Below are 107816 nucleotides of genomic sequence, written 5' to 3'. Positions count from 1 at the left end.
ACCGGGCCGTGTCCGACGGCGGCAACGGCGGCCGGGACGAGGTGGGCCGCCTCGGCGTCGCGTTCAACGAGATGCTGGGCCGCCTCGCCGCCGCCAAGGAGGAGCAGCGGCGGCTGGTGCAGAACGCCTCGCACGAACTGCGCACCCCGCTGACCAGTCTGCGCACCAACGTCAGCGTGATGAAGCGGTTCGACCGGCTCTCCCCGGAGGCGCAGCGGCGGCTCGTCGACGACCTCCAGGGGGAGACCCGGGAGCTCACCGACCTGGTCAACGAGCTGGTCGGCCTGGCCACCGAGACCTACCAGGACGAGCCCGTGCAGGAGGTGGTGCTGCGCGAGGTCGCCGAGCGGGTCGCGGCGCGCGCCCGCCGCCGCACCGGCCGCGAGATCGTCGTGGACGCCGACAGCAGCGCGGTGATGGGACGGCCGGGAGCGCTGGAGCGCGCCCTGTCCAACCCGGTGGAGAACGCCGCGAAGTTCGACCCGCAGGGCACCGCCCCCATCGAGATCCACATCCGTGACGGCGTGGTGGAGGTCCGCGACCGCGGCCCCGGCATCGCGGAGGCCGAGCTGGCGCACATCTTCGAACGCTTCTACCGCTCCCCGTCCGCCCGCGGCCTGCCCGGCTCCGGCCTGGGCCTGTCCATGGTCCACGACATCGCAGCGGCCCACGGGGGGACGGTCTTCGCCTACAACCGGGAAGGCGGCGGCGCGGTCATCGGCATGCGCCTGCCGACGGTCCCGGAAGAACAACAGTGGGCGCCCCGGCCGGACCAGTGAGGCGGGGGAGTTTTCCCCAGCCTGTGGACAGTCCGGCGCGGGGGAGCCCCTCGTCCGCTTCGCCCGGAAGGCCGCCCCGGCCACCGGCCCCCAGGGCGGAACACCGAGGAAGAGGGGGCAAAGAGGGGGCGAAGAGTGGGCGAAAAGTGGGCAGCGAAGCGCCGCGAAAAAGAAGCGGGTTTCCGGGTGGTGAAGCGCTACGGGAAGCCGACAATCCCTCAGGTGTCGGAGCGACGCCCAGGGCTGCCGGGCCTTCCGGCAGGAGCAGAGGGAACAGTGACGTGCCTCCATCAGCCCTGGCCGGGCCGTGCGGTTGCGGCACCGCGTCGCCGTCTTCCATGGCCCTGGGGGCAGAGCAAGCGTCTGTTCTGTCCCTGGGACCATGATCGTCAAGGTCGTGCCGGGGGGGCGTCCGTGGCGTCCGGCGGCAGGAGGGCTTCCGGTCGGTTCCGCGGTCCAGCAGGTATCTCGGGCAGCGGGCAGGACACGAGCGGCCAGGCCGAGCTGTGGGACTGCGAGGGCGTTTCCCGACGGCTGGAAGTGCTTCCACAGGGTTTCGGGAGTGCGGGGAAACCGCCCGGGGCATTGCTGAAGTCCCAGGTCGCCGGGGGTGCTCCCCACTCGTGCGGGATGGTCCGAGAAGTGATGGTGACGGCGGATGCACACGAGGCCCCGGCAGGATTCTGTCGGGGCCTCGCTTGTGGTCCTGTGGCCTACAGGGCGTTGGTGCGTACCGCGTCCAGGAACGCGGCCCACTCTCGGCCGGGGATGACGAGGTGGCCGAGGTGGGGGTTCTGGGAGTCGCGCATTGCAGCGGCGGGTTCTTCGGGGATGGTGGCGACCTCGACGCAGTTTTGGCCGTGGGAGCTGCTCAAGGAGGACTTGTGGAAACGGAGTGGGGAAACGCTGGCTGCCTCTGCCTCTTCGCCTTCTAGGAGTTGGTCAGGTCCTCGATCAGACGGCGGGAGGTCCACTGAGAGGGCGGCTTGGACATGACGCCAGGGACGGGGTGGGCGGTCGGTGGGTTACTCGGGGTCTGGGTTGACCGGGATGGTGTAGGCCAGTTCGTAGCGGTCGGGCGGGACCACGATGTCGGCGGTCTCCACGGGGCGTTCCGCAGTGAAGTAGGTACGGCGGATGAGCATCACCACCGCGCTCCGGCCCAGTCCCAACCGGTCGGCCTCCTCAGCCGTGGCGGTCCGGGCGGTCACGATCTCGGTGGCATGGACGATGCGCTGGCCGATCACCGCCATCCGCTCCACCACGCCGCGCCCGGCGTGCGGTCCGTCCTCGGGCAGAACGATTGCGGTGCCGCGCGTCAGCTCCAAGGGCTCCCAACTTGTGGAGAGCATGACCGGTTCGTCGTTGCCGGTGAACACGTAGCGGGTGCGCATCACCTCGTCGCCGGGGGCTATCGCGAGCCGTTCGGCGGTTTCGGCCGAGGCGGTGGAGATCTCCGACTCCGAGCTCCAGCCGCCGCGAATCGCCTGCGCGGCCATGTCCGCGCGGAACGGGGAGCCGCCGCGGCTTTCGCGGTACCAGGAGCGGGTCAGGCGGCGTACCGGAGGCCGGGAACGGACGTAGGCCCCTGAACCGGTCCGGGTGACGACGTAGCCGTGGGCGACCAGGTGCGCGATCGCGTCCGCGGCCACGCGCGGCCCCACCCCGAACTCCTCGCTCAGGCGCTGGCGCGACGGAAGGCGGTCACCGGGCCGGTAGACGCCCGTAACAATGCGTTTTTGCAGCTCATCAGCGATTCGCTGATAGGTCGGGCGGCTCAGGGGACTCCGGCGGTAGTGGGCTTTTTCCGGCGGCTTCTTCGAAACAGCTTGACAACTTGCACGTGCCGAAACAAGCTGAACGTACAGATTCTAGACCTGTACGTTCAGCTTTCTGGTTGGGAGGACATGGACCGGACACTCATGGTGACGGCCACCGCGACCGCTTCGCGTGCGGTGCGTGCGGTTGTCCGTGACGTCCTCGCCGGTCACCCGGACAGCGAGGACGTAATGCTGGTGGCGTCCGAGCTGACCGTGTCCGCGTACCGCTCCGCCACCGGTCTGATCACCGTTACGCACACCGGGTCGGACCCGGTGTGCGTAACGGTCACCGACCAAGGCGGCACCAAGCCCAGACAGCGCCGGGCCGAGACCGACACACCCGACCCGCTCGGCTCCGTCCGACATGCGACCGGCGACTGCACCACCTGGGCCGTACTCGCCCCGACCTCCGCTCCCCTACGGCCCGCTCGACCGCACCACTGAGACCAAAGGATCGCCTCGTGCACCTGCTCACTCTGTTCACCGTGCTGCTGCTGGCGGCCTTCCGGCCCCCGACCTCGCCTCGCCCATCCCGCCGGCCGGTGGTGCACCGGCCGCGACACGCCGCACCGCCGCCTCGGCAGGCGCGGGCCATCCCGCCGCGCATCCCGAACTACACCGAGTTCGCCGCCTGCGCCCGCCGCCACTCGGCCCTGTGGGAGGTCACCCACACCCACGGGTCGCCCTGCCCCTACACCGCGCGCAACCGGGTCACCGGAAGCACGGTGGCCGCCGACGACGTGGACCTGCTCGACCACATCCTGGCCACCTACGAACACCCCCATCCCGTGCGCGGCTACTACGGCCAGCACTTCCTCCCCCACGGCCACGGTTACGGGAACAGCCGAAACAGCAGCCGTCACGCCGGCCACGACACCGCAGCCCGCCCCGCAGCGCCGCAGCCGCACCCGCGAGGAGACCTTCTGGAGGGCGGCCGTTCGGCGGGACAGCGCACCGACAGCGCGCAGGAGCGGTGGAACGGGAGCGGGTGGTGATGGCCGACTACACCCTCACTGCTGACCAGATTGCTCTGCTGGCCGACGGGCGCGCCTACGTGGAGGAGCATCCCCGCGGCCTGGCGGTGGTGCTGGGAGCAGACCGGCTCATCCTGCCCGTAGGCGACGTGTCCACGACGGTCACCGCCCTGGCCAACCTGGACAGCCTGCTGGGCGCGGCCCTGTCGGCGGTGGCCCTGTACCGGCGCACCCGCCCCTGGCAGCCCACGCCGCCAGACCGGGCCGGGGAGGCGGGATGAGCACTGTGTTCACCACCCTGCCCGGCCACCCGCACAGTGTGGGAGCGGCGCGGCATTTCGTGACAGCCTGCCTGCGCGCCTGCCCGGTGGGGGTGCCCAACGAGATCACCGAGGCGGTGGAGCTGGTCGTCTCTGAGCTGGCCACCAACGCCCTACGCCACACCCGCACCAGGGCTTCCGGGGGCACCTTCAGCGTGCGCGTGGAGACCACCCCGTGCCGGGTGCGGGGCAAGGTGCACAGCGGAGCCCTCCTGCACCGGCACGACACCCCGCACGTGTTCCAGGCCGACCTTGGCGGGCTGGCCGAGGGCGGGCGCGGCCTGGCCCTGGTCGACCAGCTCACCACCCGCTGGGGCAGCCTGCCCCACGCCCACGGCGTCTACTTCCTCCTCCGCTGGCCCACCCCAAGAACCTGACCGAACCCGCCCGGGCAGGCCGCACACGCCCGGACCGCATCCCGCACGACCCAGCCCCGCTGCGGTCGGCCCACGCCCGCAGCAGTCAGCCCCGCAAGCGTGGCCGGGGCCGTCTCCTTCCCCGGCCCCGGCCACCCCGATTCGACGTCGAAAAGGTTCTGTGTTCCATGCCTGATGACGACTTCGTGACCCTGTATGCCGGCCCTCTGGACGGGCTCACCGTCACCCGCACCCACCTGGACACCCTCGCCCAGCACCACGGCGATGAGCGCTTCCTGCTCCTCACCCACTGCGGAGCCTCCGGCCTCTACCAGCAGCAGACCGCAGACCGCTGGATCTACGCCGCCCCCGGACTACTCGGCCACAACGACAACCCGAAGGGCGATGCCGGGGAGGAGGCCCCGTGAGCGGCCGGTCCGAACAGGCGCGCATCTACCGCATCAGCGAAAACCGGGTCTGGCGCGGAAAGACCGAACTGTCCCCCGCCCAGATCCACGCCCTGGCCCAGACCCTGGCCGCCATCACCCGCACCCGCGAAGAAGACGCCCTGCGCAAGGTCTACCCGGTCGGTGCCCGGGTGCGGTTCGGGGGCAACCTGCACACCGTGACCGGCTACACCGACTCCCCTGGCCTGCCGCCCATGCTCAAACTCTCCAGCAACACCATCGCCCACCCCACCCACGTCACCCACACCTGAACACAGACAACCGCACGGGCGAGAACAGACCACGGAAACCACCCCCGCGTGCGCGGGGAGCACCCTTGGCGACCTGGGACTTTACCAGCGGCCCGGGCGGTTTTCCTTCACTCGGGAAAACCTGGGCAAGCACCCCAGCCGTCGGTAACGCCCCCGCAGTCCCACAGGCTGCTCGTGTCCTGCCCGCTGGACCGCGGAACCGGCTGGAAGCCCTCCTGTCGCCGGACGCCACGGACGACCACCGGCACGGCCTTGACGATCATGGCCCCAGGGACAGAACAGATGCTTGTTATGCCCCCAGGGCCATGGAAGACGGTGAAACGGTGCCGCAACCTCGCGGCCCGGCCCAGGCTGGTGGGGGCACTTCACTGTTCCCTCTGCTTCGGCCGCGAGGCGCGGCCGAAACAGACTGGAGGCTTCCTCGCCCACATCAGCCACCCCGGCCGGGGCCTGTCAGCGCATCCAGGACTCAACCGAGCAACCCGAATAACAGTGCTCTTCCGCACAATTGGTCTAAGGTGGCTGCACGGGCGAACCCTGCCCGCAAGGGTGGTCACGTCAAGATAACGCGCCGAGAAGCCGCAGGTCAGTTTCTGTGCTCCCCACGCACGTGGGGATGGTCCGAGCGATCACTTCAACCGCGTCGACCAGTCCGGGTGCTCCCCACGCACGTGGGGATGGTCCGTGGGTTCGCAACGTCCACCACATTCCGCGTGGGTGCTCCCCACGCACGTGGGGATGGTCCGTCCGTCCAGTCGGTGATGGAGTCGACGCGGAAGTGCTCCCCACGCACGTGGGGATGGTCCGCGGCCCCCGTCCACCACTGGACGGGGGCCGCTGTGCTCCCCACGCACGTGGGGATGGTCCGGGATCGAAGACGGAGTGAGCTGAGCATGACGCGTGCTCCCCACGCACGTGGGGATGGTCCATCGGTCGCGCTGCGCGTGCTCATGGCGGGGGCGTGCTCCCCACGCACGTGGGGATGGTCCGTACCGGCAGCAGGTGCGCGCCCAGTACCGCGTCGTGCTCCCCACGCACGTGGGGATGGTCCGGGACGCAGTCAGGGGGGCGATTCGGACGTCCGGTGCTCCCCACGCACGTGGGGATGGTCCGACCTGGAGCCCGGCGGGGCTGACCACCGTAGCGTGCTCCCCACGCACGTGGGGATGGTCCGTCGCCGTCCACCGCCAACTTCACGGTCGCGGTGTGCTCCCCACGCACGTGGGGATGGTCCGGACTCGCTGGGCGGTGCGGCGGGTGCGCCGATGTGCTCCCCACGCACGTGGGGATGGTCCGCCCAGGCCCGCGTCGACGAACTCGGCGCCGAGGTGCTCCCCACGCACGTGGGGATGGTCCGAGTTGGCTGGCGCGATGAGGAGGCCGCTCACGGTGCTCCCCACGCACGTGGGGATGGTCCGTGAGTACATTCCCGCTCGCCGAGATCGCCGCCGTGCTCCCCACGCACGTGGGGATGGTCCGGCAGCGGCGACCTCGAATCGGTTCGGCCGGTGGTGCTCCCCACGCACGTGGGGATGGTCCGAGGTGGGTGGCCGCCGCACCGGTGGCGGCCACGTGCTCCCCACGCACGTGGGGATGGTCCGCAGCCCGCCCCCGCCCCGGAGCCCGTGTGCTCCCCACGCACGTGGGGATGGTCCGCGGGTCGGACAGAGCGGAGCCCCCGTCACCGAGTGCTCCCCACGCACGTGGGGATGGTCCGGCGGTTGGGGTCATGAATTCCGAATGGTTGCGGTGCTCCCCACGCACGTGGGGATGGTCCGCCGCGCCCGGCCTGGAACCGGTCTGGTGTCAGTGCTCCCCACGCACGTGGGGATGGTCCGGTTTTGGATCCGCCGGAAACTCGCCCTCCCTGGTGCTCCCCACGCACGTGGGGATGGTCCGGCTTATCCCCTTTTCGCAGGTTGCAGGACGGGGTGCTCCCCACGCACGTGGGGATGGTCCGAGGAACGCGACGTCCTCGGCCAGGCCGAGGGTGTGCTCCCCACGCACGTGGGGATGGTCCGCCGCCGCCCTCACCGATGAGGAGCGCACAGCCGTGCTCCCCACGCACGTGGGGATGGTCCGCTCACGCGAGGTGTCGTCGACGTACTTCGCGAGTGCTCCCCACGCACGTGGGGATGGTCCGCTCACGCGAGGTGTCGTCGACGTACTTCGCGAGTGCTCCCCACGCACGTGGGGATGGTCCGTCCGGCCCGCCGGCGTCGTTCAACTTGACCGTGTGCTCCCCACGCACGTGGGGATGGTCCGGGCTGCTCCCACCCGGAATGGGAGCAGCCCCCGTGCTCCCCACGCACGTGGGGATGGTCCGCCGGACTCGAGGTCGCTGCCGACCGTGGTCTCGTGCTCCCCACGCACGTGGGGATGGTCCGGACGACCACGTTTTGGACGCGGCGATGCCGACGTGCTCCCCACGCACGTGGGGATGGTCCGTGCCGCGGTCGACGGCTTGGTTGCGGATGTGGGTGCTCCCCACGCACGTGGGGATGGTCCGTACACGGCCAGCGGCACCGACCAGCATTTGCAGTGCTCCCCACGCACGTGGGGATGGTCCGCGATCACCTCGCGGACGTAGGCGACTTCCTCAACCACGGGTGCAACCATGGGATCGTTTAAACGTTTCGTCCCGGTGGCAGGCTTCGCCGCCATACGGTGGGAATCGACAACTAGCCCTCGGTGGCATCCTGTGAACAGGTCGGACGCCCCCTGGTTTTCAGCGACACGCCGGGGTCTGGTGCACTACCGGAGGTTCGCTGAAAAAGCCGCCGGAACCGGCCCCCGGGGTGGGGCGTGGCCAGCGACTTTACTCTCGGGTCCTCATCGCCCCTACGAGGGGCAGCAACTCGGCAGCAGCGTCTACAACGCCGACAACCCCAAGTCCTCATCGCCCCTACGAGGGGCAGCAACGTCGCCGACACCCACACCACCGGCCCCTCTGGGCCGGTCCTCATCGCCCCTACGAGGGGCAGCAACTAGGTGCCCTCCCGGTTGCAGTCGACGACGGTCAGGGTCCTCATCGCCCCTACGAGGGGCAGCAACTACCAGGCGCGCATCGCCGGGTTCTCCCCGCGGGGTCCTCATCGCCCCTACGAGGGGCAGCAACTCGTTGGTGACGGCGGGGTAGGCGTACATCTGCTCGTCCTCATCGCCCCTACGAGGGGCAGCAACTGCAGAATGGTCATGCGATACCTCTCCTGTGTTGGTCCTCATCGCCCCTACGAGGGGCAGCAACGTGGGTGTCCAGGTGGCGACCCGGGCGTCTCGCATCAGGTCCTCATCGCCCCTACGAGGGGCAGCAACGCGATGTCGAGGCCGGCCCGTTTGTACAGGGCCATGTCCTCATCGCCCCTACGAGGGGCAGCAACCTGGTGCTGCGCATGCCCCACCGCCAGTTGGGGACGTCCTCATCGCCCCTACGAGGGGCAGCAACCGGACGTGCCCGGCGACGGGGGCGATGCCGATGGGCGTCCTCATCGCCCCTACGAGGGGCAGCAACGTAGTGACGAGGGCGGTTGTCCGCCGCTCTGAGGAGGTCCTCATCGCCCCTACGAGGGGCGGCAACCACGCGGTGCGTACTCCCCGAGGGGCTACCGGGCGACAGGCCGTCCCCGGAAGCCCGGCCCCGGCGCCGGGGCCGGGTGGGCCGACGGCGCCGGGGCCGGGGTCAGCGGGGGTCGATCTGTTCTTCCAGTTCGTCCACGGCGATCAGGTCGCGGCGGATGCGGCCGGTCCGGTAGGAGACGCGGCCGGCGATGTGCGAGGCGACGGGGACGGTGAGGATCTGGAACAGCAGCACCAGCACCAGCATGCCCATGTGCGTGTCGGGGAACAGCCGCAGTCCCAGCCCGGCGAGGATCAGCACCAGGCCCATGATCTGCGGCTTGGCTGCGGTGTGCATCCGCGACAGCAGGTCGGGGAAGCGCACCAGGCCCACCCCGGCCGCGAAGGACAGCAGGGCTCCCAGCAGCAGGAGGACCACCGAGATCCAGTCCAGTACCTGTACGGTCGTCACGGCTCGATCCTCTCCGCCTGCTCGGCCTCCCGGTGCCGTTTGGCGACGAACCGGGAGACGCTGACCGAACTCACGAACCCCAGCAGCGCCAGCACCAGCATGATCGGCAGCACCGTCGGGTCGCGGTGGAAGGCCGCGAACGCGCCGATGCCCGCGATCGCCGAGGCGAGCAGCACGTCCACGGAGAGCGCCCGGTCCAGGATGGTCGGCCCCAGCATGAGCCGGACCATGCTGAGCAGCGAGGCCGCCCCCAGCAGCACGCCGATCACGATCCACAGGTAGATCACGTCTGGCCTCCCGTCTCGAGCCGCTCGATCTCCGCGCGGGTGCCGAAGGCCCGCACCACCCGCTCCTCCAGGGCGAACACGCTGCGCCGCGCCTCCTCGATGCCGTCGACGTCGGTGCCCAGCATGTGCACGAACAGGGTGAACGTGCCGGAGCGGACCTCCACGATCACGCTGCCGGGGATGACCGACACGCACACCGCGGTGATCGTGAGCAGCAGGTCCGACCGGGTGCGCAGCGGGATGGCGAGGACGGAGCTGCGCGGCGGGCGCCGGGCGAAGCTCTGCGCGACCACCCGGGCGCTGGCCACCACCAGGTCCACGACGAAGTGCCCGAGGAACACCGCCAGGCCTATCGGGTGCAGCCGCACCCCCCAGGTCACCGGCGGCAGCGGGAACACCAGCATGGTCGCCAGGCCCACCAGGAGCCCGCCCAGCACGGTGGTCGGCGAGAGGCTGCCGAACAGCATCGTCCACACCACGGTGAGCAGGAGCAGCGTGGGCAGGTTGACGATCCGCTGTCCGATGCGGACGTTGGACCAGGAACGCTCGGGCGCGACAGGATTGCTCACCGGGCACCTCCTCCGACGACGGCCTCCAGGTAGGGGGTGCGGGCCAGCAGCTCCACCGCGGTGTCCTCGCTGTAGCCGACGAGCGGTCCCGCGAACACCGTGAATGCCACGCCCAGCAGCACCAGCGCCACTGTCGCGCCCAGCATCATCGGGGGGAACACGTCGGAGGTCATCACGGCCTTGCCGCCGATCCCGGTGGGCGCGCGGCCCACCGCCATCGGCGCGCTCTCCGGGCCGGACGACTCGTCCTCGGAGCTTTCCAGCAGGGTGCCCAGCGCCACCGGGCGGCCCTCCTCGGGGGCCCGCCAGAAAGCGTAGTTCCACAGCCGCACCATGGAGAACAGCGTCAGCAGGCTGGTCACCACCGACCCGGCCACCAGCAGGTACGCCAGCGGCGAGCCGTCCTGGACGCCCGCCTGGATCAGGCCGAGCTTGCCGAGGAAGCCCGACAGCGGCGGGATGCCCGCCAGGTTCATCGCGGGGATGAAGAACAGCACGCCCAGCACGGGCGACAGCTTCGCCAGGCCGCTCAGGTCGTGCAGGGACGTGCTGCCGCTGCGCCGCTCCACCAGGCCCGCGACGAGGAACAGGGTGGTCTGCACGGTGATGTGGTGGGCCACGTAGAACACCGCGCCGGACATGCCGTGCACGCTGGCCAGCCCGATCCCGAACACCATGTAGCCGATGTGGCTGACCAGGGTGAACGAGAGCATGCGCTTGATGTCGGTCTGGGCCATCGCGCCGAAGATGCCGATGACCATGGTGGCCAGCGCCGTCCACAGCAGCAGCACGTCCACCGCCTCGTTGCGGGGGAACAGCAGCGTCTGCGCGCGGATCATCGCGTACACGCCGACCTTGGTGAGCAGGCCCGCGAAGACGGCGGTGACCGGGGCGGGCGCGGTGGGGTAGGAGTCGGGCAGCCACGCCGACAGCGGGAACACCGCGGCCTTGATCGCGAAGGCCAGCAGCAGCATCACCTGGAGGACGAGCTGGAGCTGCACCGGCAGGTCCGCCAGGCGCTCCGCCAGGTGCGCCATGTTGACGGTGCCGGCGGCCGCGTAGATCAGGCCGATCGCGATCAGGAAGATCACCGACGACAGCAGCGACACCACCACGTAGGTGGAGCCCGCGCGGATGCGCGCGACCGTGCCGCCCTGGGTCATCAGCACGTAGCTGGAGGTCAGCAGGATCTCGAAGCCCACGTACAGGTTGAACAGGTCCCCGGTGAGGAAGGCGTTGGACACGCCCGCCACCAGGATGAGGAACGTGGGGTAGAAGATCGCCAGCGGCGTGGCCTCCTCCTGGTCGGCGATTCCCTGGCCGATCGAGTACACGAGCACGCCCAGCGTGATCGCCGAGGAGACCGTCACCATCAGCGCCGACAGCCGGTCGGCGACCAGGGTGATGCCGATCGGGAAGTCCCAGCCGCCCACCTGCACGACCTGCGGTCCGTGGGCGGCCACCCCGAACAGCAGGGCCACGCCGGTGGCCAGCACCAGGGCCAGGGCCACCACGCTGATCAACTGGTTGAGCAGCGGGGAGCGGACCCCGATCGCGAACTTCAGGCCGGCTGCGAACAGCGGGACCACCACCGGCAGCGGCACCAGGTAGGGAAGGAGGTCCGCCATCTAGTCCACCCCCTGCATGTCGCTGTCCTCGGCTCGGGCCAGGCGTTCCCGTTCGGCGCGGATGCTGGCGCGCAACTGCTGCTTCTGGGCGCGGATGCGCTGCCGCAGCTCCCGCCGCAGCCGCCGTTCCTTCTCCTTGTCGGCGCGCAGGTGCTCGGCGAGCTCGCTGCGGGCCCGCAGCATCCGGCGGCGCGCCTCCTCGACGGTGCTCTGCACGTCCGCGGCCTGGGAGTGCAGCAGGCGCCTGCGCGTCTCGTCGTCGGAGGCGGCCTCCAGGCGTTCCTCCAGGTCGCGGCGGGCCTGGGCGATCTGCTCGCGGATCACGGCGCGTTCGGCCTCCTCCAACTGGTCCTGGGCGTCGATCTGCGCCTCCAGTTCCGACCGCTGCGCCCGGATCGCCTGGCGCAGCGCCCGCCGCTGGGCGCGGATGTACTGGCGCATCCGGCGCCGCTCGCCGCCGGTGGCGATCCTGCGGTCCTCGGCGTCGTCCTGGACCTCGTCGTGGCCCTGGAGCTGCCAACTGCGGTAGGCCATGGCCAGCAGGAACGCGGTGACGCCCAGGGTGATGACGATCGCGGTGAGGATCATCGCCTGGGGCAGCGGGTCGGACATCTCGCCGACGGGGGTGAGGCCGAGCAGCGGCGGGCCGCCCGGGGTGCCGCTGGTGGACAGGATCATCAGGTTGACCCCGTTGCCGAGCAGGATCACCCCCAGCAGGATGCGGGTGAGGCTCCGCTCCAGCAGGAGGGTCACCCCGGCGGCCACCAGGACCCCGACCACGACGATGAGCAGGATCGTGGGGGTGTCGTTCACGCGGTCACCTCCTCGCTCTCGCGCCGGGGGGCCTGGCCGGTCCGGCTGTCCTTCTCCGCCTGCTCGTCGATTCCGGCGCCGAGGCTGTACAGGATGTCCTGGATGAGGCCGATCACCAGCACGTAGACGCCCGTGTCGAAGGCCAGCGCCGAGGTGAGGTGCAGCGGTTCCAGGAAGGGCAGGTGCAGGTCGAAGGCTCCTCCGGCGAGGATCTCGGAGCCGAAGACCGCCCCGGCCAGCGCGGTTCCGGTGGTGAGGGCCAGCCCCAGGCCGATCAGCAGGCCGGGGGGCAGCCGCAGCGCCAGGTACAGCTCGTGGCGGCCGCCCGCCAGGTAGCGCACCATCAGGCCGAGTCCGGCCACGATGCCGCCCGCGAAGCCGCCGCCGACCTGGGTGTGGCCGGTGAGCAGCAGGAAGACCGAGACCACGATGCTGACCGGGAACAGCAGCCGGGCCACCACCTCGAAGATCACCGAGCGGCGCTCCTGGGCCAGCGACAGCACTCCGGGCAGCCACAGCGGCTTGATCTCGAGGCGCAGGGTGAGGACGTCGCCCGCGTGGAGCAGCGGGAGGGGACGCCACTCGGTCTCCTGCTGGGCCAGCGGCGTCGGCAGCGGCACCGCGATCTGGGAGTTCTCCACCCGGGTGTGGGGCAGGCGGGCGCGTCGGCGCACGAACAGCAGGCTCGCCACGCCCGCGGCGACCGCCGCCAGCACCGAGATCTCCCCCATGGTGTCCCAGGCGCGCACGTCCACCAGCAGCACGCTGACGATGTTGTGGCCGCCCGCCTCTTCGGCCGCGGCGGGGAAGTCGCCGGAGATCGTCTCGGCCTGCCGCCCGGCCAGGGTGAGGTAGGCCAGGACGGCGACGAGGACTCCGGTGGCCGCGCCGATGCCGAGGTTGATCAGGCGGCGGCTGCGCAGCACCGGGGTGGAGAAGCGGGCGGGCAGGCGGCGCAGCACCAGCACGAACACCACCAGGCTGACGGTCTCCACCAGGAACTGGGTGAGCGCCAGGTCGGGTGCGCCGTACAGCACGAACAGGGTGGCGGTGCCGTAGCCGGTCATGCCCACCAGCACCACCGCGAACAGGCGGCTGCGCACCACGAGCGCGCCCAGTGCGGCCAGCACGACGATGGTGGCCGGGATGAGTTGGGCGGGGGAGTCGAGCCAGCGCACCGGCGGCGCGTCCAGGGTCCACAGTCGTCCCCACACGGTGGGGACGGTGCTGACCACGAGCAGCGACACCAGGATCGTGCCGAGGTAGAGCGGCAGCGAACCGCGCTGGGTGAGGCCGGTGACCTGGGTGGCGAAGCTGGAGACGGAGTAGACGATGCGCCGGTAGATGCGGCCGGAGTCGGGCAGGGCGAACCGGGCGCCCAGCCACGCCACCCGCTTGCGCCACCGGAACAGGAGCAGACCGCCCGCCACGCACACCGCCGACAGCAGCAGCGGCAGGGAGAAGCCGTGCCACAGCGCCAGGTGGGCCGGGGGGTGTCCGGCGTTGCCGGGCACGGTGTCGGCGTAGGCGGCCAGCACCGGGTCGGCGAGTCCGGCGGCCAGGCCGCCCGCCAGGCCCAAAGCCGCCAGCACCACCGCGGGCGCGACGAACAGCGGGCCGGGGGCGTGCACCGGGGTGGGGGAGAGGTCGGGCTTGTCGAGGAAGGCGCCCCACAGGAACCGCAGGCTGTAGCCGACGGTGAAGACGGAGCCGACGACCACCCCGGCCAGGCAGAGCGCGGTGACGAGGCCGCCCGCGTGCTGGAACGCCTCGAACACCGACTCCTTGGCGACGAATCCGGCCAGCGGCGGCAGGCCCGCCATGGACGCCAGCGCCGCCACCGACGTCCAGAACACGACGGGCATCCGGGTGCGCAGGCCGGACAGTTCGCGCAGGTCCCGGGTGCCGGTGCTGTGGTCGATGATCCCCACCACGAGGAACAGGGGGGCTTTGAACAGCGCGTGCGCGCACAGCATGGCCAGTCCGGCCAGGGCGGCGTCGCGGGTGCCCACGCCGAAGACCGCGGTGAGGAAGCCCAGTTGGCTGACCGTTCCGTAGGCCAGCAGCAGTTTCAGGTCGTGCTGGCGCAGCGCTTTCCACCCGGCGGCGACCATCGTGGCCGTGCCGAGGAGGAGTGCCGTGTACCGCCACACCGCCACGTCCCCGAAGGCGGGGGTGAACCGGGCGATCAGGTACACGCCGGCCTTGACCATGGCCGCGGCGTGCAGGTAGGCGCTGACCGGGGTGGGCGCCTGCATGGCCGCGGGCAGCCACAGGCTGAACGGCAGGATCGCGGACTTGGCGAGCGCGCCCACGAGGACCAGTACGAGCGCGACCGACACGGCCGTGCCGCGCGGCGGGTCGGCCAGCAGTTCGGAGAGCAGGTAGGTGTCCGCGGCCTCGCCCAGCATGATCAGGCCGACCAGCATCGCCAGGCCGCCCAGGGTGGTCACGTTGATCGCCATCGCGGCGGCGCGCCGGCTGTCGCGCCGTTCGGTGTAGTGGCCGATCAGCAGGTAGGAGAAGACCGTCGTCAGCTCCCAGTACAGGTAGAGCTGGATCAGGTCGTCGGCCAGCACCAGGCCCAGCATCGCGCCCGCGAATCCGGTGAGGACCCCGGCGAAGCGGCCCAGTCCCGGCTCGTCGTCGTCGAAGTAGCGGGCGCAGTAGACCAGGACCAGAGTGCCGATCCCCGCGGCGATGAGCGCCATGACCAGTCCCAGCGGGTCCATGCGGAAGGCCAGGGCCAGGCGGTACTCGGGCGCCCAGGGGACGAGGAGCTGTAGCGGTTGGCCCGCGATCACTCCCGGCGTGCGGGCCAGCGTCCAGACGGTGGTGACCGCCGGGACCAGGGCGAGGGCAAGGAAGGCGTTACGCCCCCACCACCGGACCAGTACCGGTGCCAGCACCGCGGCGGCGAAGTGCGCGATCAGCAGCCATATCAATATGCGCCCCCCTCACAGTGGTCGGGTCGGTTTGTCACTCGTCTTATGTACCTTGGTTATTTAGTGTCTATGCTAACTAAAGCTGAAGAGTGGCCGTCGAGTGAGGTGGTCAGAGCGGTGGAGCGCAGCGACGCCGAGTTCGCGGAGTTTTCGCACGCCTGGGGCGAACTGATCAGGGCGGTCGCCCGTGCCCGGGGGCGCGGCGCCAGTTTCAGCGGCGTGGAGCACGGCCTCACCCTGGCCCAGGCCGTGCTGCTGGAGAGCGCTCTGGCCGCGGAGCACCCCACGGTGGGTGAGATTGCGCACGCGGCCGACATCTCCTCTCCGGCGGCCACCCGCATGCTCCAGCAGTTGGAGCGGAAAGGGCTGGTGTGCCGCCGCCGTTCGGAGGTGGACGAGCGCGCCACGCTCGTCAGCGTCACCGAGGAGGGCAGGCGCGCGCTGGAGACGCACCAGGCCCACGTCCACGAGCGGCTGCGCACCCTCTTCCAGCAGGTGGAGCCGCGGCTGCGTCCGGTGCTGGTCGAACTGCTGTACACCATGCGCGACTTCGTCGGGAGGCTGTGAACCGCGCACTGCCCGTACCCGCGTCTTCGCTGGTCCGCGGTGCGGTCGGGACCCCGGGGGCGGAGGTGCCGCCTGGGTTGCCAGGGCAAGTACCCTCCTTTTGTCCCCCCTTTCCGGATTGATGGGTTCAGTCCCGTCCGACACGGGGGCGGTCGTGGGAAACGTCGCGCATCGACTGTGGTAACCGCGGGCACCCTCCAACGGAAGTGTCGCCCGTCGTGCGCCGAGTTCAGGCAGGGGGCTGGTACATGACGGGGGCCATCATCGCCGCGGTCCTGGGGGCGGTCGCCTTTGCGGCCGGGGCAGCGGTGCAGGAGCGGGGCATCCTGCTGAGCGCTCCGCCCCGGGAGTGCGGCCAGGTGCGGCTCCTGCGCTACCTGGTCCGCAGCCCCGTGTGGCTGGCGGGCACCGCGCTCAGCGGCGCCGCGCTGGCCGCCCACTGCTGGGCGCTGACCCAGGCGCCGCTCACGGTCGTCCAGCCCATCGGGGTGAGCGGCCTGCTCTGCGCGGTGGTGGTCTCGGCGGTGCTGCACCGGCGGCGGCTCACCCGGACGGAGGTCGCGGGCTGTCTCGCGGTCACCTTCGGCCTCATCGTCCTGGTGGCGATGCTGTCCGGGCACGCCGGACCGGTGGAGCCGCGCCCGCAGGCCGAGTGGATCCTGGCCGCGGCCACGGGCGCCGTCATCGTCATCGGAGTGGTGGTCTCCCGTTTCCTCCCCGGCGCGCTGCGCGCCTGGACGCTCGCGCTGGTGGGCGGGGTCAGCTTCGCGACGCTGTCCGCCCTGGTCAAGGTCATCGGGCTGGCCGTGCTCGACGACCCGGTGGCGGTGTTCCAGCCGCTCACCCCGGTCGCGCTGGCCATCGGGGCGTGCGGCGCGCTGCTGGTGCAGAACGCCTACCGCACCGAGCACTTCGCCCTGGCCTACGCCACCCTGCTCATCAGCGACCCCCTCATGGCGGTGCTCATCGGCACGCTCCTGCTGGACGAGTCGCTGCCCACGCAGGCGCTCCCCGTCGCCGTGATGACGCTGAGCACCCTGGTCATCGTGTGGGGCACCGTGACGCTGGCCCGCACCTCCGCGGCCCGGGAGAAGACGGCGGCGCAGGCCGCGTCCGGCCCCGCGGGCGGCACCCCGCGGCCCGCCGCGGAGCCGGACGGTGCGGAGCCGGACGACACGGGCCGCGCGGACGAACGGCCGGGGAGCACTCCCCGGCCGTCGGAGCGGACCCCCGAGGGGCGGTCAGTTCCCGAGGGACTGGGCGGCCAGGGTGACCTGGGTCTCGGCGGACCGGCCGTCACGCTCGTAGGCGATGGTGACAGTGTCTCCGGGACGGTGTGAGCGGATCTCGGCGATGAGCACGTCGGGATCGGTCACCAGGCGGTCGCCGACCCGGACGATGACGTCGCCGCTGCGCAGCCCGGCCTTGTCGGCCGCGCCGCCCTGGTTCACCTCCACCAGTTTCGCGCCGGGGCCGTCGTCGGCCACGGTGACGGACGCCTCGATCGCCGCGTAGGTGGCCTCACCGGTGGTGGTCAGCTCGTCGATGATGGGCTTGGCCTGGTTCACCGGGATGGCGAAGCCGAGCCCGATGGACCCGGACTGCGCCGTGAAGCTGTTGCTCGTCGTCGCGATCGCCGTGTTGATCCCGATGACCTCGCCGTTCATGTTCATCAGCGGGCCGCCGGAGTTGCCCGGGTTGATCGGCGCGTCGGTCTGGATCGCGTCGATGACCGTGGACGTGGCGGTCCGCGGCTGCTCGTCCTGGTCGGGCGGCGCGAACGGGTCGTTGGGCTGCTGGCCGCTGATCCCCGTGTTGACCGGCCGCTCCAGGGCGCTGACCACCCCGGAGGTGACGGTGCCGGACAGGCCCAGCGGCGAGCCGATGGCCACCACCTCGTCGCCGACCTTCACGTGGTCGGAGTCGCCGAGGGACGCCGGGGTGAGCCCGGAGACGCCCTCGGCCTGGATCACCGCCAGGTCGGACACCGGGTCGGTGCCCACGATCTCCGCGGGGGCCTGGGAGTTGTCGTGGAACAGCACGACCAGCTCCTGGGAGTTGCCCACGACGTGGTTGTTGGTGACGATCAGGCCGTCCTCGCTGATGATGAACCCGCTGCCGCCGCCCTCGTCGGTGGAGATGGACACCACGCTCGGCAGGGCCTTGTCCGCGACCCTGGTGACGTCGCCCGAGGCCGCCGGGGCGGCGGAGGCGTCCGGGGACCGGTCGTCGAGGAGGTAGGCGGTCGCGACGGACGCCGCCGGACCGACCACCAGGCTGGTGAGCAGCGCGGTGGCGGCGGCGACCAGCACGACCCGGCCGCGCCGCCGCGGTTCCCCCGCGGGCGGGACGGCCCCGGGCACGGGGGTGGACCCGTGCGGCGGCTGCGGCGGGGGGAATCCCCCGCCGTACGCCGGGAACGCGCCGGTCTGGGACGGCGGCGGGAAGCCCCCGGTGGGCTGGGCCGGGCGGGCGGCGGCCCGTTCGAACCACGCGGGCTGGCGGACCCACGCCCCGGTGGGGGGTGCGGGCTGTCCCGGGTACTGCGGCCGGGCGCCGTGGAAGGGCTGCCCGGGAGCGCCCTGGTGGGTGCCGGGGCCCGGCGGGAAGAAAGCCTGCGGGTGCGGTGCGGGCTGCTGCGGCGCCTCGGCGCTCTCTGCCCCGGGCGTCTCCTGGGACGCGGACTCGCTTCCGGGAGCGGCAGGGGCCGGGGACGGCGCGTCGTGCGGGACGGACTCGGGTGCGGACTCGACCTCGCTGCGGGCTGCGGGGCCGGTCGTCGCCTCCCCCCGGGCGTCCACGGTGTTCTCCCGGTCGGTGGCGTCGGCCGACGTGCCCTCGTGGCGCTCTGGTTCTTCCATGGAAGAACCGCTACCGCGGTCGATCGCGCTCATTCGAGTTTCCTTCCGGACATCTGTTGCTGTGTCTCCAGAATCGGCGTCCAGGGTTAGAACACGGTGAGACAGCGGAAAAGCCCGGTTTCGAGCGGTCCGCGGTGGTACGGGCGCTGCTGTCCCGCCCGCTCCGGCGGCCCCTCCGGGCCGCCGCGCTCCGTGCTCCCGGCGGGTCCGGCCCTGGTCAGTCGCCGGTCTGCGCGGGCAGGGACTCGTCGGCTCCCCAGGCGCTCCACGACCCCGGGTAGAGCCGGGCGCCGTCGAAACCGGCGTGTTCCAGCGCCAGCAGGTCGTGGCAGGCGGTCACCCCGGAGCCGCAGTAGACGGTGATGCTGGCGGCGGTGTCCGCGCCGAGCGCGCGGAACCGGGCCCGCAGCGCCTCGGGTGCGGCGAGGCGGCCCTGTGCGTCGAGGTTGTCCTGCCAGGCGGCGCTGCGCGCACCCGGGATGTGGCCGGGGCGCGGGTCGACCGGGGCGGGCGCCTCCCCGGTGAACCGGCCGGGGGTGCGGGCGTCCAACAGCAGCCGGTCCGGGTCGCCGAGCTGCGCGCGGACCGTCGCGGTGTCCACGATGCGGTCGGCGGGCCACGGCACGGGGGTGCGCGGCCGCGGGCTGGGACGCACCTCGCCCGGTTCGAGCGGTCCCGGCCACGCCTGGATGCCGCCGTCCAGCAGCGCCGCCGGGGAGCCCAGGACGCGCAGCATCCACACCAGGCGCGCCGCGGTGGAGCCGCCCGTGTCGTCGTAGGCCACGACCGCCGTGTCGTCGCCGATGCCCAGCCGCGACAGTGCGGCGGCGAAGTCGGCGGGGTCGGGCAGCGGGTGCCGTCCGCCCGCGGGGTCGGCCGGGGCGGCCAGGTCGGAGTCGACGTCCACGAACACCGCTCCGGGCAGGTGCCCGGCGGCGTACTCCTTGCGGCCGGAGCGCCCGTCGAGGTACCAGCGGACGTCGGCGACGACGACCTCGTCCGCGTGGGCGCGCAGCCAGTCCGCGGTGACGGCGACCGGTAGGGACGAGAACGGAGCGGACTCGGATCGTGCCATGGCTCCCAGGCTATCCGCGCTCGGCCGGGGATCCCGCGGATTCCGTGGACCGTGCCGCCCGCGGATGGGACCGGCGCAGCCACAGCAGCCCCAGGACCGGCAGCACGAGCGGCACGAACCCGTAGCCCTTGCCGAACAGCGACCAGACCGTGTCGTCGGGGAACGCCTGGGGGACCAGCAGGGTGAACAGGCCGACCGCGACCACGCCGACGAGTTCGAGGGAGCAGCAGGCGACGGCGACCCGGTAGGAGGTGCGTCCGGCGCGGGCGAGCCCCACGGTCGCCACGATGTAGACGACGGCGGCCAGCGCCGACAGCGCGTAGGCGAGCGGGGCCTCCTCGAAGCGGGTGAGGATCTGCACGGTGGAGCGCCCCGTCGCGGCGACCGCGAACAGGGCGTAGACGGCGACCAGCAGTCTTCCGGGGCCGCCGGCGCGGGAGTTCTTCTCGGTCTCAGACAACGGACGCGTTCCAGAGCTGTTCGAGCCGGACCATCAGGACCGGGATGACGAGGCAGGCGAAGGCGATGACGGCGGGGCCCCACTTGCTGCGTTCCATGAGCCCCCACACCGCGCAGGCCGGGGGGACCAGCACCAGGGTGACCAGGTAGCTGACGAAGGTGACGGTGTCGGGCGGCCGCGGCCCCTCCACCAGCAGCACGATCGACAGCACGAGCTGCACCAGCAGCAGCACTTCCAGTACCGCGATGCCGATCAGGTGCGGCACCAGCATCGGCCGGTTCCGGAAGGCCGAGATCCCGCACCAGACCGCCAACGCCAGCGACGCCATTTGGACGACCGTGGTCCAGCCGTCAACCATGCCGGGCTCCGCCCATGGTCCCGTTCACCTTCCCGCTGGTGGGCCTTACTACTGCGACGCAATGTAGTACATGGTGCGGGGGTCCCCCGCGCGGGGGCGGGGGACCTGGGCGGACGGAGGTCAGCGCACCACCGCGACCGGGCCGCGGGCGCCGTGCAGGACCGACTGGCTCACCGAGCCGAGCAGCAGGCCGGTGAAGCCGCCCCTGCCGCGGGAGCCCACGACGATCAGGTCGGCCGGGGTGGCGGCCTCCAGCAGGGCCGCGGCCGGGTGGGCGCGCACGGTGCGGATGTCGACCGGCACCCCGGGGTGGCGCTCCCGGTGCTCGGCCAGGGCCTCCTCCACGGTCTCCCGGGCGGCCGCGGCGAGCGGCTCCTCGTCGAACACCTCGGGCGGCAGCGGCCCCATCGTCAGGGCGAAGGCGGTGACGGGCTGCCAGGCGCAGACCGCCACCAGCGTGGTGCCGCGCCGCTCGGCCTCGGCGAAGGCGAACCCGACGGCGTTGCGGCTGGCCGGCGAGCCGTCCACGCCGAGGACGACCCGTTCCCGCGCCCCGGGCGCGGTCTCGTGCTGCTTGGGCAGCACCACCACCGGCACCGGCGAGTGCGCGGCCAGCTCCACGCCCACCGATCCGGCGAAGGCCGACATCAGGGAGCCGCGCCCCCGCGAACCGACGACGACCACCGCGGTCCCCGGCTCCTCGGCGGTCTCCAGCAGCGCCTCGGCCGGGCGGCGCAGCACCAGCCGGGTCCGCGTCTCCAGCTCCGGGTAGAGCTGGCCGATCCACTTCTCGGCGTACTCCAGGAGCGATTGGCCGTCCCGGAACAGGGGCGACTCCTCGACGTCCACGGGGGTGACCGCGCCGGTGAACGGGTCCTGCGGGTCGGGGATCTCCACCGCGGTGACGATCCGCAGCCCCAGGCCGCGCAGCCGCGCCTCCTGCGCCGACCATTCGAGTGCGTACCGGCTGGAGTCGGAGCCGTCGACTCCGACCGCGACCCAGCCCGGCTCCTGGTGTGCCATGGTCTCCCCCTCGCTGTCGCCGTGTCCTGTCGGGCTCCTACCCGGGGGAGGGGCCCTTACGGGAGGCCGTCCGGCTCCGGGGAGGGAGCACAAGGTCCCTTTCGCTGTGGGCAGAGCCGGGACCGGCATCCCCGGAGCGGCGGGCGTGTTGTGGTGCACATGGACGCCGAACACGAAGCCATGGATGCCTACAGCAGGATCGTGACCTCCGTCGCGCAGCGGCTCCGGCCGAGCGTGGCCGCGCTGTCGGTGCGCGGGCCCCGGGGAGCGGGGGCCGGGTCGGCGGTGCTGTTCACCGCCGACGGGCTGATGCTCACCAGCGCGCACGTGGTCGAGGGCGCCCACCACGGCACCGCCGAGTTCCAGGACGGCTCGTGGACCCGGTTCGACGTGGTCGGCGCGGACCCGCTGTCCGACCTGGCGGTGCTGCGGTGCGCGGAGACGGGGCCGCCCGTCGCGGAGCTGGGGGACGCCGACGGGCTGCGGATCGGGCAGCTCGTCGTCGCGGTCGGCAACCCGATGGGGCTGGCCGGATCGGTGACCGCCGGGGTGGTCTCCGCGCTCGGCCGTGCGCTGCCCGCCCGGGAGGGGCGCCACATCCGGTTGATCGACGACGTCGTGCAGACCGACGCCGCGCTCAACCCGGGCAGCTCCGGCGGGGCGCTGGCCGACTGGCGCGGCCGCGTGGTGGGGATCAACACGGCGGTGGCGGGCTACGGGCTGGGCCTGGCCGTTCCGGTGAACTCCACGACGCGGCGGATCGTCGGGGAGCTCGCCGCCACCGGGCGGGTGCGCCGCGCCTGGCTGGGGGTGGCGGGGGCGCCGGTGCCGCTGCCGCCGGGGGTCGCCGAGCGCCTGGGCCAGCGGACGGGGCTGCGCGTGGTGGAGGTGGTGCCGGGCAGTCCGGCCGGGACCGCCGGGATCTACCTGGGCGACGTCCTGGTCTCCGCGGCGGGGCGGAAGCTGGAGGGGGTCCAGGACCTGCAACGGCTCATGCTGGGGTCGGCGATCGGCTCCCGGCTGCCCGTCACCCTGCTGCGCCGCGGCGCGTTCGTCGACGTGGTGGCGGTCCCGGAGGAGCTGGCCGCCCGCTGAGGCGGTCGGCGCGGCGCCTGCGGGGTCCGGCCGCCCCAGCGGCGGTCCCGCCGCGGCACGCCCGGGAGGACCGGCCCGGGGACCGGAGCCGTCTCACACCCATAAATCTTCCAAGGAAGATTTTATCTGGATAGACTTATGGTGCGCCCACCACGAGGAGACAGCCATGAGCACCCCACCCGTCCCCGAGAAGCTCCCCGTCCTCTACTTCGGCCACGGCGCCCCGCCGCTGGCCGACGACCCGCTGTGGAGCGGCCAGCTCGCCGCCTGGTCGGCCGAGCTGCCGCGCCCCAGGGCGGTCCTCATCGTCTCGGCGCACTGGGAGTCCGCCCCGCTCACCATCGGCGCGACCACCACGGTCCCCCTGGTCTACGACTTCTGGGGCTTCCCCGAGCGCTACTACCAGGTCACCTACCCCGCCCCCGGGGCGCCCGACCTCGCCGAGGACGTCCGCAAGCTGCTCAGCGGCGCCGGCGTCCTCATCGCCGAGGCGCCCACGCGCGGCCTCGACCACGGCGCCTACGTGCCGCTCAAGGAGATGTACCCGGACGCCGACGTGCCGGTGTTGCAGATCTCCCTGCCCACCCTCGACCCCCGTCGGCTCTACGAGCTGGGCCGCCGCCTGGCCCCGCTGCGCGAGGCGGGCGTGCTCGTCATGGGCAGCGGCTTCCTCACCCACAACCTGTCCTGCGTCGACATGAGCCGCGGCCCCGACTACGCGCCGCCGTCCTGGTCGGCCGAGTTCGACGACTGGGCCAGCCGGGCCGCCCACGCCGGGGACGTCGACGCCCTGCTGGACTGGCGGACCAAGGCTCCGGCCGCCGAGATCGCCCACCCGCGCAGCGAACACCTGGCCCCGCTGTTCGTCGCCCTGGGCGCCGGCAGCGGCACCACCGAGACCGCCCGCAGCGTCATCGACGGCTTCTGGTACGGCCTGGCCAAGCGCGCCTTCCAGTTCGACTGACCGCCCGGCGCGGTCAGCCCTCCTCCTCGATGCCCCCGGCGAGCAGGGGCTCCATGAGCAGCTCCGGGTGGTCGCGCTGGATCACCCGGAGCCGCCACTTGTTGTGCACCAGCACCAGCAGCTCCCCGTCGGAGCGGCGGGTGAGCACCTCGGCGCCGGACAGGCCGTGCAGCACGGGCGCGGAGGCGGCGTCGGTGCGCCGCGCCACGCTGTAGTCGAGGTGGGACAGCTCCACGGGGGCGCGGAACTCGTGCTCCATGCGGTGCCGGACCACGTCGAACTGGAGCGGTCCCACGGCGGCCAGCACCGGCGCCTGCTCGCCGCGCACGTCGGAGACCAGCACCTGGACCACGCCCTCGCTGTCGAGCTGCTCGATGCCGCGGCGGAACTGCTTGTAGCGGCCCGAGTCCACGGCGCGGGCCACCGCGAAGTGCTCGGGCGCGAAGCTCGGGATCGGCGGGAACTCCACCTTCGGCCCGTCGTACAGGGTGTCGCCGACCCGCAGCGCCTGCGCGTTGACCAGCGCGATCACGTCGCCCGGGTAGGCGGTGTCCAGGGTGTGGCGCTCCGCGCCGAACACCGCCTGGGTGTACTTGGTGGCGAACGGGCGGCCCGACGCGGCGTGGGTGAGCACCATGCCCCGGTCGAAGCGGCCCGAGCACACCCGTACGAACGCCATCCGGTCGCGGTGGGCCTTGTCCATGTTGGCCTGCATCTTGAACACGAACCCGGAGAACGGCGCGTCCACCGGGCGCGGCGTGCCCGAGGCGTCGGCGCGGGCCGACGGCGCGGGGGCCAGCGTGATCAGGGTGCGCAGCAGGTGGGAGACGCCGAAGTTGGGCAGCGCCGCGCCGAACAGCACCGGGGAGGACTTGCCCGCCAGGAACGACTCGGCGTCGTAGTGGGCGCCGATCTCGTCCAGCAGCGCCAGCTCCTCCATCGCCTGCTCCCAGGCCGCCCCCTCGATCTCGGCGGCCCGCGCGGCGTCCACGGGCTCCTCCACGGCCTTCGTGGCCCCGCCCGGGGTGCGGTGCAGCTTGGTGTAGGCGTTGCCCGCGGTGCGGTCGACCAGCCCGCGGAAGTCCCCGGCGATGCCCACCGGCCAGTTCAGCGGCGTGGGGCGCAGCCCGATGCGCTGCTCGATCTCGTCCAGCAGCTCCAGCGGCTCCCGGCCGGGCCGGTCCCACTTGTTGACGAACGTGATCACCGGGATGCCCCGGCCGCGCGCCACGTCGAACAGCTTCAGCGTCTGCGGCTCCAGGCCCTTGGCCGAGTCCAGCAGCATCACCGCGCAGTCCACCGCGGCCAGCACCCGGTAGGTGTCCTCGGAGAAGTCGGCGTGGCCGGGCGTGTCCAGCAGGTTGAGCACCCGGTCCTGGTACTCGATGCGCAGCGCCGCGGAGGTGATGGAGATCCCGCGGGCCTGCTCCATCTCCATCCAGTCGGAGGTCACGCCCCGCCGGTCGCCCTTGCCGTGCACCGCCCCCGCCGAGGTGATCGCCGCCGCGTGCAGCGCCAGCGCCTCGGTCAGCGTGGACTTTCCGGCGTCCGGGTGCGAGATCACCGCGAACGTGCGCCGCCGCGCCGCCTCACTGGTGACCTCGTTCCTTCCCGTGGGGGTACGCGTTGGGGCAGACACCGGATCCTCTCCTCGTCGGGCTTCTGAGCGAGGCTACCCCACCGGTCCGGTGCGGCCCGCCTTGACGAAACCGGGCGGGAGGCGCTTCACTCACTACCGACCGGTCGGTATCTACGGGTGTGGGAGGCGAAGAACCGTGAGAGCGCTGCGGGTGCACGAACTGGGCGAACCCAAGGACGTCCTGCGCCTGGAGGAGGTGCCCGTCCCCGAGCCCGCCCCCGGGCAGATCGTGGTCCGGGTGCTCGCCACGGCGGTCAACTTCCCCGACGCGCTGCTGTGCCGGGGCGTCTACCAGGAGAAGCCGCCGCTGCCTTTCACCCCCGGCGTGGAACTGTGCGGCGAGGTCGTCGCGCTGGGCGAGGGCGTCACGACGGTCGCCGAGGGCGACCGGGTCATCGGCTCACCCGTGCTGCCCCGGGGGTCGTTCGCCGAGTACGCGCCCATGGAGATCGGCCGCGTCTTCCCCGCGCCGCCCGCCCTCACCGACACCGAGGCCGCCGCGCTGTTCATCGGCTACCAGACCGGCTGGTTCGCGCTGCACCGCCGCGCCGGGCTGCGGGAGGGCGAGACCGTCCTGGTGCACGCCGCCGCGGGCGGGGTCGGCAGCGCCGCGGTCCAGCTCGCCAAGGCCGCGGGCGCGCGGGTGATCGGGGTCGTCGGAGGCGCGGCCAAGGCCGAGTACGCCCGCGCGCTCGGGGCCGACATCGTCGTCGACCGGCACACCGAGGACTTCGTGTCCGTGGTCAAGGAGGCCACCGACGGGCGCGGCGCCGACGTCGTCTACGACCCCGTGGGCGGCGAGTCCTACACCCGCTCCACCAAGTGCATCGCCTTCGAGGGGCGCATCGTCGTCGTCGGGTTCGCCAGCGGCACCATCCCCACCCCGGGGCTCAACCACGCCCTGGTCAAGAACTACTCGCTGCTCGGACTGCACTGGGGCCTCTACAACAAGCGCAACCCCGCCCTGGTGGCCCGCTGCCACGAGGAGCTCACCGCCCTGGCCGACCGCGGCCTGGTCAAGCCCGCGGTCAGCGAGGTCCTCGCCCTGGAGGAGCTGCCCGACGGGGTGCAGCGCCTCGCCGACGGAAGCACCGTGGGGCGTCTGGTGGCCGTGCCGCACGCGGACCGCTGACCGGCGCCCCCGGCAGGCGCGGCGCCCCGGCGCCGGGACCCACCACCCACCTGCGGGCGGGCCGCCCGCGGGCCGACGCAGAGAGGACGACCCATGGGAAGACCGTTCACCTTCCCCGGCCGGACGATCGTCGTCACCGGGGGCGCGAACGGCATCGGCCGCGCGCTCGCGGAGCGCTTCCTCGCCGAGGGGGCGGCCCGCGTGGTGATCGCCGACCTGGACGGGCAGGGCGCCGCGCGCACGGCGGCCGAACTCGGCGAGCGGGCGCGGGCCCACACGCTGGACGTCACCGACGCCGCGGCCGTGGCCGCGCTCATCGAGGAGGTCGAACGGGACGCGCCCATCGACCTGTGGTGCTCGAACGCCGGCGTGGCCACCGGCGGCGGCCTGGGCAGCGACGCCGACTGGGACCTCACCTGGCGGGTCCACGTCCAGGCGCACGTCCACGTCGCCCGCCTGCTGCTGCCCCGCATGATCGAGCGCGGCGGCGGGCACCTGCTCGTCACCGCCTCGGCCGCGGGCCTGCTCACCAACGTCGACTCGGCCCCCTACTCGGTGACCAAGCACGGCGCGGTCGCCCTCGCCGAGTGGCTGGCGATCCGGCACTGGGACGAGGGCATCGACGTCTCCTGCCTGTGCCCGCTCGGCGTCAACACCGCCATGACCGCGGGCGACGGCCCCACCGCCGCCACCCGGCTGGGCGGCGACTACATCGAACCCGCCGACGTGGCCCGCTCCGTGGTCGAGGCGCTGGGCGAGGGGCGCTTCCTCATCCTGCCCCACCCCCAGGCCGCGGTCATGGAGCAGCGCCGCGCCTCCGACCGGGACCGCTGGCTGTCCGGCATGCGCCGGGCCCACAAGCGGCTCCTGGACGCGGGCTGACGGCTCGGAGCAGGGGAACCGCCGACGGGGAGGCCGCGTCAGAAGCGGCAGACCCGCATCTCCTCCCCCGTGAAGGAACCGCCATGAGCTCGTCCTCCCGCAACGTCGACCTCCTGGTCCTCGCCGGAGTCAGCGCCGTCCTGTTCGTCCTCAGCGTGGTCTTCGTGGTCGTCGGCAACGCCGACTACACCAGCTACACGGGACGGGCCGAGGCGGTCGTCGTCGAACGCGACGAGGACTACTGGCGCACGTCCAGCGGGGACACCCGCAGGGACATCGACGTCTACGTCAGCTACCGCACGGAGGAGGGCGTCCAGCTCGACCACGTGAAGCTGGGCGGGCTCAACCCGTCCGACCACCACGAGGGCGAACAGCTCCAGATCGCCTACCACCCGGAGCACCCGGGCGACCCCGTCACCGTGCAGAGCACCGAGGAGGGCGCGTTCGGCGTCTTCCGCGTCATCGGCGCCGGGCTGGCCGCGCTCGGCGCCGGCTTCGCGGCCTGGGCCGCGGTCCTCTTCCTGCGGCGCCGACGGGCCTGACCGTCCACTCCGGCCCCGCCCCGGCGACCCGCGCCGGGGCGGGGTGAACAGCGTGTCCACAGAATTCATGATTTCGCGCTCATGGCGTGAACTTTCCAGCGCGGTGCGGCGTCGCACAGATGTCGGCCCCTCCACTCCACCGCCGCGTTCCCGTGGCCCTGCGCCGTCGGACGGAACCCCCGACCGCCGTGTCCGATAGGTTCCTACCGGGATGCGACGTGGGGGAGGAGAGGCGGATGCACCGCGGTGCGCCGCGTCCGGTCTTCCACGACGGCCCCGAACACCCTCCCGGGTTCCGGTCAGGTTGACAACGGATCGCAAAAGACCGGTTGTGGCCAGCCGTATTGCACCGGCAGGCCGCGACAGCGCTGGAAAAGGTGGGATCGGTTTGTTGGCAGAGTGCTCACCCGGCAGTTGCGCGCCCTTGATCTCCACAGGTCGAAAAGGGTTCTTCGGAGGCCGACCGGAGGCTGTCGGCGGCCTCCGGCAGCGGTTCCGGAGGCCGGATTCGATTTCGGCCAATCACCGGAGCCCGCAATTGCGGACGAGTATGATTCCTCTCGTCGGCAATCCTTTCTCCCCACCGTTTCCCACCCCTCCCACCGCAGTGTCGAGACCGGTCGGAGACGTTGCGCTGCTTCGGAAGCCGAGGGTGCGTATGTACCGTGCACGGGCGGGATCGCAGCAGTGACGACCACAGCGTTCCGGTTTCCGAGGACAACGGTGGGTCCTCGTCCTGTGTCCTGCCCGCTCAGTCGATCCGGACCGGAGGTGCCATGAACGGCAGCAGCACTCCGCACGCCGGAACGGAGACGGCGGTCATCGTCATCGCTCCCGACGACCTGAGCGCAGAGGTCTTCATCCAGGACATCCAGCAGGTGGTCCACGGCCCCGACGCCAAGTCGACCCGGCGGGCCGCACTCGACTACGTCGCGGGGTACGCCACCCACATCGGCCGCCCCGTACTCGTCGAGGCACGCGACGCCTACGGCGTCCAACGGCTGGAAGCGCTTCCCGGAGGCGTCATCCGGGGAGTGGCCGAGACCCCGCCCCCGGCCACGGGCGGGGGAGCGCCGCGGCGCAGGGGCAGGGTGCTGCTCCTCGGCGCGGTGGGCCTGGTCGTCGTCGCCCTGGTCGTGGCGACCGTTCTGGTGGTGCTCGGGCTCGGCAGCGACTCCCCGCCGGACTCCGAAGAGACCACCGACACCGTCGAAACCGTCGCCTTCGAGGCGCGTCCCGCGCCGCCGGGGTTCTCCACCGAGGCCCTCTGGCGGATTCCCATCACCGACGGAACCCGCCCGGCCGTCTCCAACGACGGCACCCGGGTCGCGTTCATCGGCGCCGACGGGAAACTCGCGGTCGTCGGCCCCGAGGGAGAACGGCTCTGGGAGGCTGACCTTCCCCTACAGCCTGCCGAGATCGAGGGTCCGGTGCGTTTCGTCGAGAACGGCGACGAGCTCCAGGTGGCGATCACGGGTTCCGGGAAGCTGTGGATCTGGCCCGGTACCGGTGGCGAACCCACGGAGTACGAGCTGCCCGAGGACGGGATGGTCACCTTCGCGGGGACGGCCCCGCTGGTCACCGTCGGCGACAAGGCCATGCTTCCCCAGGACGGGGAACTGGTCGAGGTCACGGTGCCCCAAGGGTCCGGCGGGATGCTCGTCCACGGCGGAGAGGTCCTCCTGGCGGCCGCCGACGGGCCCTGGCACTGGGCCGTTCCCGGCGGCGGTCTGCGGGAGGTCGCCCCGAAGAAGCCGGAGAGCTCCGGAGAGCTCGACCGGGTGATCACCGCCTCCGAGCGCTACGTCATCGTGCGGTGGCGCGGCAGCGAGGACGACCGGGTCGTGCTCGCCGTCCACGACGCCCGCGACGGCTCGGTCTTCGCGGAGACGGAGATCACGGCGGGAGAACTCGCCGACGCCACCTGGATCGAAGGAGAGACGGTGGCCGCCTACGGGCCGATCGTGGTCGACCTGGAGTCCGGAGAGACCCATGTGGTCCCCGGGTTCGGGCCGCTCAGCGCCGCCGGCGGCGTGGTCTACGGCGAACTGGGAGACGACCAGGTCGCGGTGGACGCCACGGGAGAGAGCACCCCCATGAAGCCGGACACGGCACGCCCGTGGGGCCTGCTCGACGGCAACGCGGTGGTGCTGGCCGACGCCAACCTGTACGCCCTACTACCGGACTGACCCCCGACATCAGTAAGGAGACGCATGTCCTACACAGCACGCGCCATCGGCGTGACGGCCGCGGGCCTGCTGGCCTTCGGCTTCGCCTCGGCCCCGGCCGCGGCCGCGGAGGTGGACGCCGGGCTGTCCCTCGGCAGCACCGACGCCGCCCTCTCGATCAGCCTCCTCAGCACCAACGACGGCGGCGACGACCCCCAGCCCGAGCCGAACCCCGACCCCCAGCCCGACCCGGAGCCGGAGCCGGAACCCGAACCGGAGCCCGAGCCGGGTCCCGGCGGCGGTGAGACGCCGGGCGGCGGCGAGACCCCCGGTGGCGGTGAGACGCCGGGCGGCGGCGAGACCCCCGGCGGCGGCGAGACCCCCGGTGGCGGTGAGACGCCGGGCGGCGGCGAGACCCCCGGCGGCGGCGAGGACCCCGGCACCACCCCGACCCCGAAGCCGGGCTCCGGCACGACCCCGGACGACAAGCCGGGCCAGCAGCCGGGCGGCACCGGAGGCAGCGGCGGCAGCGGCGGTGGCGACGCCGACGGTGACGGCGACAAGGGCGACGACAAGGACGGCAAGGACGACGACAAGGGCGGCAAGGACGACGAGGCCGACGAGGAGCTGCCGGTGACCGGCGTCGACCTCAGCGGCTTCGTGCTCGGCGCCTCCGTCATCACCGGCATCGGCGCGGTCACCGTCTTCGCGACCAGCCGCCCCGTCCGGGTCCGCGGCTGACCGCTGACCGCTCCCGATCAGCACTGATCGGACCGTGACCGAAGAGCCCCCCGCGTGAGTGCACCACGCGGGGGGCTCCGTTCGTCCACCGGGCCGCACCACCGCCGAGAGCCGACCCGTCCCACCGGACCGCCCTTCCCCGCTCCGCGGTGTCTTCTCGTACTCTTGCGACTACTTGGCGTTACTCTCGTGTTGGCTGGACGGGACACGACGAGAGAGGCGCATCACCGTGCGGAACAGCACCACCGCCGCGCTCCTCGGCGGGCTGGCCGCACTCGCAGCGGTGCCCCCTGCTGCTGTGGCCACCCCCGCTGCCGAGGAGACCGACACCGCCCGCAACGGCGGGATCGCCCTGTCCGTGACCGACTCCCGCGACCGCCTGGCCGTCGGCGAGGACACCGCCTACACCGTGACCGTGCGCAACGAGCGCGAGGAGGCCGTCACCGACCTCCTCGTGGCGCAGACCGCACCCGCCCTCGACCTCCACGAGGCCGACGGCGGAGGCGTGGTCGAGGGCAGCACGGCCGTGTGGCTCGTCACCCTCGACCCGGGCCAGGAGACGGCGCGCACGGTCACCGCCACCCTCACCGAGCCGCCCGACCAGGACAGCGTGTCCACCACCGTCTGCGCGGGCTGGCCGGACGACCCCGGCCCCGTGGTCTGCGCGGACCACGGGACCGCGGTGGCCGCCCGCACCGGCGTCCCGCTGCGGCCCCTCCTCACCGGCGTCGCCCTCGCGGCCGCGATCTCCCTCCTCGCCGGGCTCGCGGTCCTCCTCAGGCGCCGCACCCGCCGACCCCGCAGGCGGTACACGGCCCGGCACGCGATCCGGCGGGGAGACCGCCGCGCCGGGGCTACGGCTCCGGAACGTCCTCGGGCAGCAGTGTGGTGAACGCCGCCAGGTCCGCCGCGGCGCCCTGGGACACCAGACGCCCCGCCTGGCGGGTGATCATCCGCTCCAGCACCTGGCGGGCGTAGCGGGCGTTGCCGAACGAGGCGTCCCGCGGCACGGCCGCGAAGTGCGCCGCCAGCGCCTCCCGGGTCGCCTCGCCGCACTCGTAGCCGGAGGAGCGCGCCATCCGCTCGACGATGGTGACCAGCTCCTCGTCGCTGTAGTCGGCGAACTCCACCCGGTGGCTGAACCGCGACGCCAGACCGGGGTTGGAGTCCAGGAAGCGCTGCATGTCTGCGGTGTACCCGGCGACGATCACCACCACCTCGTCGCGGTGGTCCTCCATCAGCTTGACCAGGGTGTCCACGGCCTCCTGGCCGAAGTCGTTGGTGGCGCCGCGGGGGGTGAGCGTGTACGCCTCGTCGATGAACAGCACGCCGCCGCGGGCCTTGTTGAACACCTCGGTCGTCAGTTGCGCGGTGTGCCCCACGTAGCGGCCCACCAGGTCGGCCCGCGCCGTCTCCACGACCTGCCCGGTGGACAGCACCCCCAGCGTCTTCAACAGCCGCCCGTACAGCCGGGCCACCGTGGTCTTACCGGTACCGGGGGAGCCGGTGAACACCAGGTGGTGGCTGAGCGTCGGCACGGGCAGCCCCATGGCCTTGCGCTGGTTGGCCATGACCAGCAGGTTCGCCAGGTCGTTGACGGTGGACTTGACCTGGGCCAGGCCGACCATCGCGTCGAGCTCGGCGCGCAGCGCGGCCAGCTCGTCCTCGGGGCCGCCGCTGCCCGACCCGGAGACCTCCACCCCCAGGTCGACGGGGAGCAGCCGGGTCAGCTCCGCCGGGTTGTCCGGCGGCGCGTCCCCCAGCCGGAACGCCTGCCGGTCCACCATCTCCTCGAAGATCTTGCGCGCGGTGCGGGCGTTGCCGAACGTCGCGTCCCGCGGCATCTCCTCGAAGATCTTGCGCAGCGCCTCCCGGGTCTCGTCGGCCAGCTCGTAGTGGTGGGCGGTGCACATGCCCTCCACGATCTGCACCAGCTCGTCCACCTCGTAGTTGGGGAACTCGATGGTGCGGTTGAACCGCGACGCCATGCCCGGGTTCGCGGCGAGGAAGCCCTCCATCTCCTCGGTGTACCCGGCGGCGATCACCACCACGTCGTCGCGGTGGTCCTCCATCAGCTTGACCAGGGTGTCGATGGCCTCCCGGCCGAAGTCGGGGCCGCTGCCGCCGTCGGACTTGCCGGAGAGCGTGTACGCCTCGTCGATGAACAGCACACCGCCCTTGGCCCGCTCGAACACCTCCGTCGTCTTGATCGCGGTGCCGCCCACGTACTGCGACACCAGGTCGGCCCGCGACACCTCGACCACGTGCCCGTAGCGGAGCACGTCCAGGTCGGCCAGGATGCGGCCGTAGAGGCGGGCCACGGTGGTCTTGCCGGTGCCGGGCGGCCCGCCGAACACCAGGTGGCGGTTCATCGGCGGGGCGGGCAGGCCCATCTCGGCGCGCCGCTTGGCCATCTGGGTGCGGTTGATGAGGGTCTTCACCTCGCGTTTGACGTTCTCCAGGCCGATCAGGGCCTCCAGCTCGGCCAGTGGGCCCTCCGGCTCCACGGCCTCCGGGGCGCCGACCGCGGCGGGGGCGGAGGGCAGCGGCTCGGGGACGTCGCCCCCGGCGTTCTCGCCGTAGGCGTCCGGCGCGCCGTTGCCGCTGCTCAGCAGCTCCTCGGTGCGCACCCGCTCGCTGGGCGCGGTCTGGCGCAGCCCGGCCCGGCTGTTGTCGCGCACCGCGCACTCCTCCACCAGCACGTCCTCGGTGCTGTGCACGAGCACGCCGTCCCCGGCGTTGCCGAAGATCTCGCACCGGCGCAGCACGGCCTGCGCGCCCGCGGCGATGAGCACGCCGTTGCGGCGGCTGTTGTAGACCCGGGTGCGCAGCGCCGACACCTTCCCCCCGTTCTGCACCGCGATCCCGTCGCTCGCGCAGTCGGAGATGTCGCAGTCGCGCAGGTCGGCCTCTCCCTGCGCGCCGACGGTGACGCCGCCGTCGCGGCTCTCGCGGATGCTCACCCCGTTGAGCAGCGGCCGGGAGCGCTCGTCGACCTGTACCGCGCTCTTGCCGGTCCGCTCGAACGTGACGTTCTCCAGCCGGCCCTGGCCGCCCTTGCGGAACCGCACGCCCTGGCCGCGGGTGTCGGCCACGGAGACCCCGCGCAGGAACGGGTTGCTGGCCTCGACCGCGAAGCCCGGCCCCTCGCTTCCGGTGACCAGGCCCCGGTCGAACTCGACCGTGCTGTTGCCGCCGATGCTGATCCCGGCGCCGCCGCGCACGGTCAGGTTGACGAAGGAGGTGGCGGCGCGTTCCTCGGCGCGCACGCCGTCACCTCCGGCGTCCTCCACCGTGCAGTCGGTGAACAGGCCCCGGGCCTTGCCCCACACGTGGATGCCCGCCTCCTTGGAGCGGACCACCGTCGTGCGGCTCACCTGCGGGTCGGAGCCGTTGGAGACGGTGATGCCGCGGCCGCCGACCTCCTCGAAGCGGCAGTCCTCGACCACCGCCCGGCCGCGGCTGGAGAGGGCCAGGCCGTCCTGGGAGGTGTGGTGGACGTGCAGTCCGCGCAGGGCCGTGCTGGCGTCGTCCTCCAGCGCCACCGCGGGCTTGGCGGCGCCGGAGATCTCGCAGTCCTCGATGGTGCCCGCCGCCCGGCCGCTGGCGAACACCCCGTTGCCGCGCACGTCGCGGAAGACGCAGGAGCGGACTGCGGGGCGGCCGCGGTCGCTGATGACGAGAGCACTGGTCTCCACGTCCTCGATGACGCAGTCCTCCAGGATGCTGGGCTCGGCCGTGGAGATCACCACCCCCGCGCCCGTGGAGCAGGTGACGCGGCTCTCCCGCATCGCCAGGGCGCCGGAGCCGCGGACCACCACGGCGGTCCACGCGGAGCCGTCCACCTCGCAGTCGGCCATCTCCGCCTGCCCGGCGGCGATGTCGACCACGGGCCGCTCCTCGTCGTGGCCGCGCAGGACCAGGCCGGAGAGCTTGACGGCCTCCGCGACCGAGAGGATCGCGCTGCCCGACTCTGCGACCAGTTCCACGCTGCCCCGGCCGTCCCGCGCCACGAGGGTGACCACTTTGCGCAGGGTCAGACTCTCCTCGTAGCGTCCCGGGGCGATGGTGATGAGTGCGCCGTTCTCGGCCACGTCCACTGCGGAGCCGATGGTGGGATGCCCGGACGACCCGTCAGGCGTGACCGTGAGGAGTTGCCTGGCCATCTGTGGTTGCCTCCTGTTCTGCGGGACCGGGACGGCCCGGCGCGGGTGGGGGGTCGGGTACGGGCGGGACCGCGCAGGCGGCCCCGCCCGTAGGTGAGGTGTGTCAGGAGCACTCGGCGCGGATCACGGAAGCAGCGACGTGCGCGCGCCCCTTGTCCGCCAGAGAGTTTTCCCCGACGTTGGTGAGTTGGACCGTGAATTCCTCGGTCGGCGTGGTGAAGCCGGTGGCCTGCACCCAGCCGCCTCGGATCTGGGACTGGTTGATGCCGAAGACCGCGACGGGGGAGCCCTCGGGCGAGCTACCGGAGAAGATCTGGTACTTGGCCTCCTGGTCGTTGATCCACAGCGGCGACTCGTCGTCGGGGATGTGGACGTACAGCTCGCACTTGGCCCCGGCGGCACCGGGCGAGAAGGACCAGTAGGCGTACTCGCCGCTGCCGCTGTTGGCGTTGCCCGACACCGGGATGGCGTCGTAGGTGCCGTTGCAGCCGGGCTCGGTGTGCCCGCTCGGCCGGTTGGCCCAGCCGTTGGCGCCGTCGCTCCAGACACCGATCGTGTGGTAGCTCGCACCGGAGGAGCAGCCGGGACCGGCCACCGCAGCGTACCCCTGGGAAGCGGCCTGCTGCTCCTTGTCGGCCTGCTGCTCCTTGTCGGCGGCGGCAGGGGAGGACTGCGCGTCGGCCTCCTCCTGCTTGTCGTCGGCGTCCTGGCCGGCGGACTTGTCGTCGTCGGAGGCGCTGAGCAGGCCGGCCCCGTCCGAGTCGTCCGACGGCGTGGAGTCGTCCGACGTGCTGTCGGCATCCGACGGCGTGGAGTCGTCCGACTTGGTGTCGTCCGACTTGTCGCCCTGGTCGGCGGAGCCCGCGTCCGACGGGGTGCTGTCGTCCTTCCTCGGGTTGGGGTCCTGGACGCCGGCGACATTCGTGCCGTCGCCCGGCTGCACCCCGTACTGCACGTGGTTCTTCGCCGGCACGATGCTGCCGGTGCCGCTGGCGCCGCCGGCACCTCCAGCGCCTCCGGCGGTCTCGTCCGTCGGGAAGGCGCCGGACTCCTCCTTGTCGTCGGCCAGCGCCTCGGGAACGAATCCGGGGGCGCCGGAGCCCTCCGACCCGCCGGAGCCGCCGCTCCCGCCCCCGCCCTGGTTCGCGCCGGAGCCGAAGCCCCAGCCGGCGGCGGGCGGAACGGAGGAGCCCAGCGGAACGGTCTGCAACTCCAGCGGGGCGGACCCGCTGGCCGCGCCGCCGCCGAGCAGGCCGCCGTTGGAGAGCGACATGAGGTCGAAGGAGACCCCCTGGGTGCCCGCCGAGACCGTGAACGGCGCCGCGACGAGCAGCAGTCCGGCGATCGCGGCACCGGCCAGCACCGGGCCGCTCGGCCGCCCCAGACGGCGGGTGGGCGCGGCCGGAGTGACCGGTCGGACCGCCACCGCCCCCACGGCGTCGATGCCGGGCCGCCCCGGGCTTCCGGCCTCCTCGGCCACCGCCGTGGCCGGGGCTGCCGGGGCGGCCTCAGCCGCGGCCGCGGGTTCCACGGGGGGTGGCGACACCGCCTCCTCGGCCCCGCTCAGGGGCCGCAACGTCCTCGGGGAGGTGGGCCGTTCGACGCTCGGCTGCTCGGCCGGGCGTGCCGCCACCCCCTCTCCCGGAGGAGACGTGGCGGAGTGCGCCTCCTCGGACGCACTCCTGGGAACATCTGTCATAGGCGAGTGTCCTTTCGAGACTCATCAGTCGATCGCGTGACCCGCAGGGGGCCGCGCCGCGCCGCTCCGCGGTACGCCGTCCCGCCACGGGGCGGGGCGGCGTACCGCGGAGCGCCGTGGTCTGTGGGGAACCGCGTCCGGGCCGCGCGCTTCCCGGAACCGGTCGTGGTCGGGTTCACCGGCGACCGCCGCCGATGTCTCCCTCGGGGGTGACCTGGCTGATCCGGGAGGCCAGGCCGCGGCTCACGTCCCCTGCGTCGTCCTCGGCAGCCTGGAAGCTCCTGGCGGTGGCGAGCGTGTTGTCGGCCGTGTCCGCGAACGCCAGCGCCAACGCTCCCAGTATTTCTTTGAGCCCGTTGACGACGGGGGGGAGCGATGCTCTCAGGGAAGCCGAGATCTCGTCGTCGCCGTTTCCCCAGGGCTCGCCCAGGGCCTGGACCTGGGCGTTCAATGTCTCTATCTGCTTCCGGGTGATCTCGGCGGGCTCGTGCAGGGCTTGCGACATCGCGGCCATCTCACTGGGGGAGACCCGGAAACGCCCGTCCGCTGCCATGGGGTCCTTCTCCTTTCTGGAGTGCTGTTCTGGGGTTCCCGGCGTCGGCACCGGGACCGCGGGGCCGGGGGCGACCCGTCGGAGTGGGCCGGGTCAGCCGTCCGAACCGCTGTCCGAGCTGCTTCCGGAACCGCTGCCCGAGCTGCCGTAGGGATTGGTGGTCGGGTCGTACCCGCTGTGCGAGGTTCCGGTGCTGAAGATCATTGCCAGCTGCCGGGCATCGAGTTTCTGATCCTCCTCCATCAGGAGGAATTCACGGGCGGTATCCGAGAGGTTGTCGGAGATCCTGGTCATCTCCGAGTCCATCTCGCTGAGAATCTCGTGGAGGGTTGTGAACGAACTGCTCACCCTGTTGACGAGATTCCTCGCGAAGCCGGAGTGCGTGGTGTTGCCGACCCGGATGACGTTCTTGTTTTCTTCGTTGAACTGGGCGAGGAGCGTCAGATGTTCTCGTACCTTGTTCTGGATCTGCTCTCCGAACCTCTTCTGGAAATCCTCGACCTTGGCGAAGTCGATCTTGACACCTTCGCCGCCCTTGCCTCCGGTGCCGTTGTCCGAACCCTTGTCGGAGTTGCCGCCCGACCCGTTGCCCTCGCTGTCTTTCTGGTCTTTGTCCTCGTTGTCTTTCTGGTCTTTGTCGTCTTTGTCCTCGTCGTCCTTCTCGCTCTTGTCGTCCTTCTCGCTCTTGTCGTCCTTCTTGGAGCTGTCTCCCGAACCGCTCCCTCCGGAGCTGCCTCCCGAACTGTTTCCTGCTTCCCCGTCCCCGGAGGCCCCGAGGAGATGCGGATTGGGCACCGTGACGCCCGAGACGAGGCCGTCGTCCGGCTGGCCAGGGGCCTTCGCGGCCTCGCTTCCCGCAGTGCCGGGTCCTTCTTCACCGCGCCCGGGGATGTCATTGGTGATATCGAGGAGTTCGCGGCCACCCGAGGAGCCGGTGTTGTCGTTCGCGGAGTCCTCGCTCCCATCGGTGTGGAGAGCGGGCATCGTCGGCGTGGCGGAGGAAAGGTCGGAAGCGGGCGTGGCGGAAGGAAGGTCGGAAGGGGGTGTGGCGGGGGTAGCCGGCTCCCCGAGGGAGGAAGCGTCGTTTCCGGAATCGCTGGAGCCGCCGCTGTCCTGCCCGCTGTCCGTGGTGGCGGAGTCTCCCCCGGTTCCCGGAGCGTCCGAGGCGCTGTCGCTGCCGGTCCCCTCGTCGTCGGGGGTGACGGTGACCTCGCCGGTCTCCGGGTCGACGCTGACCTTGCCGTCGCCGAGATCGACGCGGACGTCCCCGTCGTCGGGGTCGATGCTGATCCGGCCGTTCGCGTGGTCGACGGTGATCAGCCCGGTCTCCGGGTCGACGGTGACCAGCGCGTCCCCCGATTCGAGGACGACGTCTGAATCCGTCTTCGCGGCCGGTTCGCTCTCCTCCGGGTCGCCGACGGTGAGCAGGCCCGTGTCGGGGTCGAGGGAGACGGAGGAGTCGCCCGGTGTCAGGACGGTCTTGCCGGTGGTCGGGTCGAGGGTGAGCTGTCCTCCCTCGAAGCCGATGGTGATCAGCCCGGTCTCGGCGTCCACCGTGATCTGTCCCGGCGGGACGAGGTCGGTCGGCTCCGGCGGCGTCGGGGCGTCCCCGGAGGTTTCGGAGGACGGTTCGGACGGGCGGAGGAGGGTGACCTCCCCGGTCTCCTTGTCGATGTGGACCGTCGCGTTGCCCGGGTCGAGGGTGACCGTGCCGTCGGCGTGCTCGATGGTGACGAGCCCGGTGTCGGGGTCCACCGTGACGCGGGGCTCGGCCGCCGCCTCCGATCCCCCGGAACCGGAGCCCTCCACGTCCGGCAGCTCCGCGCTCCTCGGCGTCGGCTCCACGAGGGATGCCTGTTCGGTCCTCGCAGCCACGGCCAGCCCTTGGTCCGGATGCAGGGCGCGGACGAAGAGCGCCATGGTGTCCGGACCGCCGGGGGGCGGGGAGGCAGTCGTCCCGTGCTCCCGCGGAGTGGCGTGGAAGAGCGGGTGCTCCGTTCCCCAGTCGCCGCCACCGCCACCGCCGCCACCGCCGCCCGTGTCGCCGTGCTGGCCGGGCGCTTTGGGGCGGCTCGAGTGCGGTCGGAACAGCTCCTCAGCAGGGCCCGTCACGGGCCCTTCGGGAGCGTCCGCATCGAGCTGTGCCGCCTCCACAGTGACCGTTCCGGTCTCCGGGTCGATGGTGCTCTCCGCGCCTCCGGTGTCCAGGACGACGGTTCCCTCGCCGTGGTTGACGCGGACCAGTCCGTCCTCCGGGTCGAAGTCGATCGAGGAGGTGGAGAGCGGTGCCCCGCCGGACACCGTGCGGAGCACGTTCCGCGAGCTCTCCTGGCCCTCGTCCTCCGGCGCCTGCGGGGCGCGGGGAATCCGTCTGTCGGTCATGGTCGGCTCCTTGGCTGGCTAGGGGCGGTCCCCGTCGAAGGGCTTCGCCGCACCCGAGGGGAAGGGGAGGTCGAGGTCCCCGAGCAAGCGGCTCGGGTCGAACGTGCCGCTCATCACCTCGTCGATGTCGATCCCCTCGGGCATGAACTGCGCGTACGCCTGCGTTACGCGGGCAAACATCCGCTTGCGCGCCTGGTTGATCACGTCCGTGATGGCCGACGCGAGTTCTGCGGGAGCCATCTGCCGGTACTTCTGGGTGTGGAACTTCAGCTCAATCAGTTCCCCCCTGGCGTTGACCTTGGCGCCCACCATCCGGTCCTTGGAGATGACCTCTTCTACTGATGACTCCAGGCTTGCGCTTGCCTGCCCGAACTCCTCCATCTGTCTGTGAAGCCGTGCGAGAGCCTGCTCCGCCTGCTCCCGTATCGATTCGCTCACGGATGCTTCCCTTCTTCTCTTCGCCGGGCAGCGGTCGTCCGAGGACGGACTTCTGGTTCTTGGGGGAGGTCCCCCAGACGCTCTCGTCCTCGGCCAGCCACGTCGAGCGGGTGCGCTCCTGGTTGTTGGGGTTGCCAGCCATGGGCATCATCGGCGGCATGCCGCCCATGCCGGGCTGCTGGGCGAGGTCGGCCAGGCTGCCGGGGCTCTTGACGCTGCCGACGTCGGCGGCGCCTTCTCCGATGGGAGGCGGGGTCATGAAGCCGCTCCCCCCGGGGGAGCCCGCGGCCCGGCCCAGGGTCTCCGGGGTCGTGAACAGCGTCGACCGGTCGCTGCTCCCTCCGGAGTCGCCGCCCATCCCGCTGGGAATGTTGATGCCCGAGCCTCCGGGGCCCACCGTCGTGTACGACCGGGGCAAAGAGGTTCCGGGAAGGTCGTCGCTGTCGAAGTCCGGCGTCTCCAGCCTGGGGATGTCGTAGTCCAGAAGACCGTCGAGATCCGCCTGGGTGCCGCGGCCGGAGGAGGTGATGATCTCCCCGGTGTCGGGGTTGTAGGGCAGTCCGGTCTGCGGGTCGATCGGGAGGAGGAGGCCGCTGTCGGTGTCGACGACGACCGGCAGCCCGGTGTCGGGGTTGTAGGGCAGTCCGGTCTCGGGGTTGACGGGGAAGGACTCTCCGGTTTCGGGATTGATGGGCAGTCCGGTCTCGGGGTCGAGAACGGCCTGGGTGCCGGGGCCGGCGGTGATGATCTCCCCGGTGAGCGGGTCGATCGGCAGCGGGAGCCCGGTTTCCGGGTCCAGTTGGATGGGCAGCCCGGTGTCGGGGTCGTAGGGCAGTCCGGTCTCGGGGTTGACGGGGAAGGGTTCCCCGGTTCTGGGATTGATGGGCAGTCCGGTCTCGGGGTCGGTGGCGAGGCTGCTGCGCCGGGGGCCCGGCATTCCGGAACTGCCGCTGCTGAAGCTGGTGGTGGGAGGGGGAAGCAGCGGGGGGACGGTTCCCAGGTCGCTGAGTCCGCTGGGGCCGCCGGTGGTGACGCTGGGAGGCAGGGTGAAGTCGCTGTCGGGGCCGCCGGTGATGATGCCTCCTCCGCTGGGGCCGCCGGTGGTGACGCTGGGAGGCAGGGTGAAGTCGCTGTCGGGGCCGCCGGTGATGATCCCTCCCCCACTGGGGCCGCCGGTGATCGTGGGCGGCGGCACTCTGAAGTCGTCGGGAATGGTGACGTCGGGAATATTGATTTCCGGGAAATTGATGTCCGGGAAGTTGATGTCGGGGTTGTTTCCCCCGCCCGGTCCGTCGGGGGTGGTCTGGGGACCGTTGAACCCGGGCAGGTTCTTGGGCTCCGGCTTGCTGATGCCGAGGTACGGGATGGCAGTCGGGTATTCTGTGGAAATTACTGAGTACAGTTCGTTCGCGGCGTCGGTGACTGGTTTGAGCTTGCCAAGCCAGATTTGGTGCAGAATGTTGTTGATATTGGTGTCGGTGATCTCGTCCCCGACGATGCCCCACACCTCTGGCTTATCAGAGTAATACGAGTACCTGATCGCGAACTGGTCGCGCTCCACTACGAACCGCTGGGTCCCGTGGGTCGTGTTGTACCAGTCGTAGATGGTCCAGTAGACACTGGAGCGCATCGATTGGTCGTTGTCGAACGAACTCCTCCACTCCCTGACCCTCTCCAGCAAACGCTTGCTCGGTCCAACGAGAGCGGGGCGGATTTTGTCGAAACGTTCGCGGAACCGGCTCAGTTGCTTGCTCAGGTTCTCCAGACGGCTGCTCAGGCGGTAGAGGTGGTTGGCGAACATGTTCGCCGCGTTGCCCTCAATGGCAGCGTCTTTGTCGTACAGGCTGCGGACCTCTTTGAGAAGCTCTTCTTGCTTTTCTTTGAAGAAGAGGTCGAGATTTTTGGCGATGTCGGAGATCTTTTGGTGTGCTTGAGCCGAGTACGACTCGGAAGAGGCCAGTCCTGCGGCGACCTGGGCCAGGGCATCAAGCCTGTTGACGAAATCCTTCTCGGTGGAGACCGTCCCGTCCCAGAATTTGGAGGCTGCCAGCTTGTACCCGGCGTAGTCGGTCTTGTGCTCGCTCTTCATGGAGGAGCCGTGCTGATCCTGGGCGTAGTAGGTAGTCGACTCGGTCCAGGACCACCAAATTTCGACGTCCTTGAAGTCGAAGCCCTTGAAGACGTGGTTCTTCTGCTCACCGTGCGGCTCCCGGCCTTCTCCGGGGCGACCCGGAACCGCAGGGTCTCCAGCAGCACGCGCGCGGTCAGCGGGAACATCCGCTGGACGGCGTCGCGGACGTCGGAGAGGCGCAACTGTCCGGAGGCGTCCAGGGCCGCGCAGCGGTACCAGTTGCGGCGCAGCGGGTTGGGGTCGCGGTCCGCCAGGGCGTGCAGGGCGCGGGTCAGCAGGGCGCGGCCGTCCGCGTGGTCGGGGAAGGCGTCCACAACGGTCCGGGCCAGCTCCGCCGCCCACTGCGGGTCGTCGTCCAGGGACTCCGCCGCGACGGCCAGCACCCGTGCGGCCCCGCCCATCAGCTCCACGCTGCGCCGGGCGCGCTCGGGCCGCGGGGGGGCGCCAGGTCGACGGCGTTGCCCGAGAACCATCCCATGTACCTGGTGTGGTACATCAGCGCGGTCCCGCCGAAGTTGCTGTGGAACGCCTCGGGGGCCAGGTTCTCGGCCACCTGCTCGGGGATGGGGAGGCAGTGCAGGAGGTCCTCACCGGGCGCTCCGGTCAGCAGGTGGCGGATCGTCTGGTCGTGGAGGTAGGTGATGAGGTCCTCGTAGACGGAGAACAGGGTGCGGATGCGCCGTTTGCCGTGCAGCGACTCCATGTGCGGGCCCGTCAGGTGTTCGACGTCCAGGGTGGAGAGACGGGCCATCAGGGAGTGCCAGATCTCGGAGTACTCGACCGGGGCGCCCTCCAGGGCCATGAAGTTGCCGGGGGTGGCGTACAGGGTGGTGGGGAGGAGCACGGTCCGGTGCTCGGGCAGGTGCATTCCGAGAGAGATGTCGAGGGGGAGGTCGGTGCTGAAGAAGCCGATCCGCAGCCCGGCCAGGTCGAGTTCCTCGCCGTGGCGCACCCGCGTCGAGGGCACGGGGAAGGGGACGGGGGCAGGTTCTCGGAGAGGCCGCGGCGCAGCAGCCGTTCGGGGTCGGCGTCCTGCCACAGTTCGGGACCGTGCTGGAGCACGGCCATGGTCACCTTCAGGTAGATGATCTCGCGGACGGACGCCTCGGGGTGGCTGCCCCAGGACTCGTGGGCGATGACCGGCACCTGTCGGCCCCGCTGCGCCTCGAGGACCGCGGAGACTCCCGCGCAGTGCGAGCTGACCGGTTCGGCCAGGACCACGGCCGAGACCGGCTTGCCGAACCGGGCGGCGAGCAGGCGGGCGATCACCCCGCCCTGCCGGGGGCTCGCCCCGCAGCCCATGAGGACGAGCCCGTCCGGTCCCTCGACCACCGCGCAGTTGAGCAGGGAGCCGTCCGCGGTCCGCAGGTTCCACACGGGGGTTCCCTCGACCGGGACGAGTTCGGGAGGCGCGGTCCCGCTGCTGCTCGGCAGCGGCGGGGTGAACGTCTCGGGTGTCTGGCGCGGGTGCGGAGACGGACGGGACACCATTCCTCCCCTGGTGCTGTCCGCCGACCGGCCGCGCACGGTGGTGCTGGCGGTCGGCGGTCGGACCCGGTGCGGGGGTGTGCCGCACGGTCGGGCGGGGCGGTCGCCCACAGGCATCCATGCTGCTCGGAGGATGGTCAGAGACGCTTCAGGTCTGTCCTATGACTTCTCCAATGCTCACAGCAGGGGGCGCGGCTACTCGGCTCCGGCCAGGATCCGACGCGCCTGGAACCGGTTGTAGGCGGCTATGGGGGTCATGGCGGCCATGCAGAGGGGGAGCGAGGTGAGCAGGGCGAAGAAGAGCGTGCTTTCCGCGTCGCCGCCGGCGTGGGCGAGGAAGGCGTAGTAGCCGAACCCCGCGGCGCCCAGGCCCCAGAACGCCAGCGACAGGTGGACGAACGGCCGCTCCAGCAGGAAGGAGGCCCGCGCGTGCGCTGTCCGGTACGCCAGTTGCATGACGCGCGCGGCGATCTCGGGGTCGTCGCCGACCTCGCCGCGCAGCATCAGCCGCCCGGCCGTCCAGGCGGTACCCAGCCGTTCGGGGAAGCGGCGCGCGAGCAGGGGGGCCACCGCCCCCGTGACGGCGCCGCAGAGCGGGCCGAGCAGCAGGCCCGCAGCCAGGAACTCCGTGGCCAGGGGCGGGATCTCCTCCCCGGGGCGGAGCGGATCGGACACCCCCGGGCTGGTGAGGCCGCCGAGGAGGAGGGCGAGGCCGATCCCCAGCAGCAGGCCGATGAAGGCGTGGTGCAGCGGCGGGTGGCGGACGACGAAGGCGGCGTAGCGGTGGAAAGGAGGGGGAGAGAGCGTTCACGGGGATCTCCGTCCACGGACGACGCGGTGCCGCGCCTACGTCCAGCCGTAGCGTTCCCGCAGTACTCCGGCCACGCGCCAGAACGTGTCCGGGTCGACGATCGCGCCCTCGCGGCGGATCTCGTGCTCCTCCAGTTCGAACAGGCGGTCCAGGCGGACGTAGGAGGTCCGCCCCGCGCGGTCCCAGGGGCCCGAGCCGAGCAGCAGCCAGTCCTGCTCCTCCCAGTGGTCGGGCTCCTGGCTGGAGAGCATCAGCGCGTGCAGCACGCCGCCCTTGCGGCCCACCACCAGCAGGGGGCGGTCCTTGCCCCGGGTCGGGTCCTCCTCGAAGGGCACCCAGGTCCACACGATCTCGCCCGCGTCGGCCAGGCCGTCGCGTTCGGGGGCGTAGGTGAGGGTCGTGGCGTTGCGGCGGGTGGGCACCTCGCGGATCGCGCCCTCGTGGGGGTGGGGCGGCCGCGCGTCGGGGTCGGCGTAGTGACGGGTCATGCAGAGATCTTAAAGAGAGCGCGGCGAATTGTCCCGGTTTGTGGGTGGAATTCCGCTGGCCGGTACGGGTCAGCGCGCCGCCGGGTCCAGCAGGGACAACTGCTCCGCCCGCCCCGCCGCGCCCCGCTCCAGGGCGAGCAGCCACTTCTTGCGCTCCAGGCCGCCGCCGTACCCGGTGAGGTCGCCGGAGGAGCCCACCACCCGGTGGCAGGGCACGATGATGCTGATGGGGTTGCGGCCGTTGGCCAGGCCCACCGCCCGGGAGGCCGACGGGCTGCCGATCCGGGCGGCGAGCTGGCCGTACGAGACCGTCCGGCCGTAGGGGATCTCCAGCAGGGCCCGCCACACCTTCTGCTGGAACGGGGTGCCGACGGGGGCCAGCGGCACGTCGAAGACGGTCCGCCGCCCCGCGAAGTACTCCGCCAACTGCTCCCTGACCCCGGCGAACGGCTCCGGGTCGGGGGCCCCGAAGAACTCCTCGGAGGGGCGGTGCCGCTGCTCGGCCAGGTACAGGCCGACCAGCGCGCCGTCGGCGGCCACCAGGGTCAGCGGGCCGATCGGGCTGTCGACGACGGTGTGGACACGTTCGCGCGCCGGGACCGCGGTGGTCACGGGTGCCTCCTCGAAACGGGGTGCTCGGTGACGGGCGATGCCCCTCCAGTATCGGAGGCCCGCCTCCCCGCCCGGGAGGGCCGCGGCCCCGGAGCACGGCGTGCCCGCTCGCGGCCGGAAGGTCAGTGGTTCTCGTTGCCGGAGTGGTGGTTGTTGTTGTTGGGCAGGGTCTCCTCGGAGCTCCCGTCGCGGTGGCCGTTCAGCAGTTCGGAGGAGTTGTGCAGCGGCGGCACCCACAGGCGCATCCCGTTGCCGAGGCGTCTCCTGGGCGGTGCGGGCCGCGGCCCGGCCCCGGGACGCCCCTCCGCGGAGGGGCGCAGCATGCCCGCGCCCAGCGGGACGAGCAGGATCAGCAGCGCGGGCAGCAGGAGCGCCGCGGAGAGCCCGGCCCTGTCGGCGAGGAAGCCGATCACGGGCGGGCCGAGGAGCGGGCCGAAGTAGCCGATCGCCGCGACCGTGGACAGGTCGCGGCCGGACCGGGCCGGGTTGTCGTTGGCCGCGGCGTTGAACAGTTGCGGCACGATGCCGGAGAGTCCCGTGCCGACCAGCGCGAAGCCGATGACCACCGGGATCTGCAAGGGCAGGGCGAGCGCGAGGAACAGCCCGGTCGAGGCGAGCAGGCCGCCGGTCCGCACCACGGTGACCGGGCCGAGCAGGGCGACCAGGCGGTCCCCGACCAGCCGTCCGGCGGCCATCATGACGGCGTAGGCCGCGTAGGTCGCCGAGGCGACGGTCTCGGAGCCGCCCACCGTCTCCCGGGTGTACAGGGCGCTCCAGTCGTTGGCCGCGCCCTCGGCGAGCATGCAGCACAGCGCGAGCACGCCCAGCAGCACGATCCTGCCGCGGGGCAGGGAGAACCTGCGGAACCGCGGCGCGGTGCGCGTGTTCTCGACCGGGGGCAGTGGATGGCCGGTCAGCCATCTGCGCACGGCCAGGGAGAGGCCCGCCAGCACCGACGCCGCCGCGATGAAGGTGGTCGTGGCGTCCAGTCCGGCCCGGACGCAGAGGGTGCCCGCGATGGCGCCCAGGCCGCCGCCGATCGAGCACACGGCGTGGAAAGAGACCATGATCGGACGTCCCCACTCGCGTTGGAGGCGGGCCGCCTGAAGGTTGGCCGACACGTTGAGCAGGGCGTGGCTCGAACCGAGCAGGAGCAGCGACAGCACCAACTGCTCCTGGTCGGTGGCGTAGCCGGGGGCGACCAGCGAGGCGCTGGTGGCCAGGGAGGCGGCCGGCACCACGGTGCGGCCGTCGAACCGGTCCAGCAGGCCGCCGACCAGGCGGATGGTGAGCACGCCGCCCAGCGCCAGGGCGAGCAGGGCGATGCTCAGCTCGCCCTCGTCGACTCCGGTCCGGCTCTTCACCGCGGGAATGCGCGAGGCCCAGATCGCGATGACCGCCCCGGTGACGAAGAAGTACACGTTCAGCGCGATCCTGGCGCGTCGTAGCCGACGCGGCATCGGGGGGCGGTTGCGGGGGCGGAGGGGTCCGACGGGCTTGCTCTCCGGCATGCGCTCATCACCTTCTCGAATTTGCAGATTCTGGACATGACGCGCCCATTGGTGCGACAACCGGTGTCCAGGGGCGAGGGGCGCGGCGACGGTGACAGGCCGAGTCGGACGCCGCTTCCAGGGGGGTCCGGATTCTGGGCGGATTCCTCTGTGATCGGTAAAACTCCCGGCAATCAACGAGGCTACCCAGAGATCCGCTCAGAAGTAACGGGAACGAAAGAAATCTTTCGCGCTGAGATAGCCTCGGAACAGGGAAGATGCCCGGAAAGCCGGGTCGGCAAACGGGTTTGGAGAGGTAATTGAAAGCGCCGGGGATTTTTGCTTTGGCGTCCCCGGGGAAAGCGATATGCGCAATGTGTGGCCAATGCGTTTTTCTGGTGGATTGGGGCTCTTGGCCGTTTGGTCGGAGTGGTAGGCGGCCGGGGGTCTTGGGACGGAACGCCGTGCGGGCGGAGCACCGAGGACGCCCCCGCGGCGAGTGTGGGATCGGACACGGCGCGGGGAGCGCTCCGGAGGAGGAACCCGGAGCGGAAGCGGGGGGAGGCCGGACATGCGAAGCGCCGCGTCGGAGAGCTGCTCGACGCGGCGCGGGCCGTGGCCCCAGCAGGATTCGAACCTGCGACAACCCGCTTTAGGAGAGCGGTGCTCTGTCCCCTGAGCTATGAGGCCGGGCACCTCTAGGGTAACGGAAACGGCGAGCGGATGCTGCGGCGCGGTGAAGGATGGGGCAAGCAGGGCTAATCGTTGAGTAATCTTCGTATCGATCAGGTTGTCACGGTCGCCGGGTGATGTCTGCCACACCTCCTGGCGGGGCGGTGGCCCGCCAGACGGCGGCTCCGGGGGCGACCCGGCGCGGCGCCCCGAAGACCCTCGATCACCGGAGCGGCGGGAACAGCGCTCGGTCCGCAAGCGAGCGCCGACCCGACCGCAGGCTTTTTCGCCTCATCACCATGGCCGCAGGACGCCATGGAGTATGTTGCGATCCGGCCACGCGAACCATCAGAGCCAAGGCAGCGGAGGAACCACGTGCCGTTCGTTCTCCATGTCGGGCGGAGCCGTCGCCGCACGACGAGGAACGGGACACCGTCCGTCTCGAACGGCCGATCCCGGTCGCGGGCCGTGGTGGCGGCACTGCTCACTCTCGTGCTGACGGTGGTGGGCGTCGGAACGCCGCCGTTGCCCGCCTACGCCGACAACGAACTGGAAGCCCTCAGGCAGGAGGCCGAGCAGGCCAAGGACGAGCTGGAGCAGGCCACCAAGGAGTACACGGAGCGCCAGGAGGCCCTGGAGAAGGCCCAGGACGAGCTGGTCAGGACGCTGCACGAGTTGCAGCAGATCGAGGGGAAGATCGCCGACATGCGCGTCCCCCTCGTGGAGCTCGCCATCACCCTCTACAAGCAGCCCGACGTCGGAATCCTGGGCTTCCTGGCCTCCGACTCGATCGAGGGCGACCTGCGGGCCGAGGCGCACGTCATGAAGCTCACCTACGACCAGGAGCAGTTGCTCGACGAGGCCACCGCGCTCCGCGACGAGCAGATCGAGCTCACCGACCGGGCCCAGGAGTTGCAGTCGCAGACCCAACTGGAACGGGTCGAACTGGAGAGCGACCTGGAGGAGCTGCGCCAGCAGTCCGAGGAGAGCACCGCGGCGCTCACCCAGAAGCTGGAGGACCTGGGGCTGTCGGTCGACGCCTACATGGCCGGGGTGGAGTGCGACCCCAGCGCGGCCGAGAAGGCCTACAACGCGGCCAACGGACTGCTCCCCGGCGACTCGCTGTGCGAGCTGCACGTGGAGGGCCACTACCTGCGCGCCGACGCGGCCGTGGACTTCCTGCGCATGAACCAGGCCTACGCCCAGGAGTTCGGCACCGACATGTGCGTCACCAGCTCCTACCGGGACTTGCAGAACCAGCACCGCGTCTACGCCCAGCAGCCGCCGGGGTACGCGGCCGTGCCCGGCACCAGCAACCACGGCCTCGGCATGGCGGTCGACCTGTGCGGCGGCGTGCAGAACCAGGGGTCGCCGCAGTTCAACTGGCTGGAGGCGCACTCCCGCGAGTACAACTGGTTCCACCCGGCCTGGGCCTACTCCAGTCCCTTCGAGCCCTGGCACTGGGAGTACGACCCGTCCTAGCCCAGCGGCCCGGACAGGCGTCGGCGGCCCGCGCCTCCTCGGGGCGCGGGCCGCCGACGCACGTCCGGGTCAGCCCGACTTCTCGGGCGTCACCTCGCTGGTGCAGAACGCGCACCGGGTGGCCTTCCGGCTGATCTCGCTGAAGCAGGCCGGGCACTCCCGGTGGGTGGCCTCCTCGGCCCTGGCGAAGCGCTCCAGCATCTTCGTCATGGGCAGCACGACGAAGAAGTAGAGGATGGCGGCGGTCAGCAGGAACGAGATCAGGGCGTCGATGAACGCGCCGTACTGGAACTCGCTGCCGTTGATCGTGAAGGACAGGGACGCGAACTTGGGCACCCCGCCGAAGATGCCCAGCAGCGGAGTGATGAAGGCAGTGGTGAACGCGGTGACCAGGTCGGAGAAGACCGCGCCGATGACGACCGCCACCGCGAGCTGGACCAGGTTGCCCTGGAAGAGGAACTTTTTGAACCCGCTCATTTCGGACAGGCCAACTTTCTTTCTGTGCGGGGGGAAACCGGGAATGCGGCGCCGTGCGACGGCGCGCACGGCGCGCAGCGTAACCCTCAGCCCCGGATGGCGATCGACAATCGGTCCGCAGTGTGTCCGGCCAGGGAGCGCGCCTCCGCCTCGGTGACCGCGAGCACCACCAGGGCCCCCGTCCCGCCGTCGGCCCCGTCGGTGTCCGGCACCGCGACCACCGGGCGGTCGGCCACGACCGTGCGGGCCGGGGCCGGCTCCCGGGCGGCGAACCCGTCCGCCAGCGGGTCGGCGGCGGCGAGCACGTCGATCCGGCTGCCCGGCCGCAGCAGCGCCGCGGCCCCGGGATCGGCGAGACGCACCGGCACGGCGACCAGGTCGGCCCCGTAGCCGGCCGCGGGCGGATCGGCCAGCCGCACCTCGGTGAGGATCTCGCCGGCGCGCACCGGGGACCGCAGCGACGCCCCCGCCACGGGGTGCTCCGGGGACAGCGCCCCCTCGGGCGCCAGCGCCTCGGGGACCTCGCGGACCACCGCGTCGTCCGCGGCCAGCGGGGAGAGCCCCGACAGGTCGCGGGCGGCGACCAGCACCTCGACGGTGGGCGCGGGAGGCGGACGCAGCACCAGCAGCGCCCCGGTCGCGGCCGCCGCCGCGGCCGACGCGGCCAGGAGCCGCCGCCAGCGGTGCAGGCGGAACCGGAACGGGCGCCCCGGGGACGTGGATGCGGTGTCGTTCATGGCAGCCCACGGTAGGAAGGGCTCCGCAGCGCGGATCAAGGCCGTCCACAGGGGAATCCGGCCGCCGTCCCCGCGGCCCGGACCGCACGTCTCAGCAGAGGATCCCCCAAGCCGGGGTCAAGACTCCGCCGGGGCCGCGCGGTGCTTCCGGGCGTTTCACCCGGGAGGAGACACACTGCCGGAAAGGCCCGAAGTGCCGTTGATGCTCCAGGAGGCTGCCATGGACATGCCAGTGGTGAATTCGTGCGAGGCGGACAGTTGCGTGTACAACGTCCAACGCTCCTGCCACGCGCTGGCCATCACCGTGGGCGACATCCGGGACGCCCTGTGCGACACCTTCTTCCGCGACTCGGCCAAGGGCGGCGACCCCAAGGCCGTCGCCCACGTCGGCGCCTGCAAGATGGCCAACTGCCAGCACAACGTCCAGTACGAGTGCCAGGCACCGGGCATCTCCGTCGGCTTCGAGGCGAACAAGGCCGACTGCCTCACCTACGCGCCCGCCTGACCCGTGCTCCGGAGCCGGCCGCGTGCGTCGGGGGCGGCTCCGGGCCGCCCGGAAAAGCCGTGAGGGCCGTTCCCCGGTCGCGGGGAACGGCCCTCACGGGCAGTTCGGGGTGCGCCAGAGCGCTGGATCAGGCCGCGGAGGTCGCCTTCGTGCTGCTGGAGTCGCTGGAGGAGGAGCTGGAGGACGACGAGGAGTCGGCCTTGGCGGAGGAGCTGCTCTTGGAGGAGCCGGTCAGCGCGGAGCTGTTGGAGCTGGAGCTGTTGTCGGTGCGGTAGAAGCCCGACCCCTTGAAGACGATGCCGACAGCGGAGTACACCTTGCGCAGTCTGCCCTGGCACTCGGGGCAGGTGGTCAGCGGATCGTCACTGAAGCTCTGCACGACCTCGAGGTCGGCGCCGCACTCGGTGCAAGCGTACTGGTACGTAGGCACGGGTCCTCCTAGCTGGCACTCTCGCCCGACGACTGCTAAATAGTACGCCGCCGGGTGACATGGTCGCGACAACGGGGGTGGTAACGCCGTTGCGACCGACAACCGGTCGCCGGTACCAACGCGGCGGTGTCCACCATCGGTGCCCCGTGTCGCAAGTGAGATTCGCCACCGGGGCCAGGAGGCCCTACCGGTCCGCCAGGGGCACCACGCCGCGTCCGGGAGTCACCGCCGCCCGCACCGGCCGGTCGTGCGCCTCGACGGGCACCGAGTCCACCAGTTCGTCGTCGTAGACCACGCCCAGCGTCGGCGTCCGCGCGTCGACCAGGGACAGCACCCGGTCGTAGCAGCCCGCCCCGCGGCCGAGCCGGTAGCCCGCGGCGTCGACCGCCAGGGCCGGACAGACCAGCACGTCGGCCCCGCGCACCGCGTCCACCCCGAGCCGCGGCCCGGTGGGCTCCACCAGGCCGTGCCCGGCCGCCGCCAGCGACTCCGGCCCGGTGTACTCGGCCCAGTCCAGGTCCCCGCCGTCCAGGAAGATCGGCAGCAGTACCCGGACGCCGCGCTCGGCCAGGGCAGCCACCAGCGGCCGGGTGTCCGGCTCGGAGCCCACCGCGTAGTAGACCGCCGCGGTGGCGCCCGGGGCCGCCGCGGGCAGCGCCAGCACGGCGTCCCGGATCGCCGCGCCGGCCGCGGCGCGCTCCCGGGCGGACCGCTCCCGGCGCGCCGCGAGCACCCGGCGCCGCAGGTCGCTCTTGGTCAGCACACTGTTCACGGTAGCCAAGCCTGCCAGTGCCCCCGCGCCGGGGCGGACCGGGGGCGCAGGAGCGCCGACGACGCGGCTCCGGGGGCCGACCGTGCGGAAAACGCCGGTGGCCATGCGTGACATGTTCCTGACATGACAGTGTCCTATCGTGCGGACCATGGCAGAAAAACAGCACTCTGTAACCCAGGTGACCAAAGCGGTCATCCCCGTCGCCGGACTGGGCACCAGATTCCTGCCCGCCACCAAGTCCACGCCCAAGGAGATGCTGCCGATCGTCGACAAGCCGGCGATCCAGTACGTCGTGGAGGAGGCCGTCGCGGCGGGCCTCGACGACGTCCTGATGATCACCGGACGCAACAAGCGCTCCATCGAGGACCACTTCGACCGGGCCTACGAGCTGGAGGAGGCGCTGCGCGTCAAGAAGGACTTCGACCGGCTCGACTCGGTCCGCGCCTCCAGCGAGCTCGCGCAGGTGCACTACGTGCGCCAGGGAGAGCCCCGCGGCCTGGGGCACGCGGTCCTGTGCAGCGCCGCCCACGTGGGCGACGAACCGTTCGCGGTGCTGCTCGGCGACGACCTCATCGACGTCCGCGAGCCCTTGCTCAAGCGGATGATCGAGGTCCGCCGGACCTACGGCGGCAGCGTCATCGCCCTCATGGAGGTCGAGCCCGAGCAGGTGTCGCTGTACGGGTGCGCCGCGATCCAGCCCACCGACGAGCCCGACGTCGTGACCGTCACCGACCTCGTCGAGAAGCCCAGCCCCGACCAGGCGCCCAGCCGCTGGGCGATCATCGGCCGCTACATCTGCGACCCGGAGATCTTCGACGTGCTGCGCGAGACCCCGCCCGGCCGCGGCGGGGAGATCCAGTTGACCGACGCGCTCCGCGAGCTCGCCCGGAACGGCTCCACCGGGGGCGGCTCCGTCCACGGCGTGCTGTTCCGCGGCAAGCGCTACGACACCGGCAACAAGATCGACTACCTTCGCACCGTGGTGGAGTTCGCCTGCGACCGTCCGGACCTGGCCGCGGAGTTCCTCCCGTGGCTGAGCGACTTCCTCGCGGAGCGCGAGTCAGGCCCCACCAGGTAGCCGACCGAACGACCCGGCGGGGGAAGCCGATGAAGAGCGTCGAACAGCACGTCAGCGACATCCTGGCGGTGGTGTCCCGGCCCGAGCCGATCGAGTTGGACCTGCTGCGCGCGCACGGAACCGTCCTCGCCGAGCCGGTCGCGGCGGAGGTGGCGCTTCCCCCGTTCGACAACTCCGCCATGGACGGCTACGCGGTCCGTGCCGCCGACGTGGCCGCGGCGACCCCGCAGTCCCCGGTGACGCTGCCGGTCGTGGCGGACATCCCCGCCGGGGACTCCTCCGTCTCGGCCATCCCCGCGGGCTGCTGCGCGCGCATCATGACCGGGGCGCCGCTTCCCGCGGGCGCGGACGCGGTGGTGCCGGTGGAGTGGACCGACGGCGGCGTTGCCACGGTGAGCGTCCGACGCGCCGCCGAACCCGGCAACGCGATCCGCAGGGCAGGCAGCGACGTGGTGAAGGGCGCCGAGGTGCTCTCCCCCGGGGTCCGGATCGGCCCCGCGGAGATCGCGGTGCTCGCCGCGGTCGGCCGACGTTCGGTGTCGGTCTACCCGCGCCCCCGCGTCGTCGTCCTCGCCACCGGGGAGGAGCTGGTCGAGCCGGGGCAGCCGATCGGCCCCGGCCAGATCTGGGAGTCCAACAGCTTCATGCTCACCACCGCCGCGATCGAGGCGGGCTGCGAGGGCTACCGGTACGGCTTCGTCGGCGACTCCCCCCACGAGGTGCTCGCCACCGTCAAGGACGCCCTGGCCCACGCCGACCTCGTCATCACCAGCGGCGGCGTCAGCATGGGCGCCTACGACGTGGTCAAGCAGGTGCTGCAACGCCTGGGCACGGTCCGCTTCGAGAAGGTGGCCGTGCAGCCGGGGATGCCCCAGGGCTACGGCACCGTGGGCGAGAACCGGGTGCCCGTCATCACCCTGCCGGGCAACCCGGTCAGCGCCTACGTCTCCTTCCACCTCTTCGTGCTGCCCGCGCTGCGCAAGATGAGCGGCCTGCCCCAGGAGCAGCTCCCGTCGGTGCGCGCGCGGCTGCTGGCCCCCGTCGTCTCCTCCCCCCGGGGACGGCGCTCCTACCTGCGTGCGGTCCTGGACTACGACGCGGCGGGCGGGGACGTCGCCTACACGGCCCTGCCCGCCGGCAAGCAGGGCTCGCACCAGCTCTCCGGGCTCGCCGAGGCCAACGCGCTCGTGGTGGTGCCCGAGCAGGTCACCGAGCTGCCCGTGGGCAGCGTCGTCGAGGCGCTCCAGCTCCCCCGCCGGTAAGCTCCCCCCTGTCCCCGTCAGGAGAGTCCCAGCCACCCATGTCCCAGACACCTTCCGCAGACTTCCCGCACCTCGACCCCTCCGGCGCGGCACGCATGGTCGACGTGTCCGCCAAGGAGGTCACCGCCCGCTCCGCCGTCGCGACCGGCAGGGTGCTGCTGTCGCCCGAGACGGTCGCCGCCCTGCGGGAGGGCGGGGTGCCCAAGGGGGACGCGCTCGCCGTGGCGCGTATCGCGGGTATCCAGGGGGCCAAGCGCACCCCCGACCTGGTCCCGCTGTGCCACCCCATCGCGGTGCACGGCGTCGACGTCGCGCTGACGGTGGTCGACAGCGGCGTCGACATCAGGGCCACCGTGCGCACCGCGGACCGCACCGGGGTGGAGATGGAGGCGCTGACCTGCGTGATGACGGCGGCGCTGGGCCTGATCGACATGGTCAAGGCCCTCGACCCGGAGGCGGTCGTCACCGACGTGCGGGTCGAGGAGAAGACCGGCGGCAAGACCGGGCACTGGCGGAGGTCCGGGTGAGCGGTGCGGCCGTCCCCCGGGTGGTCGTCGTCACCGTCTCCGACCGGGCCGCCGCGGGCAGGTACGAGGACCGGTCGGGCCCGCTGCTCGCCGAGCTGGCCGCGGAGGCGGGGTGCGCGGTGGACGGGCCGTGGGTGGTGCCCGACGGCGAGCCCGTCACCGAGGCGCTGCGCCGCGCACTGGCCGAGGGCTACGACGCGGCGCTGACCACCGGCGGCACCGGGCTGGCGCCGCGCGACGCCACCCCGGAGGCGACCCGGCCGCTGCTGGAGTACGAGATCCCCGGGCTGGCCGAGGCGCTGCGCGCGGCGGGCCGGGACAAGGGGGTGGCCACCGCGGTGCTCTCCCGCGGGCTGGCCGGGGTGGCCCGGCTCGGCGGCCACCGCATGCTCGTGGTCAACCTGCCGGGCTCCACCGGCGGGGTGCGCGACGGCATGGCGGTGCTCGGCCCGGTCCTGGCCCACGCCGTCGCCCAGATGCGGGGCGGCGACCACGCCCGCCCGTGAGCGGGACGAAGAGGAGTTTTCCGGGTTTGCCTTCCCTGTCCGGATGTGAAAGAGGATGATGGGACCTGGTGGGCGACACGAGGGACGGTGAGACGGATGCACGGTTGGCCGGTGTCCCTGGTCGAGGGGGATGTCGGGCTGCGTCCGCTCAGGCTGCGTGACGCCCCCGCGCTGCGCGAGGTCCGCGCCCGCAACGCCGAGTGGCTGCGTCCGTGGGAGCCCACCCATCCCGAGATGCCGTTGCAGCGCGACGGCCTGCTGCCCTATCTGGTCATGGTGCAGTCGATCCGCCGGGAGGCCCGGCAGGGCGTCGCGATGCCCTGGGCGGTCACCTGGGCGGGCCGGTTCGTCGGCCAGCTCACGATCGGGGCGATCACCTGGGGGTCGGCGCGTTCGGCGCAGATCGGCTATTGGATCGACAGCGCCTATGCCGGACGCGGGGTGATGCCCACCGCGGTCGCGCTCGCGGTCGACCACTCCTTCTTCACCGTGGGGCTGCACCGGGTGGAGGCCAGCATCCGGCCGGAGAACCACAAGAGCCGACGGGTGGTCGAGAAGCTCGGCTTCCGCGAGGAGGGGCTGCGCAGGCGCCAGTTGCACATCGACGGCGCGTGGCGGGACCATCTGTGCTACGCCCTCACGGTCGAGGACGTCCCGGGCGGCCTGCTTCCCCGGTGGCGGAGGATCAGTGCGCAGCAGGGCCAGACGCACGGGGCGTCGCGGATCCGGCCCGACAGCTCCTGAGGGGCGGCCGCGGCGGCGGGTGTGGTCCGCTCCCGCGACAGGTGTCATGATTTGGGACTGAGTTCCCGGCAGGGGGGACGACTGTTTGCTACTCTCCGTGTCTGTTGGGAGACTTTCTGTTCTCGTGCTCTTTGACCAGTGATTTCCTTGATGTAAGCATGGGTCGGAGATAAAGGACAAGAACAGATCTCACGACACTCCGGTTCCAATACCGCGCATTACTGGACACCGGGTCGTACGGTGCGATGAGGCGCATCAGTGTATGCGGACGGTGTTGTCACATGCGAGGTACGGAGACGGCAGGATGACGATGGGCACGACTCCCGGGGACGCCGTGCCGCTGCCTGCGGACTGCCCGTTCGTGAAGTGAGTGCGCCCGTGGAGTCGGTACCGGAGGACGTACGAGGCAGGCGCCGGACGGGGCTCGTGGAACGGCGAAGCGAGGAGGGGTGGTGAGCAGCTCTCCCCTCTACCTGGCGATCGTGGCCGTGTGGATCCTCGTCCTGGTGCCGATGCTGCTGCGCCGGGACGCCGCGGACCCGGCCGCCGACGGGCTGCGCCGCGAACCCGCGGAGGGCGGGGCGGGCGGGACGTCCCACGAGACCGCCGACACCGAACCCTCCGAGAACGCGGAGACCGAGGCCGAACACGCCGCGCGGGCCGAGCCGCCGCCCGTCGTGCCCCGGCCCGCCCGCGTCAGCCGCGCCCGGATCATCGCGCGCCGCCGCCGGCGGACCAGTGTTCTGGCCCTGCTGCTGCTCGGCACGGGAGCCGCCGTGGCCCTGGGGCTCGGCCCGTGGTGGGTGCTGGTCCCGCCCGTCCTGCTCATGGCCGGGCACCTGGTCCTGCTGCGCGAGGCGGCCAAGGCCGACGCGGAGCGGCGCGCGGCCGAGGCGGCCCGCCGCCGTCGCGCGCGCCAGCGGGCCCGCCGCAGGGCGGAGGCCGCCCGGCGGGCCCGGGTCGTCGGGCTCGCCAAGCGGCGCAACCAGGTCTACGACCAGTACACCGACGCCCAGCGCCGCGCCGCGGGCGACTGACCGGGGCGGGGACCGGGGCGGCGGACGGTCCCGGAGGAGCCGCGGAACCCGCCGTGCGCCCGGGCGGGGAGCCCCGCCGCGGCGCCGGACGTCGGCACGGGAGCCAAACCGGTTCGAAGAAGCGCTCCAAAGCTGGTAATCTCTTAGGCGTCGTCGCACGACGGCAGGCAAGGGGCTATAGCGCAGTCCGGTAGCGCACCTCGTTCGCATCGAGGGGGTCAGGGGTTCAAATCCCCTTAGCTCCACAGATCGGGCCCGTACCGTTTCCGGTGCGGGCCCTTCCTGTTTCCTCCTGCGGTTTTTCCGTGGAGTATGTCCGCGGCCACGGAGTGCAACCGTTGAGTGTTGTCGGGAACGAGAACGGAAACAGTGTGTAATCCTACTAAAGGCAACGGAAAGACAACGCTTCTCGGAAGAAGTCAAAGGAAATGCTAATGACCTGCCGGAAGGTGGGTTAAACCGGCGGACACCGTGCCGGGAGGCCGGTTTTCCGGGCCTTCCCCGCGGCCGGGATCGTGTCCGGGAGGGGGGTGCTTCCGCGCTCCGCGCGGCGGCCCCGGAACGGCGGGATCGCCTGTCAGGACGGGAAGCCCGGGCCCGGACCCGCGGGGACCTGCGCCGTTGGGCGAGGCGGGGCAATGGCGACTATCACGACCAAGAACCTTTTAGGGAGCAAGTTCGAAAATCGGGCTCTTCTGGGTATTGTGCCCTTCCGTCCTGATACGTCATCTTGTGACACGGGGATGGACGTGAGTCACAACTGAAGGGTGCATTGTGATCAAGAAGATCTGCGTCGTGGCCGCCCTGACCACCGCGGCCATATTCGGCTCGACCGGAGCCGCGTCCGCTGACTCTCCGGGCACCGAGTTCCGGGGCTGGACGTGGTGGCTGGGCACCGGAGTCGCCGAAATAGCCGACGAAATCGTCGGGTTCATCGTGGGCGAGACCGACAGCGGCGAGGTCGTCCTCTTCCCCGAGCTGCGGGGATGACGAGGCCCCTCGCTCCTCCGCCGGGCGCATGACCCTGGCCCCCGGTTCCGCCCTGTGAACCGGGTGTCACTCCGTGCCGTCCGGGTGGCCGCCCCGCAACGGCAGCGACCGAACCGCCGAAACGGAAATCCGTAACCTCCGGCGGTGCCGCCGCGGTCGCGGCCGCGGCCTGCCCGAACGGCCGCGGGGAGCACCCCCGTGCGCCGCAGGGGGATTGACGGACGCCCCCGCGGGTCATGCTTTAGGCGATCTCGCGGCGTGCGGGGGACGGCGGCCGCCGTCCCCCGCACGGTCGCGGCCGCGACCCGGAAGGAGCGAGGTGACCGATCGTCCTGAGCAGCACGAGGAGGAGGGCGGGTACTACTTCGTCGACGAGACCCCCCGCCCCGCCGAGGTCCCGCCGCCCGCGGAGGCCGCCGCCGTTCCGCGCGAACCGGATCCCCCGGAAGCCGGACAGGACTTCCGACGGACGACTCCGGCGAGGGTCAAGGTGATCCGCCCGGAGCGGCCCAGGGGACACTGGTGGCTGATCAGCGGGACCGTGCTGTACGTGATGTGCTCCGCGGGCAGCGCCGACTACCTCCCGGTCGGCGTGCGCCTCCTCGGCCACGTCCTGTTCTGGCTGGCCCTGGGAGCCGGGCTGCTGGTGACCGTCCAGCGGGAGCGGATCCACGGCTGGGAGCCCGCCCGCCGGTGGCCGTGGGTGGCCGCCCTGATCTGCGGCACCCTCGCCGTCGAGGTGCTCGTCGCGGCGGTGAGCTCCCCCGTCGTCATCATCGGATCGGCGGTGGTGCTCTCCGTGGTCGTGCTCATCCTGTTCATGCTGGGATGACGGCGCAGCGCCCTCCGCCGGGGCGCCGTACGTCAGGTGGCCTCGTCGTCGAAGGGCGGACGGCGGCCGTTCAACCGGGCCGAGACGCTCAGCGAGGTCGACTCCTCCGACGCCTCCCAGAAGTGCTTCTGGATGAACCGCCTCGGGTTGAGGTCCTCGACGTCGAAGTCCTGGTACTCGGGGCCCAGCCCCTCGCGGATGTCCCTCTTGGCGTTGTCGGCCAGCCGCCGGAGCTGCCGGAGCGCCCGTCCGGCCTGCGCCGCGACCTTGGGAAGCTGCTCGGGACCGAGGATCAGGAGCGCGAGAACGCCCAGCACGAGGAACTCGCCCGCCCCGATGTTGAACATGCGTCTTCCTCCACAGACCCCACGCGATCCGGCCTGCTAGCAGACTAACTGTTTCCTGATGGTTCGCCTGCCATGGCCCGACTTCCCACTTCTGTCCCGCCGGCCGCCGGAGCGGCACCGCGCACCCCCAGGACCAGACGGGCCGCCAGCAGCACCACCAGGCCCAGCAGCCAACCGCCCAGCGACTCGCTGAGCCAGTGGTAGTCCAGAACGGTCATCATCACCCCGACCGCGGCCACCGGAACCAGGGAGAGGCCCAGCGCGAGCCGCAGGCGCCGGGCGTCGGGGAACACCCCGCCCGCACCGAAGAGCAGCCACGCCGCCAACGGGTAGGTGAGCGCCGCGTTGGCCGAGTGCCCCGACGGAAAAGAGACATATCCCTCGAAGGCGGCCGCGCCGGGAACGAGCACGGCGCCCGCCCAGGCCACGACGTTGTCCCACCCGGGAGCGACCTGGTCCACCCCGAGCACCGGGGGAGTGCGCCCCACCGCCACCTTCAGCAGCGTGCCCAGCACCGCCAGCGACCCCAGGCCGGTCAGCACCGCCCACAGCGGCCGCAGCCCGCGCCCGCGCCGCGCCGCCCACAGCGCCAGCCCCAGCAGCAGCGGAACCGTCACCAGACGCTGGCCCAGCCGGGCCACCACCACCGCCGCCGCCAGCAGCGGCCCCTCGGGCTGCCGCGGGTCGACGAACACGTGGACCGGCCAGTCCAGCGCCGTCACCGGCCCGCCGACCAGGACCTGCCAGGTCACCGCGGCCAGTGCGGCCGCCGCCGCGACCAGCCCGAGCAGCAGCGGAGCCGCGGGGGGCGCGTCCGGGGCGACGGTCCGGTGCGACGTCACTGGCCTGCCCTCCCCACGGATCGACTCGGCGGAGCGGAGTTCAGCTTAGAGCCCGCACCCGCCGCGGGCCGGGCAAGCGCGCCCGGAAGCCGGACACCGGGGGGAACGGGCGGTTGGTCCGACGGCAGGCCGACGCGTTAGGGTGACCTCCGGACGACACGCGGGACGAACGGGGGACTACGTGGCGAACTGGGCGCTGCGGCACAAGGTGGCCCGGTTCGTCGAATCCCGCTGGTTCCAGAACGTCGTCGTCGCGGCGATCCTGGTCAACGGGGTCATCCTGGGCCTGGAGACCTACGAGACCAAGTTCTGGTGGCTGGACCGCAACTGGGTGGTGGTGGAGGGCTGCTTCCTCGCCTTCTTCGCCGCCGAGCTGTCGCTCAAGATCTTCGCCCGCGGTCTCGCGTTCTTCCGGGACGCCTGGAACTGGTTCGACCTGGTCGTGGTGGGGATCGCGCTGATCCCCCTGACCGGGAGCTTCGCGGTGCTGCGCCTGGTGCGCGTGCTGCGCCTGCTCCGCCTGGTCAGCGTGGTCCCCAGCCTGCGCTACATCGTCAACGCGCTGTTCCGGTCCGTTCCCGGCCTGGGCACCGTCATCGCGCTGCTGTTCGTGGTCATGTACACCGCGGCGGTCATGGGCGAGCAGTTGTTCGGGGAGATCTCCCCCGAGTACTTCGGCGACCTGGGGACCACCCTCTACACCCTGTTCATGCTGCTGACCACGGAGAACTGGCCGGACATCTCCGACTCGGTGATCGGGGAGGCCCCCTACGCCTGGATCTTCTTCGTCAGCTACATCGTCGTCAGCGCCTTCATCGTGCTCAACCTGATCATCGGTGTGATCGTGACCACGATGGAGGAGGAGGTCAACGCCCACCGCTGGGCGGAGGACCAGGAACTGGAGCTGGAACAGCACCACGAGGTCATGCGCCGCCTGGACCAGCTCAGCGACCAGGTCGCCGTGCTGTCCGCCCAGTTGCGCGCGCTCGGCGTGGCCGTGGAGGGGGCGACCATCCAGCGGTCGGACTCCGCGGAGGACTCCAGGGGAGCAAAACGGCCCTCCGCCGCCAGAGGGCGAAGGGCCAGAAGAAAAAACCGGCGACGCTGACGCTAGAGCGCGCGCACGTCGGACGCCTGGGGGCCCTTGGGGCCCTGGGTGATCTCGAACTCGACAGCCTGGTTCTCTTCCAGGTTCCGGAAGCCGGTACCCGCGATCGCCGAGTAGTGCACGAACACGTCCGGGCCGCCGCCGTCAACGGCGATGAACCCGAAACCCTTCTCAGAGTTGAACCACTTCACGGTGCCCTGAGCCATCTGCTCTCCCTTGGGACTACAACAGGACCGCACTCTGCTGGTCCCGGGCTGCTGAGCGCCCGTCCCGGGAGTAGCCACCCAAATGACCAGCGCCCACGTGAGTTCCGCGAGGGCGCCTAGGGCATCCATGGAAACTACAACCGCAACCGCCTCCGACCCTACCAGCCGCCCAGGCGGAATGCGGAGACACACGCGTTGCGATTTCTGAGAAAAGTCCGAATTTACCTAGGTGGCCTTTCTAACATTTGCCCCATGCGGATTCTGTGCTAGCGCCGGGCCGCCGGGCCGCCCGGAGCCGCCCGGCCGCGGCGGTCAGCCGCCGCTGTTGCCGTAGATCCAGGTCGGGAACCACATCCGCTCCGCCCACTCCTCGTGCGGGATCAGCTCGGCGCTCAGCACGGGGTACAGGTAGGCGAAGTTCGCGATGACCAGCAGCATGAACACCCCGTAGACCACCCCGCCGGTCACCCGCGACCACGGGGAGAACCCCGGACGGCCTCCCGCGGGCCCCAGCAGCAGGCCCAGCGCCAGCACGATCGCCAGCACCAGGAACGGCAGCATCGGCAGCGCGTAGAACAGGAACATCGTGCGCGTCGGGAACGCGAGCCACGGCAGCCACCCGGCGGACGCCCCCAGCAGCACCGCACCGGCCCGCCAGTCCCGGTAGGTCACCCACCAGCCCACCATCACCGCGCAGGCCAGGAGGGACAGCCACCACACCGCCGGGGTGCCGACGCTCAGGATCGCGTTGGAGCACGTCGCCGCCCCGCAGCCCCGGCCGTCCCCGTCGTAGTAGAACGCCACCGGGACGCGCATGATCACCCACTCCCAGGGCTGGGAGGCGAAGTCGTGCTGGGCGTCCAGGCCGCTGTGGAAGGACCAGATCCGCCAGTGGTAGTAGCCCAGGCTGACCAGCGCGTTCGCCGCCGTGCGCAGCGGGGCGGGCAGGAAGCCGGTGAAGGCGTCCACCTCGGGGGTGTGCTCGGCCCACTGGCGGCCCCACCCCCCGTCGGTGGCCAGCCAGCCGCTCCACGTCGCCAGGTAGACGACCAGGGCCGTCCCCACCATCTGGAAGAACGCGGGCACCGCGTCGAAGACCAGCCAGCGCAGCCACACCCGCCGCTGGCCCACGCTGCGCCGGGCGCCGTAGTCCCACGCCACCGTGAGCAGGCCGAACGCGGCCAGGTAGAACAGCGCCGTCCACTTCGTGCCGCACGCCAGCCCCAGGCACACCCCGGCCGCGATCCGCCACCAGCGCACCCCCAGCCAGCGCACCGCGGCCTCCTCGCCCGAGCGCACCTGCTCCAGGCGCGCCGCGGCGGCCATCGCCCACCGCTCCCGCACGCCGGGCCGGGCAGGCACGCCCGCCTGCTCCCCGGCCGGGGCCGAGGAGGGGGCCAGCACCCGCGTCGTGTTGGCGACCAGCGTCCACCAGAACAGCGAGAAGGCACTCACGGTGGCGCGCCCCGCCTCGGTGGCCGAGGCCAGCCGGGCGCGGGTGCGGTCCCGGTCCACCACCAGGCACCCGAAGCCCGCCAGCACCCAGAAGGTGAGGAAGATGTCCACCATGGCGATCCGGCTCAGGGTGAAGTGCAGCCCGTCCAGCGCCATGAGCAGACCGGCGGACGCCCCCAGCAGCACCGACCGGGTCATCCGCAGCGCGATGCGCACCAGCAGCAGCACCGACAGCGCGCCGAACAGCGCCGCCGCGAACCGCCACCCCGTCGGGGTGAAGGTCTCCCCGAACGGCAGCAGCCCCCACACGGTGTCGCCCAGGGCGATCAGCCACTTGCCCAGCGGCGGGTGCACCACGAAGTCCCCGGTGCCGGTGAAGATGTCGGTGATGCCGTGGCGCAGCAGGTCGTCGGCGTTCTCCACGGTCTCGTGCTCGTACCCGTACGCGCGCAGCCCGTAGGCGTCCTTGGCGTAGTAGGTCTCGTCGAAGTAGATCTGCGCCGGCTCCCCGAGCCGGATGAACCGCAGCGCGCCGGCGAACGCGGCGACGACCAGTGCGGCCACCCAGCCTGCCCACGCCGGGGAGGGCATGTCCGGCACCAGCCGTGCGCGCAGCGACGACCGGTTCACGGGCGGGGGAGGAACCTCGTCCAGTAGGGCTGTGGTGCTCATGCGCGTGGTAGGCGAGTACGTCCCTGCGGCGCACGGCGCGCCGAGGAAAGACGCCGACTCCTTTCCGTCGACCCGCTGGCGGGCGGCACCAGCCGGACCACCGGGACGACTCCTGGTGGGCGTGGAGGCACAGTTCAGCCAGGCCGGATTGCGCAGTGTCCCGACAGGGCGCCGGAAAGTCACGGCGGGAAGGCCGGACGCTCCGCCGCCGGGTCGAAGCGACGGTGCCGCCCCGGCCATACTAGAGCGAAAGAGGGTGCGAGGAGGCGGCGCCGGGACACCTCGAACCAACCTCTAACCCGACCGTGGACGGAGGGCCAGTGGCCGACCAGCACAACGGCACACGGCCGGGAACCCTGATCCTGGCCGGGCTGCCGATCGGACACCGCGACGACGCCACCCCGCGGCTGCGCGCCGCACTGGAGGAGGCGCAGATCATCGCGGCCGAGGACACCCGGCGGCTGCGCCAGTTCGCCGCCCGGCTGGGCGTGCGCCCCGGCGGGGAGGACGGCGCCCGCATCGTCTCCTACTACGACGCCAACGAACGCGACCGGGCCGAGGAGCTGCTCGCCGACCTCCAGGCCGGACACGACGTCCTCGTGGTCACCGACGCGGGCATGCCCGGCGTCTCCGACCCCGGATACCGGCTGGTCACCGCGTGCGTGGCGGCCGGGGTGCCGGTCACCGCCATTCCCGGCCCCTCGGCGGTCACCACCGCCCTGGTGCTGTCCGGCCTGCCCACCGACCGGTTCTGCTTCGAGGGGTTCCCGCCCCGCCGGGGACTGGCCGCCTACCTCGCCGAGCTCGCCGACGAGCGCCGCACCATGGTCTTCTTCGAGGCCCCGCACCGGCTGGCCGCCACCCTGGCCGCCATGGCCGAGGCGTTCGGCCCCGACCGGCCCGCCGCGGTCTGCCGCGAACTCACCAAGACCTACGAGGAGGTCCGCCGGGGCGGCCTCGCCGAACTCGCCGAGTGGGCCGCCGGGCACGCCCGCGGCGAGATCACCCTGGTCGTGGGGGGAGCGCCGAAGCAGGCCGCGCCGGCCGCCCCCGCCGACCTGGCGGCGGCCGTGGCCGCCCTGGAGGAGCGGGGCGTCCCCCGCAAGACGGCCATCCAGCAGGTCGCCCGCGAGCACGGCCGGCCCAAACGCGAGGTCTACGACGCGGTGCACCGCGGCTGACCGCCGGAACGCCGACGGGGGCGCGGCCCCGCGGACCGCGCCCCCGCCCCGGAAGAGCCGGACGAGGACGGCTACACGACCGCCCCGTCGGTCTTCTCCCGGGCGACCCGCAGCTCCTTGCGCTGCTTGGTCTTGCGCTCCTTGACCACGTGCGGCGGCGGCGTCCGGTCGAACCGCTGAAGCCAGATCGCCAGCGGCACCGCCACGAACACCGTGGAGAACATGCCGGAGACCAGGCCCACCAGCATCGCGACCGAGAAGTCGGTGAGCGAGGACCCGCCCAGCACCGCCAGCGCGGCCAGGATGAACAGGCCGCCGATACCGGAGTTCACGGTACGCGGCAGCGTGTGCAGGATCGCCGTGTTCGCGATCTCGCGGAACGGCTTCTTCGGGCTGTGCGCCCACTCGTCCCGCACCCGGTCGAACACCACCACCGAGTCGTTCACCGAGAAGCCGATGATGCTCAGCACCGCGGCGAGGAACACGCCGTCGATCGGCTTGCCCAGCCACGCGAACAGGCCCACCACCAGCACGATGTCGAAGGCCAGCGCCAGCATCGTGGACAGGCCGAACGACCAGCGGAACCGCCACGCCAGGTACGCCATCTGCAACACCAGCGCCGCGATCAGCGCGATCAGCGCCTTGTTGCGCAGCTCGTCGCCCATGCTCGGGCCGATCTTCTCGTCGCTGACCCGCTGGACGTCGCCGCCCTGCTCGGAGATCGCCTCCTCGATCTGGGTGGCCTCCTCGTCGGAGATCTGCCCGGTGCGCACCGAGATGTCGCCGTCGTCGACCGTCTGGACGACCGCGCCCGGGTAGCCGGCGTCCGCGACGATCTCCCGCGCCTGGTCGGCGTTGAGCTCCTCGGTGACCGAGAAGGTCATCACCCGGCCGCCGGTGAACTCCACGCCGAAGTTCGGCGAGCGCACGAACACGCCGAGGATCGCCAGCAGCGTGATGGCGCCGGTGATGCCCAGCCACAGCGTGCTGCGCTTCATCAGGTCCGGGTTGTGCTCCACCAGCCACCTGCGGACCACGCTGATGTGGGCGATGCCGCTGCTGGCCGGGAACTTCTGCACGATGAGCGGGATGACCGCCACCGACACCGCCAGCACGGCCAGCGCGCCGGCGACCAGCAGCAGCCAGTTGTCCAGGCTGAACCCGTCGGACAGCACCGCCACCAGGCCCACGACCAGCGCCGCCGCGCCGATGAGCCACAGCCGCCGCGCCGGGGTGGCGCGGGAGACCGCCCACTCCATCAGCACCCGGGCGATGAGCAGCGCCGAGATCATCGACGCGATCGTGCCCAGGCCCAGCGTCACGCCGAAGCCCTGCACGGTGCCGGACGCCAGGAAGAACAGCAGGGCCGCCGCGATGAGCGTGGTGACGTTGGTGTCCAGCACCGCGCTCCACGCCTTCTGCGAACCGACGGTGAACGCCTTGAGCAGGTTCGGCGGGATCGCGCGCCGCCGACGCCGGGTCAGCACGCCGGCCGCGGCCTCCGCCTGCTCCTTCTCGGTGGCGTCCGCCATGCCCGCGGACTTGTTGGCCTGGTAGACCTTCTCCTGCCGCTGGTACTCCTCCCGCGTCCGCTCGAAGATCAGCACGTTGGCGTCGATCGCCATACCGATGGCCAGCACGAAACCGGCCAGACCCGGCAGGGTGAGCGTCGCGCCCAGCGCCACCAGCGCCGCGTAGGAGATGACGGCGTAGCACAGCAGCGCGATGGAGGCGAGGAAGCCCGCGAAGCGGTAGGTGACGCTGATGTAGACGGCGGTCAGCGCGACACCAATGAGGCCGGCGATGAAGCTGGCCTCGATGGCCTCGGCGCCCAGGGTCGGGCCGACCGTCTGGCGCTGCACCTCCTCGACGGGCAGCGGCAGCGAACCACCCTCGATCAGCAGGGCCAGCTCGTTGGCGGCCTCGCTGTCGAAGCTGCCGGTGATCGAGGTGCGGCCGCCGGACATGCCGACGTCGCAGGCCACGTCGGCGACGACCTCCGGCGAGGAGATGACCTCGTTGTCCAGCACGATCGCGATGCGCCGCTTCGGGTCGCCGGACGGGTTGCAGGCGGCGTCGCCGGTCAGCTCCTTCCAGGCGTCGCGGCCGTCGCCCCGGAACTCGACGTTGACCATCCACTCGGTCTGCATCTCGTTGAGCGCGGCCTCGGCGCTGGCGACCTGCTCGCCGGTGAGCGCGGCCTTGCCCAGCATCAGCATGGTGCCGGACTCGTCGGGCAGCGTCAGCGCGACGTCGTTCGGGTCGACGGGCTCGGCGGCCGGGGCCTCCTGTGCGGGGGCCTCCTCAGCCGCGGGGGCCTCCTCGGTCGAGGAGTCCTCCGCGGTGCTGTCGGCGGGGGCCTTCGCCTCGTCGGCGGGCGCGTTGCCGAAGTCGCCGAACATCCCGTTGGTGGAGCCGATGCTCTGGTCCACGCCCAGTACCGGGTGGATGGTCAGCTGGGCGGTCTGGCCGAGCACCTCGGCGGCCTCGGTGGGGTCCTGCACGCCGGGGAGCTCGACGATGATCCGGTTCTCCCCGGAGCGGGACAGCGTGGCCTCGCTGACACCGAGGGAGTCGATGCGGTTGCGCAGCACCTCCACGACCCGGTCGGTGTTCTCGGCGTTGGCCTCGGTCCCGTCGTCGGCGTCGCGGGTCTCCAGGACGATCTGGGTGCCGCCGCTGAGGTCGAGGCCCAGCGTCGGCTTCATGAACCAGCCGGCGGCGAACGCGCCGACCATGATGAGCAGGGATATGAGCGCGCGCAGCCAGCGCGCTCCGGATCCCGGTGAACTGGTCAAGACGGACTACCTCTCACGACTACGAAGGGGGTGGGGGAACACGGCGGCACGGGACTGCGTGCGCCGTCGGAGTGCTCAGCCGCCGGACGGGGGTCGACTGAGCGCCGTGAGCGGCGGAGCCCGTCCCCGGGGCAGGGCCAGGTGCGCCTCGGGCAGCAGGCCGGGGCCGCCGGTGCGCGGCGAGAGCCGCCGCAGGCCGGTCGGCGCCGGGAGGGCCGCCGGGGGCGGCACGTACCCGTCCGGCAGGTCGCGCGGGTACGCGCTCGGCTTGCCCTGCCCCTGGGCCAGCGCCAGGGAGATCGTGGTGGAGTCCGAGGCGGGCTTGACCACCACGTGCGGCCACGGCTTGACCACGGCCACGGCGGTGGACGGCGCGGTGCCGCGCACTGCCCGCTGCTCCGGCCCCGAGGGGGACTGGCCGAACGCCAGCAGCACGGACAGCAGCGCGGCCAGGACACGGGAGACCGTGGTGACCACCTTCCTCCGGTGCGTGACGAACGGACAGTGAAGTTACGGACACACACCCTATCCGGGGGACAGAAGAAAAGAGACGGGCAGTCGAGTACCGATTTCCTGACGTTTCACCGGGGAAGAGCGGAATCTGCCGCCCTCCCGGGGCGGGGAGTCGGATGAAGCGCGGCCCGCTTGGCTCTAGGCTTGAGTCATGTCGTCGAAACGCCACATTCTGACTGCGGTGGCCTGGCCCTACGCCAACGGCCCCCGCCACATCGGGCATGTTTCCGGGTTCGGAGTCCCCTCCGACGTCTTCGCTCGTTTCCAGCGAATGTCCGGCAACAACGTGCTGATGGTCAGTGGCACCGACGAGCACGGGACACCGATCCAGGTGCTGGCCGACCAGGAGGGCGTGAGCGCCCGGGAGCTGGTCGACCGCTACAACCGGATCATCGCCGAGGACCTCGTTGCGCTCGGCCTCTCCTACGACCTGTTCACCCGGACCACCACCGCCAACCACTACGCGGTGGTGCAGGAGCTGTTCACCGGCCTGCACCGCAACGGCTACATCTTCAGCAAGACCACCAAGGGCGCGATCTCGCCGTCCACCGGCCGCACCCTGCCCGACCGCTACGTCGAGGGCACCTGCCCCATCTGCGGCTACGACGGTGCGCGCGGCGACCAGTGCGACAACTGCGGCAACCAGCTCGACCCGATCGACCTGATCAACCCCAGGTCGAAGATCAACGGCGAGACGCCGGAGTTCGTCGACACCGAGCACTTCATGCTCGACCTGCCCGCGTTCGCCGAGCTCCTGGGCGACTGGCTGAAGAGCAAGCAGGGCCAGTGGCGCCCCAACGTGCTGAAGTTCTCGCTGAACCTGCTCGACGAGCTCCAGCCCCGGGCGATCACCCGCGACCTCGACTGGGGCGTGCCGATCCCGCTGGAGGGATGGCGCGACCAGCCCAACAAGCGCCTCTACGTCTGGTTCGACGCGGTCATCGGCTACCTGTCCGCCTCCATCGAGTGGGCCAAGCGCAGCGGCGACCCCGAGGCGTGGCGGAAGTGGTGGCAGAACGGCGAGGCCGAGGCCTTCTACTTCATGGGCAAGGACAACATCGTCTTCCACTCCGAGATCTGGCCTGCCATGCTGCTCGGCTACAGCGGGCAAGGCGCTCGGGGCGGCGAACCGGGCTCGCTGGGTGCGCTGAACCTGCCCACCGAGGTGGTCTCCAGCGAGTTCCTGACGATGGAGGGCCGCAAGTTCTCCTCGTCCCGCCGCGTCGTCATCTACGTGCGCGACTTCCTGGAGCGCTACGACGCCGACGCGCTGCGCTACTACATCGTCGCGGCCGGGCCCGAGACCCAGGACACCGACTTCACCTGGGCCGAGTTCGTCCGCCGCAACAACGACGAGCTGGTGGCGGCCTGGGGCAACCTGGTCAACCGGTCCATCTCCATGGCGGCCAAGAACATCGGCCACATCCCGGAGGCCGGGGAGCTCACCGACGTCGACCGCGCGGTGCTGGACGCCTCGAAGGCCGCGTTCACGACCGTCGGGGAGCGGCTGAACCGGGCGCAGTTCAAGGCCGCCCTCCAGGAGGCCATGCGCACCGTCGCCGAGGCCAACAAGTACATCTCCGACCAGGCCCCCTGGCAGTTGAAGAAGACCGACCCGAAACGCATGGCGACCGTCCTGCACGTCGCCCTGCAACTGGTGAGCGACGCCAAGACGCTGCTCACCCCGTTCCTGCCCGCCTCGTCGAACAAGGTGTACGAGATGCTCGGCGGCCAGGGCACGTGGACGGGGATGCCGCGCCTGGAGGAGGTCACCGACTCCATCGGCGGTGAGGACGGCGTGTCCACCTACCCGGTGATCACCGGCGACTACGCGGACAACGAGGCGCGCTGGGAGTCGATCCCGATCGTGCCCGGCACCCCGCTGAAGCCGCCGACGCCGCTGTTCCGCAAGCTCGACCAGTCCGTGGTCGACGAGGAGCTGGCCCGCCTGGAGGAGGCGGCCGGGTAGGCCCGACCGGCAGAAGCGACGAGGGCGGTCCCGCGCGGGACCGCCCTCGGTGCTGTCCGGGGATGCTCCGGACCACAGGCGACACGCTGAGGCGTGCTCTGAGAGGAGCTGTGCCCCCGGGGAGCGTGCGAGCGGAGACTCCGCCGGGGTCCACGGCGTACAGGCTACCTCCGCCGCGGCGGGCGTGTGGGGTGTTTCACCGAACTGCTCCGTGCGCGTCGGCGGTGCGGGCACCCGCGCGGGGTGCTTCAGCCCAGGAGCGCGGTGCCCAGCAGGGCGGACAGGCAGCCGGCGGCGAAGGCGAGCGCGGGCGAGGCCACGGGCGCGGCGGCGCGCACGGCGTCGGACAGGCGGCGGCGCAGCGGGGTGCGGAGCTTGCGGGCGTAGTAGTCCCGGGTGGCGTGGGCGGGCCAGTACTGGCCGGGCCGGTGGGTGCCGCAGGCCACGGCGCGCAGGTAGGCGATGCGGTCGAGGGTCTCCGGATCGACCGGGTAGTGGCGGGCTTTGCGCAGGGGGCGCTCGGCGGGCCGGGGCGCGGGACGCGGGGGCGGCGCGACCGGGGCGAGGATGTCGGGGCGCACCCCGGCGAGCTGGCGGATCAGGGCCGCCAGCCGGGCGTCCTGGGTCCGGTCGGTGTCGGTTGGGTTGCTGAGGGTGAAGGTCGCGGGCATGGCAGTGCGGTGCCTTTCCGTACGTACGGGGAGGGGCCGGGCGTGCGGGCCGCGGCGCGGACGGCGGACGGTCTCAGGTGCGGGCGACGAACGCGGGCAGGCCGGGCGGGACCTGCGCCGGGTCGAGTGCGAAGTCGGCCCAGACCACCAGGCCCAGGTTGGCCCGGGGGTGTGACACGACCGGGCGGTGCCCCCAGTCCAGGGCGAGCGCGGAGACCAGCAGCAGTCCGCGGTGGCGCTCGACGGTGAACCATTCGGTGCAGTCCAGGTCGGGGATGCGGGGCCGGTGCGGGGTCAGGCCGCCGTCGGTGACCGCGAGGCGCAGCCGGTCGGGCGCGGGAAGCGACAGGGAGCACACGACCTCGCCGCCGGGCGCGCCGGAGGCCGTGTGGACCACCGCGTTGGCGAACAGCTCGCTGGCGCACAACTGCACGTCGTCCACCAGCCCGGAGGGGAACCCGTCCAGATCGCGGCACACGTGCGAACGCACCCGGCCCGCCAGGGCCAGCGAGCCGGGATAGACCCGCGGCTCCCACCGGACCAACGGGACGGGCGGAGCCGAGGGCGGTTGGGCAGCAGTCATGAGGCACCCCACAGAAAAGCAGGCCGTTCCAGCACGGCAGCAGGACATCTGATGCACAGATTAAATGAGGCGGCCTCAAAAGTTGAGTGCCTTGTAACTATGTGTAGCAAAGTCGCATATGTGAGTTTCGAGGCGGCTTTAAGATGGGTGAGCTGACGACTCGGCCCGGGAGGTGCGATGGCTGCGAGAATGCCAGTCCGGAGACGGCACTTGGTGATTCAGTTGAAGCGGCTCCGGCGTGAGGCCGGACTCTCCCAGGACGAGGTGTGGAAGGCACTGGGATGGAGCCGGGCCAAACTCCAACGTCTCGAAGCCGGAGATTTCCAGAGGCTCCGTGCGGGAGACATCATGGCGCTGTGCCAGATCTACAAGGCTGACGAGGCCGTGGCGCAGGAGCTCATTCAGATCGCCCGAGATTCCCGCACGGAAAAGCCCTGGTGGACGCAGTACAAGGATGTGCTTCCAGGGGCCTTCCTGGGTCTTGAGACAGAAGCCACGCTGATCCAGGAGTACAACATCGCCCTTGTACCCGGGTTGCTCCAGACTCGCGACTACACCGCTGCCCTGATGCGCACCTCGGTAGACATCCATGGAGAGGAAGAGATCCGACGTCGTCTGGAGATACGAGCCGAACGGCAGAGGGCAGTGCTCGACCGCGATAATCCTCCGATGGTCATGGCGGTCATCGACGAAGCCGCGGTACGCCGTCAGATTGGCGGGGGCGAGACGATGAAGTCCCAGGTCAGACACTTGATCGAACTCTCTGAACGGCCTCGGGTCGACATCCAGGTACTTCCGTTCGCCGCAGGAGCGCACGCAGCAGCCGGAATCCCCTTCACCATCCTCGGCTTTGACGGCACTGATGCTGCTGGCAGTGTCGTTTATCTGGAAACCCACAAAGATGGGTACTACTTGGACACTGATGAGGAGATTGCCAGGTATAGGCTGATTTTCGGTCGTACTCAGGGAAGCGCCATGTCTGTCGAGGACTCGCGTGACTTCCTGGAACGGTTGCTCGTCTGACGACTTGGACTGGTGGAGGGGAGACGTGGACCTGACTGTCGCCAGGTGGAAGAAGTCCAGTTACAGCAACCCCAGCAGCAACAACTGTGTCGAGGTTGCCACTGCTCCGCGTTCTTCCGCTGTCCGTGACACGCAGCACCGGCACCTGGGCCACCTGGAGTTTCCCGCTGCCGAGTGGGCGGCGCTCCTGGCCGCTGCCAAGCACGGCGAGCTCTGAGAGGTAGTCCCTGTTTTCCGACTGCTCTCAACCTACGACCAGAAGTCCAGTTCTGGATCGTCCAGTGCTTCGAGCACATCGGGACCGCCCAGGACAACCGCCGCGCCGGGAAGATGGCGGTAGCGCAGCATCGCCGAGAGCACGTCTGCGAAGGGCTGGAAACGTAGCGACTCGGTGATCTCGGCAGCCTCTGTAGGGTTGCCTTCCTGGACGAGGCGCTGTCGGTCACGTAGCAACGACCGCATTGTTATGAACGCGACGGCGCGGCCCCGGGTGAGGACGGTGCGGTTGAGTCCGAAGACCTTGATGGTTGCCTCGCCCTGTTCAGACAGCGCCTCGTACTCCCCGATGCTCAGCAGCAGCCTCAAGTGTTCGTAGGGGTCTTCGGCGGTTGGATCGATCAGCAGCGGGGTCCCGTTGGCAGCACGGGGGAAGAGATCACGCTTCTGGTGGCTGTTGCAGTGGGAACAGGCGAGGAAATGGTTGTGCCAGTCGAAGGTGCGCAGTGGAGCTTGAGCGATCGGCTCGAAGTGGTCGATGGCATCACCCTGGTTGTCGCCGCAGTACATGCACCGCTTGATACCGGTGGCCATCGTGGCGAGCAGTTCTCGTACCGACCGGCGGACGTTCTCCGCCCTCTTCCACTCGTTTCGCGCCTCCCCGGGGCCAGCTTCAGAGGCGCGGAGTTCTTCAGTTTTCCTGGCCAACTGGTGACGTAACGGTTCGGGCAGCTTCGCCCGGCGAATACGAATCACGTCAAGCCCGGTGTATCCGTCCCGCAACCTCGTCCACCCGTGCGGTGAACGAACTGGTCAGAGTCCTTTGCAGGTCCTCGTATTCACTCACCTCTTCGGGAGTGGCCGTTCCGCGCAGTACGGCAGACTCCAGACGTGCCAGTCGCCGACGTTTCTCCTCGGCACGTTCCGAGTAGGGCGAGTCGATTCCGAACAGCTCGGTAAGCAGTGCATCGTCACCGCTGCCGTACACCACCCGCTCGTACAGCTCCTCGGAGACCACACGGGGAGCCTCGTCCTCGTCCACGCCGGGCAACCTGATCAAGCCTCCCGGATCGGCGCTTTGGCAGATGTAGGGGCTGTGCGAGGTCACGATGAACTGGATGCGGGGGAAGTGCCGCTTCAGCCAGTCACCGATCACCTTCTGCCAGCTCACGTGCAGGTGAGCGTCGATCTCGTCGATCAGTACCACTCCGGGACAGACCACGGTCGGAACGGAGTCCCGCTCGCCGAGAGCCTCAGTGCCGAAAGCGTCGAAGGCGTGGCGAACCAGATCCAGTACCAGGGCGGTGACCGTGCGGTAGCCGTCGCTCATCTCCCGCAACGGGATCTCCCCGCCGTCACGGACCACCCACAGACCTTCGCTGTCCACCCGCAGCACCCGGAACCCGTCGGGCAGCAAGCCGTCGTTGAGCAGGGAGAATACGAACTCCAGGAGTTCTGCGGCTCCCTCCCGCTCCTCCAGACGCCTCAGATGCAGGCTGATCAGCCACTGGACACTTTCTGTCAGGGATGCGTCCTCGTTGAAGAGAGTGGCGAGCCTGGAGACCGGCCCCGTGGCGAGCATCAACCGCTGAGCCTCTGACGACCCTCGGCCCAAGCGTCGGAAAGGCCCGTATCCTGCGACGAACCAGCCCCGAGGATTATCCGACCAAGGACCGCGGTGAAGGGGAAGGTCTGACGGAACGTCGACGATGAGCGTTGACCGGGCGCTGTTCCCGGGACGATCGTCGCCGAGGTTCTCCCACGTCAGCACAGTGTTGAACGGCTCTCGGAGGGGAGAGCCGTTGTTCAGGAGGTCCCATTCCGGGTCGGGATGGACCAAGGCGTTGATCTGCCCCCGCGAACTGCCGGAGGACAGCCACCCCTGGAAGTCGGGGACTAGGCGGCGTCCGGTCAGGTGGCCGACCAGTGCCAGAGCCAGGGACCGTAGCAGCGTGGTCTTTCCGGAGCCGTTGCGTCCGGCGAGCACGGTCCATCCTGCGTGTTCACCACCGGGGCGAGTGAATCGCAGGTCGACACCGCGTGTGCCATGGAACCCGCGGATGTCAGAGATCGCCAGTTTCGCGACGTACAAGGAACGCTCCGAGCGTGGACGGCCAAGACAAGTGCAAGCCCGAGATCCTTACCGGGTCATCCTGCTGCATGCTCGCCTCAACAGAAGACAGGTGCGCTGTGGAGCAGGCCGGAAAGGCTGTGCCCCGGAGCTTGACGAGCGGAGGCTACGCCGGGGCTTACGAGGCACACTCTACTGCAGTACTGCAGTCCGTAGCGGCTGCCGGTAGGGCAGAAGCCCGACGCGCTCCCGACGATCATGGTGCTGGGACCATAGAGGCCGCCCGTCATGGCCCTGGGGCCATGATCGCCGGGTCAGGAGGCGAGCTCCTGGGACTCGGAGACCACGTAGGGCGCCTCCTCCCGGCCCGCGGCGGGCAGGAGGACCAGGCCCCCGGGGTCGGCGCTCCGGCAGATGTAGGGGCTGTGCGTGGTCACCACGAACTGGATGCGGGGGAAGTGCCGCGTCAGCCAGTCGCCGATGGTCTGCTGCCAGCCCGCGTGCAGGTGCGCCTCGACCTCGTCGATCAGGACCACGCCGGGGCAGACCACGGCCGGGGCGCCCGCGTGCTCGCCGAGCGCCGCGGTGCCGAACACCTCGAAGGCGTGCCGCACCAGGTCCACCACCAGCGCCACGACCATCCGGTGACCGTCGCTCAGCTCCGCGAGCAGGAACTCCTCGCCGCCGTGGGCCACCCACAGGCCGTCGTCGTCCAGCCGCACCACCCGGAACCCGCCGGGCAGCAGCCCGTCGTCGAGCAGCGACAGCACGAACCGCGGCAGCCTGGCGGAGCCCTCCCGCCAGCCCAGGTGGACACCGGTCAGCCAGCGCAGCGCCTCGGAGAGGGACGTGTCCTCGCCGAACAGGTTGGCCAGCCGGGACACCGCGCCCGGCACCGGCACCGGCCGCCCCGTGGACCGCGCCCCGACCAGGCGGCGGAACGGACCGTAGCCGACCACGAACCAGCCCTTGGGCTCCTCCGTCCACGGGCCGTTCTCCAACAGCACCGTGCGGTCCGGCTCGATGAGGAACTGCGGCCGGCCCCCGCCGAAGTCGCTCCAGTACAGCTCCGCCTCGAACGGCTCCCGCAGCACGTCGCGCCCCCGGGGCGTGCGGTCCCACTTCGGGTCCGGGTGGACCCGCACGCGCACCCGGCCGTCCGTCTCCCCCCGGGACAGCCAGCCCCGGAAGTCCGTCATCAGGTTGCGGCTCACCGACGGCCCCACCAGCGCCAGCGCCAGCGCGCGCAGCAGCGTGCTCTTGCCCGCGCCGTTGGGCCCCGCGAGCACGGTCCAGCCCGCGTGGGTGCCGTCGGGCCGGGTGAGGCCCAGATCGGCGCCGCGCGCGCCGCGGAATCCGCGGATTCCGGAGACCGTCAACTCTGCGACGTACAAGAAACGCTCCGAGTACGGAGAAAGAGGGGTACCCCGCCAGGATAGGCGCGTCCCGCACCGGTCCCGCTGTCCATGCCGCGAACCGGGCGGTCCGCGCTCCCCTAGACTTGCCTTCCGTGAGCAAGAGCAAGCGCCAGCGGGAGAACCGGGACCGGGCCCGCACCGAGCCGCCGCCGCTGCCCGAACCGCTGCGGGTGGCGGTGCCCGACTGCCACACCCACATGGACATGCAGGGCGGCGACGTCGCGGCGATCGTGGCCAAGGCCGCCTCGGTCGGGGTGACCCCGCTGATCCAGGTCGGCTGCGACCTGGCCGGGTCGCGCTGGGCGGTCCGGGCGGCCACCGAGCACGACACGGTGTGGGCGGCCGTGGCGCTGCACCCCAACGAGGCCCCGCGCATCGTCTACGGCGTCACCGCCGAGGAGGCCACCCAGTGGGACCCGGAGCGTCCCGCCGGAGGGGAGGCCGCCCTGGACGAGGCGCTCGCCGAGATCGACGCGCTCGCCGCCCACGAGCGGGTGCGCGCCGTCGGCGAGACCGGGCTCGACCACTACCGCACCACCGCCGAGCGGTGGGCCGTCCAGGAGCGGTCGTTCCGCGCGCACATCGCCATCGCCAAGCGGCACGGCAAGGCGCTGATGATCCACGACCGCGACGCCCACGACGACGTGCTGCGCGTCCTCGACGAGGAGGGCGCCCCCGAGCGGGTGGTGTTCCACTGCTTCTCCGGCGGCGCCGAGCTGGCCAAGGCCTGCGCCGACCGCGGCTACTACATGAGCTTCGCGGGCAACGTCACCTTCGGCACCGCCCAGCACCTGCGCGACGCCGCCGCCGTCGCCCCGCCGGAGCTGCTGCTGGTCGAGACCGACGCGCCCTTCCTCACCCCGCGGCCGCACCGGGGCCGCCCCAACGCCCCCTACCTGGTCCCGCACACCCTGCGCGCGCTCGCCGAGGTCAGGGGCGTCGCCGAGGACGAACTGGCCGAGACGGTCGCGGCCAACGCCCGGCGCGCCTTCGACCTGCCCTGACCGGCGCCGGGACACTGCCGCCGGCGGGGCTCAGCGGTCCACGCCCCACTCCTTCAGGGTCTCCTCCAGGCCGGGCGTCGGCGCGCCCGGCGCGCGCGTGTTGCGGCCCGGGGTGCGGCTGAACCGCGGCGCGGGACCCGGGTAGACGACGTCGCCGTCGCGCACCACCGTGCCCCGGGCGCGGATGTGCGGGTGGTCGGCGGCCTCGGCCATGCTCAGCACCGGGGACACGCAGGCGTCGGAGTCGGCGAAGACCTCCGCCCACTCGTCGCGGGTCCGCGTGCGCAGCACGGCCGCGAACCGCTCCCGCAGCACCGGCCAGCCCGACCGGTCCCACTGCTCGGGCAGCTCGGCGGCGTCCAGGCCGGTCCGCTCCAGGAACAGCGCGTAGAACCGCGGCTCCAGGCAGGCCACCGCCAGGTAGCGGCCGTCGGCGCACTCGTAGACGTCGTAGAACGGGGCGCCCGAGTCCAGGTAGTTGACGCCCCGCTCGTCGCTCCACAGGCCCTGGACGCGGTCCTCGTACATCATCGACATCAGCAGGGCGCTGCCGTCCACCATGGCCGCGTCCACCACCTGGCCGCGCCCCGAACGGCCGCGCTCCAGCAGGGCGGCGAGGATGCCGGTGACCACGAACATGGTCCCGCCGCCGAAGTCGCCGACCAGGTTGACCGGCGGCACGGGCGCCTGCCCCCGGCGGCCCACGCTGTGCAGCGCCCCGGTCAGCGAGATGTAGTTCATGTCGTGCCCGGCGCGCAGCGCCAGCGGGCCGTCCTGCCCCCACCCGGTCATCCGCGCGTACACCAGTCCCGGGTTGGCCGCCAGGCACTCCTCGGGGCCCAGGCCGAGCCGTTCCATCACCCCGGGCCGGAACCCCTCCAGCAGGACGTCCGCGGCGTCGACCACGGCGCGCACCCGGGCGAGGTCCTCCGGCGACTTCAGGTCCGCCTCCAGCACCGGGCGGCCCGCGCTCATCTGGGGCCACTTCGCCCCCGGGGCGAGCGTGGGGGAGCCGGGCCGGTCCACCCGGATCACGCTGGCCCCCAGGTCGGCCAGGAGCATGGCGGCCATCGGCCCCGGGCCGATTCCGGCGAACTCCACGACGCGGATTCCGTTGAGGGGTCCCATGAGCAGCCTCCGAGGTGAGACGACAGACCAGGCGACAGGGGCGCGGTCCCATTGTGCTCTTCCCGGATCGGGCGCTGTCGCGCAGGACCGGGAAGTGCCCGGTGCGTTCCGAGAGGTCGCGGGCCTTTCCGGGGCTGCTCTCGAAGAGATCTGTCCGTGAATAACTGGTGTGGGTAGCATTGCCGAAAAAGCAGAATTTCCGTTGGAGGGGATCCGTTTCCGGGAAACGGGAGTCCTACGGTCGATTTCTTCTGGCAACCCGCGTTCGTGCAGAAAGAGACAGCCGCTGTGCCTGTTCCCCCCGCTGCGCCGCTTTCCCCCGACTGGCAGTTGCGAGTCCGCACGCTCGACGGGGGCACAGCGGGAGCCGGAGTCCTCGTCTCTCCGCGGCATCTGCTCACATGCGCCCACGTGGTCTGTGCCGCCCTGGGGGTCTTCTGGGAGGAGGAGGCCACGCCGCGCCCGGAGGAGCCGGTCCTGCTGGACGCGCCCCGCGGCGGCGGCACCTGGCAGGCCCGGGCGACCGTCCTCGAGGACGGCTGGTTCGTCGACCGCTCCCCGTGGGACGCGGCAGTCCTCCTGCTCGACCGCCCCGCACCGGCCGCGCCGCCCGAGATCCGGCGCTGCGGTCCGGTCGACCGGCCGGGGCGGACGGTGAGCATGGTGGGCTTCACCCACGACACGGCTCCGGCCGGGGTGTGGTCCCGGGCGACCCTGGTCGGCCAGGGCGGTGGGCGCCGCTTCGAGTACGTGCAGCTCGACCTCGAGTCCTCGACCGCGGCGCGGGTGGTCTACGGCTTCAGCGGCAGCGGCGTCCGGGAGGACCCCGGCGGGGCGCTGATCGGCATTGTCTGCCAGGCCGACCACGACGAGACGGGCCTGGGGGTGCGCGGCTGGATGATCCCGGTCGAGGCCGTCCCCGACGTGTGGGGCCGCCGGGCCGCGCCGCTGTCCGGTGCCTCCCGGCGCGATCCCGGTCCTCGCGCGGTGCACGGCCTCGCCGTCGCGGTGGCCCGCACGTCCACGATCGCCGAGCCGGAGGCCCGCAGAGCGTTCTACGCCCTGCTCGACGCCAGGTTCCGGCAGCGGCTGAACGCCGATGCGGCGCCGCTGTTCTTCGCGGACCGCCTGGTCAGGCTCGCCCTGGAACACGAGCAGTTGGAGGAGGTGCTCGAGACGCTCGAGATGCTCGAGGAGGGGAGCCTGTCGATGCGCCGGGTACGGGAGGCGGCCGAAGTGCTGTGGGGGCAGTGACGGAGGTCAGGCGCGCCCACCACGAGGTGGCGAGCGCGCTGTGGCAGGTCAGGTCCGTGTACGAGGAGGACGCCCGCCAGCAGTTCTGGCACTGCCTCCCGACGGGGGTGCGGTCCAAGCTCAGGCTGTCGATGGACCCGCAGGGGTTCGCGTTCTCCCTGGTGGTCCAGTGCTGCAGGCAGGGGCAGCTAGGGGTGATGCTGCGCTGGCTGCGCTGGCTGGAGGACGACTCCAGGCCCGTGGTGCAGGTGTGCGAACTGGCCGAGGGTCTGCTGGTGCAGGAGGAGTGGGAGATCAGCGGCTCGGGCCGCGACCGGGCCGTGTGGGAGCGGCTGCGCAGGACGCTGCGCGACGTGGCCTACGACGAGCGGGTGGACCGGGCCTACCGCGCTGTGGAGCACCGGTCGGCGGAGGAGATCGCGGTGCCGGTCCCCCGTACTGCCTGGGAGGCGTTCCTCGACCTCAAGGAGATCCCGTTGGGACCCTCGGGGGAGGAGCCGGGGGAGCGCTTCCTGCACCTCCTCGCCGCTCAGCCGGGCCGGGAGGAGGTCGCCCGGGCGGTGGCGGAGTGGAACGCCGGGCAGGGGCGCCCCGGAGCAGAGGTGCGGCGTACCGAGGTGCGGGAACCGCAGCCTCCGCTGCGCCTCCCGCCGCGGCTCATCATCAAGGTGGAGCACGACCTGGGCAACGTGGAGCGGCTGTGGGTCGCCTACCGGCTGGCCACGCACCCCGAGGACGACTGGATGGACGTCTGCGAGGCCGAGGCGCTGACCGAGGTCGCCGCGGAGGAGCTGCCCCGTAGGGTGTCCGAGCTGATCGCCTGGGCGGAGGGGCAGCAGGCCGACAATCATGAAAAGATTCGACTGGAATTCATATTTCCGTTTTCGCTACTTTTCAGGTTTGTTGTCCAGAATTGGCCGCTTGAACTGCACCGGGACGCCCCGGCTGCGCGTCTGGGATCCCAGTACGAGATCCTCATCAGGAGCGAGGAATTCGCGCGCGATCCCAGGGCACAGCGGGCATGCCTGCGCCGCTGGCAGAAGCTGCACGAGGGGAAGGGGCGCGTGGGGACCTCGTCCGAGGTGCTCGAAGAGGGCTGGGAGAACGCCGCCGACTACCTCGGAAACGAGGCGATCGCAGCTTTTGTGGCCTATGCCCTTCCCGGTGTTGAATGGCGTCGGCAGGTGTATGCCGCCGTCGTCTGCGGGGTTCCCGTGGTGGCCTGGCGCCGGTCGGAGCAAAACGGCGATCCCAAGGCCCATTTCTGGTCCATCCTCCGAGGTGAGGAGGATAGTCTGACCGAAGACCGAGAGATGAACGCGCTGGAGGAGGGTATCAAGAGCCTTACCAGGAACCTCTATCTCTCGCGGGTGGACAGAAGTACGCCGGAGAGGAAGCTCAGGTCCAGGCAGAGTTACGACCTGTCGGTCATCTACCACGACTACCAGCGGCAACCTCGGGAGCAGGGACAGAGACTCTCCGGCGGCAACATCAGGTAGACCTGGAGACCAGGACAAGGGGCACAACAAATGGCCGCGTCGCAAATCCCCCCTTCTGGAACTCTCTCCCCCTCAGGAGAAGAGACGGAAGCGCCACGCTGGTGGATCTTCCACGGAACCGGCAAACCGCGGCCCCACCTCGACCTCGCGGCGGTCCTGCCGCCCCCGCCGCCGTGGCGCAGCCACCGCGGCGGCTTCCCGGACGACCTTCCGGACGCTCCTCCCTACGATGACGACGAGGCGGGAAGAGTACTGGGAGCCGCTCCGGAGTTCTGCGCGCGGTGGAGCCCGCTCACCCAGAGCAGGCAGGAACGGCTGTCCAAGATCAACGCGGCACTCTACCTGCGCCGCCCCCTGCTGGTCACCGGCCCCCCAGGAGTGGGCAAGTCCGTCCTGGCCGACCAGATCGCCCGGGAGCTCAACCTGGGACGGGTGCTCCGCTGGACCGTCAGCAGCCGCAGCACGCTCCGCTCCGGCCTCTACGACTACGACCCGCTGTCCCAGATCCACGACCTGAACCTGGAGAACCTCCAGCGACCCCCGAGCCCTGACGGCTCCTCCGATCCCGGGGAGGCCGCGCTGCGCAGCAGCGCCCAGCGGATCGGGAACTACCTGCGTATCGGTCCGCTCGGAACCGCGTTCCTGCCCCACCGGCTGCCTCGAGTCCTGCTCGTCGACGAACTCGACAAGGCCGACCACGACCTCGTCGGAGACCTGCTCGCCCTGCTGGAGCACGGCCGCTACACCATTCCCGAGCTGTACCGGCTGCGCTCCGCCGCGCCCCGGATCACCGTCCCGACCGACGACCCGGGCCGTACCACTGTGGTCGCGGACGGCGAGGTCCGCTGCGCGGAGTTCCCGATCGTGGTCATCACCGCCAACGACGAGCGGCCCTTCCCGCCCGAGTTCCTGCGCAGGTGCATCCCGCTGCGACTCGCCCTGCCCTCGTCCGAGGAGCTTGCCGGGATCGTGGCGGCCCACTTCTCCGGAAGCCTGCCCGGCGCCGCGCACTCCGTCATCGCCGACTTCGTCCGCCGCAGCGCGGAGGGCTCCCCGCTGGCCATCGACCAGTTGCTCAACGCCGTCCACATGGCCACGGTCATCGAGCCCGGGGCGGCCGAGCCCGGCCCCGAGTTCCTCCAGGAACTCTCCGCGATGCTGTGGCACCGACTCGCGGAACCCCTCGGATGAACGCCTACCACGGCCGCACTCCGGGGCCGGGGAGCCGTGACGCACCCCTGTCCCTGACCGGGTGGGAACTGGCCGACGCGATCTACCTCGCGGCATGGCAGGCGTACCGCGAACGGCAGGAACCGGCTGCTCCGCCCGGTGACAGTCGGCCGCGGCCCGAAACGGCCACGGACGGGGAGAAGCGGTCACCGCGGCCCGCCCACGCGGAACCCGCCACGCCGCCGCCCCTCCCGGCGCTGGAGGAGGCTCCCCCGGGGGCGCTGGAGGACACCGCCGGGCTCCGGACGCACTCCCGGCTGCCGCCCCAGGAGGGGGAGGCAGCGGCGGCCGAGACGGACGCCGACAGTGCTCCGGAGGAAGAGGCGTTCCCGGCGCTGCCCGACCGCCAGCGGCTGCTCCGGGCGCTGGCCCCGTTCCACCTGCGGCTCCCCGACCCACGGGAGCAGCGGTGCGACCTGGAGGAGACGGCACGCGACTACGCCCGCAGCCTGCTGGCCGCTCCGGTCCCGGTGCGGGGGCGGCGCCAGACCGTGATCACCCCCAGAACGGCCCCGCTGCTCCGTCCCGCGGTGCACGTGACCGCTCTCGTCGACGAGAGCGTCTCCATGCTCTTCCAGCAGCGGAAGGCCAGGGACCTCGTCGGGCTGCTGCGCTCCTCGGGGGTGTTCCGCTCGGTGCGGGTGCGCCGCTTCCACTCCGGGGCGGACGTCCGCCTCCGGGACACCGGCACGGACCCCCTCGGCACCTGGGGCAGGGACGGAATCCACGTGGCGGTGGTGCTCAGCGACGGCATCGGCGAGGCGTGGGAAACGGGACGCGTGCAGAGCTGGCTGGCAGACCTGGCCCGGCAGTTCCCCGTCGCCGTCCTCCACCTCCTCGACCCCCGCCAGTGGCGCCGGACCGGGATCCGTCCCGAGGCGATGGAGATCGCCGTCGCCGCGGCCGCCGGGCGCGCTCCGGCCAACCTCCGCTACACCGCGCGCCCGTTCCAGTGGCCGGAGGAGATCCCCCTGCCCGACGAGGAGGTCCAACGGGCGGCGGCCTCTGTCGTGCTCCCCGTGCTGCCGCCGCGGCCCGACGCGGTCCGCGCCTGGGCGGAGTTCGTCGTCGGCCGGGACCGGCGGGTCCTCAACGCCGGGGCGCTGCGCGTGGTTCCCGGCGATCCGGCGGCGAATGCGGTCGCGCCGCAGCGCACCGCTCCCGAGACCCCCGACGCCATGGTGCGGCGCTTCCGGCGTACCTCCTCCGACACGGCGTTCCAGTTGGCGGTGGACCTGGCGGCGGTGCCGCTGACCCAGCCCGCCGTCGACGCGGTCTGCCGCCTGCTCGCGGGCAGCCCGAAGATCCCCGAGCTCGTCGAGGTGCTCTTCAGCGGGCTGATGCGCGAGGTCGACTCCGCCGTGGTCACTCCGGCCAGGCGGATCCGGTGGGAGTACCGCAGGGGCGTCCGTGAGGCGCTGCTGTCCCAGGGCGGACGGCGCTCCCGGATCCGGCGCACCCTGGCGGCGGTCGCCGCCGAGTTCGAGGACCAGGACCCCTGGTTCTCCGTGCTGCGCAGACTCCTCGACGACCACGGCGCGGTCCCGGAGCCGGAACTCGACGAGACCTCCCTGCGGCTCGCCGAGGACACCCTTCCGGCCCTGGAGAGCATCGGGGTGGCCGACCTCCACTACGGCCTGGTGCGCCGGATCAAGGAGCAGACGCTGGCCCGACAGGACACCCCCTCCGCCCTTCTGCCCGCCCCGGTCCGGGGCGGGCGGCACGCCGTACAGGACTCCGACTCTGCCGTCCGTACACCGCACCCGACCGACACGCCTCCGATATTCACAGGTGAGAGCAGCATGATGTCCCAGAGGCCCGTTTCGATGTCCGACAACCTCGCGGGTGGCTCCGCAGCGGCGCAGGCCGGTCCGGAGCCGGGCGTTTCGTACTCCGCCGCCTGGGGCGGGGACATCCCCCCGCGCAACGCGCTGTTCACCGGACGCGACGACCTCATCCTCCGGCTGCGGGACCAACTGCGTTCGGCCACCGAGCAGGGGCGGATGACCCCCACCGTGCTCAAGGGCATGCCCGGCATCGGCAAGACGCAACTGGCGACGGAGTACCTGTACCGCTTCCGGGACGAGTACGACCTCATCTGGTGGGTGCGGGCCGGGCAGGTGCACCAGATCCACGAGGCGTACCTGCTGCTCGCCCAGGAGCTGGGGGTGCTCCGCGGCGACACCTCGATCACCAGCATGGTCCACTTCGTGCGCGAGGCGCTGCGCCAGGGGAGGCCCAGGAGCCGGTGGCTGCTCGTCTTCGACGACGTGCAACGGCCCGACGACATCATGCGCTACCTGCCGGTCGCCGGAAACGGGCACATCATCATCACCACGCGCAACCTCTCCTGGCCGGAGGGCGGCTACTACAACGGGATCACCGTCGACGTGTTCAGCCTGCGCGAGAGCGTCGCGCTGCTGCGCCGGTGCGGACTGGAGGACTTCACCGAGCAGGAGGCCGCGGAGCTCGCTGAGGAGCTCGGCCACATGCCGATCGCGCTGCGGCAGGCCGCGGCGTGGATGAACGACAGCGCCACCTCCATCTTCGAGTACCTGGCGTCCTACCGGACCAAGCGGGCCGAGCTGCTCCCCATGTTCGCGCCCGCCGACCCCGACTACCCGGACACGGTGATCACCGCGCTGAACGTCTCCCTGGACCGGCTCGCCGTGACCAATCCCGCGGCGCTGCAACTGCTCCAGGTCTGCGCGTTCTACTCCACCGCGCCCATCCCCCGCTTCCTGTTCCGGCAGGTCCAGGACGTGGCGGCGCCCCCGGAGCTGGAGACCGCGCTGCGGGACCCCACCAAGCTGAACCGTGCCTTCAGCGACGTCAGCCGCTACGGACTGGCGCTGCTCAACCACCGGACGCGTACCGTCCAGTTGCACCGGCTGGTCCAACTGGCCGTCCACTTCCCGCTGGACGACCGGGAGCGGGAGCAGTTGCGGCACTGCGCCCACCTGCTGCTGGCCAAGAACGACCCGCGCGACATCTCCTCGCAGGAGGCGCGCAGGCGCTACGCCCAGCTCTTCCCCCACGTGTGGGCCACCGAGGCCTGGAACTGCACCGACCCCTGGGTGCGCGAGCTCGTCCTCCAGGAGATCTACGTCGCCGACCTGAACGGGGAGCACGCCGACAGCCAGCGGCTCGCGGAGGAGGCGCTCCGGGTGTGGCGGGAGAAGCTGGGGGACACCGCCGCAGAGACCCTGCGCGCCGAGCTCTACCTGGTGCGCACCCTGCGCGACCAGGGAGAGCGGCAGCGGGCCTACGAGCTGTGCGAGCGGGTGGTGCGCGTCCTCACCGAGCAGTACGGACCGGACTCGGAGGAGACGCTGCGGGCCAGCATCGAGTTCGTGCGCAGCCTGCAGGACGCGGGGCGGTTCGCCGAGTCCCGGGAGCTCGCCCGGGACATCCGCAACCGCTACCGGCGACTGCTGGGACCGGACGACCCCGACACCACCCGTGCCTCCCACAGCTACGCCTACGCCCTGCTCCTGGCCGGGGACCACCGCAAGGCCGCTGAACTGTTCTGGGAGGTCTACCAGACCAACGAGATGATGCTGGGGCCCAACAACCCCCCCACGCTCGCGGCCGTCAACGGCTACGCCGAGGCGCTGATGGAAAGCGGCGACTACTTCAGGGCACTGCGCTACCAGGAGGAGAACACCGAGCGGATTCGGGAGCTCTTTGGCGTCGACCACTGGGGCACGCTGAGCAACATGGCCACGCTCGCGGCCGTGCTGCGCCGGACCGGGAACCTGGCCAGGGCGGTCGAGATCTCCGAGACCGTCTACCGGGAGGCCAGCGACCGCTTCGGCGAGGACAGCCCCATCACGGTGGTCGCGGCGGCCAACCACGCCACGACCCTGCGGTCCGCCAACCGCCACAACGAGGCCCTGGACCTCGCGGAGCAGGCGAGCCGCCACTACGTCGAACTCTTCGGAGAGGACCACCCCCACGTCGCCGCGGCCGAGGTCAACCGGGCAGCGGTCCTGCGCCAGTTGGGACGGGCGGCCGAGGCCCGCGAGGTCGACGAACGGGCGCTGCGGGTCCTCGCCGAGCGGCTCGGCGAGGACCACACCAGCACCCTCTCCTGCCGACTCAACCTGGCGAGCGACCACTTCGCCCTCGGCGACACCGCAGAGGCGCTGCGGCGCGACACGGAGAACCTGGAGCGCTGCCGCAGCGTGCTCTCCGAGAGACACCCGCTCACCCTGCTGGCCCGGCGCAACCTCGCCCTCGGCCGCCAGGCCGCGGGCGAGGACGTCGCCGCGGAGCTCGCCACGGTCGAGCGGCTGTACGCCGAGGTCATGGGGGATCAGCACCCCGCGACGGCGTCGATGCGCCGCAGACAGCGGGGGAACGCCGATATCTACCTCAGCATGCCGTGACGGGCGCGGGACGGGAGCACGGAATCGCTGCCGCGCGGGCTCAGAGGCTGTTCTGCTTCACCTGGCGGATGAAGAGGATCCACGCCCTGGCGGAGACGGCGAGCACCGGCCCGCCGGGGTGGACGGAATCGCGGATCTCCATGCTTCGGGAATAGGCAAACCGCACCTCGACGCACGTAGTTCCCTTGCCCGTATCGGAATAGCTCGATTTCCGCCAGGAGGTCGCACCGTGGAGGGCAGCGGCGCGGGCAGGCGGGAATCCGGCGTCCGTGTGTTCGGTGATCACGGTGCGACCGGGACTCGTGTGACTTTCCGCTGCCGGTGTCCCCTGGGGCCATTCCGGATCCGCAGCAGCGCCAGTGCGGTGCACGGTCCTCCCCTGCCTCGCAAAAATCCTGTCATTCGGCAATCAAAGGGGTATATCCCCAATGGCAGGAACCTTCATGTCTTCCCGGAAGCTGAAGAATCCCGGAAAACCCCCGGGGTTCTGCTGTTTCCCCCGAGCCCGGTAGAGGAGTGCAGGTGGGAGAACTCGTCAGTCTCACCGTTGACGACAACGGGACGGAAATCCTCATCGAGCCCGCCGGGGCGCGCAGCGGCCCCGTCAATGTGGCCAAAAGCGGGGACAAGCGGGTGCAGAAACACCTCGACCAGGTTCTCGGCCAGGTCCGGCAGATCGCCGCGACCGTCGCCGAAAGAATCCGCGACCTTCCCGGGCGGCCCGACCAGGTGGCCGTGGAACTCGGCGTCGGGTTCACCACCACCGCCGACGTGTTCATCGCCCAGTCCACCGCGAACGCCGCGCTCAAGGTGACGCTCACCTGGAAGGCCTCCGGCCCGCAGGAGTGAGCTCCCCTCCGGCCCGCCTGCCACAATGGGCGGGTGACCGAATCCGACAGCGCCGACGTCCGCCTGCTCACCCCCGCCGACGTGCGGCGGCTCGCCGAACGGCTGGGGGTGCGCCCCACCAAGACCCTCGGCCAGAACTTCGTCATCGACCCCGGGACGGTGCGCCGGATCGTCCGTACCGCGCAGGTCGGCCCCGACGACGTGGTCGTCGAGGTCGGCCCCGGACTCGGCTCGCTCACCCTGGCGCTGCTGCCGCACGTGCGCCACGTCACCGCGGTGGAGATCGATCCGCGGCTCGCCGAGGCGCTGCCCGGCACGGTCGCCGAGCACGCCCCCGGCCACGCCGACCGCCTGCGGGTGGTCACCGCCGACGCCCTGCGGATCACGGAACTCCCCGACCCGCAGCCCACCGCGCTGGTCGCCAACCTCCCCTACAACGTGGCCGTGCCCGTGGTCCTGCACCTGCTGCACCTGCTGCCCACCCTGGAACGCGGCCTGGTCATGGTGCAGGCCGAGGTCGCCGACCGGCTGGCCGCCCGTCCCGGCGGACGCTCCTACGGGGCCCCGTCGGTCAAGGCCGCCTGGTACGCCGAGGTGCGCCGGGCCGGGGCGATCGGCCGTACCGTGTTCTGGCCGGTCCCCAACGTCGACTCCGGGCTCGTCGCGCTGCGCCGCCGCCCCGCCCCCGAGACCAAGGCCGACCGGGAGGAGGTGTTCGCGGTCGTCGACGCGGCCTTCGCGCAGCGCCGCAAGACCCTGCGCGCCGCCCTGAGCGCCTGGGCGGGCTCGGCGAGCGCCGCGGAGGCCGCCCTGCGGGCCGCCGGGGTGGACCCCAGGGCCCGCGGGGAGGCCCTCGACGTCGCCGACTTCGCCCGGATCGCCGAGCACCGCCCCTGAGCCGGGGCGCGTCCCGCGCGGCGCCGGTCAGGCGGGCTGCCCCGCGGACTGGGGTACGTCGATCTTCTGGCCCGGACTGTCCTTCTCGCTCTTCAGGACCAGGGACTCGGGAGTCTGGGCGGGTCCGATGATGAACACCAGGGGGCCCTCCGCGGTGCTGCCCGGTTCGATCGGTCCCGACCAGAGGTCCGTGTTCGTCTCCGGGTACACCGGCACCTCGGCCGTCACGGGAGGGCTGTCGCTGCTGAGCAGGGTCTGCAACTCGTAGGAGAACCTCACCGGGCGCTCCGAGGAGTTGTGCGCCTTGATCTCGGCGACGCAGTACCTGGCGCCGGTGAGCACGCTCCGGTTCAGGACCTTCGACTCGCAGTACCACTTGTCGAGGTCGAAGTGGAGCGCCTCTCCGGGAGCCGGCTCCGGAAGGGTGTCGGACTTGTCCGGCTCCTCCGTCCCGCCGGGCTGGGCGGAGGCGGTGGACTGCGGTTCCTGGTCGGAGCCGCCCCCGCCGAACGGAAGCCGGTGCGTCACCGCAGCCGCGACCAGTCCGAGGACCAGCAGCAGCACGACCACCCCGGCCACCACGCCGACCACGACCCAGCGGGAGCGGGAGCCGGGGCGCATCGGCCGGTGCGGGGGGAGCGGGTTCGGCGGCACGTACGGGCGTGCCTGGGGGACCGGTATCTGGCCGGTCTGCGACGCTCCGGGAGAAGGAGCGCCGGTGTTGGGCGGAACGACCGGGAACTGCCCGGTGTGGTGGGGCGGCGGCGGTCCCGGCTGCTGCGGCGGCTGGTTGGGCGGCGGTCCCTGCGGACCCGCTGCCGGGTTCGGCGGCACCCGCCCGGGGCCGCCCTGCTGCGGCTGGGCATAGGGCTGCGGAGCCACTGCGGTCTGCCCCTGGGGCGGGGCCTGCGGGTGGGGCATGCCGCTGTGCGTCTGGTGGGAGGGCGGCGGGTATCCCGGCGGCGGCGGGGGCAGGTTCGGCCGCCACGACTGGTGCAGCGCGTGGCTCACCATGTCGTTGGCGTCGTTGCTGGCTCCCCCTCCGGCCAGCTCCAGCAGCAGCTCCTGCGCGGTGGGACGCTGGTCGGGGTTCTTCGCCAGCGCCCGGGCCACCAGCCGGTCCAGCGGCGGGTCCAGGTTGCCGATGTCGGGCTCGGCGAACAGCATCCGCTTGCCCAGGGTCATGGCGTCGCCGTTGCCGAACGGATGCCTGCCGTTGCCCGCGAAGGCCACCAGGCAGCCCCAGGCGAAGATGTCGGCCTTGGTGGTGACCTTCTCCTCCAGCAACTGCTCCGGGGCCATCCACCCCGGGCTGCCCATCACGATCCCGGTCTGGGTGTGGCTGGTGGAGGTGTTCAGCGCCCGCGCGATGCCGAAGTCGATCACCCGCGGCCCCGACAGCGACAGCAGCACGTTCGCCGGTTTGAGGTCGCGGTGGACCAGGCCCGCCTTGTGGATGGCGGCCAGCGCCGCGGCCACGCCCAGCGCGAAGCCGTGCAGCGTGCCGGAGTCGAGCGGGCCGTTCTCGGCGATGTGTTCGGCCAGCGCGGTCCCGGCGATGTACTCGGTGACCATGTACGGCCGGTTCTCGAACGTGCCGTGGTCGAGCACCTTGGCCGTGCAGAAGGAGGCGACCCGCCGGGCGTTCTCCATCTCGTCGCGGAACCGTGCCCGGGTGGCCTCGTCGAAAGCCAGTTCGGGACGGATAACCTTGATCGCTACATGGGTTCCCTTCTCCGGGGTGCGGCCCAGGTAGACCGTCCCCATGCCTCCGCTGCCCAGACGTCCGACCAGCACGTAAGGACCGATGGTCGCCGGGTCTCCGGCGGCCAGCGGTTCCAGGTTCTTCGGGAGCCCATCCGACGGCAAGCGATCCTCCCCGACGGTGTCCAAACTCCGTCTCGGCCTCAACGGTAGCGGGGATTCCGCCCCGATACCCACCCACGTGGACCCGAAGGCCCGATGTGGCAACGCAAGCGACGCCGGTGAAACGTGATCGCTGCTGTCAGTGAGCCGACCGCCCCGAGCGTGGCGGCCGACCTGTCCAAGAATCCCATATCGGCCGAGCGAATTCACAGAGGCGGTCTTTCCCGTACGATCTAGAACCCGTGAACGCCACAGCCTCCGTCACCGTGCGCGTCCCCGCGAAGGTGAACCTCCAGCTCGCGGTGGGGCCCGCCCGCGGTGACGGGTACCACGGCCTGGTCAACGTCTTCCACGCGGTCTCCCTCTTCGACGAGGTCACCGTCTCCGTCCGCGGCGACCTGCCGCCGGGGCAGGCCGTGCTGAGCGCCGACGGCGAGCGGGCCGACCACGTCGCCCGGGTCCCCCTCGACGGCTCCAACCTCGCCGCCCGCGCGGCGGCCCTGCTGGCCCGGCACGTCCCCGGGGCCACCGGAGTCCACATCCACCTGGCCAAGGCCATCCCCGTCGCGGGCGGGATGGCCGGGGGCAGCGCCGACGCCGCCGCCGCTCTTGTGGCGTGCGACACTCTGTGGGGCGGCGGCACGCCCCGCGAGCGGCTCCTCGAACTCGCCGCGGACCTCGGCAGCGACGTGCCCTTCCCGCTGCTCGGCCACACCGCCGTCGGCACCGGGCGCGGCGAGCGACTGGCCCCGCTGCCGGTGCGGGGCACGTTCCACTGGGTCTTCGCCCTGGCCGAGGGGGGCCTGTCCACCGCCGCGGTGTTCGCCGAGTACGACCGGCTGCGCCCGGACGCCCCCGAACCCCGCCTGGACCCCGAGCTCGCCGCCGCGCTCGCCGCCGGGGACCCCCGCCGCCTCGGCGCGGCGCTCGCCAACGACCTACAGCCGGCCGCCCTGTCGCTGCGGCCAGCCCTGGGGGAGGTCCTCGACGTCGGCCGCGCCGCCGGAGCGCTGGGCGCCGTCGTGTCCGGCTCCGGGCCCACCTGCGCCTTCCTCGCCGAGTCCGCGGAGCACGCCCGCGCCCTCGCCGAGGCCCTGCGCGACTGCAAGGAGTGCGCCGACGCCGTCACCGCCCACGGCCCCGTCCCCGGCGCCGTCGTGCGCTGAGGCGCCCGCGGGCGGGCCTCACACCCCGCCCTCCCGGGCCGGGCGGAGCAGCGGGGAGCCCGGCCCCAGCGCGGCCAGCTCGTCGTTGCCGTTGCGCAGCCCGCACGAGCGCAGCGACAGGCACCCGCAGCCGATGCACGACGTCAGCCGGTCCCGCAGCCGCTGCAACGCGTCGATCCGGGTGTCCAGTTCGTCCCGCCACCTGCGGGACAGCCGGGCCCAGTCCTCGACCGTGGGCGTCCGCTCGTCGGGTAGGGTGGCCAGCGCCTCCTGGATCTGGGCGAGCGTCAGCCCCACCCGCTGGGCGGCCGAGACGAACGCCAGGCGGCGCAGCGTGCTGCGGTGGTAGCGGCGCTGGTTGCCCGCGGTCCGCTCGGCACGGATCAGTCCCTTCGCCTCGTAGAACCGCAGTGCGCTGTGCGACATGCCACTGCGTTCGGCCAACTGGCCGATGGTGAGCCGGGCCGGAAGGTGCGCCATGCCCCAGTCCTCCTCTCGGTAGCCTCTCCAACCTCAACCTAACCCGAGGTTCCCGGGGCGTTACGCGGTCGACACGTACTGTCCGCTCCCGGCCGTACCCGGCACTCCGCCGCACCCCCGACAATGGAGGGGATGAACCTCGTCAACCTCCAAGACGTCTCACTCGCCTACGGCCCCCTGGTCCTCCTGGACTCCGTCTCCCTGGGGATCGACGAGGGGGACCGGATCGGCATCGTGGGCCGCAACGGCGGTGGCAAGTCCACCCTGGTGTCCGTGCTCGCCGGGCGGCTGAAGCCCGACTCCGGCCGGGTCGTGCACAACCGCGGGCTGCGCGTGGGCTTCCTCCACCAGCAGGACAGCTTCCCCGACACCACCGTCGGCGACTTCGTCCTGGGCGGGCGGGCCGAGCACGAGTGGGCGGGCGACGCCCGGGTCCGCGACGTGCTGCGCGGCCTGCTGTCCGGCTGGGACCTCGGCGCCCGGATGGCCCACCTGTCCGGCGGGGAGCGCCGCCGCGCCGGACTCGCCAGGATGCTCATCGACACCCACGACCTGATCATCCTGGACGAGCCCACCAACCACCTCGACATCGAGGGCATCGCCTGGCTCGCCGACCACCTCAACCGGCGCCGCGAGGCCGTCGCCGTCGTCACCCACGACCGCTGGTTCCTCGACGCGGTCACCCACCGCACCTGGGAGGTCGTGGACGGCCGGGTGGAGCGCTACGAGGGCGGCTACGCCGCCTACGTGCTCGTCAAGGCCGAACGGCAGCGCCTGGCCCAGGCGGCCGAGGAGCGCCGCCAGAACCTGCTGCGCAAGGAACTGGCCTGGCTGCGCCGCGGACCGCCCGCCCGCACCTCCAAGCCCCGGTTCCGCATCGAGGCCGCCAACGCGCTCATCGCCGACGAGCCGCCGCCCCGCGACACCGTCGAACTGGTCCGCTTCGCCAGCTCCCGGCTGGGCAAGACGGTCATCGACGTCAAGGACGTCACGCTCCGCGCCGGGGACACCACCCTGCTGGAGCACCTGACCTGGCAGCTCGGCCCCGGCGACCGGGTCGGCCTGGTGGGGGTCAACGGCTCCGGCAAGACGACGCTGCTGCGGCTGCTCGCCGGGGAGCGCGAGCCCGACGCCGGGAGCGTGCGCCACGGCAAGACCGTCAACCTCGCTCACCTCTCGCAGAACCTCGCGGAGCTGGACCCCGAGGCGCGGCCGTTGCAGGCGGTCAGTGAGATCCGCCAGCACGTCACCGTCGGCAAGCGGGAGTACTCCGCCAGCCAGATGCTGGAGCGCTTCGGCTTCCGGGGGGAGCGCCAGTGGACCCCGGTCGGCGACCTCTCCGGCGGCGAGCGGCGGCGGCTGCAACTGCTCCGGCTGCTCATGGCGGAGCCGAACGTCCTGCTCCTGGACGAGCCCACCAACGACCTGGACATCGAGACGCTGAACGAGCTGGAGGACCTGCTCGACGGCTGGCCCGGGTCGCTGGTGGTGGTCAGCCACGACCGCTACTTCCTGGAGCGGATCTGCGACCGGGTCTTCGCCCTGCTCGGCGACCGCACCCTGCGCCACCTGCCCGGCGGCGTGGACGAGTACCTGCGGCGGCGCGCCGAGGCCGCCGACGGCGGCGAGGTCCCCCGGGGCGCCGCCGACGCGGCCGGGAGCCGGAAGGAGGCCCCCGGGCTGTCCGCGGCCGAGCGGCGGGCCGCGCAGAAGGAGATGCAGCGCATCGAGCGCCGCATCGACCGGATCAGCGCGCGCGAGAGCGAGCTCCACGCGCTCATGGCCGAGGCCGCCGACGACTACACCCGGCTGGCCGAGCTCGACGCCGAGCTCAAGGCCCTCACCGCCGAGAAGGCGGACCTGGAGGACGCCTGGCTGGCCGAGGCCGAGAAGCTGGGGGAGTGACCGTCCCCCGCGCCGCCCGTGTCATCCCTGCACGGGCGGCGCGGGGGACGCCCTCCCGGGGGAGGGCCCGCCACCGCGGCTCAGTTCCGCAGGACCTCCTCGACGACCGCGGCGACCTCCTTCGCCCCGGCCTCGTTGAGGTGGATGTGCGGTCCTCGCTCGGTGTCGCACATCCACGTGTACTGGCACACGTTCTGCACGTTGAGCGGCAGGCCGCCCTTCTCGTCCTCCTCGGCGTCCTCCGCCTGCTCGTCGCCCTCGGCGGCCTCCTCGCCCTCGGCGTCCTCGGCCCCCTCGGCGAGGTCCCCGACGGGGGTGAAGTTCTCCACCTCGAACCGCGTGGCCACGTTCGCCACGGTGAAGCCCTCGGCGTTGTAGGCGTCGGTGAGCGTGCCGTTGATCGCGGCCAGCATGCCGTTGGTGTAGTTGGCGGTGTCCTGGTAGGTCCGCTCGTCGTCGTCCTCCGTGGCGACGACGGCCGTCACCTCCTCCGCCAGGTACATCGCCAGCAGGGGGTTGTAGGAGGTCACCCCGATGATCTCGACGTCCTCGCCCGCGGCCTCGCGCAGGCGCTGGGCGATCACCGGCGCGTCCTTCGCCACCTGCTCCAGGTTCTTGGCCACGCACTCCCGGTCGATGGCGGTCGTCAGCTTGCCGTCCTCGTCCAGGGCGCACGCGAACAGGTTGTTGCCGCCGATGTTCACCGTCACCAGGCGCACCCGGCCCCGGTTCTCCTTCAGGAAGGCCTCGGCCGCGGCCAACTGCGAGCCCTCCTCGTAGTCGCAGCCCTCGGCCCCGCCCTCCACGAAGGTGGCGGTGTCCTCGCCGGCGCAGCCCAGCTTCACGTGCTCCACTCCCGGGGGCTCGTCCGCCAGGGTCGAGGCCACCAGGTCGGTGTAGCCGTTGTCGGTCTCGGCGGGCGTGCCCGACTCGTCGGGCTGCACCCCGACCGCCAGGTCGTCACCCAGCGACAGGTAGTACTGCTTCTCCGCTTCTTCGCTGCTGCATGCCGAGGCCAGCAGCGCCACGACGGCGGCGGTGGCACACATCCAGGAAAACCGGCGCATCGTCTCTCACGTCTCTTCTTCTCTCGCAGGTAAATCGGTTAAGCGAGCCCCCTGCGTAGCATGCCGGTAACAGACCGCAAAAAGCTAGTCGTCATAGGGTCACGACTTGTGTCCGTTATCGAGACGTGTGGTGGAGAAGTGGACAAAGGGGGAGAAAGTTCTGGATCGGGGGATCAGTCCGGCTCGTCCAGCGGCGCCAGGACGGTCCGCAGCAGCGCGGCCAACCGGTCGCGCTCGGCGCGGTCCAGCGTCCCCAGCAGGGACTCCTCGTAGCGCAGCAGGTCGGCCAGGGCCGCGTCCACCCGCTCCCGCCCCTCGTCGGTGAGCCGGACCAGCACCCCGCGCCGGTCCGCCGGATCGGGCAGGCGGCGTACCAGCCCGTCCTCGGCGAGCCGGTCGATGCGGTTGGTCATGGTCCCCGAGGTCACCAGGGTGGCACGGAGCAGCCGCCCCGGGCTCAGCTCGTAGGGCGCTCCCGAACGGCGCAGTTCGGCGAGCACGTCGAACTCCCACGGCTCCAGGTCGTGCGCGGCGAACACCGAGCGGCGCGCGCGGTCGAGGTGCCGAGCCAGTCGGGAGACCCGGCTCAGCACCTGTAGCGGCTCCACGTCGAGGTCGGGGCGCTCCGCGCGCCATGCCTCGACCAGACCGTCGACCTCGTCACGCATGTCCCAAGCATATCTCTTGACATCAAGATAATCGGCGGGTGGCCGTTCTCACTCCCGGCGGCGCGACCGCGCGGTGTCCACCCGCGGCTTGACGTCCAGCCGGGACAGGCCGTTCCAGGCCAGGTTCACCAGGTGCGCCGCCACCACCTCGCGCTTGGGGCGGCGCACCTCCAGCCACCACTGGCCGGTCAGGGCGACCATGCCCACCAGCGCCTGCGCGTACAGCGGGGCCAGTTTCGGGTCGTAGTCGCGGGCGCGGAACTCCTCCGCCAGCACGTGCTCCACCTGGGTGGCGATGTCGCTGATCAGGCTGGCGAAGCTGCCCGTCCCCGACGCCGCGTGCGAGTCGCGCGCCAGGATGCGGAACCCCTCGCTGTGCTCCTCCACGTACTGCAACAGGGCCAGGGCCGCGCCCTCCAGCTTCTGCCGCGGCCCGCCCTCGACCAGCGCGTCGCTGACCAGGTCGAGCAGGCACTGCATCTCCCGGTCGACCACGACCGCGTAGACGCCCTCCTTGCCCCCGAAGTGCTCGTACACCACCGGTTTGGAGACCCCGGCGCGCGCCGCGATCTCCTCCACCGACGTGGCGTCGAAGCCGCGTTCTGCGAACAGTTCCCTGCCGATCGCGAGAAGCTGTTCCCGGCGCTCCTTGCCGGTCATACGCTGCTTTTTTCGGGCTCTGGGCTTCTGTTCGCTCACGGCTTCCATCATGGCGGATCAGGCTAGGCCGCAACACGCTTGGCGGCCAGCCGCTCCGGGTCGGGCCAGCGCACCTTGGTGGCCCAGCCCAGCTTCTCGAAGACCCAGATGATCCGGGCCGAGATGTCGATCTGGCCCTTGAGCACCCCGTGCCGCGCACAGGTCGGGTCGGCGTGGTGCAGGTTGTGCCAGGACTCCCCGAAGGACGGGATCGCCAGCCACCACACGTTGCGGGAGCGGTCGCGCACCGCGAAGTTCTCCTCGCCGATGGTGTGGCAGATGGAGTTGACCGACCAGGTGACGTGGTGCAGCACCGCGATGCGCACCAGGCTCGCCCAGAAGAAGGCGGTGAACGCGCCCCACCAGGACATGGTCACCAGGCCGCCGATCACCGGCGGGACGAGCAGCGAGGCGAGCACGAACACCCAGAAGTACCGGTCGATGCGGACCAGGTCCTTGTCCTTGAGCAGGTCGGGCGCGAACCGCTTGGGGGAGGTCTTCTGCTCGTCGAGGAACAGCCAGCCCATGTGCGCGTAGAACATGCCCTTGGCCACCGAGCGCCAGTCGTCGCCGAAGCGCCACGGCGAGTGCGGGTCACCCTCGTGGTCGGAGTACTTGTGGTGGCGCCGGTGGTCGGCCACCCACTTGATGACCCCGCCCTCGATCGCCAGGGAGCCGGCGACCGCCAGGGCGATCTTCAGCGGCCGGTTGGCCCGGAAGGAGCCGTGGGTGAACAGGCGGTGGTAGCCCACCGTGATCCCCAGGCCGCCGATCAGGTAGAAGACCGCGCCGATGGCGATGTCGAGCCAGGTCAGCCCCCACCCCCAGGCGAAGGGCACCGCGGCGGCGACCGCCAGCAGCGGGACGAAGACGAAGGTGAAGACGGTGTAGCGCTCGGTCCTGGAGCGCTTCTCCTCCAGGATCTCCGGCTCGGGAGCGCGTCGTGTCTGGACTTTCTCGGATGTTGCGGACATTGTCCACCCCGTTCTGGACGGCCGTACGGATCGGAAGGGAGCCCTGGACGGCCGCTCCGCTGCGTCGCGGACCGGCCGCACCCCACCCCACCAGGCGGTTCCTGGTCGTGAGGCCGAATGAGCAGACACCTGCGCCACCCGTCCGGCCATCGGCGGTTGGACAACCTATACCTACGTAACCGTAACCTACGGCATCGTAGGTTTGGCAAGAGCGGGAGCGCAGTGATTTTGTGTGGTCCGTCTGCTACCCCGATCACCAGGGGAAATACAGAGGAGAAAGGTTGCCGGAACGGCAGAGGTCGCTTACCCCGGCCGGGTCGGGCCCGCGGGCGGCGCGGAACGGCCGGGAGCACAGGGCCCGCCCCGCGGTCCCGGCCCGCCGGGCGGACGGGGCGGAAACCGGGGCCGGAAGCCTTATCGAGATGCCGTGGAGGCCGGGAAAGGGTTATCGTGGTCCCCGGGCGGACAAGCGGTCCGGTGCCTCCCCACCGACAGGCAGAGGTCTGCTTCGGTCCCGGATGATGTAATTGGCAGCATGTGGGGTTTTGGTCCCCATCGTCCAGGTTCGAGTCCTGGTCCGGGAGCTCTCTCCGCCGACCGGCGGGAACGGCTTCAGTGGGAAACCTCATAAACCGGGCGTGCGGCCCGGGGCCGGTCTCCCGAATCCCGTTCTGCTCCTGGTGTCCCTCCCGCCGCCCGCCACGCTCCCGCGACGCACCCGCCGAGCCGCCCCGGAACGCCTTCCTGTCCGGATGTATGCTGCCTGTGTCGGTCCGGGACGTGAGTTCCGCATGCCCTGAGCGGGGTCCTGCTTCGCCGTTTCGCCGACACCGCGTGTCGAGACGGGGCCGCCGACCGCCGCGTATCTCTTACGCACCACACTCGTTTTCTGGTTCATCCGCCAGCGACATGAGGAGTCGCCGCCAGTGAGCGCGAGCCGTCCAGATGCTGTCATCGTCCTCGCGGCGGGCGAGGGCACCCGTATGAAGTCCAGGCAGCCCAAGGTCCTCCACGAGATCTGTGGCCGGAGCCTGTTGGGACACGTCCTCGCCGCCGTCGCCGAACTCGATCCGGAACGCACCGTCGTGGTGGTCGGTCACGCCCGCGAGCAGGTGACCGAGCACCTCAAGAGCATCGCGCCGGAGGCCGTCACCGCCGTCCAGGAGGAGCAGAACGGCACCGGCCACGCCGTGCGCATGGCCGTTGAGGCGCTGCGCGCCCAGGGCGTGGAGCTCTCCGGAACCGTCGTGCTGACCTGCGGGGACACCCCGCTGCTGCGCGGTGCGACGCTGCGGGAGCTGGTCGCCGCGCACGAGGCGGAGGGCAACGCCGTCACCGTCCTGTCGGCCCGGGTTCCCGACCCCACCGGCTACGGCCGGGTGGTGCGCGACGCCGACGGCGCCTTCACCGCGATCGTCGAGCACGCCGACGCCACCGAGGAGCAGCGCGCGGTCGACGAGATCAACTCCGGCATGTACGCCTTCGACGGCGCGCTGCTGTCGCAGGTGGTGCACCGGCTCTCGGCGGACAACGCCAAGGGCGAGGAGTACATCACCGACGCGGTCGCGCTGCTGCGCGGCGACGGCCACCGGGTGGGCGCGTACACCGCCGCCGACCGCACCGAGGTGGAGGGCGTCAACGACCGGGTCCAGCTCGCCGAGGCCCGCCGACTGCTCAACGCCCGGCTGCTGGAGCGGCTCATGCGCGACGGCGTCACCGTGGTCGACCCGGCCTCCACCTGGGTGGACGTCGACGTCGAGGTGGGGCGCGACGCGGTGATCGAGCCGCAGACCCAGTTGCAGGGACGCACCGTCGTCGGCGAGGGCGCACAGGTGGGGCCCGCCACGGTGCTGCGCGACACCGAGGTGGGCGAGGGCGCCGTGGTCTCGCACACGGTCGCCCGCGAGGCGGTGATCGGCCCGGAGGCCACGGTGGGCCCCTACGCCTACCTGCGCCCCGGGGCGCGACTGGACCGCGGGGTGAAGGTCGGCACCTTCGTCGAGGTGAAGAACTCGACGGTGGGCGAGGGCTCCAAGGTGCCGCACCTGACCTACGTGGGCGACGCCGACATCGGCCGGGGCGTCAACATCGGCGCGTCCTCGGTGTTCGTCAACTACGACGGTGTGCGCAAGCACCGCACCGTGATCGGGGACCACGCGCGCACCGGCAGCGACAACATGTTCGTGGCTCCGGTCCGGGTCGGCGAGGGCGCCTACACGGGGGCGGGGACGGTGGTCCGCGAGGACGTGCCGCCCGGGGCGCTCGCGGTGTCGGCGGGACCCCAGCGCAACATCGAGGGCTGGGTGGAGCGCAAACGTCCGGGCACTCCGTCGGCGGAGGCCGCGAAGCGGGCCCGGGCCGGCTCGGAGCAGGACCGGTGAGCCCGGCGCTGACGCGTCTGGCTCCGGACGGTCTCCCGGGCAGGCGAAGAGAGAACAACCGGAACTATGGGGGATGTTAACGTGACCGGCATGAAAGCCGCGGGTCAGAAAAAACTGATGCTCTTCTCGGGACGCACCCATCCCGATCTCGCGGCGGAGGTCGCGGCGGAGCTGGGTATCGAGGTGGTTCCCACCAGGTTCCAGGATTTCGCCAACGGGGAGATCTTCGTCCGTTACCTGGAGTCGGTCCGGGGCTGTGACGCCTTCGTCATCCAGTCCCACTCCGATCCGATCAACAAGTCCATCATGGAGCAGTTGATCATGGTGGATGCGCTGAAGCGGGCCTCGGCCAAGCGCATCACCGTGGTCACGCCGTTCTTCGGCTACGCGCGCCAGGACAAGAAGCACCGCGGCCGGGAGCCGATCTCGGCCCGGCTGATCACGGACCTGTTCAAGGCCGCCGGGGCGGACCGGCTGATGGCGGTGGACCTGCACACCGACCAGATCCAGGGCTTCTTCGACGGTCCGGTGGACCACCTGTTCGCGCTTCCCCTCCTCGCCGACTACGTGGCGGACAGCGTCGACCTGGGCAACGCGACGGTGGTGTCCCCGGACTCGGGCCGGGTGCGCACCGCGGACCGGTGGGCGGACCGGCTGGGCACCCCGCTGGCGATCGTGCACAAGCGCCGCGACCCGGACGTGGCCAACGAGGTCCGGGTCCACGAGGTCGTCGGCGAGGTGCGGGGCCGCACCTGCATCCTGGTGGACGACATGATCGACACGGCGGGCACCATCGTCAAGGCGGCGGACGCCCTGTTCGAGCAGGGGGCGGCCAAGGTGATCGCGGCCGCGACGCACGGGGTGCTGTCGGGGCCCGCGGTGGACCGGCTGCGCGACTCGCGGATCTCCGAGGTGGTCATCACCAACTCGCTGCCCATCCCCAAGGACCATCAGTTCGACAAGCTGACCCAGCTTTCGATCGCCCCGCTGGTGGCCCGGGCCATCAACGAGGTGTTCAGCGACGGTTCGGTGACGAGCCTGTTCGAGTGACGTGCGCGGGGCCGGTCGGCGGGTTCCGCGTCGGCCGACCGGCCTGCCGTGCGCGAGGCGTCGGGTGAGCCGTTAGACTGCTATGAGCTTCCCCGCGTGTGCGGGGCGATCTCCGTGCTCGCGCGGGCCGCTGTGGCAGTGGCACGGCGAGATCGTGATGTTCCCCGCGTCAGCAGGGTTCTTTCCCGCTGGTATGGAGCGGGGCTGTGTTCCGTAGAAGCCGTGTCCCCCCGCCGTTGCGGGGGATGATTCACCAAGGAGTTCCGTCGTGTCCGAGGTACGTATCGCTGCCGAGCCGCGCACCGAGTTCGGTAAGGGCGCCGCGCGCCGCGCCCGTCGCGCGGGCAAGGTGCCGGCCGTCCTCTACGGCCACGGCACCGCTCCCCTCCACCTCAACCTGCCGGGCCACGACCTGATGCTCGCGCTGAAGACTCCGAACGTGCTGCTGCGGCTGGAGGGCATCGAGACGGACAACACCCTCGTCCTGCCCAAGAGCGTGCAGCGCGACGCGATCAAGGGCTTCCTCGAGCACGTGGACCTGCTGGCCGTGCAGCGGGGCGAGCAGGTCGTGGTCGAGGTCCCGCTGGTGCCCCAGGGCGAGGTCGCCAGCGGCGGGGTGCTCAACCTGGAGCTGGCCCAGATCGAGGTGCGGGCCGAGGCCACCCACCTCCCCGAGGGGATCGAGGTGGACGTGGCCGGGCTCGAGGTCGGCACGAGCATCACCGCCGGTGAGCTGAAGCTCCCCGCGGGCGTCGAGCTGGCCGCGGACGCCGACACGATCGTCGTGTCCGTGGTGGCCGAGGCGGCCCCGGAGACCCCCGCCGAGGCGGAGGAGAGCGCCGCCGAGTAGCGGCGGTGCCGGAACGGTTCTGTGGTGATGCGCGGTCTTCTCGCACGGGTGCGGGGAGGCCGCGTGTCCGCGTCTGCGGGGCCTGATGCGCGAGCGGTGGAGAGTGGTGCGGTGAGCGGCGAGCGTTGGCTGGTCGTGGGGCTGGGCAATCCGGGGCCCAAGTACGCGGGGAACCGCCACAACGTGGGCTTCATGGTGGTGGACGCGCTGGCGGCCCAGCAGGGCGAGCGCTGGCGGGCGCACAAGGCGCACGCCGAGGTGGTGGAGACCCGCCTGGGCGGGGTGCCGGTGGTGCTGGCCAAGCCGCGCTCGTACATGAACCTGTCGGGCGGACCGGTGGCGAACCTGTGCGCCTTCTATAAGATCCCGGTGGAGCGGGTCGTGGTGGTCCACGACGAGCTGGACATCCCGTTCGCCACGCTGAAGCTGAAGCGGGGCGGCGGGTCGGCCGGGCACAACGGGCTGAAGTCGATCACCGCGTCGCTGGACTCCCCCGACTACGTCCGCGTCCGGGTCGGGATCGGCCGGCCGCCGGGGAGGATGGACGCGGCCGCGTTCGTGCTGCGGGACTTCTCCGCGGCGGAGCGCAAGGAGCTGGACGTGCACGTGGCGCGGGCGGCCGACGCGGCCGAGATGGTGGTGACGGAGGGGCTGGACCGGGCCCAGTTGGTCTACCACACGGCGGCCTGAGCGCGGCGGCGCGGTCCAGGAGCGCGGTTTTCGGGTGCGAGTCGCCACCCCGGGGCGCCGGGCGTGCGACACTGGTGGCGGTCCGGAAGGGCGGACTCCGGCCGGACGGCCCGGAGTCCGGGGACGGGAGCGTACTGAACCTGGTGAGCACCATCAGAAACGATCACGAAGTGGCGCGTGACCTGGCGATCCAGGCCGGGCAGCAGCTCGTACGGCTGCGGGAGCGCAACGGGTTCGACGAGCCCGAGGTGCTGCGCACCCTGGGCGACCGGGTCTCGCACGAGTTTCTGTTCTCCGCGCTGGGGCGGCTGCGGCCCAGCGACGCGGTGCTGTCGGAGGAGGGGGCGGACGATCCCCGGCGGCTGGGAGCGCGCCGGGTGTGGATCATCGACCCGTTGGACGGCACCCGCGAGTTCGGTGAGGTCGGCCGGACGGACTGGGCGGTGCACGTGGCGCTGTGGGAGGACGGCGAGCTGGTCGCCGGAGCGGTGTCGCTGCCCGCGCAGGGGAGCACCCTGTCCACGGTGGACCCGCCGTGGCTGCCGGAGGAGCGCCCCGCCGGACAGCGGCTGCGGATCACCACGAGCCGGACCCGGCCGCCGGAGTTCGTGCGGCGGCTGGCGAACCAACTGGGCGCCGAACTCGTGCCGATGGGGTCGGCGGGCGCGAAGATCTGCGCGGTGATGCTGGGGATCGCCGACATCTACATCCACGCGGGCGGCCAGTACGAGTGGGACAGCGCAGCACCGGTGGCGGTGGCGCGCGCGGCCGGTCTGCACGCCTCCCGGCTCGACGGGAGCGCCCTGACCTACAACCGGCCGGACCCTTCCCTGCCGGATATCCTAGTATGTCGACCGGAGTTGTCGGGTACCTTGTTGGCCAGCATTCGTCACGTAGCGAATCTGGACAGCGCGGGCCCGCACGCCGGAGCCTGAGGCGCCGCCTCGGCTCGGCGTACACAGCGAGCACGAGGCGGTTTTCATGAGTCAGGTCAGCGACGCCGTCGGGCGGTACCAACTCTCCCAACTCGACTTCCTCGAAGCCGAGGCGATCTTCATCATGCGTGAGGTCGCCGCCGAGTTCGAGCGCCCGGTGCTGCTCTTCTCGGGCGGCAAGGACTCCGTGGTCATGCTCCGGATCGCTGAGAAGGCGTTCTGGCCCGCCCCGATTCCGTTCCCCGTGATGCACGTGGACACCGGGCACAACTTCCCCGAGGTCATCGAGTTCCGTGACAAGCGGGTGGCCGAGCTCGGGGTGCGGCTGGTCGTGGCCTCGGTGCAGGACCAGATCGACGCGGGGAAAGTGGTGGAGCCCACGGGACGGTGGGCCAGCCGCAACCGGCTGCAGACCGCGGCTCTGCTCGAGGCGATCGAGGAGAACAGCTTCGACGCGGCGTTCGGCGGGGCGCGGCGCGACGAGGAGAAGGCGCGCGCCAAGGAGCGGGTGTTCTCCTTCCGGGACGAGTTCGGCCAGTGGGACCCCAAGAACCAGCGCCCCGAGCTGTGGAACCTCTACAACACCCGGGTCAACCGGGGGGAGAACATCCGGGTCTTCCCGCTGTCCAACTGGACCGAGCTGGACGTGTGGCACTACATCCGCCGCGAGGAGCTGGACCTGCCCGCCATCTACTTCGCGCACCGGCGCCGGGTGTTCGAACGCGACGGCATCCTGCTGCCCGACAGCCCGTTCGTCGCGCGCGACGAGGACGAGGAGCTGTTCGAGGCGTCCGTCCGGTACCGCACGGTGGGTGACATGACGTGCACCGGCGCGGTGCTCTCCACGGCGACCACCCTCGACGAGGTGATCGCCGAGATCGCGGCGACGCGGATCACCGAGCGCGGCCAGACCCGCGCCGACGACCGCAGCAGCGAGGCCGCCATGGAGGACCGCAAGCGCGAGGGCTACTTCTAGCCGGCCGCGCCCTCCCAGCCCATCCCATCCGCGCCTACGCACTTTGGACCCTACTGCCCATGACTACTGACATTCTGCGGTTCGCCACGGCCGGCTCCGTCGACGACGGCAAGAGCACCCTGATCGGCCGTCTGCTCTACGACTCCAAGTCGATCTTCGAGGACCAGTACGCCGCGGTGGAGCGCACCAGCCGCTCCCGGGGGGAGGAGCAGGCCAACCTGGCGCTGCTCACCGACGGCCTGCGGGCCGAACGCGAGCAGGGCATCACGATCGACGTGGCCTACCGGTACTTCGCGACCCCCCGGCGGACCTTCATCATCGCCGACACCCCCGGGCACATCCAGTACACCCGCAACATGGTCACCGGAGCCTCCACCGCGGACCTGGCGGTGGTCCTGGTGGACGCCCGCAAGGGGTTGCAGGAGCAGAGCCGTCGGCACGCCTTCCTGGCCACGCTGCTACAGGTGCCGCACATGGTGCTCGCGGTGAACAAGATGGACCTGGTGGACTACTCCGAGGAGCGGTTCGAGGAGATCAAGGCGGAGTTCACCGCGTTCGCCGCCAAGCTCGACATCCCGGACCTGACGTTCATCCCGATCTCGGCGCTGCACGGCGACAACGTGGTGGAGCGCTCGGCGAACATGCCCTGGTACGAGGGCCCGTCGCTGCTGCACCACCTGGAGCACGTGCACATCGCCTCCGACCGCAACCTCATCGACGTGCGGTTCCCGGTGCAGTACGTGATCCGGCCGCACCGGGCCAACGACCCCGACCTGCACGACTACCGCGGCTACGCCGGCCAGGTCGCGGGCGGGGTGCTCAAGCCGGGCGACGAGGTGGTGCACCTCCCGTCGGGACTGACCACCCGGATCCGGCGGATCGCCACCGCGGACGGGGACGTGCCCGAGGCGTTCCCCCCGATGTCGGTGACGCTGCTGCTGGAGGACGACATCGACATCTCACGCGGGGACATGATCTGCCGCCCGAACAACCGGCCGAACGTCACCCAGGACCTGGACGCGATGGTGTGCTGGATGGCGGAGGGCCGCAGCCTCACGCCGCGGACCAAGCTGCTGATCAAGCACACCACGCGCACCGCCAAGGTGATGGTCCGCGACCTGCTGTACCGCCTGGACGTGAACACCCTGCACCGGGACGAGTCCGCGACGAGCCTGTCGCTCAACGAGATCGGCCGGGTGGCGCTGCGGGTCACCCAGCCGCTGTTCGTCGACGACTACCAGCGCAACCGGCTGACCGGCGGATTCATCCTGATCGACGAGGGCACCAACGCCACGGTGGGCGCGGGCATGGTCCTCCGCCCGGAGTGACGGGACGCCTCCTCCCCGGCTCTCAGCGCCGCGGTCGGGCCGTGCCGGGCCCGGTCGCGGCGCTGCGCCGTCTCCGGAGCCGCAGCAGCGGGGAGCGGCGTCCGGTCGAGGGGTGGCACAGCAGCGTGGTGCGGGTCGGAGTGGTGACCCGGTCGTGCACCTCGACGGGGAGGGTGGGCACCCTGAGGAGGCGGGCGAGCAGGAGGAACGGCAGGGCGCCGCGCGCGCCGGTGGAGACCACCACGGTGGGCCGGTAGCGGGCGAACGCGCGGATCGCCGCCAGGGTGGTGCGGACCGGGGCGACGGCGCCGCGGAGGACGGGGCGGCGTCGCGGGGGGAGCGGGGCTGTGGCCTCCTGGGCGGCGAGGTCCGCGGTGTGCAGGGTGATCCAGAACCTCGTGTGCTCGTGCCACCGGGGCCGCAGGGGCCACAGCCGGGCGGGGTGTCCCCCGTCGGCGGCGACGAGCAGGACAGGTGAGACAGCCATGCCCCCATCATGGCATGACTCAGAGTAGTTTGACCATGACTTGAAGTAGTGACGTGCTGCTTGTGGGGGTATGCCGCGTTTGGTTTCCGGGGGCTGACGGGACATACCGTGGGGGCATGCGTCTGACCGCCTTCACCGACCTGTCGCTGCGGATCGTGATGCGCCTGGCCGTCGCCGACGGCGAGGCGCTCACCACGCGTTCGGTTGCCGGGATGCTGGCCGTCCCCTACACGCACGCGGCCAAGGCCGTGGCGCGGCTGAGCGAGATGGGGCTGGTGGAGGCGCGGCGCGGCCGCGGCGGCGGGCTGCGGCTCACACCGGAGGGGCGGACGGCGACCGTCGGCGCGATCGTGCGGGCACTGGAGGGCGGCGGCGACGTCGTGGCCTGCGAGGACGATCCGCCGTGCCCGCTGCGGGCGGCCTGTCGGCTGCGCGGGGAGCTGCGCCGGGCGCAGGAGGCGTTCTTCGCCGCCCTGGACGAGGTGACCGTCGAGTCGCTCGTGGCCGGTCCGACGGGGCCGGTCCTGGTGGCGCTGCGGCCTCCCGAGGGCCCCCAGGGCGGCGTCTGAGCCGGCGGACGGCGCTTGGCCGATTGACGGGGGGTGGATGGGGGTGCCGTGGAGCGCTCTTTAATATGCATCTCAGATGCAAATTAAGTGGGGCGTTCCGGCTCCCCGACCCCTTGGAGGGCGCATGCTGTCAACCCAGTCCGCCGAGATCGTCCGCGCCACGCTTCCGGTGGTCGGAGCCCACCTCGACCAGATCACCGAGCGCTTCTACGCGACCATGTTCGCCGAGCGCCCGGAACTCCTCGACGGCCTGTTCAACCGGGGCAACCAGGCCAACGGAGAGCAGCGCCGGGCGCTCGCCGGCTCCATCGCGGGCTTCGCCCACGCCCTGATCCGCCACCCCGACGAACGCCCCGACACCCTGCTGTCGCGCATCGCCCACAAGCACGCCTCCCTGGCCGTCACCGACGACCAGTACGTCATCGTCCACAAGTACCTGTTCGGTGCGATCGCCGACGTGCTGGGGGAGGCCGCCACCCCCGAGGTCGTCGCGGCCTGGGACGAGGTGTACTGGCTGATGGCCGGGGCGCTGATCGCGCTGGAGGCCCGGCTCTACGCGGAGCGGGGCACCGCCGACGGCCGCACCTGGCGGGAGTGGACGGTCGTGGACCGCCGCCAGGAGACCCCCGACGTGGTCTCGTTCGTCCTGCGGCCCAGCGACGGCGGCCCCCTGCCCGAGGTGCTGCCCGGCCAGTACGTCAGCGTCCGCATGCGCATGGCCGACGGCGTCCACCAGATCCGCCAGTACTCCGTCTCCGGCGGGGACGAGCACACCCGGCGGATCACCGTCAAGCGGGTCCGCGCCACCGAGGACGCGCCCGAGGGGGAGGTGTCCACCCTGCTGTACGAGGCCACCCGGGTGGGCGACCGCCTCACCGTCTCCGCGCCCTTCGGCGACGTGGTCCTCAAGGACGGGGACCGGCCGCTGGTCCTCGTCTCGGCCGGCATCGGGTGCACCCCCGTCGTCGGCATGCTGCACCACCTCGCCGACACCCGGACGACCCGCCGGGTGCTGGTGCTGCACGCCGACCGCTCCCGCGCCGCCCACGCGCTGTGGCGGGAGACCTCCGAACTGGTCGCCACGCTGCCGAACGGGCAGCAGATCGTCTGGTACGAGGAGGGCGACGGCGGGCTGGCCGGCCAGATGGACCTGAGCTCCCTGGAGATCCCCGCCGACGCCGAGGCCTACCTGTGCGGGCCGGTGCCCTTCATGCGCCGGGTGCGGGACCAGCTCCTGGCCGCGGGCGTGGCCGCCAGGGACGTCCACTACGAGGTCTTCGGCCCCGACCTGTGGCTGCCCGCCGACTGACCCAGCCCGCACCCCCGTCGGCGGCCTCCGGTCCGCACC

General features: G+C 71.5%; 100 protein-coding genes, 2 tRNA genes and 1 CRISPR repeat array. Of the genes, 51 read left to right on the top strand and 51 right to left on the bottom strand.

Features of this window, described 5'->3' with window-relative positions:
• The coding region (locus AC529_RS19395; protein WP_198156280.1) for a HAMP domain-containing sensor histidine kinase at positions 1-779 on the top strand (779 nt) is incomplete at its 5' end.
• 713 nt (positions 780-1492) lie between these two features.
• Here the strand turns inward: AC529_RS19395 and AC529_RS20760 are convergent.
• Both AC529_RS20760 and AC529_RS03900 read right to left on the bottom strand, forming a co-directional pair.
• Positions 1493-1753, bottom strand: a complete 261-nt coding sequence (locus AC529_RS20760; protein WP_083947902.1) for a DUF397 domain-containing protein — start codon at positions 1751-1753, stop codon at positions 1493-1495.
• 51 nt (positions 1754-1804) lie between these two features.
• Positions 1805-2512 (bottom strand): GntR family transcriptional regulator, encoded by a 708-nt coding sequence (locus tag AC529_RS03900; protein ID WP_232306606.1) that lies wholly within the window; start codon positions 2510-2512, stop codon positions 1805-1807.
• Positions 2513-2518: 6 nt separating this feature from the next.
• Between AC529_RS03900 and AC529_RS20755 the strand changes: the two genes are divergently transcribed.
• The 6 genes from AC529_RS20755 to AC529_RS03875 all read left to right on the top strand — a co-directional run bounded on the left by AC529_RS20755 (position 2519) and on the right by AC529_RS03875 (position 4967).
• Positions 2519-3043 carry a hypothetical protein gene (locus AC529_RS20755; RefSeq protein ID WP_232306559.1) on the top strand — a complete coding sequence of 175 codons (525 nt, stop codon included), beginning with the start codon at positions 2519-2521 and terminating at the stop codon, positions 3041-3043.
• Positions 3044-3060: 17 nt separating this feature from the next.
• A complete protein-coding gene (locus AC529_RS20750) occupies positions 3061-3594 on the top strand; it encodes a hypothetical protein (protein ID WP_232306558.1) in 534 nt (177 codons plus the stop codon).
• Entirely contained in the window at positions 3573-3854 is a 282-nt protein-coding gene (locus AC529_RS03890; protein WP_068753530.1) for a hypothetical protein, read from the top strand. The genes AC529_RS20750 and AC529_RS03890 overlap by 22 nt, the downstream gene beginning before the upstream one ends.
• Complete coding sequence (locus tag AC529_RS03885) at positions 3851-4270, top strand: ATP-binding protein (RefSeq protein ID WP_068753528.1); 420 nt, start codon at positions 3851-3853, stop codon at positions 4268-4270. The genes AC529_RS03890 and AC529_RS03885 overlap by 4 nt, the downstream gene beginning before the upstream one ends.
• A gap of 167 nt (positions 4271-4437) precedes the next feature.
• Entirely contained in the window at positions 4438-4677 is a 240-nt protein-coding gene (locus AC529_RS03880) for a hypothetical protein (RefSeq protein WP_157080038.1), read from the top strand.
• A complete protein-coding gene (locus tag AC529_RS03875) occupies positions 4674-4967 on the top strand; it encodes a hypothetical protein (RefSeq protein WP_068753524.1) in 294 nt (97 codons plus the stop codon). Before AC529_RS03880 ends, AC529_RS03875 begins: the two co-directional genes overlap by 4 nt.
• Positions 4968-5562: 595 nt before the next feature.
• A CRISPR array of direct repeats spans positions 5563-7537; the repeat unit is 29 nt; unit sequence GTGCTCCCCACGCACGTGGGGATGGTCCG.
• 1109 nt (positions 7538-8646) lie between these two features.
• On the opposite strand, the gene mnhG is transcribed toward AC529_RS03875, so the two are convergent.
• Genes mnhG through AC529_RS03845 form a run of 6 tightly spaced genes read right to left on the bottom strand, consistent with a single transcriptional unit; the run spans position 8647 to position 15227 of the window.
• Positions 8647-8994, bottom strand: a complete 348-nt coding sequence (gene mnhG, locus AC529_RS03870; RefSeq protein ID WP_068753522.1) for a monovalent cation/H(+) antiporter subunit G — start codon at positions 8992-8994, stop codon at positions 8647-8649.
• Positions 8991-9281 carry a monovalent cation/H+ antiporter complex subunit F gene (locus AC529_RS03865; RefSeq protein ID WP_068753520.1) on the bottom strand — a complete coding sequence of 97 codons (291 nt, stop codon included), beginning with the start codon at positions 9279-9281 and terminating at the stop codon, positions 8991-8993. Before AC529_RS03865 ends, mnhG begins: the two co-directional genes overlap by 4 nt.
• On the bottom strand, positions 9278-9850 hold the full coding sequence (locus AC529_RS03860) for a Na+/H+ antiporter subunit E (protein WP_068753517.1): 573 nt from the start codon (positions 9848-9850) through the stop codon (positions 9278-9280). The genes AC529_RS03865 and AC529_RS03860 overlap by 4 nt, the downstream gene beginning before the upstream one ends.
• Positions 9847-11478 carry a Na+/H+ antiporter subunit D gene (locus AC529_RS03855; RefSeq protein WP_068753515.1) on the bottom strand — a complete coding sequence of 544 codons (1632 nt, stop codon included), beginning with the start codon at positions 11476-11478 and terminating at the stop codon, positions 9847-9849. The genes AC529_RS03860 and AC529_RS03855 overlap by 4 nt, the downstream gene beginning before the upstream one ends.
• A complete protein-coding gene (locus AC529_RS03850) occupies positions 11479-12291 on the bottom strand; it encodes a Na(+)/H(+) antiporter subunit C (protein WP_068753512.1) in 813 nt (270 codons plus the stop codon). It lies immediately after the preceding gene.
• Positions 12288-15227 (bottom strand): Na+/H+ antiporter subunit A, encoded by a 2940-nt coding sequence (locus tag AC529_RS03845; protein WP_068754490.1) that lies wholly within the window; start codon positions 15225-15227, stop codon positions 12288-12290. The genes AC529_RS03850 and AC529_RS03845 overlap by 4 nt, the downstream gene beginning before the upstream one ends.
• Before the next feature lie 126 nt (positions 15228-15353).
• Here AC529_RS03845 and AC529_RS03840 point away from each other — a divergent pair, with 126 nt between their 5' ends.
• Together AC529_RS03840 and AC529_RS03835 are read left to right on the top strand one after the other, a co-directional pair.
• A complete protein-coding gene (locus tag AC529_RS03840; protein ID WP_068754488.1) occupies positions 15354-15803 on the top strand; it encodes a MarR family winged helix-turn-helix transcriptional regulator in 450 nt (149 codons plus the stop codon).
• 248 nt (positions 15804-16051) lie between these two features.
• Positions 16052-17143, top strand: a complete 1092-nt coding sequence (locus AC529_RS03835) for a DMT family transporter (RefSeq protein WP_198156279.1) — start codon at positions 16052-16054, stop codon at positions 17141-17143.
• Here AC529_RS03835 and AC529_RS03830 read toward each other — a convergent pair.
• The 5 genes from AC529_RS03830 to AC529_RS03810 form a co-directional block, all read right to left on the bottom strand.
• Complete coding sequence (locus tag AC529_RS03830) at positions 17045-18697, bottom strand: trypsin-like peptidase domain-containing protein (protein WP_068753510.1); 1653 nt, start codon at positions 18695-18697, stop codon at positions 17045-17047. The two genes, AC529_RS03835 and AC529_RS03830, sit on opposite strands and share 99 nt — an antisense overlap.
• Before the next feature lie 184 nt (positions 18698-18881).
• Positions 18882-19739 carry a sulfurtransferase gene (locus AC529_RS03825; protein ID WP_068753509.1) on the bottom strand — a complete coding sequence of 286 codons (858 nt, stop codon included), beginning with the start codon at positions 19737-19739 and terminating at the stop codon, positions 18882-18884.
• A 10-nt stretch (positions 19740-19749) separates the two neighbouring features.
• Entirely contained in the window at positions 19750-20199 is a 450-nt protein-coding gene (locus AC529_RS03820; protein WP_068753506.1) for a hypothetical protein, read from the bottom strand.
• Positions 20192-20557: a hypothetical protein gene (locus AC529_RS03815; RefSeq protein ID WP_068753504.1), complete on the bottom strand. Its 366-nt coding sequence runs from the start codon at positions 20555-20557 to the stop codon at positions 20192-20194. Before AC529_RS03815 ends, AC529_RS03820 begins: the two co-directional genes overlap by 8 nt.
• A gap of 120 nt (positions 20558-20677) precedes the next feature.
• The gene (locus AC529_RS03810; RefSeq protein WP_068753502.1) at positions 20678-21580 is read right to left on the bottom strand and encodes a universal stress protein; all 903 of its coding nucleotides are present in this window, start codon (positions 21578-21580) and stop codon (positions 20678-20680) included.
• A 159-nt stretch (positions 21581-21739) separates the two neighbouring features.
• On the opposite strand from AC529_RS03810, the gene AC529_RS03805 reads away from it, so the two are divergent.
• Entirely contained in the window at positions 21740-22675 is a 936-nt protein-coding gene (locus AC529_RS03805; protein ID WP_068754486.1) for a S1C family serine protease, read from the top strand.
• Positions 22676-22841: 166 nt separating this feature from the next.
• Entirely contained in the window at positions 22842-23639 is a 798-nt protein-coding gene (locus AC529_RS03800) for a dioxygenase family protein (RefSeq protein ID WP_068753500.1), read from the top strand.
• A gap of 13 nt (positions 23640-23652) precedes the next feature.
• Here AC529_RS03800 and AC529_RS03795 read toward each other — a convergent pair whose 3' ends face one another.
• Positions 23653-25278, bottom strand: coding sequence for a peptide chain release factor 3 (locus tag AC529_RS03795; protein ID WP_068753498.1), 1626 nt, complete (start codon positions 25276-25278; stop codon positions 23653-23655).
• A 136-nt stretch (positions 25279-25414) separates the two neighbouring features.
• Between AC529_RS03795 and AC529_RS03790 the strand changes: the two genes are divergently transcribed.
• The 6 genes from AC529_RS03790 to AC529_RS03765 all read left to right on the top strand — a co-directional run bounded on the left by AC529_RS03790 (position 25415) and on the right by AC529_RS03765 (position 31635).
• The gene (locus AC529_RS03790) at positions 25415-26410 is read left to right on the top strand and encodes an NADPH:quinone oxidoreductase family protein (protein ID WP_068753496.1); all 996 of its coding nucleotides are present in this window, start codon (positions 25415-25417) and stop codon (positions 26408-26410) included.
• Between the two features lie 93 nt (positions 26411-26503).
• Positions 26504-27292 (top strand): SDR family oxidoreductase, encoded by a 789-nt coding sequence (locus AC529_RS03785; RefSeq protein ID WP_068753495.1) that lies wholly within the window; start codon positions 26504-26506, stop codon positions 27290-27292.
• Positions 27293-27375: 83 nt separating this feature from the next.
• Positions 27376-27834: a DUF3592 domain-containing protein gene (locus AC529_RS03780; protein WP_068753494.1), complete on the top strand. Its 459-nt coding sequence runs from the start codon at positions 27376-27378 to the stop codon at positions 27832-27834.
• 776 nt (positions 27835-28610) lie between these two features.
• A complete protein-coding gene (locus AC529_RS03775) occupies positions 28611-30023 on the top strand; it encodes a hypothetical protein (protein ID WP_068753493.1) in 1413 nt (470 codons plus the stop codon).
• A gap of 24 nt (positions 30024-30047) precedes the next feature.
• A complete protein-coding gene (locus AC529_RS03770; RefSeq protein ID WP_068753492.1) occupies positions 30048-30743 on the top strand; it encodes a hypothetical protein in 696 nt (231 codons plus the stop codon).
• Positions 30744-30972: 229 nt separating this feature from the next.
• Positions 30973-31635: a hypothetical protein gene (locus AC529_RS03765; RefSeq protein ID WP_232306557.1), complete on the top strand. Its 663-nt coding sequence runs from the start codon at positions 30973-30975 to the stop codon at positions 31633-31635.
• Here the strand turns inward: AC529_RS03765 and AC529_RS03760 are convergent.
• The 13 genes from AC529_RS03760 to AC529_RS03700 form a co-directional block, all read right to left on the bottom strand.
• Positions 31598-34909 carry a right-handed parallel beta-helix repeat-containing protein gene (locus tag AC529_RS03760; protein ID WP_068753491.1) on the bottom strand — a complete coding sequence of 1104 codons (3312 nt, stop codon included), beginning with the start codon at positions 34907-34909 and terminating at the stop codon, positions 31598-31600. The genes AC529_RS03765 and AC529_RS03760 overlap by 38 nt on opposite strands.
• Before the next feature lie 103 nt (positions 34910-35012).
• Positions 35013-36455, bottom strand: coding sequence for a hypothetical protein (locus tag AC529_RS03755; RefSeq protein WP_232306556.1), 1443 nt, complete (start codon positions 36453-36455; stop codon positions 35013-35015).
• Positions 36456-36783: 328 nt separating this feature from the next.
• Positions 36784-37161, bottom strand: coding sequence for a hypothetical protein (locus AC529_RS03750; RefSeq protein WP_068753489.1), 378 nt, complete (start codon positions 37159-37161; stop codon positions 36784-36786).
• Positions 37162-37254: 93 nt separating this feature from the next.
• Positions 37255-39543, bottom strand: coding sequence for a hypothetical protein (locus AC529_RS03745; RefSeq protein ID WP_068753488.1), 2289 nt, complete (start codon positions 39541-39543; stop codon positions 37255-37257).
• An 18-nt stretch (positions 39544-39561) separates the two neighbouring features.
• Complete coding sequence (locus tag AC529_RS03740; RefSeq protein WP_157080036.1) at positions 39562-39924, bottom strand: YbaB/EbfC family nucleoid-associated protein; 363 nt, start codon at positions 39922-39924, stop codon at positions 39562-39564.
• Positions 39815-42070 carry a hypothetical protein gene (locus tag AC529_RS03735; RefSeq protein ID WP_068753486.1) on the bottom strand — a complete coding sequence of 752 codons (2256 nt, stop codon included), beginning with the start codon at positions 42068-42070 and terminating at the stop codon, positions 39815-39817. The genes AC529_RS03740 and AC529_RS03735 overlap by 110 nt, the downstream gene beginning before the upstream one ends.
• Positions 42067-42513 carry an alkyl sulfatase dimerization domain-containing protein gene (locus AC529_RS03730; protein ID WP_068753485.1) on the bottom strand — a complete coding sequence of 149 codons (447 nt, stop codon included), beginning with the start codon at positions 42511-42513 and terminating at the stop codon, positions 42067-42069. Before AC529_RS03730 ends, AC529_RS03735 begins: the two co-directional genes overlap by 4 nt.
• Positions 42513-43079, bottom strand: coding sequence for a hypothetical protein (locus AC529_RS19925; RefSeq protein WP_157080035.1), 567 nt, complete (start codon positions 43077-43079; stop codon positions 42513-42515). Before AC529_RS19925 ends, AC529_RS03730 begins: the two co-directional genes overlap by 1 nt.
• Positions 43080-43795: 716 nt before the next feature.
• On the bottom strand, positions 43796-44275 hold the full coding sequence (locus tag AC529_RS03720) for a hypothetical protein (protein ID WP_068753483.1): 480 nt from the start codon (positions 44273-44275) through the stop codon (positions 43796-43798).
• A gap of 171 nt (positions 44276-44446) precedes the next feature.
• On the bottom strand, positions 44447-44899 hold the full coding sequence (locus AC529_RS03715) for a type II toxin-antitoxin system PemK/MazF family toxin (RefSeq protein ID WP_068753482.1): 453 nt from the start codon (positions 44897-44899) through the stop codon (positions 44447-44449).
• Between the two features lie 69 nt (positions 44900-44968).
• Complete coding sequence (locus AC529_RS03710; protein ID WP_068753481.1) at positions 44969-45511, bottom strand: methylated-DNA--[protein]-cysteine S-methyltransferase; 543 nt, start codon at positions 45509-45511, stop codon at positions 44969-44971.
• 122 nt (positions 45512-45633) lie between these two features.
• Complete coding sequence (locus AC529_RS03705) at positions 45634-47022, bottom strand: MFS transporter (protein ID WP_068753480.1); 1389 nt, start codon at positions 47020-47022, stop codon at positions 45634-45636.
• A 595-nt stretch (positions 47023-47617) separates the two neighbouring features.
• Positions 47618-47691: transfer RNA gene (locus AC529_RS03700), tRNA-Arg, on the bottom strand.
• 453 nt (positions 47692-48144) lie between these two features.
• On the opposite strand from AC529_RS03700, the gene AC529_RS03695 reads away from it, so the two are divergent.
• Positions 48145-49155 carry a M15 family metallopeptidase gene (locus AC529_RS03695; RefSeq protein WP_068754483.1) on the top strand — a complete coding sequence of 337 codons (1011 nt, stop codon included), beginning with the start codon at positions 48145-48147 and terminating at the stop codon, positions 49153-49155.
• 69 nt (positions 49156-49224) lie between these two features.
• Here the strand turns inward: AC529_RS03695 and AC529_RS03690 are convergent, their stop codons facing one another.
• Both AC529_RS03690 and cpaB read right to left on the bottom strand, forming a co-directional pair.
• Entirely contained in the window at positions 49225-49632 is a 408-nt protein-coding gene (locus AC529_RS03690; protein WP_068753479.1) for an MscL family protein, read from the bottom strand.
• A gap of 86 nt (positions 49633-49718) precedes the next feature.
• Positions 49719-50369, bottom strand: coding sequence for a Flp pilus assembly protein CpaB (cpaB, locus tag AC529_RS03685; RefSeq protein WP_068753478.1), 651 nt, complete (start codon positions 50367-50369; stop codon positions 49719-49721).
• Positions 50370-50589: 220 nt separating this feature from the next.
• Between cpaB and AC529_RS03680 the strand changes: the two genes are divergently transcribed.
• On the top strand, positions 50590-50874 hold the full coding sequence (locus AC529_RS03680) for a DUF1540 domain-containing protein (protein ID WP_068753477.1): 285 nt from the start codon (positions 50590-50592) through the stop codon (positions 50872-50874).
• Between the two features lie 127 nt (positions 50875-51001).
• Here AC529_RS03680 and AC529_RS19380 read toward each other — a convergent pair whose 3' ends face one another.
• Both AC529_RS19380 and AC529_RS03670 read right to left on the bottom strand, forming a co-directional pair.
• Entirely contained in the window at positions 51002-51304 is a 303-nt protein-coding gene (locus AC529_RS19380) for an FmdB family zinc ribbon protein (protein ID WP_083947898.1), read from the bottom strand.
• 184 nt (positions 51305-51488) lie between these two features.
• Positions 51489-52076 carry a 5-formyltetrahydrofolate cyclo-ligase gene (locus tag AC529_RS03670; RefSeq protein WP_232306554.1) on the bottom strand — a complete coding sequence of 196 codons (588 nt, stop codon included), beginning with the start codon at positions 52074-52076 and terminating at the stop codon, positions 51489-51491.
• A 148-nt stretch (positions 52077-52224) separates the two neighbouring features.
• On the opposite strand from AC529_RS03670, the gene galU reads away from it, so the two are divergent.
• From galU to AC529_RS03625, 9 genes are all read left to right on the top strand, one after another.
• A complete protein-coding gene (gene galU / locus AC529_RS03665) occupies positions 52225-53154 on the top strand; it encodes a UTP--glucose-1-phosphate uridylyltransferase GalU (RefSeq protein ID WP_083947990.1) in 930 nt (309 codons plus the stop codon).
• Between the two features lie 29 nt (positions 53155-53183).
• A complete protein-coding gene (gene glp, locus AC529_RS03660) occupies positions 53184-54416 on the top strand; it encodes a molybdotransferase-like divisome protein Glp (RefSeq protein WP_068753474.1) in 1233 nt (410 codons plus the stop codon).
• Between the two features lie 38 nt (positions 54417-54454).
• Positions 54455-54943 carry a cyclic pyranopterin monophosphate synthase MoaC gene (gene moaC, locus AC529_RS03655; RefSeq protein WP_068753473.1) on the top strand — a complete coding sequence of 163 codons (489 nt, stop codon included), beginning with the start codon at positions 54455-54457 and terminating at the stop codon, positions 54941-54943.
• Positions 54940-55449: a MogA/MoaB family molybdenum cofactor biosynthesis protein gene (locus AC529_RS03650; protein ID WP_068753472.1), complete on the top strand. Its 510-nt coding sequence runs from the start codon at positions 54940-54942 to the stop codon at positions 55447-55449. The genes moaC and AC529_RS03650 overlap by 4 nt, the downstream gene beginning before the upstream one ends.
• Before the next feature lie 96 nt (positions 55450-55545).
• Positions 55546-56193 carry a GNAT family N-acetyltransferase gene (locus AC529_RS03645; RefSeq protein ID WP_068753471.1) on the top strand — a complete coding sequence of 216 codons (648 nt, stop codon included), beginning with the start codon at positions 55546-55548 and terminating at the stop codon, positions 56191-56193.
• Positions 56194-56645: 452 nt separating this feature from the next.
• Positions 56646-57230, top strand: coding sequence for a divisome protein SepX/GlpR (sepX, locus tag AC529_RS03640; RefSeq protein ID WP_068753470.1), 585 nt, complete (start codon positions 56646-56648; stop codon positions 57228-57230).
• Between the two features lie 171 nt (positions 57231-57401).
• Positions 57402-57475 (top strand) — tRNA-Ala (locus AC529_RS03635).
• Positions 57476-58004: 529 nt separating this feature from the next.
• Positions 58005-58220, top strand: a complete 216-nt coding sequence (locus AC529_RS03630; protein ID WP_068753469.1) for a hypothetical protein — start codon at positions 58005-58007, stop codon at positions 58218-58220.
• 319 nt (positions 58221-58539) lie between these two features.
• Positions 58540-59052, top strand: coding sequence for a transcriptional regulator (locus AC529_RS03625; RefSeq protein WP_068753468.1), 513 nt, complete (start codon positions 58540-58542; stop codon positions 59050-59052).
• Positions 59053-59084: 32 nt separating this feature from the next.
• Here AC529_RS03625 and AC529_RS03620 read toward each other — a convergent pair whose 3' ends face one another.
• Complete coding sequence (locus AC529_RS03620) at positions 59085-59399, bottom strand: sec-independent translocase (protein WP_068753467.1); 315 nt, start codon at positions 59397-59399, stop codon at positions 59085-59087.
• Positions 59400-59443: 44 nt separating this feature from the next.
• A complete protein-coding gene (locus tag AC529_RS03615; RefSeq protein ID WP_068753466.1) occupies positions 59444-60241 on the bottom strand; it encodes a phosphatase PAP2 family protein in 798 nt (265 codons plus the stop codon).
• Between the two features lie 181 nt (positions 60242-60422).
• Here AC529_RS03615 and AC529_RS03610 point away from each other — a divergent pair, with 181 nt between their 5' ends.
• Complete coding sequence (locus AC529_RS03610) at positions 60423-61349, top strand: ion transporter (RefSeq protein ID WP_068753465.1); 927 nt, start codon at positions 60423-60425, stop codon at positions 61347-61349.
• Between the two features lie 2 nt (positions 61350-61351).
• Here the strand turns inward: AC529_RS03610 and AC529_RS03605 are convergent, their stop codons facing one another.
• Positions 61352-61555, bottom strand: a complete 204-nt coding sequence (locus tag AC529_RS03605) for a cold-shock protein (RefSeq protein WP_068687417.1) — start codon at positions 61553-61555, stop codon at positions 61352-61354.
• A gap of 312 nt (positions 61556-61867) precedes the next feature.
• A complete protein-coding gene (locus AC529_RS03600) occupies positions 61868-63682 on the bottom strand; it encodes a dolichyl-phosphate-mannose--protein mannosyltransferase (protein ID WP_068753464.1) in 1815 nt (604 codons plus the stop codon).
• Positions 63683-64002: 320 nt separating this feature from the next.
• Between AC529_RS03600 and rsmI the strand changes: the two genes are divergently transcribed.
• Entirely contained in the window at positions 64003-64863 is an 861-nt protein-coding gene (gene rsmI / locus AC529_RS03595) for a 16S rRNA (cytidine(1402)-2'-O)-methyltransferase (RefSeq protein ID WP_068753463.1), read from the top strand.
• 71 nt (positions 64864-64934) lie between these two features.
• Here the strand turns inward: rsmI and AC529_RS03590 are convergent, their stop codons facing one another.
• Positions 64935-67601, bottom strand: coding sequence for a protein translocase subunit SecDF (locus AC529_RS03590; RefSeq protein WP_068754479.1), 2667 nt, complete (start codon positions 67599-67601; stop codon positions 64935-64937).
• A gap of 135 nt (positions 67602-67736) precedes the next feature.
• Complete coding sequence (locus AC529_RS03585) at positions 67737-68138, bottom strand: hypothetical protein (protein WP_068753462.1); 402 nt, start codon at positions 68136-68138, stop codon at positions 67737-67739.
• Positions 68139-68325: 187 nt separating this feature from the next.
• Between AC529_RS03585 and metG the strand changes: the two genes are divergently transcribed.
• Positions 68326-70143, top strand: a complete 1818-nt coding sequence (gene metG / locus AC529_RS03580; RefSeq protein WP_068753461.1) for a methionine--tRNA ligase — start codon at positions 68326-68328, stop codon at positions 70141-70143.
• Between the two features lie 248 nt (positions 70144-70391).
• Here the strand turns inward: metG and AC529_RS03575 are convergent, their stop codons facing one another.
• Both AC529_RS03575 and AC529_RS03570 read right to left on the bottom strand, forming a co-directional pair.
• Positions 70392-70814: a hypothetical protein gene (locus AC529_RS03575; RefSeq protein ID WP_068753460.1), complete on the bottom strand. Its 423-nt coding sequence runs from the start codon at positions 70812-70814 to the stop codon at positions 70392-70394.
• Between the two features lie 73 nt (positions 70815-70887).
• A complete protein-coding gene (locus AC529_RS03570) occupies positions 70888-71397 on the bottom strand; it encodes an ATP-binding protein (RefSeq protein ID WP_068753459.1) in 510 nt (169 codons plus the stop codon).
• Between the two features lie 177 nt (positions 71398-71574).
• On the opposite strand from AC529_RS03570, the gene AC529_RS03565 reads away from it, so the two are divergent.
• Positions 71575-72420 carry a helix-turn-helix domain-containing protein gene (locus tag AC529_RS03565; protein ID WP_068753458.1) on the top strand — a complete coding sequence of 282 codons (846 nt, stop codon included), beginning with the start codon at positions 71575-71577 and terminating at the stop codon, positions 72418-72420.
• A gap of 25 nt (positions 72421-72445) precedes the next feature.
• Complete coding sequence (locus AC529_RS03560; protein ID WP_068753457.1) at positions 72446-72637, top strand: DUF397 domain-containing protein; 192 nt, start codon at positions 72446-72448, stop codon at positions 72635-72637.
• Positions 72638-72669: 32 nt separating this feature from the next.
• On the opposite strand, the gene AC529_RS03555 is transcribed toward AC529_RS03560, so the two are convergent.
• The 3 genes from AC529_RS03555 to AC529_RS03545 all read right to left on the bottom strand — a co-directional run bounded on the left by AC529_RS03555 (position 72670) and on the right by AC529_RS03545 (position 76101).
• On the bottom strand, positions 72670-73392 hold the full coding sequence (locus AC529_RS03555) for an HNH endonuclease (protein ID WP_232306553.1): 723 nt from the start codon (positions 73390-73392) through the stop codon (positions 72670-72672).
• 1 nt (position 73393) lies between these two features.
• Positions 73394-74728, bottom strand: a complete 1335-nt coding sequence (locus tag AC529_RS03550) for an AAA family ATPase (RefSeq protein WP_068753455.1) — start codon at positions 74726-74728, stop codon at positions 73394-73396.
• A 293-nt stretch (positions 74729-75021) separates the two neighbouring features.
• Complete coding sequence (locus AC529_RS03545; protein ID WP_068753454.1) at positions 75022-76101, bottom strand: AAA family ATPase; 1080 nt, start codon at positions 76099-76101, stop codon at positions 75022-75024.
• Positions 76102-76208: 107 nt separating this feature from the next.
• On the opposite strand from AC529_RS03545, the gene AC529_RS03540 reads away from it, so the two are divergent.
• Positions 76209-77129 carry a TatD family hydrolase gene (locus AC529_RS03540; RefSeq protein WP_068753453.1) on the top strand — a complete coding sequence of 307 codons (921 nt, stop codon included), beginning with the start codon at positions 76209-76211 and terminating at the stop codon, positions 77127-77129.
• A gap of 30 nt (positions 77130-77159) precedes the next feature.
• On the opposite strand, the gene AC529_RS03535 is transcribed toward AC529_RS03540, so the two are convergent.
• On the bottom strand, positions 77160-78257 hold the full coding sequence (locus AC529_RS03535; RefSeq protein ID WP_068753452.1) for a CaiB/BaiF CoA transferase family protein: 1098 nt from the start codon (positions 78255-78257) through the stop codon (positions 77160-77162).
• A 267-nt stretch (positions 78258-78524) separates the two neighbouring features.
• Here AC529_RS03535 and AC529_RS03530 point away from each other — a divergent pair, with 267 nt between their 5' ends.
• From AC529_RS03530 to fxsT, 4 genes are read left to right on the top strand one after another with little or no spacing between them, the layout of a single operon-like run.
• Positions 78525-79511, top strand: coding sequence for a trypsin-like serine peptidase (locus AC529_RS03530; protein WP_332307036.1), 987 nt, complete (start codon positions 78525-78527; stop codon positions 79509-79511).
• On the top strand, positions 79508-81010 hold the full coding sequence (locus AC529_RS03525) for a VMAP-C domain-containing protein (protein ID WP_068754477.1): 1503 nt from the start codon (positions 79508-79510) through the stop codon (positions 81008-81010). The genes AC529_RS03530 and AC529_RS03525 overlap by 4 nt, the downstream gene beginning before the upstream one ends.
• Before the next feature lie 30 nt (positions 81011-81040).
• Entirely contained in the window at positions 81041-82201 is a 1161-nt protein-coding gene (locus AC529_RS03520) for an AAA family ATPase (protein WP_068753450.1), read from the top strand.
• Positions 82198-86631 carry an FxSxx-COOH system tetratricopeptide repeat protein gene (fxsT, locus tag AC529_RS03515; protein WP_068753449.1) on the top strand — a complete coding sequence of 1478 codons (4434 nt, stop codon included), beginning with the start codon at positions 82198-82200 and terminating at the stop codon, positions 86629-86631. The genes AC529_RS03520 and fxsT overlap by 4 nt, the downstream gene beginning before the upstream one ends.
• A gap of 40 nt (positions 86632-86671) precedes the next feature.
• Here fxsT and AC529_RS19375 read toward each other — a convergent pair whose 3' ends face one another.
• A complete protein-coding gene (locus tag AC529_RS19375; protein WP_232306551.1) occupies positions 86672-86917 on the bottom strand; it encodes a DUF397 domain-containing protein in 246 nt (81 codons plus the stop codon).
• A 236-nt stretch (positions 86918-87153) separates the two neighbouring features.
• On the opposite strand from AC529_RS19375, the gene AC529_RS03510 reads away from it, so the two are divergent.
• Both AC529_RS03510 and rsmA read left to right on the top strand, forming a co-directional pair.
• A complete protein-coding gene (locus tag AC529_RS03510; protein WP_068753448.1) occupies positions 87154-87480 on the top strand; it encodes a CU044_2847 family protein in 327 nt (108 codons plus the stop codon).
• 33 nt (positions 87481-87513) lie between these two features.
• Complete coding sequence (rsmA, locus tag AC529_RS03505) at positions 87514-88377, top strand: 16S rRNA (adenine(1518)-N(6)/adenine(1519)-N(6))-dimethyltransferase RsmA (RefSeq protein WP_068753447.1); 864 nt, start codon at positions 87514-87516, stop codon at positions 88375-88377.
• Between the two features lie 27 nt (positions 88378-88404).
• On the opposite strand, the gene AC529_RS03500 is transcribed toward rsmA, so the two are convergent.
• Positions 88405-90246, bottom strand: coding sequence for a serine/threonine-protein kinase (locus AC529_RS03500; protein ID WP_068753446.1), 1842 nt, complete (start codon positions 90244-90246; stop codon positions 88405-88407).
• Positions 90247-90485: 239 nt separating this feature from the next.
• Between AC529_RS03500 and AC529_RS03495 the strand changes: the two genes are divergently transcribed.
• Positions 90486-91409 carry a 4-(cytidine 5'-diphospho)-2-C-methyl-D-erythritol kinase gene (locus AC529_RS03495; protein WP_068753445.1) on the top strand — a complete coding sequence of 308 codons (924 nt, stop codon included), beginning with the start codon at positions 90486-90488 and terminating at the stop codon, positions 91407-91409.
• 18 nt (positions 91410-91427) lie between these two features.
• Here the strand turns inward: AC529_RS03495 and soxR are convergent, their stop codons facing one another.
• Positions 91428-91889: a redox-sensitive transcriptional activator SoxR gene (soxR, locus tag AC529_RS03490; protein WP_068753444.1), complete on the bottom strand. Its 462-nt coding sequence runs from the start codon at positions 91887-91889 to the stop codon at positions 91428-91430.
• A 132-nt stretch (positions 91890-92021) separates the two neighbouring features.
• Here soxR and AC529_RS03485 point away from each other — a divergent pair, with 132 nt between their 5' ends.
• A complete protein-coding gene (locus AC529_RS03485) occupies positions 92022-93794 on the top strand; it encodes an ABC-F family ATP-binding cassette domain-containing protein (RefSeq protein WP_068753443.1) in 1773 nt (590 codons plus the stop codon).
• 80 nt (positions 93795-93874) lie between these two features.
• Here AC529_RS03485 and AC529_RS03480 read toward each other — a convergent pair whose 3' ends face one another.
• The 4 genes from AC529_RS03480 to AC529_RS03465 form a co-directional block, all read right to left on the bottom strand.
• A complete protein-coding gene (locus tag AC529_RS03480; protein ID WP_232306550.1) occupies positions 93875-94843 on the bottom strand; it encodes an SGNH/GDSL hydrolase family protein in 969 nt (322 codons plus the stop codon).
• Between the two features lie 191 nt (positions 94844-95034).
• Entirely contained in the window at positions 95035-95529 is a 495-nt protein-coding gene (locus tag AC529_RS03475; RefSeq protein ID WP_068753441.1) for a MarR family winged helix-turn-helix transcriptional regulator, read from the bottom strand.
• 48 nt (positions 95530-95577) lie between these two features.
• Positions 95578-96237 (bottom strand): TetR/AcrR family transcriptional regulator, encoded by a 660-nt coding sequence (locus AC529_RS03470; protein ID WP_068754475.1) that lies wholly within the window; start codon positions 96235-96237, stop codon positions 95578-95580.
• Positions 96238-96251: 14 nt separating this feature from the next.
• On the bottom strand, positions 96252-97202 hold the full coding sequence (locus AC529_RS03465; RefSeq protein ID WP_068753440.1) for an acyl-CoA desaturase: 951 nt from the start codon (positions 97200-97202) through the stop codon (positions 96252-96254).
• A 926-nt stretch (positions 97203-98128) separates the two neighbouring features.
• Here AC529_RS03465 and glmU point away from each other — a divergent pair.
• The 7 genes from glmU (at position 98129) to cysN (ending at position 105412) form a co-directional block, all read left to right on the top strand.
• Positions 98129-99583 carry a bifunctional UDP-N-acetylglucosamine diphosphorylase/glucosamine-1-phosphate N-acetyltransferase GlmU gene (gene glmU / locus AC529_RS03460; protein ID WP_068753439.1) on the top strand — a complete coding sequence of 485 codons (1455 nt, stop codon included), beginning with the start codon at positions 98129-98131 and terminating at the stop codon, positions 99581-99583.
• An 81-nt stretch (positions 99584-99664) separates the two neighbouring features.
• Positions 99665-100633, top strand: a complete 969-nt coding sequence (locus tag AC529_RS03455) for a ribose-phosphate diphosphokinase (RefSeq protein WP_068753438.1) — start codon at positions 99665-99667, stop codon at positions 100631-100633.
• 268 nt (positions 100634-100901) lie between these two features.
• A complete protein-coding gene (locus AC529_RS03450) occupies positions 100902-101483 on the top strand; it encodes a 50S ribosomal protein L25/general stress protein Ctc (RefSeq protein ID WP_068753437.1) in 582 nt (193 codons plus the stop codon).
• A 27-nt stretch (positions 101484-101510) separates the two neighbouring features.
• Complete coding sequence (gene pth, locus AC529_RS03445) at positions 101511-102173, top strand: aminoacyl-tRNA hydrolase (protein WP_068754473.1); 663 nt, start codon at positions 101511-101513, stop codon at positions 102171-102173.
• 143 nt (positions 102174-102316) lie between these two features.
• Complete coding sequence (locus AC529_RS03440) at positions 102317-103108, top strand: 3'(2'),5'-bisphosphate nucleotidase CysQ (protein ID WP_068754471.1); 792 nt, start codon at positions 102317-102319, stop codon at positions 103106-103108.
• Between the two features lie 46 nt (positions 103109-103154).
• Positions 103155-104084 carry a sulfate adenylyltransferase subunit CysD gene (gene cysD, locus AC529_RS03435; protein ID WP_068753436.1) on the top strand — a complete coding sequence of 310 codons (930 nt, stop codon included), beginning with the start codon at positions 103155-103157 and terminating at the stop codon, positions 104082-104084.
• Between the two features lie 59 nt (positions 104085-104143).
• Entirely contained in the window at positions 104144-105412 is a 1269-nt protein-coding gene (gene cysN, locus AC529_RS03430; RefSeq protein ID WP_068753435.1) for a sulfate adenylyltransferase subunit CysN, read from the top strand.
• A 22-nt stretch (positions 105413-105434) separates the two neighbouring features.
• Here cysN and AC529_RS19920 read toward each other — a convergent pair whose 3' ends face one another.
• Positions 105435-105899 (bottom strand): hypothetical protein, encoded by a 465-nt coding sequence (locus tag AC529_RS19920; protein WP_068753434.1) that lies wholly within the window; start codon positions 105897-105899, stop codon positions 105435-105437.
• 116 nt (positions 105900-106015) lie between these two features.
• Between AC529_RS19920 and AC529_RS03420 the strand changes: the two genes are divergently transcribed.
• Together AC529_RS03420 and AC529_RS03415 are read left to right on the top strand one after the other, a co-directional pair.
• Positions 106016-106468 (top strand): RrF2 family transcriptional regulator, encoded by a 453-nt coding sequence (locus AC529_RS03420; RefSeq protein WP_068753433.1) that lies wholly within the window; start codon positions 106016-106018, stop codon positions 106466-106468.
• Between the two features lie 124 nt (positions 106469-106592).
• Positions 106593-107777: a globin domain-containing protein gene (locus AC529_RS03415; protein WP_068753432.1), complete on the top strand. Its 1185-nt coding sequence runs from the start codon at positions 106593-106595 to the stop codon at positions 107775-107777.
• Positions 107778-107816: the final 39 nt, after the last annotated feature.

Source organism: Thermobifida cellulosilytica TB100 (assembly GCF_001517975.1).
Classification (GTDB): domain Bacteria; phylum Actinomycetota; class Actinomycetes; order Streptosporangiales; family Streptosporangiaceae; genus Thermobifida; species Thermobifida cellulosilytica.
The sequence above is the reverse complement of the archived record's forward strand: the minus strand, read 5'-3'. Positions and strand labels throughout refer to the sequence as shown.

Coding starts and splice junctions, on each gene's coding strand:
- AC529_RS03825 (WP_068753509.1), bottom strand. CDS start 19,739: ATGGCACGATCCGAGTCCGCTCCGTTCTCGTCCCTACCGGTCGCCGTC.
- AC529_RS03750 (WP_068753489.1), bottom strand. CDS start 37,161: ATGGCAGCGGACGGGCGTTTCCGGGTCTCCCCCAGTGAGATGGCCGCG.
- AC529_RS03465 (WP_068753440.1), bottom strand. CDS start 97,202: ATGTCCGCAACATCCGAGAAAGTCCAGACACGACGCGCTCCCGAGCCG.
- AC529_RS03535 (WP_068753452.1), bottom strand. CDS start 78,257: ATGGGACCCCTCAACGGAATCCGCGTCGTGGAGTTCGCCGGAATCGGC.
- soxR (WP_068753444.1), bottom strand. CDS start 91,889: ATGGCGCACCTTCCGGCCCGGCTCACCATCGGCCAGTTGGCCGAACGC.
- AC529_RS03690 (WP_068753479.1), bottom strand. CDS start 49,632: ATGAGCGGGTTCAAAAAGTTCCTCTTCCAGGGCAACCTGGTCCAGCTC.
- fxsT (WP_068753449.1), top strand. CDS start 82,198: ATGAACGCCTACCACGGCCGCACTCCGGGGCCGGGGAGCCGTGACGCA.
- AC529_RS03470 (WP_068754475.1), bottom strand. CDS start 96,237: ATGGAAGCCGTGAGCGAACAGAAGCCCAGAGCCCGAAAAAAGCAGCGT.
- AC529_RS03880 (WP_157080038.1), top strand. CDS start 4,438: ATGCCTGATGACGACTTCGTGACCCTGTATGCCGGCCCTCTGGACGGG.
- AC529_RS03745 (WP_068753488.1), bottom strand. CDS start 39,543: ATGACCGACAGACGGATTCCCCGCGCCCCGCAGGCGCCGGAGGACGAG.
- glp (WP_068753474.1), top strand. CDS start 53,184: ATGAAGAGCGTCGAACAGCACGTCAGCGACATCCTGGCGGTGGTGTCC.
- AC529_RS03480 (WP_232306550.1), bottom strand. CDS start 94,843: ATGTGTGCCACCGCCGCCGTCGTGGCGCTGCTGGCCTCGGCATGCAGC.
- AC529_RS03835 (WP_198156279.1), top strand. CDS start 16,052: ATGACGGGGGCCATCATCGCCGCGGTCCTGGGGGCGGTCGCCTTTGCG.
- metG (WP_068753461.1), top strand. CDS start 68,326: ATGTCGTCGAAACGCCACATTCTGACTGCGGTGGCCTGGCCCTACGCC.
- AC529_RS03810 (WP_068753502.1), bottom strand. CDS start 21,580: ATGGCACACCAGGAGCCGGGCTGGGTCGCGGTCGGAGTCGACGGCTCC.
- AC529_RS03475 (WP_068753441.1), bottom strand. CDS start 95,529: ATGCGTGACGAGGTCGACGGTCTGGTCGAGGCATGGCGCGCGGAGCGC.
- cpaB (WP_068753478.1), bottom strand. CDS start 50,369: ATGAACGACACCGCATCCACGTCCCCGGGGCGCCCGTTCCGGTTCCGC.
- AC529_RS03785 (WP_068753495.1), top strand. CDS start 26,504: ATGGGAAGACCGTTCACCTTCCCCGGCCGGACGATCGTCGTCACCGGG.
- AC529_RS03705 (WP_068753480.1), bottom strand. CDS start 47,022: ATGCCGGAGAGCAAGCCCGTCGGACCCCTCCGCCCCCGCAACCGCCCC.
- AC529_RS03520 (WP_068753450.1), top strand. CDS start 81,041: ATGGCCGCGTCGCAAATCCCCCCTTCTGGAACTCTCTCCCCCTCAGGA.
- moaC (WP_068753473.1), top strand. CDS start 54,455: ATGTCCCAGACACCTTCCGCAGACTTCCCGCACCTCGACCCCTCCGGC.
- AC529_RS03590 (WP_068754479.1), bottom strand. CDS start 67,601: ATGGTCGGCGCGTTCGCCGCCGGCTGGTTCATGAAGCCGACGCTGGGC.
- cysD (WP_068753436.1), top strand. CDS start 103,155: ATGAGTCAGGTCAGCGACGCCGTCGGGCGGTACCAACTCTCCCAACTC.
- AC529_RS03735 (WP_068753486.1), bottom strand. CDS start 42,070: ATGAAGAGCGAGCACAAGACCGACTACGCCGGGTACAAGCTGGCAGCC.
- AC529_RS03605 (WP_068687417.1), bottom strand. CDS start 61,555: ATGGCTCAGGGCACCGTGAAGTGGTTCAACTCTGAGAAGGGTTTCGGG.
- galU (WP_083947990.1), top strand. CDS start 52,225: ATGGCAGAAAAACAGCACTCTGTAACCCAGGTGACCAAAGCGGTCATC.
- AC529_RS03485 (WP_068753443.1), top strand. CDS start 92,022: ATGAACCTCGTCAACCTCCAAGACGTCTCACTCGCCTACGGCCCCCTG.
- AC529_RS03715 (WP_068753482.1), bottom strand. CDS start 44,899: ATGACCCGTCACTACGCCGACCCCGACGCGCGGCCGCCCCACCCCCAC.
- AC529_RS03770 (WP_068753492.1), top strand. CDS start 30,048: ATGTCCTACACAGCACGCGCCATCGGCGTGACGGCCGCGGGCCTGCTG.
- AC529_RS03885 (WP_068753528.1), top strand. CDS start 3,851: ATGAGCACTGTGTTCACCACCCTGCCCGGCCACCCGCACAGTGTGGGA.
- AC529_RS03855 (WP_068753515.1), bottom strand. CDS start 11,478: ATGGCGGACCTCCTTCCCTACCTGGTGCCGCTGCCGGTGGTGGTCCCG.
- AC529_RS03645 (WP_068753471.1), top strand. CDS start 55,546: ATGCACGGTTGGCCGGTGTCCCTGGTCGAGGGGGATGTCGGGCTGCGT.
- AC529_RS03830 (WP_068753510.1), bottom strand. CDS start 18,697: ATGAGCGCGATCGACCGCGGTAGCGGTTCTTCCATGGAAGAACCAGAG.
- AC529_RS03800 (WP_068753500.1), top strand. CDS start 22,842: ATGAGCACCCCACCCGTCCCCGAGAAGCTCCCCGTCCTCTACTTCGGC.
- AC529_RS03620 (WP_068753467.1), bottom strand. CDS start 59,399: ATGTTCAACATCGGGGCGGGCGAGTTCCTCGTGCTGGGCGTTCTCGCG.
- pth (WP_068754473.1), top strand. CDS start 101,511: ATGCGCGGTCTTCTCGCACGGGTGCGGGGAGGCCGCGTGTCCGCGTCT.
- AC529_RS03740 (WP_157080036.1), bottom strand. CDS start 39,924: ATGGAGGAGTTCGGGCAGGCAAGCGCAAGCCTGGAGTCATCAGTAGAA.
- AC529_RS03575 (WP_068753460.1), bottom strand. CDS start 70,814: ATGCCCGCGACCTTCACCCTCAGCAACCCAACCGACACCGACCGGACC.
- AC529_RS03565 (WP_068753458.1), top strand. CDS start 71,575: ATGGCTGCGAGAATGCCAGTCCGGAGACGGCACTTGGTGATTCAGTTG.
- AC529_RS03760 (WP_068753491.1), bottom strand. CDS start 34,909: ATGGCCAGGCAACTCCTCACGGTCACGCCTGACGGGTCGTCCGGGCAT.
- AC529_RS03415 (WP_068753432.1), top strand. CDS start 106,593: ATGCTGTCAACCCAGTCCGCCGAGATCGTCCGCGCCACGCTTCCGGTG.
- AC529_RS03730 (WP_068753485.1), bottom strand. CDS start 42,513: ATGGGCGGGGCCGCACGGGTGCTGGCCGTCGCGGCGGAGTCCCTGGAC.
- AC529_RS03815 (WP_068753504.1), bottom strand. CDS start 20,557: ATGGTTGACGGCTGGACCACGGTCGTCCAAATGGCGTCGCTGGCGTTG.
- AC529_RS03805 (WP_068754486.1), top strand. CDS start 21,740: ATGGACGCCGAACACGAAGCCATGGATGCCTACAGCAGGATCGTGACC.
- AC529_RS03775 (WP_068753493.1), top strand. CDS start 28,611: ATGAACGGCAGCAGCACTCCGCACGCCGGAACGGAGACGGCGGTCATC.
- AC529_RS03780 (WP_068753494.1), top strand. CDS start 27,376: ATGAGCTCGTCCTCCCGCAACGTCGACCTCCTGGTCCTCGCCGGAGTC.
- AC529_RS03680 (WP_068753477.1), top strand. CDS start 50,590: ATGGACATGCCAGTGGTGAATTCGTGCGAGGCGGACAGTTGCGTGTAC.
- AC529_RS19920 (WP_068753434.1), bottom strand. CDS start 105,899: ATGGCTGTCTCACCTGTCCTGCTCGTCGCCGCCGACGGGGGACACCCC.
- cysN (WP_068753435.1), top strand. CDS start 104,144: ATGACTACTGACATTCTGCGGTTCGCCACGGCCGGCTCCGTCGACGAC.
- AC529_RS03600 (WP_068753464.1), bottom strand. CDS start 63,682: ATGAGCACCACAGCCCTACTGGACGAGGTTCCTCCCCCGCCCGTGAAC.
- AC529_RS03420 (WP_068753433.1), top strand. CDS start 106,016: ATGCGTCTGACCGCCTTCACCGACCTGTCGCTGCGGATCGTGATGCGC.
- AC529_RS03570 (WP_068753459.1), bottom strand. CDS start 71,397: ATGACTGCTGCCCAACCGCCCTCGGCTCCGCCCGTCCCGTTGGTCCGG.